This is a genomic window from Mucilaginibacter sp. BGA-UO-ETr-C110, assembly GCF_059567985.1.
On sequence record NZ_JCAQPB010000002.1, the window covers coordinates 2248020 to 2363362 of the forward strand.

Sequence of the window (115343 nt, forward strand, 5' to 3'; positions counted from 1 at the left end):
TTTCGCACCAATCTTTATGCTGATCTATCTTTAAGGCCATCGCCTTTTCCGAGAGCTGGTTATCCATTTGTATATCCAGGGCTGATTCTTTTATTACCTCCTTACCCTTATAACTCACTTCGTAATACATCTTTCGTTTGTGATCACTCAATGATTTTTGATGAAATTTCAGCGTCAGGTTTTGATCCGGTGATTGTAGATTAACAGGAGAGCCTTTTACCGTGTTTTGTCCTTTAGCGGCTAAGGCGATAAATGAAACCATAACCAATAGAAAATATCTCATTTATCGTGATTTATGATGATTATTATAATTTTTTGCATGTTGTAATTTCTGTAGCCCCAGTAAGGTTTCCGGGTGATATCTGGAAAAATCGTTTATAATTGCGTTTCGAAAGTAGAGCAAAACAAAGATCCACAAGGGGGCTTAATGGGTCAAACAAGGGGGATGGTTTAAACAAAAATGGCATGAGCTATATGCCAATACCATTTTTGTTTAATTAAATATAAGTTTTCTGTTCTTCTTTAACCAACAGGTATATCATGGTGCAATGGTCCATTGCTGATTGTTACTACTGCTGCTTGGCCAGAATTGCATAGCTGATCCGTCGGTAGTTCCACCTCCAGAATCCAGGCATTTGCCATTGGTGCGATTAACGATTTTGAAATAAGAACCTACAGGAATGATTGTCCATTGCTGATTGGTACTACTACCGCTTGCCCACTGTGCAACGGCTGAGCCATCTGCTGTATGATCATAGCTATCCAAGCACTTGCTGCCGGTTACACAAGCCAGTTTGTAGTAACCACCACTATAAGTTATTACCCACTTCTGATTATTGCTGCCGCTCGAAGCCCATTGCGCCACATTTGTCCCGTTCGTTGTTGAACCCAAATTGTCCAGGTATTTTCCACTGGCGCGATTGATTAATTTATATGTGCCATTGGTTACCGGCTGTGCCCCTATAGAATGGGTTAAGGTACCAAATCCTAACTGATCGTATCCACCACTGTTTGGGCCGTAATCGCCACCACCGCCTTCCGGTCTTACATTAGCGGCATACTGGCCGCTGTAGGTTGTTCCGGTAATGCCGTGTGACTGCTGATAATTATAGATGAGCTCCCAGCTTGGGCGGATGTCCCCTCTTCCGCCTTCTGCAATCACCGTTTGTGTTTGTGCTGCACAGTTTTGACCATTGCCCCAATTGTAAGTAGTGAAAGGCACCGCGTTTCCAAGATTATAGCTGGCTGTGTATTCGCAAACTGCCAATGCTTTATTATTTTCATAAGCAAATAGGTCCTGTCCCTGGTTATAAGCCATTTGGCAGAAAGCGCCCAGCAGGGAAATATCCAAACATTGATGTCCCTGATCCCGGCCCGATTCCTGTCCCTGGCCTAATTGACCTGAGTTGTATAAGAATGGTACTGCATGATCAATTGAACCATTGCCTGCACCGGTTTTGAAATAGGTTATCGCTTCATTAAATTTATTGGTATCATCACATAGTATACCTATCGACAGGATTGATGCCATACTGCACAGATCCCAGTTTGCCCAATAATTGGTGATACAGGCACCGTTATGATTTACCAAAAAATCATGGTTCATAGGATAAAATACATTGAGCATCATATTTTTAAAATTGGTAAAGTCTGTAGCCGACCAGCCACTGTAGTCGCGCATGATCTCGGCTGCATTGGCAAACTCGTAACCATATATACCGGCGGCAAGCCATCTGTCCGCAGAGCCGTTGATAGATTTCAGCCTGGACGACCAGGCGTTCATTATAGCAACTGCCTTATTTCCGCAGGCAACATCGCCCTTAATTTTCCAGCGCAAAGCATTTTGATAGGCGGCGGCGATATCGTTATACAGCTTTGAATAGTTCTGCGGCGAACCAGAACCTCTGTAAACGGTATCTGCAGGCCCCTGCATGGAATAGGTTGATGCTGAATGTGAGTTGGCCGTCAGTTTGTTCCATCCGGAAAGCCAGGGCTCTGCCTGTGCGTTAACCATGGTCTGCATCCTGATAAAATCTGCCTGGCTGTGCAGCATACCGGGATGGATAAATCCTGAAGTTGCATTTACCGCCAATTTGGAAGCGGATGTTAGCGAATCATTTGCTGTTACCAGTGAAGACGATTTTTTACACCCCAATATAAAGATTAGTGATAAACAACTCAAAAAAATTAGAATTTTTAGCTTCATTTCTTTAAAAATTTAGGTTAAAATATAAATTGGTTACAGCATGAAATACTTATCAAAACGCAAAACCAAATTCAATTACCTCGTAAAGGTTAATTAATAATTAAACAAAATGTAGCCAAGATAACAGAGGTGGTTTTCGTGTTGACATTCGGTAATAATTGTAAGTCAAACATATAGTAAATCATAAATAGCCGGGAGGGGCTAACAGACCATTTAAGGGGGTAATAATTAATAATATTTAATTATTTTATAAATATTATCATCAGATATGGGTTTACCAGTTTAATTTAATTAGCGATACAGCCTGCCTTGGCAATGAAATATTTATTACCAGGCTACCATTGTCACTAAATGACTTTACAGTTTTATCCAAAGTTTGTAACTGTCCGGCTTTTTCTAATTCGGCTATCTGAGTTGCGGTAGGCTGCTGCGGAGATCCCATTTTTTTCCATAGTTCATAGGAATTACTATGTTCGTTATCAATACGATAATGTGTTACAGTTACACTCTTTGCCTGAAGATGGTTAATGGATAATTTTATTAATTCCGGCGCTCCCTGTTCATCATCATCATGATAATTCCAGATCATTACAGATGCAGACCTTGAATCGCGCGAGGCCAATACCCCAATATCTGTTTTACCCCTGATACTGGAATCCAAAACAGTTTTCAGGGAGTACATCCGATCGCTTGTGGAATATATCCGCTGCCCGGTCATCTTGCCAAACATTCTAAATACATTAAGCACTGGTTTATCCACACCATTTGTAGCTAAATCACGAAACCCATAAAACCACGGCTGATTCTCAAATTCAAACGACCAGGAAACAGCACCCATTAAATTAATCCCTAAAAAATCGCTCAGCAAGTATTTACGAGCAAAGGAGGCTGCTGTATAGCTGGAGTACATAGTACCATTTCGGTACGCATTGGATGGATTGGTAGCCATACCACAAGCAGCACAGCCTTCAGGATCCGATTCGCCGATAACTATCGGTATATTTTTCGTTTTGGGGTATGACGCCACAATTTTAAATCCTTCGGCAATATCACGTAGTTGCGGAGCCATATTCATCTGCACATGTCCGTTAATTATTGTTGGCTGGCCTTTGGCATGAAATGATATCACTTCCAGCGGCGACCCAATCTTACCAGTTGCGTAATTGGTATCAGCTATACAGTGTTCAATAAATGCTTTTAAAAACCTCATTCCGCTTGGGCTGGAACCGCCGGCTATTTCCGGACCGCCGATCCTGGCAGTTGGCAACGCTCTTTTCAGACCATGGGCAGCATAGTCGTACATTTTAAAAAATTCGGACATGGTGCCTTTCCAGTAGCTTATATTGGGTTCATTCCATACTTCCCAATACCAGCTTTCAACCTCTTTTTTTCCATATCTTTCAACAGAATGTTTTACCCATTGGTATACCAATTCTTCCCATTTATTATAGTCTTTGGGCGGATAGGCCCAGCCTGTATAAATATCATTATAATTGTCGCCGGGTTTCCAATAGTGCCGGTAAGGTTGCGGATGTGTAGACAGGGCCTCGGGCATAAAACCAATTTGAGCATATGGTTTAATCCCCAGTTTAATATAAGTATCAAATATGCTGTCTACCAGGCGCCAGTTATAAACAGGGTTCCCGGTTGCATCTTCGGTATAGGCATTGGTTGATCCCCATTTCAACGCCGCACTGCCATCGCCTGTAGTAAGCAGGTTGTGTACACGCATATGAATGGGTACAGGGCTTAAAGAGGCCAGCTCGGCAAGCAGTTTCCTGCCATCCTTCATGTAAGTATAGTTGGGTTCATCATGACCAAACCAGGCCCACATTGGGTTCATCGGCGCTATCGGTTTCGACAGATCTACCGATACTTGCACCGATTTATTTGAAATATGCTGAGCAGTAGCATAATTACACAAAAACCCTGCGATAAATAAAATTTTCCAACTGTTACTGAATAACTTCCTCATATTTAATTAACTACATCGAAAACTTAGGTTAATAGCTTACTTAATAAGACACTTCATGGTCACTTCGATTTTATTCTGATTATAGTGAGTGAATATGGCTGAGCATCGTAGAGAAAAGACCGCTCTACCTCAAAACCGGATGTCTCCGGAACAACATTACCCGGATTTTCGAAAGTATCTTCTGCCCCGGGTGCACCCGTCAGAATAGTACGGCTTGCTTTAGGGTTAATCGGCCCTAAACCATTTAGATTTATCTTTGCCCGTGTAATTGCCGAACTTGCATTTACCAGTTTCAGAATAAAATCGCCTGTTTTGCTATCTTTCACGAAGGATACCGCCTGTGTTGAATCCCGACTCCCCTTTTGATCAGGAAACGAAACAATATTTGAGTAATAACGATCTCCCTGATTGGTTGAAAATAACTGCTGCACATAATAATTAACAGTTGGGGCTACAGCCGTGTTAGAAAAATAGATCAGATTAGGATTCCAGGATGTATGGTTCCGGCTTGCAATAAGCGGAGCATAGGAGGCCATTTTCACTACATCCCCATTACGCTCGAGGGCAGTCATATAAACCGCTTCGGCAAGCGCATTAAATAATTTATTACCCCAAGAGGCATACTCCCCTAAATAAATGTTTGATTTTGAACGATCATAAGTATCATAGCGAATGTTATTTTGCAGAAACCATTCGGGTTTTTCATAATAATGCTCATCAACTACGGGTATAGCCAACTGATCAGCAAATTTCCAACCTTGTTCATAATCATCGCCTGAAGGGGCGGGGCCAACGGTACCAATCAATGTTATTTTAGGATATTTGGTTCTCATGGCATCATAGATCATCTTAAACCGCTCCCTGAATTCAGGTGTGATCTTATCTTCATTTCCTACACCCAGATACTCCAGGTTAAATGGTTTTGGATGTCCAGCCTCGGCCCTTTTAGCTCCCCATGTTGAAGTAACAGGCCCATTTGCGTATTCAACCAAATCTAAAACATCCTGAATATACCCTTTCATCTCATCCATAGGCAATCCTTTTTGCCCGGTTCCGCGTGTTCTACCCGAGTTTTGGCAACTAACAGCTGCAGCTAAAACAGGTACGGGTTTAGCTCCAATATCTTCACAAAACTGGAAATATTCATAATAACCCAGGCCTACACTCTGATGGTAATTCCATATATTCCGTTGTTCAATACGTTGCTCAACAGGTCCTATAGTGCTTTTCCAGCGATATATATTTCCAAGTCCATCACCATGAACCAGGCAGCCTCCTGGAAAACGCATAAATTTTGGTTTCAAACCAGCAATGGCCTGCGCAATATCTGGCCTAAGCCCGTTAGTTCTGTTCTTGAAAGTTTTTTGAGGAAAAAGCGATACCATATCCAGAGCCAGTTTCCCTTTAGCTTTGGCAACAATCACCAGGCGAGCGCTGTCATCACTTTGATTAACGGTAATCGTCGCGGTATATTTTTTCCAATCTCTGGTCTGGGTAGCAAAGTTAGCCTCGCCATATACAAGCCCTTTTTTACCTTGAAGCTTAATCAGAACCGGGAGTGATTTGTCAGAAAGCTGTTTTAAAAACACCGAGAAATCATATTTTTCACCAGCTTTCACTACAATACCATCAAAACCAGAATTGATTAAACCTACCCCTTCTTTACCTTCTTCTTCCACATTCAACACCACATAATGCGGATTATTTACAGATATCGGAGCTGCTGTTTCTACAGAGATCGTTCCGTAGCCATAACCCTGAGTAGTATACTCCCACGCGGTAAGCGGATTCCAGTTTTTCTTATCAGCCGGACTATATTCAAACGATCGATTCTGTATTAACTCGGCATAAAGACCACCATCTGCAGCATAACTCAGATCTTCAAAAAACACCCCGAACAAGTCCTGACTAATGGCTTTACCCGCTAAAGTTTTCTTACCAGAAGATGAATCTCCCGCAAATACGAGCGTTTTTTTTTGATTGTTGCCGCTACCTGAAGTCCAGCTTAATGCCAGCGAGGCATAAAGTATTACACCAAAGGAATGAATAATTTGTTTTCTCATTTTTTAAAAGCGTTCTTTTTTAAGCGCGCTATTGTCTTATCCGGCTTAATAGTTTCGGCTCCAGCACCATCATTTATATAATCAAGTATCGTGTTAAAAGCTCCGCTATCAATAGGTCGAAGAGCATTTTTTCACTTCTGATTTGTTTTAACAACGCGCAAGCGATAATTGCATTAAGCCTATCTTGGTTTATATTATAAATGTAATAATAACAATTATATTTTACCAAAACATTAAAAAATACAACAACTTTTATGCGCAAAAAATACCATTACCTTAAAAAGGTAAAAGTTTTTAATAATTGTTAAATAAACAATTATTAAAATTAAGGTAACAAATCAACACCATAGCTTTAAGCACCTCAACTCCTTCAATTTAAAGCCGAACAATTTATTTATTCACTAAATTAATTGTACTTAATTCATCACGGTCGCAGGATATTACCCCATCATGATAATGTAACTCGGCCAACTGGATCACACTACGTTTGCTTTGGAAGGAACCTTTTACCGCAGATTTATCTATCGTCCTGCCCGGATGGGTAAAATAAAACACATAGGCCCTGTTGTTATTTACTACAACATCACAGTGACCGCCAATAGCCTGATCGTCGGTACCTTTACCTGGTTTTTCTAAGATCCGTTCATCTTGTTTAGTCCATGTCAGTAAATCATTGGAACTATATACCTGCATCCCCTTCCATACATCTACGATCATGAAATACTTATTTTGCCACCTGAAAATCTTGGGACCTTCACCATTTGCCGGTATAGCAGTGCCTTTGTCCACCCAGTTGTACAGATCAGTACTTTCCGCATATGATATCGCTTTACCTTTTTTTTCATCATTATACCACAATCTCCATAAGCCTTCGGAAACTTTAATAATGGAAGCATCAATCACATGGAGCGTACCCAATGGCAAAATGCCTTCAAATTTCCAGTTCAACAAATCGGCACTGGTGAGATGAATAATTTCCCGTGGATGCTGCCAGTCTTTAAATATTCCCGGCACATAGGTAAGATACATATGATACAAACCCTTGTCTTCGATAACATCAGGAGCCCAAAATGTGTAACCGGGATCAACCCGGTAATTAATATTGGCAGTATCCTTATATTTCCATACCCTACCATCTGTTGATTCGGCTATCCCAATTTTAGTACCATGCACCCACTGAACTCCAGTTGAATCATTTAACGTAGCCCGGCGATTGGTATAAAACATCCACCACATCTTTTGCTGTTTGTTGTAGATCACTACCGGATCAGCAGCACCGTGCTCTACAGGATCATCAAACAAGGGTTTAGTTACTGCTTTTGTTTGAGCGGACAGCTCAATGGATATGCCGACAGCTAACAGCAACAAACAAGCAACTTTATTCATAAAATTCATTTTCATATATCTATACTAAGAAGGTCCGATTACCTGTTCAACCCACCTTTTTTCACAAAAACGCTTTTGCTAGGATACTTTGAATTTGTTAAATATCAGCAATTTTGATCACAATAGCTTTGGATCAGATGCCCCTCTGCCAAAACGATAATTCAGCGATATTTCATGAGTAGCGTTATTAAATCCCCCTAAATTGGTTGATGATGTACCGAACTGGTAGCCATAGCCAACATGAAATGCATTAATGTTCAAAGTAAGTATTCCCGACATTTCTTTATTGGTGCCATAGTTTAAACCAAGCCCTAACGTTCCTTTCATATAAAATATACCAGATATATCAGCAGTAAGCGGCACCCCGTTTGCGTAGGAAACCAACGTCGCCGGTTTGAATTTTATATCTTCATTTATATTGGTTATCAATGCTCCTGCAAAATAATAATGGTTCCGGAAATTGGTATTATTTTGTACAGATGCAGTGCCCAGGCTGGTTATGGTTAACTCGGGTACTGATAGGCCAAGGTAATACCAGTCGGTATAATACATTACGCCGAACCCCATATTGGGTTTAGTTCCCCGGATATCATTCCTGAAGGTTGGGTCGGTGGCATCCAGAGAGGAGTAATTGGCTGTATAGTTTCGTAAACCGGCATTTATTGATACCGCTAAAATACTTCTTGAATCTAATTGTATCCCTTTAGCGAAATAAACATTGGCTTCGGTTTGGCGCTCTATGGCAATCTGGTCATTAAATACAATGAGCCCAACCGAACCATTAACCGATTCGATGGGCAGGTTACCGGTGATCAGATAAGTTACCGGCGCCCCGTCTACTCCTACCCATTGCCTGCGTACCAGGGTATTAATTGATCCGGCCTTATCCAACAGGGAATAGGCCGGGTTAAACGGTGTCAAGTTATCCATATACTGCGTATAACTAAAAGCTTGCTGCTGGGCTACAGCGCTTGTTCCTGTTACCAGAAGTAACAGAAACAAGCTTAATACAACCATCAGAGATTTAAATTTCTTCATCATACATCCACTTGGAGTCATATCGTTCAATTAGTATTTTAGTATGATGTAACCTGTTTTATACTTATTCCCTCCTTCTGTCTGATACTCCAGTGAATAAAAATAGGTGCCTGCTTGCTGCATGGTGCCATTGATATTGGAATGCCCGTCAAACACTTTCGAGCTGTTGTCATATCCTTTTGTTTCAAATATTTTAATGCCGTTACGGTTCATAATTGTTAGTTTATTATTGGGATATGCCGCTAATCCATCAATGATCAGGTAATCATTGATACCATCTCCATTCGGTGAAAGCCCCTGCTGCACCACTATCCCGTCATTATTTACATTCGAAGGAGTAACAGCGGCTACCGCCGACTTCTTTAATGCTGTTGTTCCTAATGAAGGTTCAGTTCCATAAACTAGTTGCCCTTTATAATAAACGGTAACATGGTTATTCTCCTTCATCATATCTTTTGGCAGATATGAATAATCATTCAATTCATTAAAGTTTGACCAATCTGATTTGGAAATACGATATTGAATATAACCCGATGTACTCAACGGGTAAAGCGTTCCTGCTGAAGCATTTATTGCTACCTCGAAGTAAGTATCGGCACCATTAAGTACAGGGCTAACTTTTACAAAGTTGCCACTTACATTGGTATTACCTTGTTTGGCAAAATCTATCCAGTAATTCAGGTTTTGTGTTCCGTCCTCAGTAAACCAATAACGCGCAGTAATGTCACCAAAAGCTACCGGTACATTCCCGGTATTATTTATAGATAGGTAGGTACTGATAGTATTACTACTGGTGTTCTGATTTTGATTCTGGTAAGAAACATTCAGGCTGGTAAGGGCTTGCGCAACCATGGGTTCAACTCCCCAAACCAGCACACCATTCCTGTAAAGCGTGATGTGGTTATTGTTGATGTAATTGCTGGTATTACTTTGATATGAATAATCATCTGCTTCGTTCAGATCTGCCCAGTCCTGATTGGCAAACCTGGTTTGTATTTGGCCGGTATTGCTGTTACCTGCCAGATTACCTACTGCAGAAAAACTGTATTCAATATAGCCCAATGCTCCATTCCGGGGCTGTACCAAGGGAACATATTTCAGGGTTACATTATTATTCCCCAATTGAGCATAATCAACCCAGGTGTTGATACCCGCATAGTTTTCGGCAGTGAGCCAGTAACGCATGGTTAATTCGCTGTAAGCCACCCCTACAGAATCGGCATTCATGATCTTTACGTACGGGCGGATGATGTTATTGGTCAATTGCCCGGCATCGCCATCCTGGTATTGTAGCTGCAGGTTCAATGGTACAACCTTCAGTGTCCGGCTTATAGGGGTTGCCGCTGTATACTGCTCGTTACCGGTTTGAGATGCTATAACCGTACTTATTCCGGCGCCTTTAATATGTATCTTACCATTAATTATCGTGGCCACTGTAGTATCCGAACTCGTGTAACTTACCGGTAAATTGGAATTTGCCATAGCATTAATGGCAAAATCCGGATCGCCTATTACTTTCTGAGTTATTGGACTAAAGGCAATCATTTGCTCACCCAAAAGGCCATCAGCAATTTCTGATGCACTGAGTGCACGACTATAGATCTTAAATTCGTCAATTGAACCTTTGAACATAGGATCAGCAGAAAATTGCGATTTGCCTAAATAATTAAGACTTGTAGCACCCAACGCCGAAGGCTTAATGGTGATACCTGTGGTAGACGCTACAGCGGTACCGTTAATATACATGGTGCAAGTGCTGCCCGATCTGGTTATTGCCAGATTAGTCCAGGTATTAAGCGGAAAAGTATAATTAAAGTTAAAATTTTGCTCAGCTGCCGACCCGTTTTTTATAGCATAACGCACAATCGATTTCCCACTTGTTACACCTGCCTGAACCGATAAGAACATATATTGCGTAGTACTTAACCCAAAATCAAATACACGCATCCAGGTAGTAATAGCATCCATTCTTACCCACGTAGAAATAGTGAAATCATTCAGCGTACTAATAATGCCCGATGGAAGCGTTGTATAAGCATTGGCTGTTCCATCCAACAGGAGCGATTGACCGTACTTGCCGGTACCGCGGCTGGCTGTAGCCGCCAGTGTAGCATGGTTTGCGCCCCAGGCGTCAATTCCCCTGATTCCGCTCTGCTCATCAAATTTATAATAGTTTTTCTGGCCAATATTAGGTTTTGCAAGTACTTCTGCGCTATTGGAGCTTTCAACAGTACCGTCAACTGAAGTAACAATATAAAAATAGGTACTTCCGTTAGTCACGTTTACATCTGTGTACTGTGTAGTACTAACATTTCCAACAGTGCTATAAGGCCCTCCGGAAGTAGTAGAACGTTTAATTTTATAGCTAAAATTTGATATCGGCCCCCACTCTATTATATTTTTAGCATCTCCCGCTGCAACCAGTAATCCGCTAACAATATTGCTTTGAACAGTTAAAACCAGGATTACCGTGCTCGTGGTACTGCCATTTGATGCAGTTAGGGTAACTGGAAAAACACCGGTTTGGGTTGGAGTACCTGTAATAACTCCCGTACCTGTATTAACATTCAACCCATCAGGAAGCCCGGTTGCCGAAAAACTATTAGGCGATTTGATTGCACCGATAGTATAGGTAAAAGGTTTTCCAACAACAACGGTATCGGCCAATGCACTAGTAATGGTGACAGGTAAAGTACGATCATCTAGCAACTGAACATCATTACCTGTTCCGCCTTTATAGGTTATACGAAAATTGTAGTCGCCCACCGTAATTAACCCCATCTCAGGCAGATCTTTAAAGATTCCGGCAATAGCAGTACTGCCTGTATTATCAATAATAGTATAAGAAGTACCAGATGGTAACGTGCCTGCAATGCCTGTTACCGATAATTTAGGATAATTAACCAGGCTTACACTGGCAACCGTTATTTTATCGCCAGTTGCACTGCCCATATCAATCTCAGCATTGTAAATAGCGTCAGATTTTAAGCTTAAAGAACCAGCTATCAAAGAGCCAATGGTCTGATTCCCTGGCTCAATAATTGCACCTGTTCCACTTCCGGTTCCAATGGTAACCGCCATTGTACCCTTACCTGTTCCGCCAAACGAACCAGCCTCTACCGTAAGAGGGCTGTTAAAAACCCCTGATGCCGGATCATTATTTAACAGAAGTTTTCCGCCTTTGATAGTTGTTGTACCGTTGTATGAGTTATTTCCAGTAAAAATAAGCACGCCGGTACCTACTTTTTCTACATTCATAGTACCTGACATGATCCCGCCGAAGGTTGTACTAAGGTTTAATGCCCCAATGCTGATTGTAGGACTGCCCCCGGCATCTGTCCGGATCGCCCCTCTCCCAGTAAGCGCACCAAAACTGATAGTGCCTGTTGAAAACAGAATGCCCTGGCAGTCATTCCCGTTGGCATCCAGGTTCCAGTAGGCCTTGGCACTACCTGATTCGGGGACTTCAAAACGCACCCGGTTGTTACCGCTACGTAATTTAGAAACGAATGTGCCGGTAAAATTGCTGTTATCACCAAAAAGGTGTAAACCCGCATAAACGTTTCCATCCTGTATAATGGTGCCGCTACCTAAAAGTTTGCCCCGCAAGTTTATTGCATTACTGGTTTGATAAAAATAGCTGGTTTTACCGGCGGCTATTTCAAAGTCATTATAAAAGGTTGCATCGCCATTTACAGAGAACAATGCCCCACCGTTCATAATGATCTTACCTGTGCCCAGCGGGCCTGACGTTGGGGCTGAAGGTGTTCCGGTACCAATGCCCGACACCTCCATGCCATATACAGGAGGCCAGCTTTGCCCATTGCCATTTAGGGTAGTTGTACCAGTATAAGTATTGTTTCCTGATATATAAAGATACCCTATACCATTTTTAAGCAAACTTCCATTTCCGCTTATGCCTCCGGTGAGGGATACCGTACCACTGGTTATCGTGTTTACGTTGAGCAAAGTATCCAACACAACAGGCATGCTCAGGGTATGTGAGGTTGTGGCATTGTTAACCAGATCATTCCTTAAATGGACGGTATCGCCGGATATGGCATAACTGTTCGTACCTGCGTTAAATTGCATCCGCGAAACCGCCAGCCCTTTAATGTCATTAGTCAAAATAGTATCGGCCGATGCATTGAACGTTATAATGGCCGGGCTAGCCGGAATAGCATTTTCCAGCCAATTGGCAGCCCATTTTAATGAATCGGTTTCCGTCGCCGTTTTCCAAGTATATGAACCAGAGCCAGGAACTCCAAATGCCTCTACTGAATTCGCACTTTCTTTGGTTTGCCCAACTGACGAAATCACGTAATAATAAGGACTTCCGTTGTTTACATTTACATCTGCGTAACTGGTACCCGACACATTAGCTACAGTTGTATAAGGGCCACCACTAACGGTGCTTCTTTTTACATTATAGGTTGCGGCCCCCGAGGCGGTGGTCCAGCTTAAATCAATTTCTTTGCTTTTATTAACAACCGAGGGCTGATTTGGCGCCGCAGGCGGAACTGATGCAAAAACCACATTTGAGTTTCCGCTTTCCAGCGTTCCTGCCAATGCAGTAACAACATAATAATTGTTAACCTCGGGTACAGGCGATGCATCAATATAAGAGGTACTGATTATACTATCTTGAACGATAGTAAAAGGACCACTTGCCGAGAGCGAACGCTTTACACTATAGCTGCTTGCATTTGCTATTGCAGGCCACGCAATGCTGATGTTTGAAACATTGGTTACCGCAGCGGTAACGCCCGCCGGTGCTGCCGGGACCGTGTTACTAGTTACATTAATAACCAGGTTAGCCGTTCCTGTACCATTAGTATTGATAGCCTGTAAACTTACTACACTTTGTCCTATAGCCGTCGGGGTGCCTGTAATGACACCCCTAAGTGTGTCAATGTTTAAACCTGCAGGTAAACCTGTAGCATTGTATTTTGTTGCATTACTGCTTGCGGTGATAGTATAATTAAATACGGTACCAACTACCCCGTTTGCTGAGGTTGCACTGGTTATAAGGGGCGAACCTGTAGGGGATGTACTGTTAACAGATACATGGGTTAGTATGGCTGTGTTTAAAGCCGAAGTATTATTGGAAATGGTATAAAAACCAATATAGGTGTTGGCCGGAAGCGCAATAACATACATTGCATGGTTTGTCCAGTTAATGCCATCTTGAGAATGGTAAGCAAATACCCTGCTACCTACACGTTCTATTTTTAGCCACCAGGGCGCTTTCGGCTGATAATGGGAATAGGACGTTTGCGCGCTGGAGCCATTTACAGTCGCCCAAACACTGCCGTTTCCGCCCAGATCTACAGCTACATAATTGGCTGTGGGTGATAGTGATGAGCGGATCATTAAACCAGTAATAGCTGTATTCATTGAATTACTTTCAACCTTCATAATCATACCAACATCGCCCTTAGCCTGTTGAAAAGTAAAATTGCACGCATTGTATTCCGATTTCCCTGCTGCCTTCACCGTCCAGGTACCATTATTATAAGCCGCGGAACCCGTTAAACCAGTACTGCCAATATCAATATTACTGAGACTACTAACCGGTTGGGCAAGATCCGCTGGATAAACAACAGGTGTTAATGGGGTGGCATGCGAGATGTCTGCCGACTTTAAATACAAAAAGGAGAAGCCATCTTCGCCTGCCAACGTCCGTATTTGTTCTGTATATGGGGTTGGGATGCCTTTACGCAGCGCATACGCTCCCTTAATAATATTGTTAAACGGATGCCTGTGTACATATCCGGGAGGGATTCCCCAATTGGTCCAATAACTGGCATAAGCCCCGTACGGTATGAAAGATAAAGTTCCCGTAGGCGATTGGCTATACTGGCTATATAATTCGCCGATTTTAAGTAAACGATTATCAAATTCTGAAAACAAGTCAACACCTTGCTTCCATGCTACTTCCGCGCTCCATCCAAGTGCTTGAATTTGTTCAAACCAATGATCATCACGTCCCGAATCGCCGACCTCGCCATTAGGTAAACTATTGCGTAATCCTCCGCCTGCATCCATACGATATACTTCAATAGCCTGCTGCCACAGTGTCTGATCGCCCAGATAAGCGGCAATACCCACTGCTATCCCCAATTGCAGGGCTCCTTTATTTGCATCCCTTAAGGGGTTAGGCACCCATGAAGTCGGGTATAAAACATTTCTGAAATAATTATTTACATGCGTATCATTAGCGGTTGTCCATCCAGAGAAGGTACTTCTCAAGACATCAGCTCCGGCAACGAAGTAAGCTACCCGGTCGCCGATATCGAGCATATTTTCACCACCACCCCAGGAAGTATTAGTAACCGCCCAAGCATCCAGCATATTAGTGGCTTTTCGGGCGTAGGTGGAGTCGCCTGTAAAAACGTACATAAACGCTAGGTTATGAATAGCGATCATATCATCCAGCCATGCAGGATTGTTTAAATTGGGGGCACGGGTCACCGTGGCAAAAGGTCCTTTCATTGCATAACCGAGTTGTGAATGCGAGTCGCTTTTCAGTGCGTTATACCCGGTAAGCCATGGTTCTTTAGTAATATTGGTCTTAAGTTGGTCCAGGTCTGACTGGGTAAACGGAACTCCGGGATGCACAAAGGTTTGGGCCAATACCCTGTACACCAGGCTCGTATTTGCAAGTAGTATAACAAGAATTGTAACAAAAAACTGGATAGATTTTTTTCTCATGTTTTTATATTAATGCTGGTTTAGGCATCGGTTATTTGCATTAGGCTGAACATATGCTCTTGGTTCTGCCCTAATAAATGTGACAGTGGTTGAGTATCAAAGTAATCAACCCCTCTTTATGGTTTCTCTCGCTTGTTCGTAAAAATTACAGTTGTTATTTATCCACTAATTCAGGTACACCGTAAGGTTTATTGGTTTTTGATTTATAGACCAAGAACCAAATATCGCCTCAAAAATGGAAACTCAAGGGGGGATCAGGGAGCAATCATAGGGGGTAAAAACAAAGATTCTGAATTTGGATTGGCTGAATTTTATTAACTTATACGGTTTGAGGCTATTTTTACCGATAAGTGCAAATCCCTAGCTCTCCGCTCAAAATAAAAGCCCTATAAATATTATTTACAGGGCTTTTATTTACCTCAACTGCAAAAAAGCACTAAAAATGCTTTTGGCATTTTTTATCTTGAAAAAAATTGCCATGAATACCCACATAACCTATTGACTATGTATTTCTGTCAAACGTTTAAGAATACAAGCCCTTATCATTGTTTTACAATAACTGACAACTTGCTACATTTTTTTCTATTAAAAATAAGCTTTTCCGATAGCTACTTCGACAATCTTAGAAAGGCGAATAAATGGTCACAAGATGATCTTGCAAATTAGGAGCATTTAAGGTGTCTATATACTATCTCTATCTGCCTGGCGAATGATTAGATACATTTATGGTAGAAAGACGATTTGGTGTGGTTTATCCTCCTTACTTGCCAAACAGTTTTAGCTTTAATCCTAATTCAAACGCACCAGCAGTATAGCTATTAAGCTGTCCATTTTCCAGGTTATATGTAAAATTAAAAGCAAATGCTTTTTGATCAAACACTAAACCAAGGCCTGTACTTTGATTGCTATGATATATGGCTTGTAACGATATAAAGTAATTGCTCATGGTGAAGTTAAAGCCAGCATCAACAATATCCTTGGCACCTTTAATTTTGCGATAAGCGGTAATTGGTTCTATCAGCAAATCGGTATAACCGCTACTTACATATATTTTGTAACTGGCGGCCGCAAAAAGCTCAACCCTGTCCACATCTATGCGTTCGATAGAGTTTCTGAAAAAAGTAGCTTTTAAGTTGGGTAGGGCTCCCTCTAAAAATAAATTATCGCTGGTATAAGCTATGCCAAAATCACCATCCACATAGGGCTTTGCCTGGTTGTACCGGGCTATCTGCTCATCCGTTTCATCCCCAACAATCTTGTCTAGATCAATACGGCCATCATTAACACCAAATGAAAGACCAAAATTCAATTTTTGGTTTCTCTCGCCAAGTGGAAGATGGTAGGCATAGGTACCCATAGCACGGGTTTGCCGAAGCAAACCCGATTGATCGTCAGTTACATTCAAACCCAAACCTACCCGGTCTGTTGCTTTGTAATCGGCTGTAAGTGTTTGCGATTTTGGAGAACCAGGAAACGTAGTCCATTGCTGACGATAGCCTAAATTAATGTTCAGCCCCTGGTCTAAGCCTGCCATAGCAGGATTGATCAGGTACCTGTTCTGAAAATACATGGATTGAAAAGGGTTTAACTGTGCTCTGCTGTACAATGAAAAGCATATAAGAAGCGCCATTAACAGCAAAGGCTTTTTAAAACTTATATTATTATGTTGTTGAAGGTTTTTCATTTTATTTATAATTTCTTTTGATCTGCGGTTTTTCCTGTTTTTCTGATTATGACTGTCTTACCTGTTGTGAACAATGGTGATAAATCCTTTGAACTGACGCTTTTGCGGCCCCAGATCAATAACATAATAGTAAGTTCCTTCGGTGAGCGGAGCACCGCCAAAGGTTCCGTTCCAATCATTAGTATAGCCATGCTTGTTGTAAACCGTGCGTCCACCCTTGTCAAAAACGGTTACCGTATTATTGGGATAGAGCTGAATATCCGCTATAACCCAGGTATCATTCTTACCATCGCCATTAGGGGTAAGTATATTGCTGGCCACAATATTCTTCTGATCCTCGCCCCTGTAAATAACCAGGGTGTAGGTATTGGTAGTAACATGATCCTGGGCGGTTATTACTATGGTAATGGTGTTGTTACCAATATCAAGCGGAATATTGAATGATTGCCTGTTATTCGGTGCCGAAGATCCATTGATACGAGCCGTAGCTGTAGGATCAAAAGTAAGTGTAAGGTGTACGCCGCTTATCTCATTATCAACCTCCGCCCGGTAACTGAAATTATCTGAATTAAATGAAGGCGTTAACGTACCGGATGTTGGTACCAGATTGATCAGTTTGGCATTGCTGAGCGCTATAACTGTTAGTTTGCCTAGTACATAATTAAACGTATAGTTGGCCGATGTTGCGCCGCTTGCCGTAATAGGATACAGGCCCGGCAGCGAACTGGAATTAGCCACGGTGACCAGTACCGGCAACTTAGTTAAAGCTGTCTGACTATCACCGTTCACAAAACCACTGTAAACCGCGGTGAGCACTGGGTTGGCCACACCATACAGGCGGCTCTTATCTTCGGCCGTAATGGTTAGCGTAGCTTTATTAACGGTTAATGTACCTGCTACGTAAACAATTTGATAATTGGCAATAGCTGCCCCGCTTGCCGTTATTGGATAAGTTCCGACTGCGGATGCCTGGGTTGCCGTTGTAACGATAACCGGCTTGGTGATTAAAGTATTGCTATTTTCGCCGTTCACAAAGCCGCTATAGGTTACACCCAGGGCCGGATTTGCCGAGCCATAAATTTTACCAGAGTTATTGGCTGTAATCGTTAATGTTCTTTGTGTGATGGTCAGTTTAGCGCCAACATAAGTTAAGGTATAGTTATTATTGAGCGCCAGGCTGCCTTGTTGAATAACATATATACCCACATTTTCGCCTGCAACGCGGGTAAGCGCCCCGATAAATTTCTCTGTACCCACCAACGCTCCGCTGGTGATCTTATAGGTCAATGCCGGATCAGCATCACCATAAGCTTTGGTTTGTGCGTCGGCTGTAACAGTGATGGCGGCTTTGCCGATGCTAAGGTTTGCACCTATGTAGGTGAGCGTATAGTTGCTGTTGAGCACCAGGCTCCCCTGCTGTATGGCATAGGTTCCTACCGTTTCGCCGGCAACACGGGTAAGCGCGCCGGTAAATTTATCCGTACCCACTAAAACCCCGCTGGTGACAACGTAGGTTAAGGCCGGATCGGCGGTACCGTAAACCTTATTTTGTGCATTAGCGGTAGCTGTAATAGCGGCTTTGCCGATGCTAAGGTTAGCACCAATATAGGTAAGTGTATAATTACTGCTGAGCGCCAGGGTACCTTGTTGGATAGGATAATCACCCACATTTTCACCGGCTGCACGGCTTAATGCACCGGTAAGTTTATCAGCACCTACTAACGCACCAGTGGTGACAACATAGGTTAAGGCCGGATCAGCAGCACCATATACTTTGTTTTGTGCATTGGCCGTAACTGTGATAGCTGCTTTGCTGATGCTAAGGTTAGCGCCAGCATAAGTAAGCGTATAATTGCCGTTGAGCGCCAGGGTACCTTGCTGGATGGCATAAGTACCCACGTTTTCGCCAGCTGCACGGGTTAGCGCGCCAGTAAATTTATCTGTGCCCACCAATGCTCCATTCGTGATCTTGTAAGTCAATACAGGATCAGCTGCACCGTAAATCTTGGTTTGGGCATCGGCAGTTACGGTAATCGCTGTTTTGCCGATGGTCAGGTTAGCGCCTACATAGGTCAGCACATAATTGCTGCTGAGCGCCAGGCCGCCCTGTTGAATAGCATAAGTACCCACGTTTTCACCTGCAACACGGGTAAGCGCACCGGTAAAGGTATCCGCAAACTTTAACGTTCCGCTGGTGATCTTGTACGTTAATGCCGGATCAGCGGTGCCGTAAGCTTTCGTTTGCGCATCAGCTGTTACCGTGATAGCCGCTTTGCCAATTGTGAGATTAGCGCCAACATAAATAAGGGTATAATTACTGCTGAGTCCCAGCGTTCCCTGTTGAATTGCGTAGGTACCCGCGTTTTCGCCGGCAGTGCGTGTCACCGCACCGGTCAGCCTATCGGCACCTACCAAAGCACCGTTTGTGATCTTGTAGGTCAGCGCCGGATCAGCGTCGCCGTAAGCTTTAGTTTGCGCATCGGCTGTTACCGTGATGGCTGTTTTACCTATTGTGAGGTTAGCATCAACATAGGTTAATGTATAATTGCTGCTGAGCGCCAGGCTGCCTTGTTGAATGGCATAGGCCCCTGCGTTTTCGCCGGCAACACGGGTAAGCGCACCGGTAAAGGTATCCGCAAATTTTAACGCCCCGCTGGTGATCTTATAGGTCAGCGCCGGATCTGCTCCGCCGTAGGCCTTGATTTGGGCATCGGCGGTTACCGTGATGGCAGCCTTACCGATAGTTAGGTTAGAACCTGCATACGTTAGTGTATAATTACTGCTGATTGCCAAAGTACCTTGTTGTATGGCATAAGTGCCTGCGTTTTCGCCCGCAACACGGGTAAGCGCACCGGTAAAGGTATCCGCAAATTTTAACGCCCCGCTGGTGATCTTATAGGTCGGTGCCGGGTCAGCTCCACCGTAGGCCTTGGTTTGTGCATCGGCAGTTACAGTGATATCAGCTTTACCAATGGTTAGGTTTGCACCAACAAAATTCAGCGTATAACTGCTGCCGAGCGTCAGGCTACCTTGCTGAATGGCATAAGTGCCCGCGTTTTCACCTGGAGCACGGGTAAGCGTGCCGGTAAATTTATCCCCGGGAGTCAATACTCCGCTGGTGATCTTATAGGTTAATACAGGATCAACATCGCCATAAGTTTTGGTTTGCACATCAGCGGTTACGGTAATAGTTGTTTTGCCAATGCTGAGGTTAGCACCCACATAAGTGAGGTTATAATTACTGCTGAGGGCCAGGGTGCCTTGCTGGATAGCATAAGTGCCTGCGTTTTCGCCCGGGGCACGGGTAAGCGCACCGGTAAATGTATCCGCAAATTTTAACGCCCCGCTGGTGATCTTAAACGTCAGCGGCGGATCAGCGTCGCCGTAGGCCTTGGTTTGCGCATTGGCAGTTACGGTGATGGCGGCTTTACCAATGGTGAGATTTGCACCAACAAAATTCAGCGTATAACCGCTGCCGAGTGTCAGGCTACCTTGCTGAATAGCATAAGTGCCCGCGTTTTCGCCGGCTACACGGGTAAGCGTGCCGGTAAATTTATCCCCGGGAGTCAATACGCCGCTGGTGATCTTATAAGTTAATACCGGATCAGCATCGCCATAAGTTTTGGTTTGCACATCAGCGGTTACGGTAATAGTCGTTTTGCCAATGCTGAGGTTAGCGCCTATATAAATGAGGTTATAATTGCTGCTGAGGGCCAGGGTGCCTTGCTGAATAGCGTAAGTACCTGTATTTTCGCCCGCAACACGGGTAAGCGCACCGGTAAAGGTATCCGCAAATTTTAAGCCCCCGCTGGTGATCTTAAACGTCAGCGGCGGATCAGCAGCACCAAAAGCTTTGCTTTTCGCATCGGCTGTTACTGTGATGTCGGCCTTATTAATGGTTAAGTTAGCACCAACATAAGTGAGGGTGTAATTACTGCTGATTGCCAGGGTGCCCCGCTGAATAGCATAGGTGCCCGCGTTTTCGCCCGGAACACGGGTCAGGTTACCGGTAAAGGTATCCGCAAATTTTAATGCTCCGTTGGTGATCTTGAAGGTTAAGGCCGGATCGACCGAGCCGTAAGGTTTGATTTGCGGATCGGCAGTTACGGTGACAGCGGCTTTATTAATGGTGAAGTTAGCGCCTGCATAAGTTAGCGTATAATTGTTATTGAGCGCCAGGGTACCCCGCAAAATAGCATAGGTTCCGGCGTTTTCGCCCGGTGCACGGGTAAGCACCCCGGTAAATGTATCCGTACCTACCAATGCCCCGGTAGTGACGGCATAGGTTAAAGCAGGATCGACGTCGCCATAAAATTTATTTTGCACATTGGCGGTTACGGTGATCGGAGCTTTACCTATGGTAATGTCGCCGGCAGCATAGCTGATATTATAATTCGTTGCGTTGAAAGTACCGCCTGTGGCAGACCCCGGCACAATGGCGCCTGTATAAGTACTTACCGGCGCCCCTGCGGCCGCACCTGTTCCGTAAGTGATGGTGACGCTGCCGATAGTTTCGGTGCCAACCAACCCGGTTGATGTAAACGCGGTAGAACCTGCGCCGCCGGTTAGGTTTTGTCCGTATACTTTATTCCGGTTGCTGGCAGTAACCGTTAACGGAGCCGGTGTTACGATTAGTGTGCCCGGCTGATAAACAATGGTATAGTTTGATGATACCGCGCCGCTCGCGTTAATAGCATAAGTACCTACCGGTGAATTTGCTGTGGCTGCAGTACTGATAGTAGGCTGTACAGTTAAACTTGATGCATCATCGCCACCGGTAAACCCGCTATAGCTTACGCTCAATGCAGGGATTGCCGCACCATAAACTTTGGTGGCATTATTAACTGTTATGGTTAAAATGGCCTGCCCAACTGTGAGTGTACCGGCGGTATAGGTAATAGCATAGTTTGATGCTTTAAATGTGCCGCCCGTAGCCGCGCTTGGCACTATCGAACCGGCGTATGTTCCCGCAACAGCATTGGCTGCCGCACCCGCGCCATAGGTAATGGTCACGCTACCTATGGTTTCGGCGTTAACCAAACCGGTAGGGGTAAAATCAACAGAACCCGGACCGCCGGTAAGGGCTGTCCCAAATGCTTTGCCTTTATTATTAGCCGCAATGGTTAACGTGGCTTTGGTTACGTTTAAAATACCAGGCTTATAAATAAAGGTATAATTTGATGATACCGCACCACTGGCCGTAATAGGATATGTACCTACCAGCGAACCATTTACAGCTGTAGTATTTATCGTAGGCGCAACGGTTAAGCTGGCTGCATTATCCGCACCCACAAAGCCGGCATAAGTTACGGCCAGGGCCGGATTTGCCGAACCATAAGTTTTTGTGGCGTCGCTGGCTGTAATAGTTAATGTTGCCGGTGTTACCGTAAGTGTTCCCGGCTTATAAATAAAGGTATAGTTTGATGATACCGCACCGCTTACGGTTATTGGATAAGTGTTCACCGGCGAATTGGTTACTGCCGGCGTTGTTAAAGTGGGCGCCGTAGTTAAACTTGATGCATTATCTGTACCCACAAAGCCGCTGTAGCTTACTCCCAATAGCGGAACATTCGCGCCGTAGATTTTGGTGGCATTATTGGCCGTAACGGTTAATGGCGCCGGTGTTACCGTTAGCGTGCCTGGCTGATAAACAATAGTATAGTTTGATGATACCGCACCGCTCACTGTTATTGGATAAGTGTTCACCGGCGCATTGGCAACCGCCGTAGTACTGATAGTGGGCTGTGTAGTTAAGCTTGATGGATCATCGGTACCGATAAAACCACTATAGCTTACCGTTAGGGTTGGCACGGGCGAACCATATGTTTTGATGGTGCTGTTGGCTGTTATCGTTAAAATAGCCTGCCCAACCGAGAGTGTACCGGCTGTATAAGTAATATTATAATTAGCCGCGTTGAATGTACCGCCTGTTGCCGCGCTCGGCACTATCGATCCGGCGTAGGATCCTGTAGGGGAACCGGCTGCAGCACCCGCACCATAAGTAATGGTTACGCTGCCTATGGTTTCGGTATTAGCCAAACCTGTAGATGTAAAATCAACAGAACCCGGACCGCCGGTCAGGGCCTGGCCAAATGCCTTGCCTTTATTATTGGCCGTAATGGTTAATGCGGCTTTGTTTACCACAATGTTACCGGCTATGTAGTTAATAGTATAATTGGCCAGGTTAAATGTGCCGCCGTTGGCGGCGCTGGCTGTTACCGTACCGGTGTAGGTATTAACCGCGGCATTGCTGGCAGCACCTGTTCCGTAAGCAAGGGTAACATTACCAACGGTTTCTGTGCCAACCAATCCGGCAGCGGTAAACTCCGTAGTTGTGGCTCCGCCGGTAAGGGCCTGGCCGTAAGTTTTGGTTATATTTTTTGCAGTGATGGTCAGGGCTTTTGGACTAACTGTACTGGCAACTGTTGGTACATTTATACCTCCTGCACCGGCACTGCTCAGCGCTACAAAGCCCGAGTAAGTGCCCGCGTTATTGCCGGCCGCCAATCTGACCTGCACCGGTGTTGAAGCAATATTACCTCCCGAGCCGATAGTAACTGTATGGGTAAATGTTACGTTATCGATACTCACCTCAAAACCAGCCGGCGCTGTAACCAATATACCGGCGGTAAGGTTCGTGCCCGATACGTTGAAGGTGCCGGAGGCCGACGCCGTGCCGTATGTGGTGTTGAGTGCTGGTAATGTGCCGCCGGCACTGATGGATGGCAGGACAATGCTTACCGTTTTAGTGACCGTTTTGCTGTTCGAATGACCATCACTTACCAAAAAGCTGATGGTTCTGTTGTTTACGGTTGGAGCTCCCTGCGCATTCCTGTAAACAATTCGGCGCAGCGCGGCCTGCCACTGTGCAACAGTAGCCGTACCACTTGGCGTTCCCAGGGCGAGAAAACCACTCCCCCCGTTATAAAAGCCGACAATATCACCCGTGGATGCATCAGGTATCAATGCCAACTGGTCCTCTGGAGAGTGAAAACCACCGCTAATGGATACTACACCAGAAGCTAAAGTGCTGCCATCATCAGTCACCGTAATTCCGGGATCAATAAAAGCATCCGCACCTGAAAATACAGTTGCGCCTGCAGATGCCGTTAATACCGGGGCGGTATTACCCGGCGCCAATACATGGAAAACCACCGTTCCCGAAGCGCATAAAGAAGGGATTCCATTATCACATACCTGGTAATTAAAAGTATCATCGCCTATAGTGCTACTTGGTGTGTAGGTAAAACTGCCATTGGGATTTAAAACCAGCGTGCCATGGGCAGGCGAAGAGTTCGCTGAGATGACCAGTTGATCTCCATCAGGATCAGTATCATTTGTTAACACGTTCCCGCTAAATGGTGTGTTTGTGGTTACTGTATAAGTATCGTTAACGGCTACCGGGGAGGAGTTGCCACGTATAAGCGTCACCGCAACCGTATTACCATCAAGATTGCCATTATTAACCTTATAGGTGAACTGGTCGTTAGTTCCACCGGTTGAAGTATAGGTAAAACTACCATCGGGATTTAAAACCAGCGTGCCGTGAGTTGGCCCGGTTACCAATACGGCGCTGAGCGGATCCGCACCGGTATTCGTATCGTTACCTAAAACTCCGGGAGCCGCAATAGTTAAAGCTGTGCCTGATTGATAGCTATAGTTATCGGCCACGGCTACCGGCAGGGCAATCTTTACCGTTTTCCTTACAGTATTGCTGTTCAAAGCACCATCATTTACAAAAAAGGTGATGGTTCTGTCATTTGTTGCTGGGGACCCTTGTCCATTCCTGTAAACTATTGCACGCAGCGCGGCCTGCCACTGTGCAACAGTGGCCACACCACTTGGCGATTGCAAGTTGAGTATACCAAACACTGTATTATAAGAGCCGGTAATGTCACCTGTATTTCCGTTGGGGATAAATTCCAACAGGTCCTCGGCAAGCTGCAGGCCCCCGCTAATGGTTACTACACCAAAATTTAAAGTTCCACTGTCATCACTCACCGTAATTCCCGGATCGATAACAGCATTCGCACCTGAAAATACAGTTGCGCCCGCAGTTCCTGTCACTACGGGGGCAGCGTTAACATGCGTGAGCGTTACCGCAACCGTGTTACCATCAATATAGCCATTGTTAACCTTGTAGGTAAACTGGTCGTTAGCTGTACCGGTTGAAGTATAGGTAAAACTACCGTTGGGATTTAAAACCAGTGTGCCGTTAGCCGGGCCACTTACCAATACGGCTGTAAGCGGACTCCCATCGGGACTCGTATCGTTAGCTAAAACTCCTGGAGCGGCAATAGTTAAAGCTGTGCCTGTTGAAAAGTTATAGTTATCGGCCACGGCAACCGGCGGGGCAATGCTTACCGCTTTAGTGATCGTATTGCTGTTCAAACTACCATCACTTACCAAAAAGCTGATGGTTCTGGTGTTTACGGTTGGAGATGGCTGCCCGTTCCTGTAAACAATTCGGCGCAGCGTGGCCTGCCATTGTGCGATAGTAGCCGTACCACTTGGCGATTGCAAGAGGAGAATACCAGTGCCACCGTCATAAAAGCCGACAATATCACCCATGGATACGTCACGCATCAATGCCAACTCGTCCTCTGGAGAGTGAAAACCACCGATAATGGATACTGTACCAGAAGCTACAATGTTGCCATCATCAGTTACCGTAATTCCGGGATCAATAAGAGCATCCGGACCTGAAAATAAAGTGGTGCCTGCAGTTCCCGTTAATACCGGGGCCTGATTAGGAGCAAGTGTAATGAAAGTTTTATCGGTACCGTAAGCCGTACCAATGGTATTGGTAGCATAAGCGCGCACGTGATAAGTGGTGCTGCCTGCCAGCCCCCCGGCATTTACCGAAATGGCTCCTGTGCCGGCACCGTTGGCTATTTTGCTATCGGCAATGGTAGGGTTGGTTGTAAGCCCATAAACTATACCTTTTTCTGTTACCGAAGCTCCCCCGTCAGATGATACATTGCCGGTTAATGTGGCCGAGTGAGCGGCAATAGCTGCTGGATTGCCGGTGGTCAATGTTGGTAAAACCGCGCCCTGGGTAATAACTATATCATCAATACCTACACCAAATGCGGCACTTTTATCAGATGTTAGCCTTACTTCATCAATATTAGCAAAGGCGCCTAATTGCGACTCCGGAATATTTACCAGCGTTATGGTACTGAGGGCTGCCGTCGACACAGATCCTAACTCATGCCCACCTTTGTAAGCATGTAGCGTGATCACCTGATCGCCTCCGGCGGCGGCACCTACCGAGGTCGGCGTAACCGATATGCTCTTCAAGGTAAATAAAGCGCCGGATGCCGTCAGGAAACGGGCAAAGCTAAATGTCGCAGCCGTGCCTACCTTTTGCATCCTTATATAGGGGTTTCCACCTATTGCCGAGGAGAGAATGCGCTGTTCGCCGGTTCCCTGGCACTGTAGTACCCAGCCATTAGCCACGCTGCAATTTGCCGTGGTCAGGTTAAGGTTCGCAATGTTGTTATTATCGGCCAGTATAGTACCCGAAGTTGGGAAACATGCCCAGTCGAAAGTTTGGGCCGAGGTCCGCAAACTGGTCATGATACTTAAAAGGGCTATACAAAAAACGAGTAGATGTTTTTTCATTTTAATAAGGTTGTTTGGTAGAGCTGGTGCCTTGTGATCACCGGCCTTAAATAATTTTATGTTAGGTTTTAGTTTGTTTCTGCTGTTATTGGGGTTAAGTGCGGCACACTGCTTACAAAGCTTTGCCCGCTTTTAAAACCATAGGCACCGGTAAATCTGGCCGGCACATAATTATTGCCCATTTTAAAAAAGTTAATATTTAACAACCGCTCACCTTTGCACACTACCGCAAACGTGTGTTCATTAATAATGATAGCACCCGGTGGATAGGAATATTGATTAACTAAGCCAACGGAGGCATCCATTATTTTCAGTTCCTGTCCGTTAATAAGGGAAATAGCGCCTATATTCCAGGGGCTGCAGGCTTTAATGGTATCCATAACCTCTGCTGCATTCATCTCTTGCCAATTGATAAAAACATCTTTTAATTCAGGCCGCGGATAATACGCCGCCAGGCTTTCATTCTGTTCGGTAAGGGGCAATTTGTTGCCGCTGTCAATTCCATTCAATATGGCCAGTACACCTTGTACCTGCAGCTGGCCAAACAGCTGGTAAATATTGTCGTAATTATAATGAGGTAGATTGGGGATATTTTGCTGCCAGATGATCGGCCCGCTGTCTAACCGGTCTGTAAGCACATGAATGGCCAACCCTATTTCAGGTCCACCCTTGCGTAATTGCCAGAAAACCGGGGATGGTCCACGAAACTGCGGCAGGGTACCAAAATGAATATTATAGACACCGTATGTTATATGTTTTAGGTATTGTATTTTGACGATATGGCTATAACCCGAAAAAAAAACGATATCGTGCTGCTGTAGCCAGTCATAAAGATCGGCTTTATCGTGCTCAAACGTAAGCCCGATACCTGTAGCATTGCAATAGTTGATCGTTTCAGGAGCACTCTCATGAGGCGCTGTTGAACTACCTACGTAAAGCATGAGCCCTGCTTTCGCCTTATAGTTAGATAAGACCGAAAGCAGGGGCATATACAGCGCTGCTGAATTGGATACAATACCTATTTTCATCAGTTATTGTGCCGTATTCTGTTAATTACGGGCCGGGAATATCCCTTCCAGCGCGATAATAAAAGTTACCGCCAGATATGGTTGCATATTATCATGCGGCTGGGTTCCACCAGCAGGGCCAATTGCGTTAGGAGCCATTGCAGTGTTTACACTTGCTCCAGATACAAAATTTAATGGGGCACCACCAACATCAGGATCTGACGAAACAGCCAGTACATTGATTGTGGGTGAGGGGTTATCTCCCGTGTTTGTACTTGCGTTAAGTGCATGGTTGTGCGTGGGCATTTGGCCAATCATCAATGTCACGTTCTCCTCCCCCGCACTTTCGCCCCAAGTTCTGTTGGTTAAGCCGGGGCCCTGACCCTGGTGTATGGGTGCACGCCCGCGCAGATCAGGTAAGGCAAAGGTTCTGACGCCGTCGCCACCATAAGCTGTGCCCAGGAGAGAGAAAAGTGCCTGATAAGTTGAAATAGCTAAAAGCTGGCCGTTACAAAGTGCCCAGCCGCGCGGTGCAAAACTGCCGGCAAATAATGAAATAGTGCCTAAAAATGGAGTTTCCATAATTTTAAAGGTGATTGGTTTGGTTATTGGATTAGGTTATATGATATAAAAAAAGACATAGCATGTCCCAGCATGCTTAACAAAGCATGAAGCAGTACATCAAAATGATTCTAAAATAGCAAGGGGGTGCTTTGAGTGATTTTCATAATTAAATAGGGTTAAGGTTATTATTGATAAGTAAATGTAATTATATTTAATATTATTATTTCCAGTTCTTTTTATTCACTTTTCCATTTTCAACCATCCCTTATTCAACGCTTAAGCAACAAAAAGCGCTTCGCTGGATCACATATCAAAGGGCGGGTCAACTGAAGATGGGTTAAACGTCAGCTACAATAAAATAAACAATCAACGATTGGATGACCTGAAAAGCCTTAAATTTTGATCAATTCATGCTTTATAGCAAAAAGAATTAACCCTGTCCTGGACTTGATGTCAAATCTTTGAATTAAGGCCTCTCTGTAATTATCAATTGTATGCGGGCTTAAATTCATTTTGTCGGCAATTTCTTTATAAGTCAGTTCCAAACAACAAAGCTCCGTATCTGCCGTTCTTTTTGGTTATTGCATAATAGCGCAGCAATAAGTACACAGTTTTTTTAACTACCAGGCGAAAAGTAAAGCGAACAAATGATTCCGGAGAATTAAAATGATATCCTTCAGGCAGGTCTTCATCCGTTTGTTGTGGATCCAATGATAAATTCCGGATATGATCCGTAACATTTTTTCCTGCTGAAAATACAATACCGGTTTGTATGGGAATTTTAATTAAAAAAGGCTGTATCATAAATCATGATCAGCCTCTTTTTCTTTGATTTATTCGGATACTTAATGTTATGTTAATCACGAATTGATGTATAGTCTTGTGTTGACTCAATTAAAGAAAAGTGGGTTTACATGGTTTACACTTTTATGGTTAACATTGGTTTAATTAATTGCGTATTTCAAAAAAATCATGTAAACCCACTTTTGTATAAATATCCTGTAAAGAACTATTTCCTGTTTAATAGTCCCTTCATAGGCGAGCTTTTTAAGCTCTGTATTGATGGTATCTTCCGTAAATGAGATAACCATATCGTACTGGTTAAAAATTAAGGTATTTTCCATTTTGATTTGTTTAGGTTGTTTCTGAATATGTATTTATAATTGATTTAGCTAAAAAATAAAGGAGAGAAGGGATATTCAGGTTACTGATCTGTCTGCCTGAAAACTCATTTGCCGATAGTCAAAGCTATATGGAAGGGCTATTTTTAAACAGGGTGATAACAGCCTTTATCCGGGGGTGCTAAAGGGGTAATAATTGGGGGAGAACCAAAAGTATATTCAAGGAATAGTTTGTTTGTGCATCAATGGCGCATATCCATGCCGCAAACTTTTAAAAACATGCTCCGAAAAGTTTCGGCAGCCAGTTATAAGCATTATGCGTTTTTCGGTTGAAGGTTAATATAAGGGCTATGGCATATTCGGCTTTAGGCGGGTGCGCAAGCGTTTTTAAAACTGTTTTATTTTTACTTGCAAAGGCGTTAAACCAGTGTAAGATTTAAACTCTTTAATAAAGTGTGCCTGATCATAATAACCGCATTCAAAAGCTACTGTAGTAAGCGGTGCGCGGGATGAGCGTAACAATTCAAGGCTCTTGTTAAACCGTTGAACAGAAAAAAACTTTTGAGGCGTTATACCAACCCAATCCATAAAAAGTTTCTGAATATAACGATCTGAAAATCCATAATGTGTTGACAAATTTTGTATACTAAATTTATCTTCGGTAGAAACGTATTTACATAAATGCTCAACTAATTTCAATTGACGATTACTCTTTTTATTCATGACCAGTCGTTGAATTAAGAATGCTTCCAAAACTTCCACCTTCTGTTCTATAGAACGTTGTTCCATTAAGCGATTATAAAAATCGTCCGACTCTCTGTTGAAAATATCACAGAGATCAATCGATTCATTGGTAAAATCGGAAACCGGGTTTGGAAAGAAAAGTGAACTGGCATGCGAATGGAATCGCGTTATCAGGCAGGTATTACCCTTCGTGAGAGCGGCCGTAGTCGGAATCGTCCAATGGCCCAACACCTCCAAACTAGGCACCTTCATGGAATTATTTCCCCGGTGCCTTACAGTATCATTAGTGGAGATATCTATACAGAGTTCTACACACCCGCTGGGATACATAACTTCCAGGACATCTGTATCATGGCGACATGTCCAGTAGTTTTTCACAAAGGGTTTTAAAATATCTGATGGAAAGAATACCCGATCTCTCATAAATAAAGATAATAATATTACGAAAAATATCATTTTCAATTCAAAGGATAATATCGTATCTGTTCGTTCTTTTACAATTTTTCTTGTAGATCTGATTTTACTTTTGTTAAAAACAAATCAAAATTTATCAAGATGAAAAATTGCAAAAAATTTTTACTGGTTCTCGCCCTGGTATTCGTGTGTTTTATAGCAAACGCCCAATCGGATAAGGGAAATGCTTTAAAGGAGGCGACAAAAGAAATTGCCGCAAGCAATGCTACTTATTTTATCGCAATTGCCAAAAATGACGGATCCATTCTTAATCATTATGCAGATGATGCTTGTTTGCTACCACCAAACTCTCCCATCCTGTGCGGCCATACCGAACTATCAAAGTTTTTTAAGGATGGATACGAAAAGTATGGCCTCAGGGGAGGTAAATTCATCACCAAAAATATTTACGGAGATGGCCGGGATTATGTTACCGAAGAGGGGCTTTGGCAGTCTTTTGATGCTCAAGGAAAAGTATTTGACGATGGTAAATTTTTAGTTCTTTGGAAGAAGACCAAAAATGGCTGGAAAATGTTCCGGGATTCATTCAGTAGTAATCGCACTCAAAAATAGAATAGAAAGCCCTTAATTTATGCAGGCATAAATTAAAAAATCCCGGCTGTATCACACAACCGGGATTGAACCAAGAAACACAACCAGACTTTGGATGAACAATCTTTAAATTAGCCTATGGCCTTTGTTAAAAAACGTAGAATATACTGGCTTGGATATTAGTGTTTTTAAAATCGTTATTGATAGTAGTACTGGTAAAATTACCCACTTTTGAAATACCGTAAACGTACCGGGCACCGATACCCAAACCAATTTTTGACTGGTATCCTATCCCACCTACAGCTGCTCCATCTATTTTTTTAGCAAAATCGGTACCGCTGTACCCTGCTACTTCTTCTTTGAGCTTTATACCCACCTGGGCGCCTCCCTCAACATAGAAACCAGAGTTGGTGCGGTATTTAAGCAAGAATGGCACGGTCATGTAAGATAGCTTAAGGTTTTGGGCGCCAAGCGCGCCGTCAGTAATTTTAGCTCCTTGCTGAGAGTATAAAAATTCTTCCTGGATCAAAAAGTTATTGGTGATCTTGAAAGCCACTGTAGCACCGGCATGAAAACCAGCCAGATAATCGGTACCAAAATTGGCCTTGTCAAAATTACTGTAATTACCACCGGCCTTAATACCGAACTCTAATTTTGAGGTTATTTTTTGGAAGAAGGTCTGACTGAAGCCTTTCGTGGACACCAGAACAAAACAAATTAACATTAAGATTAGCTTTTTCATAAATTTCATTTAAAAGTTTGAGATACTATTTGCAACACGGGGCCGCACTTATTTTTTTATTTAGGCCAAAGGTGGGTCTTTATAGGTAGGTGTAGAAGGAAAAGGTAACCGAAGCGGGCAAAGTTGACCCGGAAGAGGCGTAAAGGCATTTGAATAAAATCAACAAATAGCTATTTCGGAAGAGCCGTATCTACAAAACAGTAAAAGCCTGACATGCTACCAGTTAACACATCAGGCTTTTTATCGATGAAAGGAAAATATCGGGATAGTAGCTCAAGCTTTAGCTAACCAGTTGAGAAACTGGGACGCCTTTCCTTTGCTGACCACAACCCGTTCGCCAAAAGCTATATTAAGGTTAAGTGATAATTTCCTGGAAAAAAAACTGGACACGTCAATGATAGCTTTACGGCTAACCAAAAACTGCCGGTTTGCCCTGAAAAAATAATTCCCGCTTAATTTTTCCAATTCATCCAGGTTTTTATTGGGATAAAAGGTTTTGCCCGAAAAGGTCAATAAATTGGTCACCTCGTTCGCCAGATAAAACAGGGCTATGTCTTCCAGCTTTATTGGAATGATCTTATCCTGATGATATACTAGTACGGAAGATGACTTTTGTGTACCCCTATCGGCCAGCATTTCCAACAAGGCGTTATATTGAGGCCCCTGATCAGCCGAAAATAGTTTTTTAAGCTCCTCGTATCGTTGCAAAGCCCGCTCCAGCGTTTGTGTTGTAAAAGGCTTCAGGATGTAATCTATCCCGTTAGCCTTAAAGGCATCCAGGGCATACTCATCATAAGCAGTACAAAAAATTACCGGAGCCGAAACGGTTACCTCGATAAATATCTCAAAACTTAAACCATCTCCTAATTGAATATCGCTAAAGATGAGGTCGGGAGATGGATTACTCTTGAGGTAAACAACAGCCTCTTTGACGGAATGAAGCTGCACTATACTTACCGGGCCATTTATTAATTGGTTAATACTAAACTCAAGATCGTCGGCAACTACCCGTTCATCCTCTATGATCACTATATTCATTGGTCAATAATTTTATACTTACAGAAAATGTGCTTTTATCTTCTTTGATCAGGATCTCATCGCCCGATAATAGACTGTATCGCTCGGCAAGGTTAGCAAGACCGTGAAAGGTAGAGGAAACATTAACCGATTTTTTCTGCAGGTTATTATATACGACTATTCGCTCCTCCAGGCAAAAAATGTGCACGATCAATGGTGCCTCCTGGGTAAGATCGTTATGCTTGATCGCGTTCTCCAACAGCGGCTGCAATGAAAAAGATGGCAAATAGTGATCTTTCCGTATTTTGTCCGGTACATCAATGGTACAATCCAATGCGGTACCAAACCTGATCTTCTGCATTTCCAGGTAATCACTAAGAAGAGCCAGTTCATCGTTCAGACTGGATACCTTGGCGGCATGATTATAGACAGAGGCTCTTAAAAAATTGGCTAAATGCACTATATAAATATCACCAGCACATGGATCTTTCCGGTAGAGGGCCTTAAGAGTATTTAACGCGTTGAACAAAAAGTGGGGATGTATCTGTTGTTTTAAAAGCAGGTTGGCGGCTTCTGCATTCGCAGTTTTTAGTTTTGACAGTTCTAGCCCCGCACGTGCTTTATCATAATGCAGGATGATAAAATCATGGAAAATAACAATAACGGTATTAACAACCACGCTGGAAACAACAAATATGGAAGGAAATACAAGGAAAGGATAAGAGTCGCTTTTTTTAGAGATGTGATCGAATACTGGTGACAGCGCAATATAAATTACCGCACTGGCCGCATAAGTGTATAAAAGACGGTACGCCTTGAATCGTTTGGTTTCAGTGTTATACCTCCGCTCCAAAAAAATTAAAATACTCACATTGGCAAAGCCAACCAGGCCGATACCCACCCCCGTCATCACTGTATAAAATATCTTGTGCATAGGTATGTCTTCCAGCAAAAAAACAAAATACACCGATGAGATGGCCGTAAAAGCCGCCACCAGTAACCAATTAAGACGAACAAGGTTTTTGATTGGTAACGTTGAATCCATAGACACAAATGTAAGTAATCGTAATAATGAAGTAAGTAATTCTGTACCGAAGCGGGCAAAAACAACATCGAACATCACTTTTAGCCATTTAAAAAGTTGTGAGCGTTAAATCTTCTTCACTCCTATTCCCCCATCGGCATTCGCTACCGCGTTTCTACTCCCGGCCAGCCCTGATTTTATTAAAACCGTTTATTGAAACATTCAGTTGGCATTTTGCCCGCTTCCATGTGTTTTTAATAGAACACGATGTTTAATGCCAATACCTTCGCTTTCAAATGAATGTTAAATTTTAAAAAATCAACAAAATGAAAAAGACAACTGCATTCGGTATTACCCTGTTTATCTGTCTGCTGTTCATCCTCTTTGCTTCTTACACAAAAGCGCAGGAAACACAAATAAAAGTTACAGATATCCGGTCGGGAAAGGGAAAGATCATCCTTAACGTATTTAAAGACAATGATTCATACGACAAGAATCAGCCGTACAAAAAACTCACGTTTGACAAAAAGACTTTGGTCAACGGGACATTGAATGTGCATTTTGGTTTAGAACCCGGTGTGTATGGAATAACCCTTGTTGATGACGAAAATGAAGATGGTAAGATCAATAAGAATTTCGTGGGAATACCTAAAGAAGGGTTTGGGTTTTCAAACTTCTTTATGACTAAAATGAAAAAGCCATCATTCGACGACTTTAAAGTTGATTTAAAATCTCCCGAACACCAGATTGAGATCAAAGTAAAATACATGTAAATCGAGTATCACGGCAAAGCTGGTATAAGATTGAATACCATGTCGTGTATTCATTAATTTCTGAGTTAACACAAAATAATTAAACAAGTACTATCATGAAAAAAAATAAAATTCATTACAACATATTGATTGGAGCAGCGCTATTGGTAACCGTTATATCCTTTTCTTCCTGCAAGAAAAATGATGTTAATCCATCAGAGACCTTTGATATCAAGGTAGTCAATGCATCAGAAACTTCTGGTGCGCAGAGTTTTACCCTGGCAGATAAAGTATTGGTTAACGGGGGCCTTGATTTTACGGATGCTTCTGATTATATCAGTACAAACTCCGGTACCCGGCTGGTTGAGCAGTTCAAAAATACAGCTTCGGGTACTGTCACGGCAACAGGCGAGATCTGGACAGACAACGGCAAAAGATTTACTGTATACCTGGTTGGTGAAGGATCAAAATCCCGGGTTAAAGAGTTTGAGGATAAGCTGACGATACCGCCCAGCGGCATGGCAAGGGTAAAATTCCTGCATTTGAGTGATGGTGCACCATCTGTGATCAATATCAAAGATGCCAATGGCGACAACCTCGTGACCACCCTCGCCGAAAATACCGACAGCGGTTACTCTAACGTTGCTCCCGGTACACTTTCCATTAAAATTTATGGGGTGGCCTCCAGAAATAACATCGGTAATTTTGATGTAACCGATCTTCAGGCCGGGAAAATTTACTCCATTTATCTTACTGGTTCTACAGACGCTAATCTTAGCGTACATAAGGTATTACATAATTAAAAGCGATTAAAACCATATAGCCCCATTCCCGGATCATTGACAGATTCTGGAATGGGTGTATGAATCCGGTTACAAAAGAGTAGACAATGAGTAATTTTCCTGAAAACATAATTTCTGTTGTAGCAGGTAGCGGAACTACCTGCTACAACATTATAACAGCATTATTAAGTAACAATGCTACAGTAATTGTTCCCATTAAAAGTTATGATGAGATACAATCTCTTCAAGAAATCACTGCCAGTGTTACATTGGGCGAGTTAGTTCCTGTATTAGCAGATATTCCTGATCATCATAGAGCCAACCATTTTTTTGAAGACATTGAAGGGCGGTTTGGGCAAATAAACTTAACGATAATAGTGTTTGATAATGATTATTCCGATAGTCGGCTTACAGAAACTACCTATGAAGAATGGGAAAGAATGCAGCGAAATAGCATATCAGCCTGTTTCATAGTTGGTAAAGTTATACTTGAGTTTATGAAACGAAACGCTCAGGGTATTTATCGAAATGCACATGGTATTTACATAGCTGTTAGTCATACATCTTCACCTGATCATGTAAAAATCTCCCCACTTAATGTTATCGCGGCACATATGCAGGCAGAACTATCTAAAATATTTGCAGAAGAAATTAAGTACACCGGCATCAAATATTATCATGTTTTTGCCGATGATTTTAATACAGGGGCAGATGATTATGATATTGCCACATACATTATTGATCTGTGCGCAACATAACTGAACACTTTATAACTAATTTATAAATAGCCTCTTACGAATAATGAGATCCGGACCGTATTTATTGCTTTTGAGCTTTTTAATAATGGGTAAGGCATTTGGCCAGACCAAGGTTGATACTGCCTACATAGAAACGTATGCAGAAAAAATGTCCGTAACCGGATTTGTTTCCACAAATTCCTTAGAAATAAAACAGGATCATGCTTATTATAAACCCAATTATCCGATCAATGTTGGGTTGGATTTCGCAATAAAAAATACCGTCATTGACCTGGAATTGGCTTATGGTATTGCCCCTCTCCGGAAAAAAGAATTTGGAAAAACACGGTCGTTTGATTTTCAGCTCCATCGTTATGGGCGACATTTCGTATTAGATCTGTTTTACCAAAACTATAAAGGCTTTTACCAGGAAAATACAGAGATAAAGCTTTACCCGAATATGTTGGTGAGGCAAATTGGTGCCGAGGGTACTTATATTTTTAATGGCAACAAATTTTCGGCCAGGGCGGCTTTTGAACAAAGCGAAAAACAGTTGAAAGCCGCCGGCAGTTTTGTACTCGGTGGGGCAATTTATCTGGATAAGATAGCCTTTGAAAAAGATCTGCCGGTTACGGATCAAAACCATATCCAGAACCTTCAATTAGGAGGTAGCATGGGTTATGCTTATTCCTGGCCCATCAATGATCGTTGGCTGATGTCTGGTATAGCAACCGGGGGAATCAATGTAGGGAATGAAACAGAATTACTTCAAAAAGTAAAAATAAGAGCATATCCTACAGCCTTCGCACGTGGATCGGCCGGGTACCATAAATCCGATTGGGCTGCTGCTTTTTCCTTTTTGATCAATAGTAAATCATTGTCTGGTTTGCAAAATAACAGTCTCAACCTCACATCTATCAGTATGCAGCTTTCCTATGTAAAACATTTTAACAGTCTTTCCCGAAAAAAAAAGTTATAGGCATTCTGTAAAAGTCCACAGTAATTACTTTTTAAACAGACCTACGCCTGATGGTTTAATTTTAAGTATATCGCCCTTTTTGTCAAAGTTTAAACTATCCAAACATAATTCCCGCAGTACATATTGCTCTTTTTGCGGATGGATGTGATGGTATAAAATATAATACTGCCCTTGCTCTTTAAAAACAGTGTGATGCCCCGGACCCAGGGTTGTGCTATCGGGAGTAGTTGAAAGTATAGGATCATTAGGACCTTCTGTCCACGGGCCAAATGGTGTTTTACCTGTGGAATACCGAACCTGGTAAGTGCCGTCAATAGCTTTCCCGTACGAATACATTAAATAGTATAAACCATTACGCTTTACCATATGTGGCGCTTCAAAATAGTGCGGTGGAGTGATCTCTTGTGGAATGCCGTCAAAGGTTACCATGTCTTTTTTCAGTTTAACAGCCATGCAATGACCATTCACCCAGTTAAAGCCCGAACCCCAATATAAATAAGCGTCGCCATTGTCGTCAATAAAACAATCCGCATCAATATTATGCACTTTCGGAAAATCTGTTTTGCTTACCAGCGGCGAATTATCCGCCTTCGCGTTTTTCCAGGGGCCAAGAGGACGGTCGCTAACGCCAACCCATATTTCACTACCTACGGCCACATACATATAAAACTTATCCCTGAATTTTCGGACTGATGGCGCCCAAACCATAGCATCTCCAGAAGTTGGACTTGTACATGCTTTTTTGGTGGGCCAGTTGATATGCCTGCTTACAAATGTTTTAAAATCCTTTGTTTCTAAAACCCCCAGCTCGTTACTTCCCCAGGGATCGATGGTTGCATAAATATAGTATACACCTTTATCCTTAATCACCGTTGGGTCGGCATAATAACCTTTTATAATGGGATTTTCAATACGTTTTTCCTGCGCCAAACAGTTAAGCGCGGTAATAAACAATAGTAAAAGTAATGCAGGTGATGTTAGGGTGCAGTTCTTTGTCATGTGTAAATAAAATGTTCAATTTACAGTTTTTTAGTTCTTCGGCAATAATTCTTTAATTGATCACCTGTTCTAAAAGCGAAGCTCCACTCTACTGAAGTTTTCTTATTTTTTAAGAGATATAGCTTATTTTATTCTTGTTTATAGCTTTTTAATGTACCATCGGTATTAAACCCGATTGAGTACATACTGCGGTCGCCTGTAATATAGTTTGGGAACCAATTTATTTGATTATTTCGTATGGTAATAAAAACTAAGGATAAAGGGGCGGCCCCCTCTACTTTTAGCGCTTTTCCCTTATAGATCCGGGCAACCTTGGCCACATTGCTAAAGCTGAAAGTATTGAGCGAGATTAGCTGGGATTGTATATTATTATTTACCGATTGTGGTTCTGGCGTAGGGCCAGACCAGGTGCCAATATACCTGTAAGCATCTACATATTTAGGATTTTGCGGATTCTGGAGCTTGGCAAGGATGAGGCCATTGTCAAAAAAATGAACCGTAGCGTAAAGAAAAATTTCTTTCCCAGCATATTGAGGGAGTTTCCGTAACGCCATCTCTGCCTGTTCTAATTTTTTAGCGTCGGTTAAAAAACCTGTACTTAATAGTTGCTGATAAGTATGAAATATGGTATCTATCTGGGTAGTACTGGTAGTATTACTACTACTTGTTGTTTTAGTGATACTGGTATACTCGCCTGATGTTCCCGGTTCGTTATCCTTAGTCCGTTTGTTAATTACAGAATCATTAGGGTTAATGGTTTCTTTAACACTTTGTGATATTTGCTTACAGCTTAAAATAAAAGCAACGCAAATGATGACGAATATTGATTGCTTCATTTTCATTAGCTGATTTCATCTAAGTCGCTTGCAAAGGCAATACGAGTGGCATCCTCCCTGAGATAAAAAATATCGATAGTCTTCTGCCTGGTAATATCCAGATCCAGCAAATCAATAATCTTTTTTATGTGGGCCTTATGTATTTGTTGTTGTTCGTCAGTATATTCCAGGTTAAATTCAATCTGCGGTTGTTCATTCACATACAAACCAGTTTGGCTCGCGCCGATGAGCCTGGCGGTGGTTCTTATCCCTTTAAATTTAATGAGTGGGGCATCTTTTGAGCTTCCACCGAATTTACCCATGAGTGTTTCCAGAAAGCCATAAAACAAGATCACAGCAGGGCAAATCAGGAGCGGGTGCCAAAAGGCCATAAAACGCCAGCCTGCGCCATAGTTTTCTAAGTGATAAGAAAAGATATAATAACCCGCGATGAGCGCCAAAAGCGCTAACCAGCCTAATGTTATCAGCGCAATAATGGTTTTGTTTATGGTAACATCTGAGTTTGCAAAAATAAAATAAGGAATACGCTTCATGTCCTTATCAATAAGGATGGCTGTCTTTTTACCAACTTCAAACCGGTGCTCATGCGGTTTACCATCGTTTACGGCGGCTTTTTGTACAATCGGTGTACCTACTAAATTCTTAAATGACAAAGCGAGCTCGTAACTATCACAGTCATTATCCCGAATGGGGATTTTGACTGAAGATAAAATGTCAGCCTCTCTATGTACCCCTTCTGTTTTTAGTTGTTCTATATTTTGTTTGGCAACAAAGGGATAAACTATCCATTTACGAAAATAACGGGTCAAAAGGATGCTCCAAAGCACCATGGATACCGCCAAAAGAGCAAAGGCCAGCCAGGGATCTTTATCCTTAAGTTCCATGATATCCGACTCGCTTTTAATGTTGTAATACAAAAGCATAGGAAAAGGAACCGCAAAGAAAAATGCATAAAGCATATGGAATATAGAAAAAGCACGTCCCATTTTTTGAGTGTTAGGTATATAATATCTCTTCTATCGCACCCAGTATCTCTATCTCATAGCGCTTCTGCTCCTCTTTTCCTTTCCGGGTCTCCAGGAAAAAATCACTGATGGCATAATTTTTTCCGTACCTGTCTTTTTTGTTCGACATCACATAGTGCAATTCGCAGTTAACCGTTTCGGGCAGCAGATGCACATCTTCAAATGACATGAGTTTTCTAGAATACAGACCCGGTATTTTCAAGTATACCTCCCTGTTCAAAGGGTCAAAAACATAGGTAAGATTTACTTTAAATAAAAGATCGTACAAGGCACAAATGGTAAAAAGAATACCGAAACATTGTATAAGTCTGCGTAATTCATAATTTAACACCCACACTTCTGGTAGCGCAAAGGCTATCAGCGCCAGCAGCACACAAATAACAATTTTGTTCCGGTATCTTCGGTTAGGTTGAAAGTTCAGTGTACCATTTATATATTTCAGGTTGTACGATATCATTATTTATGCTTCAGGCGTAAGCTATTATTATCTATCCCCATAATTTGCGCAGCTTCGTCTATAACCCTCTGCAAGGGTTTGGTAAAAAACATGGTTTGATGCAGGAGTAAGTTTCGCTGCTTACCATTTTTTTCTATGATCATCGCCGCCGTTGCATTAATGGTGATCAACAGGGTTTGTTTGGTGATCAGGAAATTCTGAAAATCCTCAAAGCGAAAAACATTAGGCGATGTAAAGAAAAAGGATTGCGCTGTGATAGTACGGGCAACTACATCAAACCGGGTAACGGCACTGGCTCGTAACAAGATAATGAGCCCAAGTATGGCGAATAAAGCACACACAACCTTATTACCATTGGTTTTGTTGCCATACAGGTAAGCAATTATTGCAATTGCAAACAAAAATACGGCAACAGCATAGTACAACCCCTTTTGCGGTGTTTTGATATAAACATTCCCTTCCTGGTTAAAATATTTAAATGATTGCATAATGCAGGTTTAAAATGCCTGAATAAGGTATTAATTTCAAGTATAGATGCTTTATTAGCCTATGAATGAAAAACTTTTCTCGAATGCTTTACCAAAAACAGGTATTGGTTTTTGTGCGCTATTAGCAGCATTAATTATCCCTAGTACCCAAAATATAAAAATCACCCAGCCAACCATACCTAAGAAAGATAAAGCAGGCACCATAGACCCTATAAAACTCAAAACCACATTAAGGATAATACTCACGATGGCCAACCCTAAAGATTGTTTCAAATGATATTTAAGCAAGCTGTCTGCTTTATCTTTTCCCGAAAAATAAGCGATCAGCCATCCTATCAATGTGATGTAGGAAACGATAGATAATGTTTTGTTGTTCATGGTTTTCGTATTTGATTTTTAGCCGGCGATATTGCCACAACAAAATTGATGACTGTTGGCCGTCGATTCCAAACTTTAGCATCCTACAAAGTGTCTACCTCCATTAGAAAATCATCTACAATACGTCTACAATATTTATAACATACTCATTATAAGATAATTATAAATAGTAAAATATATAAACCAAAGGTATTTTCTGCATAATTCTTATCAATTTATAGTAATTTGGCTCGATGAAGTATCCCGTATATGGTCTGTTGGTAGGTATTTGCATGCTGATGTCGTTAAGCAGCTTTGGTCAAAATAGATTATCAGATAGTTTGCGATCGGCTATTGATAATCCTGCATTGGACGAAAAAGAAAAGCCTGCTTTACTCCTTCAACTTGCCGAAATATACCGGGGCAGTAAAAATTATGCCTTGGCAGAGACCAAAACCAGGCAGGGGGCTGCTATAGCATTAAAATATAAAAACTATACGGAGGTTACCAAAGCTTATACGTTGCTGGTAACTATTGTGAGTAGTTTGCAGCAATTAAAACATTTAAAATCACTAACAGACTCAACCCAGGTATTTGCAGCAAAAGCTAATGATCCGCTTGCAATGGCTTATGGTTATTACGCGCGGGTGCAGTTATATAAAACCCTGGGTGACCCAGAAGCTATCGTAAAGTTTTGCAATCTGGGACTGAAACAACTGACCAGTAAACCTGATCCGTACATAGCTGCTAAAATATATTATAGGCTTTACGTAGTATATTCAAACTGGAATAACGAAGCCAAAGTAAACACTTATGCACGCGAGGCCACTAAAAATGCGTTGCAAGTAAAAGATTATAACCTTTTAAGTAATTGCTATACGGCATTATCAGTGGCCCATGAGTATAACTATCATACCACTAAAAAAAAGGCGGAACTCGATAGTACCTTATTTTACCTGCATCAGTCAGAGATATTATACCGTAAATACCCGGGACAAGTGGCTGATTACACCTATGCCATCGCCTGCATTAATATTGCCGATTATTATTTTAAATATTTTCCTGAGCCTGATAAGGAAGCCAAAACTCATGCCATACGTTATGCCAATATCGCCAGGGACGTTTTGAAAAACACGAATAACAATCAGGAAGTTATAGCCAGTAGCCTGGGCATACTCAGCGAATATGCTAAGCGGGACGGTAACAGTCCTTTATCAGAAAATTACCTGCTGGAGGCCTACAATGTAATGAAAACAGAACAGCCCCCCTACTACTATACCATGATCAACGTGGTACAGGCCTTATCTAACATTTATGAACAAAAAGGCGACTATAAAAAAGCCATCGGTTTTCAAAAAGAAGTAACGCAGTATAATAACGAAAATTTCAATCAACAGCAGGCATTCAATACCCAGAAACTGGAAATACAGTATGAAACAGAAAAGAAAGACAGTGAAATGCGCATCCTGAAAGAACGGGAACAGAGTCGCAGAATGCAAAATTATCTGTATGGCTGTATCGCCATAGCCTCATTACTGGGATTGCTATTTATGTTCAGGGCTTATCATTTTAAATTACGCTATTCATTACAGCGCGAAAAACAGTTACAATTGGAAAAACAGGATTCTGAGCTCCAGGTAAAATTAGAAAAAGAAGAACAGGCCAGGCTAAAGGTCGAACAGCAATTGCTCGAAACACAGCAACAACAGTTAAAAACAGAGGTTATGGCCAATGTGCTGCAATTGGAACATAAAAATCAGATGCTGCTTAATATCCGGGATAAGTTAACTGATGGTGACCCGGTGAATATGCATAAAATATTAAGAGAAGAAATGGTACTCGACAGCGATTTTGAACAGGCAAAATTACAGATCCAACAGGTTCACCCGGATTTCTTTAACCTGATCAATGATAAAGCGCAAAAGAAACTTACCTTGCTCGACTTAAAGCTATGCGCCTACCTGTATCTTAAAATGGATACCCGGCAGATTTCCCAATTGATGCATATCGAGGCTAAAAGTGTACGCATGAGCAGGTACAGGCTTAAACAAAAGCTGGGATTGGAAAAAGAAGAAGATCTCCATATTTTTCTGCAAGGATTGACAGGTTGATCATATCCATAATGACGCTATCGTAAACAGAAGCGCTACGGTCATGATCAAAAACCCAAGTTTCAGGAAAGCCCAGGCGCTAACACTTTGTCCCTCGCGGCGCAGGGCTACCAGCCATAAGATCGTTGCGAGGGAACCCGTTATCGATAAATTAGGCCCAAGGTCAACGCCAATTAAAACGGAGCTTTTTACAATTTCTGGTACATGCCCCCCTTGCATGACATTACCCACTATCAGTCCTACGGGTAAATTGTTCATTAGGTTACAGGCAAAGGCAATGATAATACCACTTCCCCAGGCAGTCTGATTAACAGCTTCTTGTGCGCTTTGATGCAAGAGGACATTTAGCATTTGGGTTATACCTGTTTTACTGAGCGCTTCAACCAAAACAAAAAGCCCTCCTACCAATGGGAGTACACTCCAGGATACATCTTTTATAACCACCCAGGGGTTCTTCCTGGCCCGGATAATCACTATAGCCGAGGTTAGTATTCCTGTAATTGCCGTAGGAAGACCAAGCTGAATATCCAGGGCTGAAGCGACAAGTAGAATGATAGCCGTAATAGCAATTCCAAAAATCGCTGTCTTACCACCTTGTGAAAGTATAGGTACAGGTATATTGGTTTCGATCTTTTGCTTTAGTGTTTTGCGTTGTGTTAAATAAAGCATCACATATGTTATCCCTATAGCCACTACTGAAGGTATAATATACTGCGACAACCATTGTAATAATGACGGCATATGAGTACCGTAAATAACCAGATTTGCCGGATTGGATATGGGAAGTACGAAAGAAGCTGCATTGGCAATGAACGCGCAAATTAAAAGATAAGGAAGCGGCTTTTCTACCTTAGCCGCCTTTACCGCAGCAGCTACCGCAGGTGTTAGTACAACGGCTGTAGCATCGTTTGATAAAAATGTAGTAACTACAACACCAACCAGGTAAATTAAAAGAAATAGATTGGTTGATGATCCTTTGGCCATTTTGGTTGCATGAGCTGCCAGCCAATCAAAAAGTTTTTCTTCCCGTGCGGTTTCAGCCAATAACATCATACCCGTTAAAAACAGATAAACATCGGTGCCTTTGGCTATTCCAGAAAGTGCTTCCTCAGGCGATATAAGCTGCAGCACAACCAATGCAACAGCTCCGGATACCGCCCAGATGGCTTCAGGTATTTTAAATGGACGGATGATAACCCCGGCTATAGCTAAAAAAGTAATGATCCAGGTAAAATAATGAGTCATATCATGGTGCATGTTTCTTTGTCAGGCATAAACATGCCTTTTAATTTATATCTGGCAAAGCGTTCTTAAATGCACGTGAATTGAGATGATTAAAATTTAACCAGTAGCTTTTCCGAAATAAGCTTACCATCTTTATAGTATTCGTAGAACCAGCCGTTGTTCTTTTTCAGAACTATGCCGTTAGAAGCGCCGTTGCTGGCTATATAGTAATCCTGTACTGAGGTTTTAAGAAGGGTTAAAACTATTTTTGGTGTGGTATCAATTAATTGATATCCGTTGGCTATTGCCTGGGCATATAAAGTTCCAGCCGGCTGATTCGTTTCCGCCTGTACAGGTTTCGCTGGAGTAGTTGAAATTGCTGGAGTACTTACAACTGTTACCGGAGGCGTAACAGTTGGGGCCGGGGTGGTTGTATTTACAGTTGCAACCGGAGCGACAATTGCGCTTGTGGCAACCGTTGGCTTTACCGGTTGTTCATTAGTTGTTCCATTATAGGTATACGGCACCGCATCTAATGATGTAAAAGCCTCTCTCAGCGCCAGATTATAAGAAACACGGTATTCTTTCTCCCTGCTTTTACCCTCTTTGCTTTTAAAAACTATATTGCCCTGGCAATCTTTTAATAAAAGCGTAAGGGTTGTGGTAAACATGCCGCTTTTTTCTAATACATCCGCGTTCAGCGCCTGGCATTTATTGTTAGCCACCTCACTTGGCAATTCAGTATTATCAAAATAAACTGTAAAGCCTTTTTCCGCCAAAAGGGATTTAGTCAGATTGTTTAGTCCGTACTGATCATTTTGCTTCAGGAAACTGAATTTTTCGGGCACTACAACGTATTTATAGTTATTGATCGTATTTTGGGCATATACCGAAAAAGAGACAAACACCAGAAGTAATAAAACGTATCTTTTCATATAAAACAAGTATGATATAACCTAAGTTTAACCTTTGATTTAGTTTAGAAAACACCTACCCTCAGAAACTTTACAGGTTATAATGAATGGCACTAAAATTAACAATATTTTCTAATAAGTTCGGGGCATTTTATATGTTCAGATACTTTTTTAATGTACCTACTGTTATAGGTTAGCAAAATCTTCAACCGCCAATAATTTGGTTTAACATTATTTAACTAATATTTATTTGGTGTTCTGAATTTGCTTTCTTTATTTTATAACATAATGCTGGCATTCTTATACTCACTTAAAATTCGGAAGTTAACGTTTATCACCCTGTTTGTTTTTCTTGTACCTGCACCGCTCTTTGCACAAAATCTTTTTTTGGAAAAAATAGATGTGTGTAATACGGCCAGTTTTTGCCTCGACTGTGGCGACCCTAAAGCAATTTGCGATCAATTTACACTCGATTATATCAGTGACCAGATCAATCGTAAGTATATCCTGAAAGATGCTTATGGGTCTTTATCCTTCCAGGTATTGGTTGAGCCCTCGGGTTTTAGCTGTGTGCTTAGTCATACTGATGTTACTAACGGGCCTTTAACGGCAGAGCTGATCAGGTATTTGAATGGTAATATATGGAGAGCGGCCAAAGTAAATGGCAAGCCTGTTTCTGCATCTGTTAATGTGGTCTTTCGTTTTGCGAATGGAAAAATATCAGGTCAAATGCAAAGAATGGATCTAACCGAATTAAAACCACCCGGTGATCCCGCTATTTATAACAAAACAACTGCTTACACTAATCCATCTTTGAATTCTTATGAATTCACCACCTGGACTAAGTATAACTCTCCCCTTCAGGATAATATCAGTAAATCTTGCATTGTAGACAAATCTGATGTGCTATGGTATACTACCATCAAAGGATTAACGCGGTTTGATGGTCAAAACTTTAATCCAATCAACGAATTTAATTCCCCATTCACCGCCGAAACAGCTGTGATGGATATTAATGTAGATAAGGATAATAATAAATGGGTGTACGTTGATGATAAAATGTACAAGTACAGTGATGCAGGTTGGCAAATATTTGATTTTAAAAAATTTGTAGCGCCAGGGGCCATCCGGATTTTAAACAACCAGCATGGTGACCTTCTTTTTACTACTAAAGCAGGCCTGGTGGTTTTAAGAAAGGATAAAGTTGTTGTACTCAATAAAAAGACCATCCCGTTGCTGCCTTCAAACAATGTTAATTACGTTTATGAGGATAGCCGGAAGCGTTTGTGGATAGGCACATCAAAAGGTTGTATCATGATTGACCATAATGTGCCAACTACATTTAATAAATCAAATACTCCTTTGAAAGATACCTATATTTCTAATGCCACAGAAGATGAGGCAGGTAATCTGTATTTCTCCTTAACTGCTTGCAATGCAACTCCAGGTGATAATGATAAAGAAGGTTTAGCGGTATTGAAAACCAATGGAACGTGGCTGCACTATACCGATAAAAATTCGGGAATGCCATCAAACCATATTAACGACATGCTGTACGATAAATATGAGCATGTTTTGTGGATGGGTACGCAAGAGTCGGGACTGGTAAGATTTAATCTGAAAGATAGCTGGGAAAATTATCATAATAATAACGCCCCTATGCCTGGTTATACCATAAATAAGTTGGCGCAGGATTCCAAAGGCGTTATTTATGCCGCCACAACTAATGGTTTATTAAGGATCAAAAAGAGGAGATAAAAGTATGCCGGGTATTATTGAACAGGTGCTAACTTTTTTATAACTGCATCCTTTTCCATTATCGAAGAGGCGAAGTCGCCGGTTCTTGAAAACTCAAGCCCTTTTGATTGTGCCCATTCAATAAAATTTTTTATCCGGGATATAAACGGCTCTCCTGAATTTCTGGCTATATAACCTGGGAGGCCATATTTCTCTTTATCATGCAGATCGGTAAACTCCCAGGGATGGAAATAAAGGTTCAGATATCCGTCTTTGCGATGAGCAGCCAAGCTGATCCATTTAATCAGTGATAGGGATAAGTTGTGAAAACTTAACCAAAAAAGCGGGAAACGAACTAATGGTGATACCGAAGCGGGGATTTGTAAAACACCATCTTCATAAAACCAGATGCGGGGTTTATTAAAATTATTATAACGGCCCGGCAGCCAAGTTGGATTAATAGATGAATTGTAAGCATATCCGGCTTTCTTAATTTCGATCTCATCCACAGGCATCATCCTCGCCATCCGAAAACCGGTCACCTCCGTACCCGAAATATCCTCCAACACCTCTTTTGATTGCTTTAGGTGCTCTGGTTTAAAATCAGAATGATAGTAACCATGTGATGCTATTTCATGCCCCTCATTCACAATTTTGGAGATCATATCAGGTTTGTGAAGTGCATAGTTAGCTGTACAGAAAAAAGTGGCTTTTATATTTGTCGATCTCAGCAATTCCAAAATTGAATTTGTGCCATTTGTTGAGATCGACAATTGTTCATCAAAAGATATTGACCGGCCATATTCCAATGGCAAATCAAATTCCTCCACATCAAACCCCAATAAAATCATTATTAATGTTTTTTATAGTCAGAAGATTTGTGGAACGAATGATATAATTAGGACGATGTTTTGACTGCATAAATATTTTACCTACATATACGCCTATTATACCCAGTACCAACAATTGCAAACCGCCAAAAAAAGCTATTGTAGCTAATACCGAAGCCCATCCAGAAACAGCATATCCGGCAAAGTAACTAAACAATACATAAGGAATGTATAATATAGCCATCACCGAAAAAAACAAACCAATACCGGTAACTAAATATAAAGGACGGGCACTAAAAGCCATAATACTACCAACTGCAAGCTTAACCAGTTTAAAGAATGAATAACTGGCTTCGCCGGTATGTCTTTTAGATGGTGTATAAGGGATGCCTATTTGCTTATAGCCGGCCCATTTGACTATCCCTCTGAAAAATATCTCATATTCATCAATAAGCTTTAGCTGTTTTACAACTTTTTCATCCATCAACCTGAAATCGGCGGTGCCATTTTCCAGTTTAATATCTGAGAGCATATTTATGCCTTTATAAAAAAGTTTTGATGTTGCTTTCTGATAACCTTTCGCGTGTGGATTACTGTTTTGCCGATAGGTGTAAATAATGTCATACCCGTTTTCCCAATATTTCAACATTTTCAATATTAAATGCGGGGGATGCTGCATATCGGCATCCATAGTTATCACGGCATCGCCCTGGGCCATAGCAATACCTGCTTTAAGAGCATGATCTTTCCCAAAGTTTTTTGAAAGTTCTATGTAAAAAACATTGGCATGCAGTTGTGTATTAAATTTTATTTCATTTAAAGTATTGTCACTGCTGCCGTCGTCAACAAAAATCAATTCATAATCATAATTGGTATGACTCAGTGTCTCGTTGACCTGTTCGATTAAAAAACTTATATTTTTTTCTTCATTATAGGATGGTATAATTACCGATATTTTCTTTTTTATAACGAATGTCATGTTATTCCTAATAGGGGATTTAAATTGTGATAGGTAACTAAATATTATATTGGTCAGGTTTATTTTTATAACTTTTCAATCTATCCTTATGTAACAAACATGATACGAAGAATTAAACTACAACGTTACAACCTCATCGTAATAAAAATTTTTACACACTTATAAAAAGGAAATACTTCTCAGTTAATGTAACTTTAGTGTTACAAAAATAAATAATTAATGATGATTTAATTATAAAATAATTTAGAATTAGCCATAGAATTGTAAACATATTAACATTCCCGGTGTGCGGATATGTCATAACGCCAATAGCTTATATAGCTTTAAGCTGTTCTTGCTTAGAAAAATCTCGGGTTAAGGTTTCGTAGATAATCTTTAGCCAGATCAGAAAGCATGGCAGAGCTTTAAGTTTATAAGGTACAATATACTCCATCCTGATATATCGTGGAAACAGATCGGATGGGGAAAGACTGGTTATAACAAGGGCAAAAATCAATAAAAACACTTCGTACCTGGTAACTGGCCTGTTTAAATTCATATACCAGATGGCTACTCCGGTAAAAGCAATAATATAAGTTGATGATTCCGATGAACTGCTGAAAATCACGGCAAAGATCAAAGCAGAGGACAGGATAAGTAGTTGATACTGCACCGCTTTAAAGTTTTTTAACCTTAAATAAGAAAGTGCGAAGAGCACTATGGCCGGCGCTATAACATATATGTTTTTTAATCCGGGATAATTAAGTATTTTCCTGATCAAGCCCATTACACATATTTCCTGTAACAAAGAACTCTGATTACTGAGATTTTTGGCTACAAGATCATCGTACCAATCATGATAAGTTTGAATAATGAAGGCTGGTGATGAAATAAACATGGGTAGTATAAATAATATCACAGACCAGAAAAGAAGACTTCCAATAAACTTTAATTTATTTTCGGAAAAGAAAAAGAATGCAAGTCCAACTATTCCGTAAAGTTTTACAAACGTTCCGAGGGCTATCATTAAAGCAGCCCAAAAATCTTGTTTCTTTTTGATAAAACTAAAACTCAAAATAATCAATCCGGCTATCATGGGATTACTTTGAACATTGGCCGAAGCCGTCATTAACTCATGTGCACAAATCAACAAAATAACAACATACTGATTTTCTTTAATCGGTAGTAATTGTATGGCTTTAAATAGTATAAAAGCATTAAACATTACCCACATTAAAACACCAATACTATCGGGCATTAATGCAAACGGTGCAATGATTATTGAAAATACCGGGCCATAATGATTCAAATCGTTAAAATGCTCTGGCTGATAGGTGTAAAGATGATGTTGGTGGATGGTATTGATAAAATTATATTTAAAAACCAGATAGTTATTAAATATTTGATGAGTGAGGATTCCTTTAAGAACGATGAGGAAACTTAAACCAAACCATAAAGAAAATACAAGGGGCTTATTATAAATAAGCCTGGTTATTTTATACATGTAATAGGGGTATTTAAAAGCGAATATACAAAACAAGCCCTTTGGTAGTATTTTATCTTTAGGTTGGTATAGGTTAAAGGTTGATTACCAATTTGAAAATTACAAGCCCATAAAAAAAGCCACTCGTAATGAGTGGCTTTTTTTTATATTCAGTAAGTATCAGGATCCTGGAGTTCCGGAGTCAAGTTTAACTTCCAGTGCCGCCCGTACATTGGCAGGTAGGCTTGACAATAAGGTATAACCCGTTGCCAGCTCTATATCTTTCACGGTTACAATGTATTTTGTCCAATCGCTATTGGTGGTGTTAATATTAGGTGTATTTACAGCAATAACCCTTGTTGAGCTGGTTACACGGCCAAGGTCATTATCACCAACAGGTATAATAACCGCCACTTTCCATACATTACTTGGTACATTAACATGACCATTATTTACGGTAGTTGCCGATCCGTTTGAGCCTGTACCGCCTGTACCATAACTACCCATAATAATGTATACTTCGTTACCTAAAACTACCTGCTCGCGCAGATAATTTTCCAGATTGGCCCAGGTTTTCTGATTATTCTGCGGTGCCTGCGGTATCATATTGGTCATCAGGAATGTAGCAGAGTTAGCATTAGCCGAACTTGTACGATCAGCCGAAGGGCAATTATGTCCTCTGTCAAACCCACTTCCGGAATAGGCATTATCATTAACCACGTACCAGTTTGCCGGTAAACTTGCCCATGCTGCAAAATTATTTAAACGGTCTGAAGCTCCAGTGATATTAGTAGCATCCAAATGCCAGCTAACCCAATTCGGTTCACCTTTGGTAGCGTTGTATGATTCTGTGTAATATTTCTGATCGACAAGATAGTTATCCATTGAGGAGGTACTGCTTTGCGCGTTTGAAGGATTACCAAAAAGCAGATCGCTGTTGTCGCCAGTTGTTGGCGGAGCGTCTGTACCTGCCGTTACATCTCTTGGTGTAGATGCAGGTGCTGTTGGCGAACCACCACCGTCATCGCCACCATCATCGGGTGTACCTACAACAATGCCAGGATCGCCCTTTCCTTTAAAGGTAATATCGTCAATGTTAACACGGTTGGTACCTGTGCCGCTCCTTTTAATTTCAAAACGTACTTTACCTGTTACGCTTACTTTAAAAGAATCGGTAACCAGTGTAGTATTGTTCTCATTGATATCGGTGCCTACCTGGGTATAGGTTTTACCTCCATCGGTAGACATTAACAGTTGCCAGACAGAAGCCGGATCTGAACCATATTTAGCATGTTTAATATACAAGGTATTAAGACCACTGATATCAAAATTCATGGCAATATCACCCGCACGCAGGCGCACAGCCCAGAGGCCGTCTTTTACATCAGCAGCCAGGGTGCCTAAAACAGCATCGTTAAAATTCCAGCTGCCGGTAAGTAAAGTTACATCGGCCGCGGCATAGGCGGCTTTCTTTCCTTGCTCAAAAGTTTCGGTAATACTGTAAGACGGAACTACAGGAGGTGGTTTAACTACCGTTGTATCCCCCGGGTTGGTGGGCGGCGTGTCTGTTGATTTTTTTGAACAACTTGCCATGGTCAACACCAAAGCAAAACCGAGCAGTAAGTTTTGAATTTTCATCATAATTTGTTTTTTGTGATAGATAAATAGCAATGCATAGCGATGACCAACAGGCCTACGCGAGTATTCTTAAAGTGATAAAGTTTAATGAGAAAAGAATCGGGAGCCATGCCCCAGCAAGGCTCCCGATTTAACTAAAAAGATTTATTGAGTAGAGATCGAAAAGTTAGATCCATCGTATACAAAAGTTTTGGACACATTTGAAGTTTTTCCAAAGCTGTACACGGTATACGTAATATTATATTTTTGACCTGCACTAGCGGTTGCTTTAAATTTATTTACTAAAACCGCTGTCAATGCCGCATTGAGGTCACTATCGCTCCAGTAAGTGGCATCTGTTGGTGCGCTGATATTAAAATCAGGATATTGTGCAACGTTAGCTCTTGCAGCATCACTGCCCGCCTTTGTTTGCGTACCTATGTAAGTGTAATCGTCTTTTACAAGGGTGTAATTTATGTCACTATTAACAACCCATTTACCACCGGTTCTGGCAAACGATAACGATTCATTTGTGGATTTGGTAATCCAATTTGTTCCATCAAATGCAAGTGGCAAAACTCTTTGATAAGTCGACTTACTGCTGCTAACATAATAGTTAAAGCTTACATATTTAACATCTCCAACTTTAGCCACAGCCGCAACTGCAAGGTCGGCTTTCAATATCACATTGATATATGAGGTTATACTGGCATCGTCGGCCGAGGTAAACTGATTATAGCTTCCATGACCAACTGAGGCATACTGAGCGGGGGTAAACATATATATTTGTTGCCAGGCGCCATTTAAATATAAATATGAAAATGTTTGTACAGTTGTGGTACCAGCATAGTAGTTGAAGGTCAATACTGCTAATTGATTAGCCGCCGGACTTGGGTATTTGTAAGGTAGCCAGGAAAGGATCTGTGCTGCACTAAAATCGGTATATTTATTACCCGGCAACAACAAATAATCGGCATTGGTAAGTGTATATGCTACGTTTTTATAAGTACTATCAACTAACTTAATTGTAGGCGTTCCTATTGCAAAAGTCACTACTGCTTTTGATTTATCATCTACCAGCGGATATTTGGCAGCTAATATTATTGGAATATTCAATTTTGCATCAGCATCTGACAAAAAAGCGCTTGACTTATATGCATATGCGGATGTATCATTCAAGAGCTTATAATCTGCATTAGTTAAAGTAAGTGTTAGCGAAGGGGTATGTTGCAGATTGGCATTGGGTATAATGGGCTGCTTTTGACAAGCTGATAATACTACAGCAATAAAAGCAACTAAACTATATATCTTTTTCATGAAGTTTCTTTTTAAAATTTAACTTTTATACCGGTAGTAAATGTTCTGAGCAGACCGTAGTATACACTCAAATTTGCAGGCACACCTGTGGCGGCGGCATCGTACGCATCTGATATATATTTGGTATTTAACAGGTTGTTTACGTTACCATTCAATGTGGCATCTAAGCCGGCGATCTTAAATTTAAAAGAAGCGTTAAGATCCCATAAAGAATAATTTGGCAATTTGTATGGCTGTACCCCTTCTTTAGTAATATTAACAAAGTTGAAACTCGAGTAATAATTACCATAGAAGTAATAATTTGTTCCTAGTTTTAATTCAGGTAAAACTTTAATATCCAAACCAAATGCAGCTGTAGTTTGTGCCGCATCCCCTACTTTAATTCCTTTGATGAATACCTCTTTTACAGAAGGAAGAGCTACATTTTGGCTATTAAATACAGTTGCCGGACCTGCGTTTTTGGTATAATACCAATCTCCATAAGAGAACATGCCATGCAATATGATCGCTTTAATAGGCTGGTAGCTTAACTCCAGTTCGGCCCCCTGGTGCATTTCGTTTACACCAGCAACGTTCGCGGTATAAATTTGATTAGTTAGTGGATCTGGGATAGGAACACTGAATGACTCATCTTTATACAAACTGCGGTAAAGGTTAACCTTGGCCACAAAACCAGATGTTTTAAACTGATAACCTAATTCATAACTGAATAATTTTTCATCAACAGAGTTTGGGTTAATAGAGTTGGTGAATTTTTGGAATACGTTATCAAAATATGGTGGCTTAGTGATGTAACCAATATTGGCAAACACATTCATCTGATCATTCAGGTTGTAGTTTGCCCCAGCTTTGGCCTGATAACTTAAAAAGTTCACATAACGGCTTGATTGTGCCGGGTCGCTGTTCAGATAGTTGTATAAGTCAACCCTCTTATCACCGGTTCCAGAACCAGACAGGGTTACAAATGCCGAGAAATCGTTTTTAATATACTCTGCCTGGGCATACGCACCGCCAGACATTACATAATCCTTATTATAGTAAGCTATTTTATCACCAACTACCGCACGATGATTGGGGTTATTGATATCGCCCGTACTGCCACCGGGTTGGGTGCCAGCAACATAAGGGTTATACACATAATCAGCACCTAACAGATCTTTAACTTCTTCGTAGTGGGTACCTTTGTAATATCTTAAATCAAGACCAGCAGAAAGGTTTAAATATTGCCCTAATGTAGTAGTATAAGTACTTCTTAAACCATACCAGGCATGATCATTATGTGAAGCATATAAATAGGTTGCTGCGGAGCCATCTACACTGGCTGCATTTGTTTTTTGTACTGCATCCAAATCAAAGGGTGAATATAAGTTACCCACTCTTGGTGGAACAGTATTTGTCCCCCCTATTGCGCCACCACCTCCTGTACCATAAGTAGCATACAATACAGTGGACAGGCTTGATTTTTCATTGATAGACCAGTTATGGTTTAATGAAAATACAGGCTTGCTGAAAAAGTTATTATATGGATTTACTTGTTTACCATCTTTAACGCTCAGATCATAGTTCCATTTGACTCCCTGTGGCGCTTGAGTATAATTACCAAGGCTTGTGGAGTAAAGCGGACTTTCGGGTCTTTGGCCGTGGGTTTGAGTTGCACCCATTGCCGTAAACGATAAGGTTTGGCTTGGACTTAATACTTTTGATAGGTTAAAGAAATAGTTATAACCTAAAAAGTTCAATCCATCAGCATAGCCATCACCTTTAGTTCTGCTGCCCTGAAAAGTAGCAGCCCAGCCATTAGCATTTAAACCGGTTGATACCAGTACTGCTGTTTTTTCGTAATTGTTGGTACCTATAGTCTGCGAAATATATCCGCCCTTTTCGGCATCGGTTGTACGAGTGGTGATATTAATGGTACCACCAAATGACGGAACAATAATTTTTGAAGCACCTAAGCCACGCTGTACCTGTACAGAGTTAGTTACATCAGTAAGCCCCGACCAGTTTGACCAAAAGATAGAACCGTTTTCCATATCATTAACAGGGATACCATTAATGGTTAGTGCTACGTTACCTTTTTTTGAACCGCTTGAAAAACCACGTATGCTGATACGTGAGTCGCCATAACCACCGCCCTGGGCAGTAGCCATTACACCCGGCGTACTTTGCAACAGCTGTGGAATATCACGACCACCTAATTTTTCTTCAATAAACTGCTGATTGATGGTTGATACGGCTATTGGCGTTTTGCGGTCGATGGCAAGATCGCCTGTTACCACAACTTCTTTCATGGCATTGGCGCTGGATTTCAGCAAAATTACACCCAGGTCATTTTTGCCGTTAAGCTCAACTTCTTGCGTAACGTATCCAATATAGGATATCACCAATGTTTTGACATCATCATCACCTAATTTCAACTTAAAATCGCCATTAAGCCCGGTTGAGGTGGCTTTGCCTCCGCCTTTTACACCAACAGAGGCACCGATAAGTGGCTCTTTAGTATCGGCATCAACTACCTTACCGCTATACACTGATGCTAACATAGCCTGATCAGCTGCAGATACCGGTTTGCCTGAAGTTTTGGCTTTAACCACAATGGTATGACCAACGATGGCATAAGTAATAGGCTGGCCTTTAAATACCTTTTCAAGCACCTTTGCTAAAGGCTGAGCCTTCATATCTATAGACACCTTATTACTGCCGGCAAGCAGTTCAGTCTGCATAAAAATATCATAGCCGCTTTGCTGCTCTATTTTATTTAAAACGCTTTCGAGGCTTGCATTTTTCTCGGTAAGCGTAATGCTTTGACTAAAGCTTGCAGCGCTCAAATGAAGGCATACGGCAAAAAGTAAAGCTGTGATAAGTTTGATCCGCATAATAAATTTCCTTTTTGTGGCCGGATCTATCCGGGAAAAACAATTGGTAATCTTATTAATTTTATTTACCCGCGTGCCTTCACATACGGGCGCAGGAAATGTAGAAAAATCCATACTTTTGTTTGGGTTGTTTAGTAAAAATGTATTAGTCAATATGATTTTAAATTGTCAGCCCGATACCTGGCCGGAGGTGCTCGCAACACTTTCCGGCTTTTTTATGGGCCAAACCCGGTTAACCGACCTTGCCGGCTACCGTTATCAGGCTTTATGATCTTACTATAATCTTCCTCCCGTCAATTGTGAAGTTTATGCCGCTTGTTTTTAGTATCTGAAATATCTCTGAAACCGGAACGTTCCGTGAAATACGGCCCCGATAATGCTTTTGTGCCACATTACCCTGATATTCTACATCTACATCATACCACCTTGATAACTGGCGCATAATGGTATGCAGATCGGTATTGCGGAAAAGAAACTTGCCGTTTTTCCAGGCCACAGCTTCGTCTATATCTGCATTTTCTTTTACATCAATCGTGGTTATAGTGTTTACAGCCTGCTCCCCTGGTTTAAGTTTAGCGGTGGCTCCATTGGTGTTACCGGTAATCCTTACGCTGCCTTCAAGCAGTGTTGTTTTGGCAGCAATCTCATCGGCATAGCTGTTGATATTGAAATGCGTACCCAAAACCGTAACAGTTTGAGTCGCGGTTTTTACATAAAAAGGTTTGCTGGGGTCTTTGCTAACTTCAAAATAAGCTTCTCCGTTTAACTCAACCCTACGCTCATTACCAGCGAATGTTGTAGGATATTTTAAAGACGAGGCTGAGTTTAACCAAACCCGGGTACCATCGGGTAAAACAATTTGGTACTGCCCGCCACGTGGCGTGGCCAACGTGTTCATTACATTTTTTTCAACAGGCGGCAAGTCCTCAGTTTGACTAGTTTCGGCAGCCTGGTAAACCACCTCCCCACTTTGATCTTTTGTAATAACAACATTTTGCTGGCTGGCTATTTTCCCGCGTTTGGCATCATCCAGGATAACCTTTGATCCATCAGCCAGCGTCAAAATGGCTTTATTACTTCCTGGCAAGAGATCTCTCTGCGATTTAGCAGTCATCTTTTGTTCGCCGGAAGTATTACGGTACCTGGTTAACGTAACACCCAAGGCTATCAATATAACTATAGCCGCGGCATACGCAGGCCATGGTTTACTGGCAGCACTTTTACGGGTGGTGCTTTTAAACCCCGTTTTCTTTACAATATTTTTCCAGGCTTTATCTTTATTGTTGGTTTCAAAAGTCTCAAGTTCTGAATCAATTATAGTTTGATCAGTTAATTTTTTGAATAATTCCTGGTTGCGCGTATCTGCTTGAAGCCATTGCTCCAGTTGGTCTTGTTCTTGTTCGGTAAGCTCTTTTCGCAGGTATTTCGCTATCAGCTTGCCCAAATCAAAATAGGGTTGGTAATTATTCATATTTCCTTTTCGTATATAAAGACACCTTCGTTTTCAAAAAGGATAAAGGAGATATAAAAAAAATTACTTTTTTTCTTCAAGCTGTCCAATTCATCCTATCTCACTTGATATGAGGGTGTAATTCATATATTTATTAACAATTAAAATTTGAAATAATGGACGAGTTCATTTTAATTTTCAGGCATGAGGATGGTACTAAAGTAGCTTCACCTGAGCAGATCGAAGTCTGGATGAAACAAACTATGGATTGGATAGGTGGCATCGCGGCACAAAATAAATTTAGCAGCGGCACCGGTTTACCTTTTGATGACGCCAAAGTAGTTTGGCACAACAATGTAGTTACTAATGGCCCTTTTGGCGAGATCAAGGAAACCATTGGAGGATATATTATTGTAAAAGCCGATTCTGTTGAAGAAGCCGTTGGGTTTGCCAAAGGCTGCCCCGTATTAATGGGTGAGGGCAACAGTGTTGAGGTGCGCAAAATTGCCCGGCGCGACGGTGTACATTAAGTTATCCCCCTGTATTAACTACAGGGGGGATTTTTACCATGGAAAAACAGGATCTCATACCCCATCTGTTCAGAACTGAATACCGGAAAATAGTATCCGTGCTTTGTCGTCGTTTTGGATTCGACCAAATGGAAACAGCCGAAGATATTACCAGCGACACTTTTCTAGCTGCGGCACAAACCTGGAGTTTTAATGGCGTTCCGCCCAACCCTACCGCCTGGCTTTACAATGTGGCTAAAAACAAAGCCAAAAATCACCTGCAGCGGAATACCGTTTTTGAAAGCAAGGTATCGCCCGAGGTAAAAACCAGCTCTTCCGAATTTCAGGAGCTGGACATCGACCTCTCGCCCCAAAACATCAACGATAGTCAATTGCAAATGATGTTTGCTATTTGCCATCCTGCTATATCGCCAGAGGCGCAAATTGGCCTGTCACTCCGTATCCTTTGCGGTTTTGGGATTGATGAAATTGCCGAGGCTTTTTTGACTAACAAAGAAACCATTAACAAGCGCCTATTCAGGGCTAAAGAAAAGATCAGGAACGAAAAACTAAAAATTGAGCTCCCCAGTCCCGCTGAAATTGACGAGCGGCTAGAGAATGTATTAACAACCATATACCTGTTATTTAGCGAAGGTTATTATTCCGTTAGCCAGAACCAAACCTTACGTAAAGACCTGTGCTTTGAAGCGATGCGTTTATGCCATATGCTGATAGAAAACAACAGCACCAACAAACCACCGGTAAACGCCCTGCTATCACTCATGTGTTTTCATGCTTCCCGTTTTGAGGCCCGCCTGAGTAAGAATGGCGAGCATATTTTGTATGACGACCAAGACGTTAGTCTTTGGAATGCAGACCTGATCAGTAAGGGTGCCTATTTTTTAAAATGCGCTACAACCGGGAATGTTCTTTCCAAATACCACATCGAAGCTAGTATAGCTTATTGGAGCACTCAAAAGACCGATACAAAAGAAAAGTGGGAAAATGTACTGCAATTATACAATCGTTTACTACAGATAGCTTATTCACCCATTGCAGCGCTGAACCGTACATTCGCCTTGTCAAAAGCTAACGGCAAAGCCGAAGCGATTGTAGAAGCCGAAAAACTAAAGTTACCCGATAACCAATTTTATTTTACCCTACTGGGTGAACTTTATACCGGCATTGATAACGATAAGGCACAAAGTAATTTTAAAACAGCTTTGTACATAGCCCGTACACCAGCCGATAAGCAGGTAATCCAAAAGAAGCTTGATCAGCTACGGCAATAATATTTATTTCTTGAAGGTAAGCACGGCTAATGCAAACCAGGTAAATAATTCGGGCGAGAGTTTTACCCGGAGCAGTTCCAAAGCTCTTTGCTTTTGTTTTTTTACAGTATTGATAGACATATTTAGTTCATCGGCAATTTCCTGGTTCTTTTTACCATCAAAATAACCCATGATAGATATGGATCTGTAACTATCCGGCAGTGCATGAACAGCGGCATGGATCTCGGCCATCGCCTCGGCCGTGATCATGGCCTCAATTACAGGTGGTTCTTCCGGTTCGGCATTTCCATAGTATTGTATATAACCCTCTACTACTTTATGATGCCTGATGCTGTTAAGGCTTGCATTACGCACAGTACTGTATAGAAAGTTCTTGATAGCTATTCCGTCCTGCATTACCGTTTCACGGTGATTCCAATATTTTATAAAGGCATCCTGAACAAGGTCTTCAGCCTGATCTTTATCCTTAACCAACTGAAAAGAAAAATATACCAGCCTGTCGTAATGCTCTTTAAAAAGAACATCCAGGTCTATTTGTTCAATTGACCTGTCCGACTCACTTTTGTGCGTAAATATTCCTTTTACAATGCTCATCTATCCGTTTCAGAAATAAGTTTGAGCATTACACACGTCATTTCCAACGCGTCATAAATACCCGGTTCAAAGTTGAACTTTACGTGTTCAATTTAAGTTAAATCCGGGTTAATAAATAGTGTTATTACCGTAACTTTTCAGTTGCAAATCCAAGAGAAAATTTAATAATCAGAGATCCACACTCGTCATTACAATTAATAAATTCCAACGATATCTGTGTATTTCGGCGAATCCTGTTAAAATCACCCCAAATAGTCCAATAGTTCCCGACCATCATCTATTTTTTCATGCAGACTTTTGCTGTTGTTTTGCATCATTAAAACAGCAAATAAATGAAAGATCATAAAAAGCTAATAAGAGAGTTATTTCAAAACATTTTTGAAAACCCAGGCTATGATGAAGCCATCATAAAGCGTTATTTCAGTACAGATTATGTACAACAGGTAGATGGTAAAACACTGCACTTCAGCGAATTTATCAAACACATCAAAGTAGTTAAGGAAGCTATAACATCCATGTCTGTAACTTTTGATACCATAGCCCAGGATAATGATATTGTTTTCACCAATCACCGGGTGAGGGTGACTACTAAAGAAGGTAGCACGGGTGAAGTTCACGTGATAGCTGAATTTCACATTCAGAATGGGCAGATAAACTATTGTAACGAACTAACCCGTCAGATCAGCGGCGATCCCAAGGATGGCGACCTGGGCTCACGTCATTGATCATCAACGTTAAGCTATAAAATCCACCCGAAGCAATCAGGTGGATTTTTTTATGAATAACTGATCTACCTATAAAAGCTCGCAATAATACCCGTTATTATTCATCAATTTGATGACCCTAGGCACGGGGATATGCTCTCCCTCAATCCGTAAAACACAATCACAATCTTCCAGATCAAAATTTATCAAGACACCGGGAATGTGTTGACTTAGCTTACGGATAAGCTTAACTGACTGATTTGCGTTTTGAACATTTGTTTTAAAAACCTCTACCATGGTATCTGTCATCGTTGGTGCATATGTCTGTTTAACCATCATTACTTTGTTTTTAGGAGAATAAATTGTACGGTACGAAAGGATTATTTTAAAACCTGTAGTTAATCCCGGTTGAAACGGCCACGCCTGTTTTCTTTAATTCTGTTAAAGGAGCCCCCCGTTTATCCAGGTTGTTAAACGGCACCCAGTTAACTTTTTGATCTTTATCATACAGATCAAGCTTTTGGACGACATTATATCCCGCGCTTACTTCTACTGAGAAGTTCTTGGCCAGCATATAATTGTAGTATAAAGAGGCTTTAAATTGTTGCGCCTGGAAATAATCTGAGTTCATCTTTTTTGATAAACGATAAGTGCCACCACCGATGCCAAAATCGCCGCTGAAGCCAAGGTTGCTTTTTGGGGATAATTTATAATTCAATTTTTCAGAAACCGGTAGTGTTCCTGATAAGCTTAGTTTGTCGGAAATATTCCAGTCGATACCAAATACCGGGACAAGTACCGAACCAAAGAACTGTTTAGAATAGACTACGCCCAATGAATAGGTGAATTTAGCTGATGATCTGATCTTTAACATAGCCACGCCGGTATACTGCATATCATCGCCTGAGATGTCTTTGAGATCAGAAGATAATGTTGGCACAGCCGAAATGAGCAAGGCATATTTGGGCGAAAATGCTTTTTGAAAAGTAAGGGGAACTGAAAATGAGTGAAAGTTATTGGCACCAAATTGATTGCCCATACCAGACAGGAACAAACCACTGTACCCTACTCCTGCCAGGAAAAAATCAACTTTTCCGTTTTGCATTTTGCTGTATATGGGTAAGGTCAGGTTTCCGTTCACTTGCTGTATATTCATATCCTTACCGTCGATTTTAAAGGGAGAATAAGTATAATCGGCTTGAAATGAACCTAAATTCGGGACCGACTTTATTGGTGCTGCTACACCTTCTTCTACCGGTGTACTTTGCTGTGCCTGTGCTGATAGCGCGAATGAAACTGAAACTATCGCAATTAAAGACAAGATCTTTGTTTTCATGAGTTGTTGTGTGGGGTTATTTTTTTGATAATTTGATAATTTGTTTGCCAACTGGCTACCAGGTGGATCCTCCCTTGTATACAGCTTAGCATTATTGTTTTTATTAATATTTCTCTTGAAACACGCTCAGGCTCATTTACCCTTACTCGTTATGAAAATTATTCTGAGATACAGTCAGGCTAAATCTGCTTTACCCTTAGCCTGTATTTAAATTATTTTCGGCAAATGACATTTTGATGATTAAAGCAGCTATCAGAAAACCATGAAACTACATTCATAAATTTTCTGACAGTAGTTTGTTCTTTTGTATTTCATTAGATAAGCGATGAAAAAGCATAGATTTTTAATACTACTACCATTGCTGTTCGCGGCCTGTACACAGACCCCCACTGTGCCTAATCATACGGGGGAGGACAGGAATAAACAGATTATCCAGACTTATTTTAACGAGGCCTGGAATAAAGGCCATTTGGATGTACTGGACAGCATTTTAAGCGAAAATTATATCAATCACACCCCGTCGACCTCTAATCCGCCAAAAGGTCCTGCCGGGTTAAAACCTATAATTATGGCCATACGTACCGGATTTCCCGATCTGCATTATGAAATAAAGGACATCATCGTAACTCAGGACAGGGCGGTTACACGTGTAATCATGACCGGCACCCAAACAGGCACCTTGTTCGGCATAGCCCCTACCGGAAAGCATATTGAGGTTAACCAGATCAACATTGAAAAAATTGAAAATGGAAAGATCACAGAACACTGGAGAGTGACAGACGAGCTGACCATGATGAAGCAGTTGGGTGTAGTCAGATAATACAGGGCTATCATTTTAACATTTCCCCTTTCAAAAACTTTTTAAACCTTAAATTTTAACACTTTTCTGCTCAAAAACGGGGTAAAAAGGGCTTAAAATTCATTTAAAACCATCGATTTTAACACTTTTTAACAAATTTTAACACGATTTTGAGCAGTTTTGAAAGGTTTAAAAAGTATTAAATAATTGACAATCAAATATTTCAATACAAAACAATCGATTTTTGGGTTGTATTTTCCTTTAACAAAACGGCCCGGTTCTCTTTTTTATCAGAAAACCAGGCCGTTACTTATGGTAAAAATACGAAAATTCAGGGACAAAACCAAGACAGGCAGCCCCTATTTTATCTCATCTTTACTGGCCGACAGTAAGGCCAATACATCATTCTTCAAATGATCGGGTATCAAAATAATGCTTTGGGAAACCTGCCCAATATCCTTGATCCGGACCGGTGTTTCAGGTACAGGACTACGGTAGCCTTTCAGAATAAAACAACCTTTTTCGTTTTCATATTGTACGGTTATTCTTAATTCGGTAAGCAATTGGATGTCACGATATAGCGTACGGGTACTGATATGGAATTTTTCTTTCAAATAATCAACCGTTACAACCTTTTGGGTTTGTAAAACGGCCAGCACCTCCAATAGCCTGTCTGTCCTGTTCATTTCGTTTTGTGTTTCTATACAAAACTGGTACAGTGTCGTGACAGCAGTATGTCAGTAGGACTTTAGGACTTTAGGACTTTAGGACTTTAGGACTTTAGGAACAAGGATTTCTTATCACTTATGTTTTACTTTTTGTTCCTTACTTCAAAAGTCCTTGCTCTTTGCTCTCCCAGTCCTTGCTCTAAAAGTCCAACAGTCCTAAAGTCCCAAAATCCAATATTAATCTTTCCTCAGCCTGTCTCTTTCGTCACCGGTAGTCTGTTTAGCCTGGCCGCTTGCACGGGTGCTGCCGAATGATTTGGAATAGGTTAGTTTGATGATAGGGAACTTGCTTGATTCTGTGCGCACATCTACATAACTCTTAATATTAAAAGGTTCCTGCGTTAATGTGCCATAATAAACATGCACCCGTATGCTCCTTAAAATATCGGCTACAGAAAGCTGGAAACTCCCGCCATTATTATTTAACTCCTTTTTTATACCCGCGTTCAGGGAGCCCAGACCGTTTATCCTTGTTGTACCGTTGTACCATTGCGAATTGTACCAGCCCGAAAGCTCCAATGAATACTTTTTGGGTAATTTAAATGATTCATTAAAGTTGAACGTATAAATAAAATAACTTTTCTGGAACGGAAATGCCGAATAGCCGCTTCCTTTAAACCGGCTCAATCCGCCTGTAAAACTGTAGGTCATGTCCCACCAGTTACTTACCTTAAAGGGCAGGTTTGCCTGAAAAGTGAAGTTGTTTTGATAACTCAGATTTTGGGGTGATATGTAGAGCAGGTCTTTTGACGGACCTGTACTGAGCTGGTATCGTGCTATGGGGTTATCGTCGCGACTGTAGAGCAGGGAGAACGAATAATCACGGTAATTATAGCCCAGTTTAATATTATTGGTGATGGTTGGTTTTAGGAAAGGATTGCCGGTATACACCGCTGTAGGGTCGCTGTAGCCAACGTACGATGCCAGGTCGTTATAAGTAGGCCGACTGATCCGTTTGCTATAGGACAATTGCAGTTCGGCGTTCTCATTTAGTTTTTTCGAAAATAATATAGTGGGGAACAGTACGCCCAGTTTGCGGTTAACCAGGCTTTTACCCGTGTTAGGATCGGTCATATCCGTGTAGGAATACTCGTACCTTGCCCCTACGGTCAAACTCATAGAGGGCGTTATCTGTGAGTTGAACGATGCATAGGCCGCCCCGATCCCCTCTTTCATATAGATCTCATTGGCCGATTCTGTTCTTTTAACCCAGGTATTATCCAGCAGGCTTTCCAGGCCCGATGAACTGGAGCTGGTGGTATAAGTTCCCTTAATACCTGTTTCCAGTTTCAGCTTAGGATTCAGCTGCTTGGTGTAATCTACCTTGGCTACCCCTACTTTGATAGTTGTAGCAGCAAAACCTCGTTGCTGCGGTGAGTTTAAACTATCGTTAGTCCCCGCCACCTCACCATGCTTATTAACAAAGGAGGTTTGCACCTGCGATGGGTTATCATTATGATAATAAATATAATCCGCAGCAAAGCTGATCTTATCGTTGGTGTTTATTTGCCTGTCGATACTGATCGAGCTCACCAGGTTGTTCCAGCGGTTTTGCGAAGTGTTCAAGCCATCATAAGTCAGTAAAGAATCGGGCAATACATTATAGCCTGCGTGATTTGTAGTTATAAGGGCTGCACTGCTGGTATTATAGGTGAGGTTACCGCTCAGGGTGGTTTTTGTATTGAGTTTTATATCGGCCCCTATATTGGCATTATGATCGTTCTGCACACGTTTGGCGTGGCTATCAAAAATAACTGCAACGTCGCCACCCAAAAAAGGCATATTCTGACTGCTGGTGATAAACAGGTCGGTATAGGTTCTGTCGTGCGAAAAGGTGTACGCGCCGTATAAATTTACAGTTTTTGTATTGTGTGCCAGGTTCAGACTGGCCATGCCCTTTTCGCCCCAGCCATAACCGCCTGTTGCAGAAAATGAGCCATTGGTACCCTGTTTCTTATTCTTTTTGGTTACGATGTTAATGATCCCGGCGCTGCCTTCGGCATCGTAACCGGCCGGCGGGGTACTGAGCAATTCTATTTTTTCGATATTGGCAGCGCTCATTCCGCTGAGCATATTCACCACCTGATCCATCGGCATACGCACCAGTTTACCATCCATCATCACCATTACCCCGCCTTTACCATTTAAATTGATGCTGTTGTTGCGATGATCGATAACCACCCCTAGCGATCGCTCCAAAACCTGCAGGGCGCTGCTTCCTTTGGTCATTAAACTGCTTTCTACATTCACCACCATGCCATCCGGACGCTGCTGGTACAGCGGTTTACTGGCCCTTACCACTACCTCTCCTAATTGCCGGGTACTTTCCTGCATCACGGTAGTACCGAGATCTTTATTGGCAGAGCGAGAGTTGATCTCAAAAACAGGAGAATCCCAGGTTTGGTAACCAACGCTGCTGAGCCGGAGTTTATAAGTCCCTGCTGCAATATTTTCTATGCGATAAATCCCCCTGGCATTGGTCTGCGCATTTTTTACTACGGACGTACCCGCGGCTTTAAGTAGCGATACATTGGCAAACACGAGCGGCTTGCCATCGGCTGCAACAAGCTTGCCGCTTATCTGCCCAAAAGCGTTTTGCAACAGAAGAAGGGCTAATATATTTAAACAGAGGGTTTTCGTTTTCATGACCAGTTTATTTATCCGGTTCAAAGGAATGGCCGTGACAGGTAAGAGAAAAACGAGAATGACCAGCAGCCATTTATAATTGATGAACTACACAAAACCGGATAAAAGCGATAAAAATCATGATTATGGTGCCTGATTTACCGCTTATACATTATGTGACGTAGGTGGTCAATTAATTGATGGCGTTCATGTATCAAGGCTGCATATAATAATAACAATTGCGTAGCTTTAAGACATTTAGCGATTTGCCTCTCGGAAGACTTAAAAAGCAAATGTCATTTCGAACGAGGAACGAGGAGAAATCTTCTACAACTATACAAGACGAACACTGCACGCAGCAGAAGATTTCTCACTATCGTTCGAAATGACAGGGTTGAGTTTTGGTCACTAATACTTTAGATATAATCCGACAATAAGTCTATAAATGAGCACATTAACAACCAATAAATTAAGCCAGAACTGGTTGTTTAAATACAAGCTGTACCACATTCCTTTTTGGTGCGTATATAATTATTTTTGGTATACGATTGCCGTTGGCGATGCTTTGGCAGCCGCTCACTCCATGTTTTTTTCGGCTTATACCGTCAAGATCTTTTCCTATGTAATCTTTCAGGCGCTCGCAGTATATTTTAACCTGTATTTCCTGATACCCCGTTACCTGGAAAAAAATAAGCTTACCGAGTACATCATTTACCTGATTATAACGATTGCCTGTGCTTCGTCGCTGATCAATACAGGCTATTATTTAAGCGCCCTTCTGGCTCATTGTACCATACAAAAGATGTTTGGGCCCGAAGCCGGCAGCTTTTTCCATTTTTATAACACCTCGCTCCCATCTACTTTGGCCAGTATGACGCTGGCCATGAGCATCAAGCTCACCAAAAACTGGATCCAGGCCCAGCGGAAACAACAGATCATGGAAAAGGAAAAGCTGGAAACGGAGCTCAAATTTTTAAAATATCAGTTTAATCCGCACTTCCTGTTCAACAGCATCAATTCCATCTTTTTCCTCATCCACAAAAACCCGGATATGGCTTCCGATTCGCTGGCTAAATTTTCGGGCCTGCTACGGTACCAGCTTTATGAGTGTAACGATCAGCAGATCTCACTCGACAAGGAGATCACCTACCTGAAAAATTTTATCGAGCTGGAAAAACTCCGCCAGAATAACAATGTGGAGGTGATATTTGAAGTTGAACAACCCTGTACCGAATATTTGGGCATAGCGCCTTTTATACTCATGACCTTTGTGGAGAATGCTTTTAAACATGTATCCAAACATAGTGATAGCCCCAATTGGATCAGTATAAAACTGAGCACCAACGAAGGGCAACTGGACCTGCTGATCACCAACAGCACATCGCCCGACGAAGCAAACGAAGCGGTGACTTATGGCGGCATTGGTTTAAAAAATGTACAGCGCCGGCTCGACCTGGTTTACCCCGGCCAGCACGAACTGAATATACAGCATAGCAACAATTGTTTTGAGGTTAAACTACGCTTAAAACTGAGTGAACTGGGATTTGAGAACAAGGACTTTTGGAGCAAAGAACAAGGGTTATTGGAACAAAGATAGAAAGAACAAAGAGCAAGGACTTTTGGAACAAGGATAGGTAGAGCAAGGAATAAGGACTGATAGAGCAAGAATAAAAGGAACAAAGAGCAAGGACAGATAGAGGAAGGATAAGAAGAGCAAGGATTTTTGAAGCAAAGAATAAAAAGTAAAATCATGAATGACAAGTATCCTTGCTCCTTGTTCCAAAAATCCTTAATCCAAAAAATCAAAGATGATCAACTGTGTAATTATTGACGATGAACCACTGGCACGGGAAGGCCTGGCTAATTATGTAAGGGAGGTTGATTTTTTGCAGTTGACAGGAACCTGCGAAAACCCGATCGCACTGATGAAACTGCTGGATGAGTACCCGGTGGACCTGATATTCCTGGATATACAGATGCCCAAAATGAATGGCATCGATTTTTTAAAGATCGTGCAGAATCCGCCCATGGTTATCATTACCACGGCCTACCCCAGTTACGCGTTGGAAGGGTTTCAGCTTAATGTGCTTGATTATTTATTGAAACCGGTTACGTTTGATCGTTTCTTTAAATCAGCCAATAAAGCTAAGGATTATCACCGGCTGCTAGCCCAATCGGCCCAAAGTGGTATTCAAAAAGAGGAACCTGATGCCGACTATTTCTTCATCAAATGCGGTAATAAATACGAAAAGATCTATTTCGACGATATCCTGTATGTAGAGGGCATGCAAAACTACGTGAGCATTTACACGGTAAAAGGCAAATATATGACACTGCTGAACCTCAAAAACCTGGAGCAGAATCTGGATAGCCGCGCATTTATCCGCGTGCATAAATCATACATCGTGTCCATCAGTAAAATAGAGGGATTGGAAGGCAACGAGATCTTTATCCAAACCCACCGCATCCCCATCAGCCGCAATTACCGCGAGCAGGTAATAGCCCAGGTGGTGGAGTGTAAGCTGTGGGATAAAATCAAACTGTCTTGAGGATATTAAATTGGCCTGTCACCCTGAGCTTGTCGAAGAGTCGTGTGCAGAGTCCCTACCTGGACAGCGCAGTCGCTCGGCTCCAGCCGAGTGACCGTTATTACCCGGCCTCCGGCCGCTGTAAAAAGCAAGATTATATTTGTTTCGCAGGCCAGAGGCCTGTAAATAATCGTCACTCGGCTGGAGCCGAGCGACTGCATGAGGGGCTGTCACCCTGAGACCGTCGAAGGGTCGCGCGCAGAGGCCTGCCCACCATGCTTCGACGGGCTCAGCTGACACCCCTTTGTTAGCATCAACCACACCTACCCATATATCTCCTTACTCAAAAAATCATTCCTGAACTTTCCTTTCGGATCATACTCAGCAACCAGCTTTTTAAAATCGTTCAGTTTTTCATAGCGCGATTCCAGTACTTTGGGCGCCATGGTAAATATTTTGCCCCAATGCGGGCGCGCGTTAAATAGCGAAAGTTCTTTTTCAATCAGCGGCAATAGTTTTAATACGGCAGCTGTTTCCTGTTTCCAGGTAAAGTGAATGGTAACCGAGGTTTGATTATGGCATGGGCTCATCCATAATTGATCGGCGGCAATGGTACGGATCTCGGTGATGAACAAATGCGGCCCTATTTGTTTACCCAAACGCGCTATGGCGGTTATGGCTTCTACAGCGTGATGGATCGGCACAAAATACTCCGATTGCAGCTCTTTACCGCTGCTGGGTGTAAAACCCATCTTAAAGTGCGGCAGACGCTCATACCAGGGTCCGGGTACCCCCATTTGTTCGGTACAGTTTTCGGCAGAAAGCGCGATGATGGGGTGTACATTTTTTGTAGCGGCTTTAGCGCCATAAAACTCGGGGCCGTTATGATCTTTATCGGTACCGATGCGGCTTTTTATCCAGACCTCGTTGATGCTGTCATGCTGCCAGTCGGTAAATAAACTAACGCTGTAGCCGGCAGACACTATTTTTTCAAAGTTTTGCTTTACCTGTGCCATAGGCATTTGGGTAAATACCCGCTGCTGCATCATAAAGGTTGGTTCCACCTGCAAGGTTACTTTGGTAATGACGCCCAGAGCACCCAGGCCAACCACAGCCGCGTTCAGTTTTTCGGCATCCACGGCTTTGGACAGATGAACGATGCTGCCATCAGCCTTTACAATTTCCAGGGCGGTAACCGCGCTGGAAAGATTGCCATTTTTAACACCGGAGCCATGCGTGGCCGTGGTGATAGATCCCGCTACCGAAATATGTGGTAAGGAGGCCAGGTTATTGAGGGCGAAACCTTCTTTATGCAGGTATGGGGCCAGTTCGCCGTATTTGATACCGCCTTCAACCGTAACGGTATGGGCTTTTTTATCGAGACTGATAACCTTGTTCAGCTCTTTGGTGGAGAGCAGGTTGTCTTTACTATCGGCAATGGTATTAAAACAATGTCTTGTGCCCAAGACCTTAAGTTTGGTATGCGTTTTAACCAGTTGCTGAACCTCCTGAACCGATTTGGGGTAGAACACATGATCGGTGCTGAAGGTAAGGTTACCGGCCCAGTTTTTTAATCGTGGGGCCTGGGCCCAACCCTCTAACGATGACAATAACGGTGTAGCCATTAAGGTGGTGCTTAATTGAATAAATGTTTTTCTTTTCATAATGCAATAGGTTATTACAATGTAACACTAAAAATTAAGAATCAATAAAATTTCAATCCGGGGTGTTTTTTTAACCTCTTGAGAATCCATGATATTTATTCATTATTAAAAACATTTTGCAGGTATAATGCTTTAATAAATAATCAATTAAACCAAACAATTAATACCGTTATGAAACACGCATTTATTTTTGGCACCAGCATATTTTTAAGCCGCCAAAATACCCTGACTTACACAGACGGTGATAAAAACACCGAATTTTTAAAGGTACTTTCATTTTATAACCATCAACGGGGCTCGGAAGACCGTTCGCTCGTTATTGATGCCAACATTACTTCTTTATCCGGCGAGGTCATCAAAATAAGTGGTAACCGGCTGGAGAGCGGGCCTTCATCTGTTCACGTTGAAAGTGAGGTTAATCGGGTTTGGGTGTTTCAAACCGGTCATCATGAACCTGTTTTAGATGTTTACCAGCTAAATGAACACGAATTTCATGGTTTAGGCAGTCATATTGTTAACGAGATAGGCGTACAACACCCAGATGCGGTATTAACCATTAAAGGTAATTTTAAGGTTGATGGAGCCCACTTTATGATCGAGAATGAAAAGATGTTCATCAATCAAAACGGTTTTGCCAATGGCGTGGAGAATGCGCATGAAGGCATCCTGTTATCTGCCGGTGAGCCAACTCATTAAGTTATAATTAAATATTACCTATTTTTAAAAGGCCCTTGGATTGTTTTCTGAGGGCTTTTTATTTGTTTGAACATTTTTTTACGCGTTTAACCGCCAAAGCCTTAGGGTTAATTAACTTTTGAATAACTTTGACTTTATTTTACCATATTCAATTTAAACTGGACTGTGTATGTTGAATAGGCTGTTATGAAAGTATAACCAAAATGGGGCCCTATAACGATAAGCTGATTACTATAGATGATTCTGAACTTTGGGATCTGTTTAGGGATGGCGATGAAGTGGCCTATACCCAGCTTATACAAAAATACTCCAAACCACTTTTTAACTACGGCTATCGCATTTACCAGGATAAGGATTTTTTGAAAGATTGCATTCAGGATGTGTTCCTGGAGCTATGGAACAGAAGGCTGCGGATTAGTCCGACCCCGGCCGTGAAATGGTATCTGTTTAAAGCCGTGCGCCTGCGGATATTCCGCGAACAATCTAAATGGAACCGAAGTGAGGCACTTGATGATAGTTATGAGTTCCTGGTTGAATTCAATATCGAATCAAAAATGATAACCGACCTGGAAACAAAAACCTTAAGCTCCAGGATACAACAGATATTAAACACCCTGCCTACCCGTCAGCGCGAGATCATGTACCTCCGTTTTTACGAGAACCTTGATTTTGATAACATTTCGCAGATCATGGAGATCAGTAAACAATCGGTTCATAACCTGCTGCAAAAGGCTTATAAAAACTTCAGAGCGGAGTGGGTTATCCTGATGATCGCTTTTTCGAGCCTCAATTTGTAAAAATTATACAACTGTTTATCAGACGGTTATAATCAATCTACCAAAAACTTCCATTTTTTTACCCGTCAGGAGGGTAATATTCGGCGCATTCGGAATATATATGGTAATAACCAATTGAAATCAGTTCCAGGTGACCAACTATACGAATTACGAAGTCGAAGACTTTTTGCATGACGATTTTTTTATTGACTGGGTTTTAAAAAACCAGTCGGCACACCAGGTATTCTGGGAGCAATGGCTTATGGAAAACCCCGGCCGGAAAAAGATCGTTGACCAGGCGCGCGCTATCATATTATCTATCCGGGTTAACCCGCTGAAAGATGAATTGACAGATGCCGAGATAAACTCCATGATAAGCCATATCCGGCAACAAGCTCTTGAGCTGGATGAATCAGACGTAATCAGACCACGGTTTTATCAAACTGGTTGGTTCCGCGTTGCGGCTACGGTTGTATTGGTTGCCAGTGCAGGCTTCCTCTTTTTTAAGAATAATACCCGTCAGGCTCGTCCCTCCCAGTCCGATCCTTTTTTACAAGTGATTAATCATACTCCGAACTCAAAACTGGTGCAAATGAGCGATGGTAGTCTTGCGGTTTTAAAACCCGGTTCGGGACTAAGGTACTTGCGATCATTTCATGATAAAAGGGAGGTTTTCTTAGATGGTGAAGCCTTTTTTGAGGTGCATAAAAACCCTCAAATGCCTTTCCTGGTACATAGCCATGATATGGTAGTGCGGGTATTAGGCACTAGCTTTACGGTAAAAAGCATGCATAACAACCAGGATTTTAAGGTAGTGGTAAACACCGGCAGAGTATTGGTGTACAATCAAAAAGCCACAACAAAAGCAGGTAAGCATCAATATGAGGTTATCTTAACCCCTAATGAGCAAGTAACTTACGCCGAAAAACAACTAAGCTTTAAGAAAGAAACACTCACAGTGCCATTAAGCCTCTCAAAAGAGATAGCACAAAAAGAATTCACATTTGACAATGCCCCCCTATCCGCGGTTATTGACCGGATAAATAAGGATTACGATGTAAATATTGAATATGATAAGGCTAAACTGGGAAACATCAGCCTTACTGTATCTATTTCAGACAGACCACTGGACGAAAAAGTTAAACTCATATGCAAGGCTATTAATGCCAACTGCGAATTCACCGATGGCCGTATAATTATCATCGGTCAAAACCCAAACCCTATACCAACCAATTAACCTATTATTAAACCTATTTAATATGATGAGAGAAAAAAGTACTTAACTCCACCCAAAAAACAAACCGGCAATATTTGCGGTATTGCCGGTCCAAATGTTTAGCCCCACAAATGATCGAAACTCATTTACTGTAACCTTTAACAAGGTTGAGCGGGGCTTTTTTGTCAAGTTATTAACGAATCATTAACTCTAACCAAATTTATGAAATATAAACCTATACTCGTAAAAATAATGAAGATCACATTTTTACAGTTAACATTAAGTCTCTCATTATTAGGAAGCGCAATTGCAAAAGATGGTAAAGCGCAGGCTATTTTAGATACGAAGATCACTGTAAGCGAAAGTAATACCGCGCTAAAAACGGTAATAAAAAAGCTGGAGCAGAAATACCACGTTAACTTTGTGTTTAGTCCGGCCCTGATCAATGATAACCAAAAGGTTAATGCCTCATTTACAGATAAAACTTTAGGAACCGTATTGACCGAGCTGTTTACGCCGCTTAACCTGGCTTATGAAGTTTCGGGCGATGTGATCGTGATCAGGAATAACCCCTCACAGGTAATTACCAGAAGAGCCGATCTGGACATGACCCAGGCCCCTATCACAGGTACTGTTAAAGATGATAAAGGGTTGACGGTTCCTGGTGTTACGGTAACCATTAAGGGCACTAAAACCGGAACTGTTACAGATATCAATGGTAATTTTTCGCTCAATGTAAGTCCGGGTACTGTGTTAGTCTTTACTGCCATAGGCTTTGAGCCAAAGGAAGTGCTTGCCACTGCCGAGCCTCTTAAAATCACCCTGACAACATCAAACAATAATCTTGCAGAGATCGTAGTGGTAGGCACCACCTTCAAAAAAGGCGATCTTACCGGTTCTGTAAGTAACGTAGATGCCAAAACATTGGAGGAACGCCCGGTAACCAACGTTAATAATGCTTTACAAGGTCGTGTGGCAGGTGTATTTATTGGCGGTGGTTCTAAACCAAGTGATGATGCCGTTATCAAAATTCGCGGTACCAATACCATCAACTCGGGCTCAACCCCTATTTATGTAGTGGATGGTTTGATCATGGAAAACAACCTGGGCGGCTTTAATTCCATCAACATGAATGATGTGGCCTCGGTATCCATATTAAAAGATGCTTCTGCTACCGCCCTTTACGGTTCGCGTGGAGCCAATGGTGTAGTGGTTATCACTACCAAAAAAGGCAAGAAATCAGCCGGCGATGGTACCATCAGTTACGATGGATGGGCTGGTTTCTCCAACTTCGCCAAAATGCCTGAAACTATGACTGCACAGCAGCTGTTTGATTTACGGGTGGATGCTTACGCCAACGGTTACATCAAAGATAACCCTACAGCCAACAGGCAGGATTACATTAATAACACCTTGCTCAAAACCAATGTGGCTTTCTCGCAGCAAGAGTTTGATACCAATAACAGCGGTAAAAGCTATAACTGGCTTAAAGCTATTTCACAAACCGGTTATCAGCAAAACCATGCTTTAAGCTTTGCAGGTGGTACAGACAGAAGTACATTTTACCTGAGTTTGGGCTATGCCGGCACAAAAGGGCTTATCCAGACGGTAAATCAAAATAAATATACCGGCCGTTTTAATGCCGACTATTTGGTTAAAAAATGGTTAAAGGTTGGCACCAATACCGGTTATACCCGTACCGATGATGCCCTGGCCGATGACGATTCCTATAACCAGGCGCTTAATGCCAATCCGCTTTTAAATTATGACCCATACCGGGCAGCGGCTACCAGGTATACTCCTAATTACCTCACTATATATTACCGTGCGCTTGGCCAAAACAGCAACAATAATTTTAATCCGTTCAACGCGCTTGATATTACCCGCAGGCAAAATCGTAACCGCCTGTCAACATCAAATTTTATCAATGTAAACCCGATACCGGGTCTGGATATACGCTCGACTTTTTCTGTTGATTACGGCCAGCAAAGCTACTCTACTTTTACCCCTAATAACATACAGGAAGCTATCCGGAATTACAATGGCGACGCGCGCGCAAAGGCCGAACGCTGGAACGATTTGTATTGGCAATGGGATAATACTGCTACATACAGTAAAACCTTCAACTCCAAGCATCGTATCACTGCTTTATTGGGTACCAGTGCCAGCAAACGTACCTCTGATTATACTTTGGCACAGGGCGACCGCTTTGCAAGCAACGATCTTTTATATTACAACCTAGGAGGCGCAGCGGCACAGGATAAAACTACTATTAACTCCGACTTCTATGCCTATTCTATTTTTTCGGTAATCGCTCGTTTTACTTATAGTTACGATGATAAATATTTCCTGACCGCTACTGCCCGCGATGACGGCTCTTCCCGGTTTGCTCCAGGACATCAATATGGTATTTTTCCATCAGCTTCGGTAAGATGGGATATCCACAAAGAGGATTTTATGAAGCAGCAGAAGATATTTAACCAGTTAAGCCTGCGTGTAGGTTACGGCGTTGTGGGTAACCAGGATATTGCCAATTATGCTTTCCAAACGTTATATGGTTCAAAGGTATCTAACAATAATGCTTTGATAGCCAATGATGGTCGTCAGGGCAATCCTGATCTTACCTGGGAAAGACAAAAACAAGCTAATGTTGGTCTTGATATGGCATTCTTCAATTCGCGCCTTAACGTTACTGCCGACGCGTTTTATATCAAAAACGATAACCTCTTGCTTGATCGCGCGCTGCCAACTACGTCCGGATACAGCATCCAGGTTCAAAACGTTGGCCGGGTAGGTAACAAAGGTGTTGACCTTTCATTAAGCGGCCAGGTGATCAAAAGTACCGACTGGAACTGGTCAATATCGGGCAATATTTCTTTTGCCAAAAACAAGGTGGAGCAATTGTTTGGCAATAATGTCCAATACATCTATAGCACTTCAGGCGATAGTCGCGAAAACAATTTATTTATTGGTCAGCCGCTGCACGGCATCTACACCCTTCGTTCGGGCGGTATAGCACAGGAATCAAACCGTGCCGAGTGGCAGGGGCTCAATTATAACGGCAAAACAGTAGGTCTGGGTGACTTGTTCGCGCTGGATGTTTCGGGCCCTAACGGGGTTAAAGATGGTATTGTTAACCAATACGACAGACAGATTGTTGGCAATGAAGATCCGAAATACTATGGTGGCTTTTCAACAGACCTTTCCTATAAAGGGATAGTCCTGAACGCGGTGTTTGTTTACTCGCACGGCGCCAAAAAGATCAGCAGCTATTACGAAGGCTTGATTAACAGTGTTGGCTCAAGCATGGCTTCAACCGATCTGTTAAACCGTTGGACACCAACCAACACCAATACCAATATCCCCCGTGTAATTGATAATACCAGCTATAACCGGTACAACCCGTCTGATCTGGATTATGCTATTCAGGATGCCTCATATCTTCGTTTATCGGCATTGACTTTAGGATATAACCTGCCTCAAAAATTGCTGAATAGCTGGCATGCCAACCGTGTACGGATATACGCTACAGGTTCAAACCTGTTCTGTATCACCAAATACAAAGGGCTTGATCCGGAAACAGGTGATTATGGTTATCCGCCGGTAAGGACATTTGTTCTTGGGGTAAATTTTGGATTTTAAACTTCAATGCAAAAGATCATGAAAAAAACCATTATAAATATATTCATTGCCGGAACTGTAATATTTTCAGTTTCCTGCAAAAAATCCCTGGATCAGACGAGTTTAACAAAACTGGATGAAAGCCAGGTGTTTTCTGATATCAATCTGGTACAAACAAGTTTAAAAGGTATATACGCCAACTGGCTAAATTTTAGGGCAGACGAGCAGGGCACCGTTTTAATGATGGGCACCGACGAAACTCAACAGGGCGCCTACCAGATGAAAAGTGATGCCTCTAAAGGCGGACTTGACAGGTTTGATGGCAACCTTAATGCACTACAGGGTCAGGTAACCACCCAATGGAACCTTCGCTGGCCCCTGGTAAACGAAGCGGCCAAAATCATCAACGGTGTTGACAAACCTACGCTAAAGGCAGGTTCGGTAGAGGCTGGTATTGTGGGCGAAGCCTCTTTTTTAAGAGGATTTTTCGACTTTGAACTGGCCATGTACTGGGGCGAAATACCCATCAGAGATTTGAGCCGCGAATCGCAATTGGGCCTTAAACGGCAGCCGCTTAAAGATGTGTGGGCGTTTATTATCGCAGATCTGACCAAGGCAGCTGCTTTTTGCCCAGACAAGAATGATCCGGGCAGAGCCACAAGCGGCGCGGCTCTGGCCATGCTGGGTAAGGCTTATATGTCGGCCCCGGTATCAACCGGTCTGCGTGATTTTGACAAAGCCCGCGATTGTTTTGAAAAAATGATGGGTAGATATACCCTGGTACCCTATAAGGATCTTTGGGATTATAACAAACCCAACACCGCCGAAGCCATCCTGGAGTTCCAGTATAGCCCTGTTTCGCCAAATAATAATAAAGTACAGTTTCAGATAGGATCACGCGCGGTACAAAATACATTTGGCGACGGTTGTTATTTTTCTGGGTATGACAAGATCGTTCCAACGATACATGCTTATGAAACCGTAGCCAACGGTGGTATATGGGAAGATGGCGACGTTCGTCGTAACGAAAATATCCGTTATGATTTTTCTTACTATGGTGTTACACCAACGCTTGATATTATCTCCTGGGAAGGCCTGGGTGCTGACTTTGATGAGTTAAAACCCCACGTAAAAAAGTATGAGGATTTCCGTACCGATACACATAGCGGCCTTGGTTACAACAATATGTATAACTCAGGAAAAGATATGCCTGTACTGCGTTTAGGCGATATTAAACTATGTTACGCAGAGTGTTTAAATGAGTTGAACAGAACAGGCGAAGCCATAACCGCGGTTAACCAGGTAAGGGCCCGTGCATGGGGTGGTACATTACCCAATGATAAAATGTGGACCGCGATGTCACAAAGTGATTTCCGCACCAATATCATGGATGAACGCACCCGGGAGCTTTTTGCAGAGGGTTGGCGCCGTATCGATTTGATCAGGACCGGACTATTTGTTGATCGTGTTAAAAAGTATAACAAATGGACCGCCCAATCCGGAACGATCCAGGCATTTAACACGCTTTATCCAATACCAAATACCGAATTGCAACTAAATCCTGATTTGACACCACAAGATCAAAACCCGGGTTATCATTAATCCCGGATCGATAGATCAAAGCAAAAGAGGCTGTTCTCAAAAGTATGAGAACAGCCTCTTTTTTGTTATGACTGATCATCGAATCAGTTCACTATGTTATCGTGCTTAAAGCTAAAGTATTCGATAAACTTCTTAAATCTTTTTTCTGATCTGGTGAATTGCTCCAACAGCGCTAACTGGTTTTGCGCCCTCACCAGGTTTTGTAAGGGATAAGTAGTGTGGTAATAAATATCATCATTTAAAAAATCGGTTAAAAACCGGAGCACCTGCATATAGATCATGTATTTACCAGAATAAGTAAAGTATTCCTTCTCCGCTGGCGTCAGGGCTGTACCCATAGCCGAAATGTATCCTTTATAAATGGAATAAAAACACTCTTCGTTGATTTGGATCTTTGAAAAATCACGTTCCTCTTCATTTGCCGGCGAAAGATAAGTGCGCAGCATATCCCCTACATCGCTCAAAAAATAACCAGGCATCACCGTGTCCAGATCGATGACGCATAATCCATTATGATCCTGATCAAACAACACATTACTGATCTTGGTATCATGGTGTATAACGCGTAATGGCAGCTGTTGACGATCAATCAGTTGTATATAGGTAAATAGTATTCCCTGGTATTTATAAATATCATCGATAGCAGCCGCGGCTGTGGCCAGCTTATCAGCTCCGGCGGTTGAACAAGCTTCTTTAAACTGATCGAACCGCAGTTTAAGATCATGAAATTGAGGTAAAGTGTGATGTAGTTTATGCAGATCAAAACCACTCAGTAAATAAGTAAACTTTCCAAATTGCCGGGCTGCCTCAAAAGCTTCCTGCTGATTTTTAATTTCGGTAATGGTTACCGAATTATCAATAAAAGGGAAAAGCCGGTAATACTCTTTATTATTTATTTTAGCCATGTGCTCACCCAATAATGTACGTATAGGTGCCACAAAAAGATAATCGGGCGAGGTTTGCTTAAGATAGTCTGCCAGTAGCGCCATATTTTCAGCAATAGCCTCCGGGTTTTTAAAAACATAGGGATTAATACGCTGAAGAATATAGTTTTCGGGCCCGCTAACTTTCCAGGTATGATTAATCAATCCCGTACCAAAACTTTTAATAGTATAGTTATTGGTGTTAAGTCCGTACAGTTCCAGGATCTGGTCAAGCATCATTTAAGGCAAATTTTAGCCAAACGTAATTAATTACTTATGAAAAAGCACGCGCAAACGTTTGTGTATTTTTTATTACGCATAAGCTAATTATCTTACTAAAAGACAATTATAAACACCAATAATATTTATAACGTCAATATTATAAAATATTACCTGATAACACACTTCAGAAGATTTAATAAATGAAGATGGGGCCTCCATTTCATCTGATTCTTCACCATATTTAAAATCGATACAAATGGTCACGATCAAGTGTGCATATTGCAAACGTTTGCGTGATATTTTGTGTAATTATTCGGGCCGCCTTATCAATGAAAACACTAATTTCCATTATTCTATTTAAAGTATACATCACATGAAATACAATATCAGCCAAAATAATTGGGGCGAGTTTAACGGTCACCAGATCTTTCTTTACGAACTAAGCAATGACAATGGTGTAAAAGTATCTGTTACCAATTTTGGCGCTGCTATTCAATCAGTATCAGTGCCCGATCATCAGGGTAATATGACCGATGTTGTACTGGGCTACGATGATTTACAGGGCTATGTTGAAGATCAGTTTTATATTGGTACCATAGTTGGTCGATTTGCTAACCGGATAGCCGGTGGTAAGGTAATTATCAACGGCACACCACATCAGCTTACGGTTAAAGATGGTGGTTTTCATCATCATGGCGGCAAGGTTGGCTTTAATAAAAAAGTATGGCAATCAAAGTCATTCAACAATGAGCACGGAGTTGGTGTGATATTAGAGTATCTGAGCAAAGATGGTGAAGAAGGTTTCCCGGGTAACCTGACCACCACAGTTACTTACACCCTCAATAATCAGAACCAGCTAATAGTTGATTTTGATGCGGTAACAGATAAACCAACACTGATCAATTTAACGCAGCACGCTTATTTTAACCTGGCAGGACATAACGGCGGATCAATTTTAGATCATCAACTCCTGCTACCCTTGGCAGAGTATCTGCCTGTAAATGCTATGCAGGTACCTGAAGGTACCCTTACCCCGGTGAGCGGCACCCCTTTCGATTTTACAGAACCTGTAGCAATTGGCAAACGTATCAATGAGGATAATGCTCAATTGGTATTAAGCCGTGGGTATGATCATTCCTGGGTAGTGAAAAAGCAGGACTCTGAGGAGCTGAAACTGGCAGCTAAAGTTTTTGAACCGATCAGTAAAAGGGTATTAAATGTTTTTACCACCGAACCTGCCATACATATTTATACCGGTAATTTTTTAGACGAAACCTGTATCGGTAAACAAAATAGTAACTACCCTTTCAGAAGTGGATTGTGCCTGGAAACACAGCATTATCCTGACGCGCCTAATAAACCTCATTTCCCTAGTACGTTGTTAAATCCGGGCGAGCGGTTTAAGAGCCGTACTATTTTTGAATTTGGAGTAAATGACTAACGGTATCAAACGTTTGCGGCGTATTTGAGGTGGTTGATCTGTTGATTTTATAAATATGATCAATAACTTCAATCCCGAAACATAGTTGTAAACCATCAATTCAAACTAATAAATCATTATCAAACAATAACATAAATGGACAGAAGAACATTTGTAAAAAGCAGCGCCATTGCTGCTGCAGGGTTTACCATACTGCCAACAGGCAGCTTATTTGCCAAAGATACCGGCAAAGTACGGCTTGGTTATATTGGCGTAGGTGCTCGCGGCATGAGCCATATATCTGAAGGTGCCCTGCGCGACGACGTAGAGATTGTTGCTATATGCGATACCCAGGAACACTCTTTAAACATCTGCCGGGAATATTTAGCCAAAAAAGGCCGGCCAGCAGCCAAAGAGTACACTGGAGGAATTGATGCTTACAAAAAGTTACTGGAAAGAAATGATATTGACGCCGTAATTATTGCTACGCCATGGCAGTTTCACCATCAGCAATCTATTGATGCCATGAAAGCTGGTAAATATGTGGGCTGTGAGGTAATTGCAGGTCTTACCGTTGATGAGCACTGGGATATTGTTAAAACATCTGAGAAAACAGGCGTCCCTTATATGACCCTTGAAAACGTTTGTTACCGCCGTGATGTAATGGCGGCATTAAACATGGTTAGGCAAGGCTTGTTTGGTGAATTGATACACCTGGAAGGTGGTTATCAGCATAACCTTCGGGATGTGTTGTTTAATGATGGCAAAGGTAGATACGGTGGTAAAGGAGTTGAATATGGCGCAAAAGCATTGAGCGAGGCCCAGTGGCGCACTCAGTTTAACATCGACCGTGATGGCGACCTATATCCTACCCACGGCGCCGGTCCGGTGATGAATTATATTGATATTACCCGTGGTAACAGGTTTACCAGCCTGGTTTCCTTTAGTTCAAAAGCACGAGGTTTAGCTGCATATGTAGAAGAACTTTCACCGGGACATCCTAATGCCAAGCTCAATTACAAAAATGGCGATGTAACCACCACCATGATCAACTGTGCCAATGGCGAAACCGTTTTGCTATCGCATGATACCCATTTGCCACGTCCATATTCGTTGGGATTCCGGGTTCAGGGTACCAAAGGTATCTGGATGGATGTAAACCAATCCATTTATATCGATCACAAATCAAAGGAGGACGATAGCTGGGATCCGGCAAAAGAATGGTTTGCCAAATATGATCACCCGCTTTGGAAAAAACACGATGCCGAAGCCGCAGGTGCCGGGCATGGCGGAATGGACTGGTTTGTATTTAACGCGTTCGTCGAATCGGTAAAACACAAGCGCCAAACTCCTATCGATGTGTATGATTCGGTTACCATGAGCGTGATAGCGCCATTATCAACCCAATCAGTAAAAGAAGGCAAGACACTGGAATTCCCTGACTTTACAAAAGGTAAATGGAAAGAACGTAAAAACACGTTCGCGTTAGACGATAGCGGCTTTTAAGCTTGCTTTTATAAAATTTTCAGTAATTTGAGCTGTGTTTGATCAGCTAAAAAAATTATTACCACAACTTCAAGGCTCATGGGAAAAGTACGCCAGTCTTTACCATCGCCTTGAAGTTCCTGCAAAAACCATCCTTTTGCACGAGGGCGATGTATCCAAAAAAGCATATTACATTGAAAAAGGCTGCCTGCGGGTTTGGTTCAACAATAAAGGCAAGGATGTAACCTTCCAGTTCTTTTTTGAACAGGAAGCTGTATCATCCATCGAAAGTTTCCGAAAAGGTACGCCAAGCCTGGTTACGCTGGAAACCATTGAGCCCTGCGTACTCTACTGGATCCACAAAAAGGATTATACCGCAATGATGAACGAACTTAATACCATTCCAGAGGTGCGGGAACAATTGGCCGATGTTATGCTCGACAGGCAAATTAATTACATGACGCATTTTATGTCGTTCATCAAATACACACCAAAGGAACGCTACCTAACCTTGCTGAAAGAAAAACCTCACATTATTAAGCGTATACCGCAGCATTATATCGCCTCCTATCTGGGGATTACCTCGGTTTCGCTAAGCCGCATCCGTAACGCGGTCACCAAGTAATTATTGAATTAGTGATTTACTGAATAAAGAAGCGCCTTTCATTTATTAACATTTGTTATCGCAGGCCGGCTACCAACTGCCGAAATTTGTTTAACAAATAACAAATCAAATGAAAGCAGCAGTATTATATAAAGCAGGTGAAACCCCTAAATATGCAGATTTTGCAGAACCCATTCCATCTGAACAGGAACAAGTTATTGAAGTTAAAGCAGCCAGCATCAAAAACCTCGATAAGGGAAGAGCTAAGGGTACCCATTACGATAAGCATAAAAACTATCCCGCGGTTGTAGGTGTTGATGGCGTGGGCGTATTAGCCGATGGCACCCGGGTGTATGCCGGATCAGCCTCTGGAATGATGGGCCAAAAGGCCCTTATCAACAAAAACTGGTACGTACCCATACCTGATGGATTGGATGATGTCACCGCGGCAGCGTTACCCAACCCTGCTATATCGGCGTGGCTATCATTAGCATACAAAGGTAAATTAAAGAAAGGCAATACCATATTGATATTAGGAGCAACAGGTATTACCGGAAAACTGGCCGTACAGATAGCCCGCCACCTGGGTGCCGGTAAGATCGTCGCCATGGGTCGCAACCAGGAAGCCTTGAACAACCTTGGTGCTGATGTGACCATATCTTTGAACCAATCTGACGATGACATTAAACAAGCCATTAAAGCCGAAGCAGCAAAAAATCCGTTGGATGTAGTAATTGATTATTTATGGGGAAAACCCGCCGAACTGCTATTGGGTACTTTGGCCGGGCACGATCTTAATGCTACGGCTGATCATATAACCCGTTATGTACAGGTTGGCGAAATGGCCGGCTCAGCTATTAATCTGCCTGCTGCTATCCTCCGCAGTACCGCCATTGAGCTTACCGGCGCAGGCGGCGGAAGTATCTCCAAAGAAGAGACCGCTAAAATTAAAACAGAGATACTCCCCGAGGTATTTAAACTGGCAGCGGAGGGCAAGCTATCTATCGATACGCTGGCAATCCCCTTAAAAGATATAGCTGAAGCCTGGCAACAGGATGCACAAGGTAAACGGATAGTGATTACGATGTGATACTGCTTTCACATGCCTATATTATAATCGACTCGCTTTGCACACTTCAACATACAAGCGTCATTGCGAGCGCAGCGTGGCAATCCCCAATGAGCAGAGCCGCTCTGTAGAGTTAGGGATTGCCACGCTGCGCTCGCAATGACGTGATGGATAGAAAAGAGATATCTACTTGCGCTCGTTTGTAACGAGTGCTTATTGTGGAGCAGCGATTGCATCGCTCTTGCGTTTTTTAAACGCAAACCCAGGTTAAGCACTCGTTGCAAACGAGCGCAAGATGCATAGAAAAGGGATACTAATTAAGCGGCAACCCTTCCTCAAAGCCAAACTGCTCACCGCTCTTACTTTTAGTCGTATCGATATTCCAGGCCGAGGTTAGGAAATAAGGCGTTGTACCCGCTGCATCTTTATTGCTATAGGTACATTTGATTACCCTTGTTTCGCCCGGTGCCAATGAAATGTAATTGTCGCTGAATATCACCGGCAGGATATCATCACCATCCTTACCTTTTAATGCCCGCAGATGTACAAAAAAAGCTACTGATTTCCCGGTATTGGTAATGGTTACAGCATGTGTGGTGCTATCGCCCTTAGTAGCTTCCTGAACATGGCTCAGTTTAAGCGCTGTTTTGGGGATCTGCTGTAAAGCCGTATAATCAGCATAAGCCGATTCGGGTGTGGTGTACCAGTTTGACTTTTTCCAATTCAGCACTTCTGCTTTTTGCGACAACCAGTACCAGTTGATACTCTCTACCTTGCCGCGACTATCAGTCAATTGCAAACGCACAAAATAAGCCGGCGACAGTCCTGCAATGGCCGGTAATGCGAATACCACTTTGGAAGCATCCGCTTCAATGCTTACCGGGGCTGTTTTAGTGTATTTTACCGTACCATCAATATTATAAACAGTAGCCTTTACCTGCAAACCGCTAAATTTTTTAAGATAGGAGTTTATAATCCCCACCTCGTTTGATTTGTAGGAATACATCACATGCAAAGGCTCCATCGATTTTTTCATACCGAAGTAAGTTCCCGCCGGATATAGGTAATAATCATAGGTATGCCATATCAATCCGGGCCATGGGTTGGCCAGCATCCATTGTACTACTCCCGTTGCTGTATTGTATTTTTTAAAGCCGTAAGCCTCCATCATGGCACGGTGTGCCTCATAGTTTTGCGCTTGTGCCTTGGCTATATAATTTTTAATAGATGGTGATTCCCCATAACGGTTTGAAAGCGCCTTATCAAACACTTTTGTAGTCCCGAATGATCCTGTACCACAATGATACAGCCATGCCGGTGAACTGGTGGACAGGGAATCTTTGGGTATAAACTTGATCAGGCTCTCGTATGGAGGTATAGATGGGCCTGGCGATATTTCTGTAGCAAAACTCCAGGTACCACCAAATTTGTGCGTGGCATCTGTTTCCCAATATATAGGCGGCACCCATTCATAAGGGCCGGCCATTTTTACACCACTAAAGCCCGATACTTTCGACTTGGTTTCATTAGCCGTTGACAGTGTAGGATTTGGCCACTTCAGAGCTTTCTCGATCTTCAAATAATCACGCTCAACCGAAGTATCAGTTGGGGGCATATCGCTGCCATTGAGCCATACCATGAGGCTGGCTTTATTGCGCAACCAATACATCACACTACTATCAGATGCCATGGCTACTTTGCGCTCAGCAGCATCCCAGTGTTCGGGATGTTGCCATACACCGCAGCACATCCAGCCGGTCATCACCAGCATACCGTACTGATCGCACAGATCATAAAAATTATCATCCTCCATTTTACCTTCGGAGCGAATGATATTCATGTTCATATCGCGTACCAGCTTCACTTCCTGCTCCTGACGTTCGGGCGACCGACGCTGGAAAATATCCGGCGACCATGCAGCTCCGCGGATCAGGATAGGTTTACCGTTTACGATAAACTCGCGCGATTCATTGTCGATCAGCTTCGAATCCATCTGGCGGATACCAAATTTCTCCCAAAGCGTATTACTCACTTTTCCTGCTACTACCGCCGACAGCTCGACCCGGTTCAGCTCGGCCTTACCATACTGCCAAGGCCACCAGATGCGCGGATTTTTAATATTGAGCTGTTTATAAATCTCCGGACTAAAATCTACATTCTTTGATTCGTGGGGCAGCAAATGCACTTTTTGATCAAAGCTCAAATCACTATTGATCTGCCCTTTGATCACGGCATCCTGTGCGGTATTGGTATAATTGGTCACCTGCGCATCAACATATAAATGCGCTACGGCCAGTGATGGCAGATCAAAACGGGTAGTTACCAGCGGATACTGCACCCCTACTTTATCATAAGTTTTGATCTCCACATTGTTTACGATACCGCCATTGTAATCAGGCGGATAAGGTATCCAGTCGGCATAATCAATAGCCAGATCGCCTTTGGCTTTGTTGGGCGTAAAGGGTCGTGTTATTTGAAGAGCCAGCACATTGTTACCGGTATAATTGATGTGTTTGGTAACATCCAGCTGAATGATCCGGAAAGGCCCTTTGGTTTGGGTCGAATCGGCTATTTTCACGCCATTAAGCCATATGTTTGCCTTATAGTTGATGCCATGTAAACGCAGGATGACATTTTTACCATTCTCGGCCGCAGGCAGTGTAAACTCCCGCCTGAACCACCAGGGTTTATCCAGCTTAGGATCACTTAGTTTTTTTAAGTTGCGGCCCATGAAAGGGTCAAAATCATAAACCTTATTCGCCAGTAACCCGGCTATGATGGTAGTGGGTACGCTTACTTTGTACCAACTTTGTGTATTGTAATTCTCATTTGAGATTTTATCGGCCGGTGCAGCATCGGTTACTGCCGATTGCATTTTCCAGTCATCCTTCAAGATGAGCTGGAAACTTTCCTGCCTGGACTGGCTAAATGCCTGTTGCAAACACAAAGGCAAGATCAGCGTGAGTACGAGTTTTTTCATGATAAGAAGTATAGTTTATTGTTGATTATCGTAGTACAAAGCGGCAGCGCCTATGATGCCACTATTTTCCAGTTCCGACACCTCTACCCTGATCCGCTCGGCAGTTTTGGTATAGGCGAATGTTTTGATCTCCTGCCACATCGTTTGCTGAAAAAACGCATAGGCATGCCGTACAGAACCACCCAGTACGATCAGTTGCGGATCATAAGCATACATCACCTGTTTTATGGCATGGCCAATATGGGCACCCAACTCAGCGTACAGTTTTAATGCCTGCTCGTCTCCCTTTTTGGCATCTTCAAATACCTGTACACCATCTAAACCATACACGTTGCTAAAGAAAGATCCGCTGCTGTAAAACTCCAATATGTTATCCAGATATGGAAAGAAACCAAATTCACCAGCTCCGCAGTTAAAGCCAGGGTACAATCGTTTGTTGATCATGATACCGGCTCCTAAACCCGTACCCAACGTTAAACCGATCATCGAATCTACGTTGCCCCCTTTACCAAAGTAATATTCGCCCACAGCAAAGCAATTGGCATCGTTATTCACATAAACAGGTATGCCATAACGCGTTTCCATCAGCTGCTTTAAATGCACTTCTTTCCAGGAAGGAATGTATTGCACATCATATACAATACCTTCGGCAACATCAACCACACTGGGTACACCTATGCCAATGGCGGCCACCTGGTCATTTTTTAACAGGGCGTCAACTACCTGGTATATATCATTCATCACATCCTCAACAGATCCATCACTTTTTATTTTTTGCGATACGATAGCCGACAAGGAGTTATCATTTACAATTGCACCACGTATATTGGTAGCACCCAGATCTATCCCTATAACTTTGATATTATTCATGAGTAGCTTTCTTTTTAATGTCGATAGTTTTGTTGGTGATGAGTGGTTTTGCCCAGAAGCCTACACTTAATATATAACCCAGGGTGATGTACAAAAAGAACATCCCTGCACGCAAACCAAAGGCATCGCCCAGCAAACCGATGACAGGAGGTATAACGGCACCACCGATAATGGCCGTAACCAGCAGTCCGGCGAAAGAACCATGATCTTTATTGATCGAATTAAGTGCCAACGAGAAAATAATAGGATACATCACCGAAGCAAAGAAACCTACGAGCGGAAACGCGATCAAAGCCACGCTGGTTGACCCAAACAAAGCTGCTGTTAAGCAAACCAAAGCCAATACGGTAAAACTGATGAGCACTTTACGGCTATCCATAATTTTCAACAGAAACAAACCCAGGATGCCGCCAGCGGTCATCAATCCCCAGAAATAAGCTACGGTGTCCGCTCCTTTTGTTTGAGGGTCGAGACCATGATAAGTTTTCAAAAATTGAGAGATCCAGTTGGCGATACCTTGCTCGGTACCTACATAACAAAACATGGCTACCAGAAACAGGATAACAATGGGTTGTTTAAACAAAGCGAAATGGGTTTGTAAAGAGCCCACTTGTTCGTCTTCTTTCAGTTCAACCTTGGGGAATTTGGTAAATACCAGTAACAGAACCATTGCCAGGCAAATCACTGCGAAGAGCCAATACAGCGAGATCCAGGGTAAATTGGCAGGCACCAATGAATGCAATAAACCTATGATACCGCCACTATTATTCTCTTTTAAAGCTTTAACCATATAAGAGTAAACCAGCGGACTTAGGAAAGATGCCAGTCCGAATATCAATTGCGCCAATACCGAGGTAAAAGCATAATTCTCTTCGCCACCAGATGTACGTAATAGCGGATTAATGACCACCTGCAGCATAGCCATTCCACAACCTATCAGGAACAGTGAAATGATAGCGCTCAAATAATTAGGCTCCATAGCCAGCAACAACGAACCAAAAAAAGCGACAATAAACGCCGCTACCATGATCTTTTTCTCTTTAAATGTTTCCAGCATAATAGCCGATGGTACCGACATTACACCATAGGCAATAAAAAAAGCCAATGGAAGTACGCCTGCCAATGTGTAACTTAAATTGAATACTTTTATGATATCCGGTATCAGCGGACCGATCACGTTGGTTAGAAAAGAGATCACGAAAAAGATCAGCATGATCAGGGCTACAATGTAGTAGTTACGTTTCATTGGCTAGGGTTAAAGGTTTATAAGATTTAATACTGCAAACAATGTTATTGATATTCTTTTATAATAACAGTTCCGTTTTATTCGTAACGGCACATGAAGGACAATTGTAGAGGCAAATACCCTCAAAGACAGAATAAATATTTAATCAACAATCGTTAAATTGAGCATAGAACAAATTATCAATCAAATTTATCCCATACCCGAAGCCTCCGGGCAGAAGCTGCAGCAGGTAATTGAGGAGATCACTTTGCCCAAAGGACATATTTTGTTTGAGGCTGGTAAAATAGCCCGAAGCGTTTATTTTATAAAAAAAGGCATCGTAAGGGCTTATTTATACCAACATGATACCGAAGTTACCTTTTGGTTTGGCCGGGAAGGCGATACCGTTATCTCCATGAAAAACTACGTAGAGAACAAGCCCGGCTATGAGAATATTGAACTTTTAGAAGATTGCGTACTGTACCGCATTAAAAACAGCGAGCTCCAAAAACTTTTTGCCGAAGATATACATATTGCCAACTGGGGCCGCCGCTTTGCCGAAACCGAACTGATTAAGGTGGAGGAAAGATTGATCTCCTGCCAATTCAGCATGGCGGCCGACAGATATCAGGATATTTTAACCAATAGTCCCGACCTTATTCAAAGGGTGCAATTATGCCATATAGCTTCTTACCTGGGCATTACGCAGGTGAGTTTAAGCCGCATAAGATCGAAAATAAGGTAGCTGCATTATTTATCCTATGTTAATTTTTAGGCTGTTTATACTCCGGAACTTTACAGTCGAAATAATATAAGATAAAATGAATTGGATCATATTAATCATCGCAGGTCTTTGCGAAGTGGGTTTTGCCTCCTGCCTGGGCAAAGCCAAACAAACAACAGGTACCGAAATGTACCTTTGGTATACCGGATTCTTCATCACCATGACCCTGAGCATGGTACTGTTGATAAAAGCCATCCAAACCCTGCCCATAGGCACAGCATATGCCGTTTGGACAGGCATCGGCGCCGTAGGCACCGTGCTGGTAGGTATCCTGGTATTTAAAGACCCAACCAACTTTTGGCGCTTGTTTTTCATGAGCACCCTCATCATCTCGGTGATCGGGCTTAAGTTTGTTGCTGAATAAGCATAAAACAAAACCGGCGATCTGATATGGTCGCCGGTTTTGTTTATTAGGCTTTGTAAAAAGCCCTCCCTCCTGATAGCTATCGGGACGGGGAGGGTTTGGGTGGGGTTTATTGATTTATCCGGAACTGCTCTGTTGCGGTTATAGTTGTTCGGGTGCAAGTCATGGCCACAGTACCTCCTTCGCTTGAAATATAAGCGCCGTTGTTCCCTCTTAAAGAGATGGTACCATTTGAGTTGAAAACCCAGTCGAACTGCTCCCAGGGGCCAATAGCGGTGCGGTTGCAATTAATAGCCTGGGTGCCGTTTTCAGAGGATACATATTTGCTGGAATTTAACAAGGAAACCTTTCCGTTACCTGCATTAACAACGGTAAACTGCTCCCAGCCCTGTGCGGTTGCACGGTTACAGTTCATGGCTTGTGTACCGTTCTCAGAACTCACATATAGGTTATTGGAACCTTTTATGGTTACTACCTGGCCGAAGGGCACCGTGCCAGTACTGCCTCCCACTACTGGCTGTGTTGGTCTTGTAGCTGTTAATGAAATTTGTCCTTTCAACATCCTGCCGCCGTCGCCGGTTAATCTTAGGTAGTAATCTGCAGAGCATACGGTACCGTCTTCATCCAATGATAAAAAGTTGGAACCAGCCGGAACAAATGATGAATTTTCGGTCGTTTTGGCGATCTGGTTACCTTCATTATACTCATCAAACATAGATATATATATACCTTGTGCTCCGCCCCTGATCAGGTTATAAAACTGTGTCCACATCAGGTCGCCATGCGCACGTTGGTGTAATTGCAGGTCGCCAGGTAATACGCAAGGTTGGTAATCAATACCATTGGCATTACAATAGGTCTGATCGCCCGTTTGATGATCGTTATAGAAGTTATTAGCCTCAGTTACGTTACTTATTTTACCAATCATCCATGGCGATATCATATTCAGCGCAGTAGCGGTTGGTAAAAAGTTAGGCTGTATATCGGTAGCATTGGTATCGCGCCATGAGGCTGGCACCCCTCCTATAATATAAACCCCCTGGCCTTTAAACCAATTGATCACATCCAAACAAACAGCTGAAGAAAATGGGTGATTAGCATCATTAAAGCCCAATCCCCAGATACATACTACCGGTTTTCCGTTTTGTTTGGCATAAGCAGATGATGAAGTATATGCCGACATTTTATTCGTCCAGTCGGTTTTAATCTCCGATTGCATATTTGTCCACCCGGTTATATCATACATAATATAAAACTTGCGACCGGTAGCCTCTGCTGCGGTTTTTACCTTGGCGGTTATCGCATCACGCACCGGGCCTTCACCACCCGTAGGATTAAAACGTTGCAGGGCAGCACAATCAATATTATTCTGCTGCATCCACTGGAATTGTACATTTACGGTTTGATCATTAAAAGATGAGAATAATTTAGCCGGGGTACCATTATTCAAATTGGCAAAACCGGTTTGATACGAACTGGTATACTCGCGCATATCGGGCCATGATTTGATGCCGATATTATTTGTTGATGGTGCCTGGCCCGCATTTGGTGCCCAATGCCACCAGATATTAATGGGCGAACCATCGCCAATGGCGGCAAACCATCCCTGGTAACCAACGGTGATCTTCCCAACAACATCGCCAACAGGTGATGCGGATGTTTTTTTATTTTTTCCGGCCAAAGCACCAGCGGTGTTATTGTCTAAGCCCTTTTTACAGCTGCTTAAGCTTATTATGCCAAACACGGCTAATAAAAATATAGCTTTAATACTTTTTAGTTTCATAATTTATTGTTTAATAATTGGTTTGATATTAGTTAATAGTTACAATTGGGCATAGTAACCCCCTAAGGGGGCATGGAAACATGTTTTTTCATAGATATTAAGGTTTTAATAAACCGAAAACTTTAAGAAAAAGCTTACCGGCATAAATTGGTTATCGACATAAAATAAGCTGATGGATATTAAAAAAAGCTTAATAAATACTTAATTTTTAAACTATTATGAGATTATTAATTAAGCGAAAAGAATTTTATATAGCTTATTAAGAAATTCACGAACAATATATATGATCAATAAAACTTAATAAGTATCTGATAATTATCCATAAAAAAGCCTGAATGCATGCATTCAGGCTTTTTTATGCTTTATAGAAAATAGCTTAAGTCTATCGCCATCCACCGCCCAGCGCGCGGTATAAATTCACAATGGCTTGTAATTCCTGCAATTTGTCGCTTATACCGCTTAATTGGGCGGCTAATAAATTTTGTTCTGAAGTTAGTACATCGGTATAGTTTGTTGCAGAACTGTAGCGTAGCAATTCCTGCGTATAATCAACTGATTTTTGCAGGGCAATGATCTGCTTACTGCGCGAATCCTGTTTTTCAACCGCGGTTTCGTGCGCATACAAGGCATTGGAAACTTCCTGTCCGGCTACCAGTAGTGTTTTCTGAAAGCTGTTCAGGGCTTCCTGTTGCTGTGCCTGCGCGGTACGCAATCTGGCCTTATTAATACCCTGATTAAAAATGGGCTGGGTTAAACCCGCCGCAGCGTTGTAGAATATCGATTTGGTAAAAAAGTCTTTTAAAGTTAAGCTCGATAAACCTCCGGAAGCGGTTATGGTAAATGATGGGTAAAAATAAGTTCGGGCCAGGTTGGTATTCTCAAACGCTGCTCTAAACGCATATTCGCTTTGCTGCACATCCGGGCGATTGGTCAACAGCTGGGTCGGAACGCCTGTTTGCAGTTCGGTGGTCACTTTTTGATCGGCCAGTGTACTACGATTAATAGGCCCGGGTGGCCTCGAAAGCAGGATGTCTAATGCATTTTCTGTTTCCCGGATACTGCGTTTAATGTCAGGAATGGATACCTCCGCTGCATAGCGATTTGCCTCGCTTTGTACAACGGCAGCACCGTTAACCACAGCTCCTTTTTTAAGCTCCTTCATGGTCTCCACATCCTTTATCCGGTTTTGAAGCGTTTGCTGGGTAATTTCCAACTGCTTGTCCAATGCCAGCAGGCTGAAATAATTATTGGCAATATCCGCTATCAGTTGGGTTTGTACAGCTCTTTTAGCGGCATCACTTTGTAAAAAACTGGCCAGGGCAGCCCTTTTGGTGCTGCTTAGTTTACCCCAAACATCGGCCTCCCATGAGGTACTTAAACCAGCCTGGTAAGTAGTGGTAAGTGTATTGATATCGATACCTTCGGGAAAATTTAAACCTGCCTGTGACTGTTTTGATCGTGTAACGGAGGCATTACCGCTTAAACTCGGTAGAAAAGCTGCCTTGCTTTGTCTTAATGTGGCTTGTGCTTCCAGGATCTTTTGCACCGCAGTTTTCAGATCAAGGTTATTATTTAAACCCTCCTGTATCAATGATCTCAATACGGTATCTGCAAACAAGCTTTGCCAGGGCATAGAAGCGATGGTAGTAGTATCAGTCGACTGGCTACCGCGATAAAGACCCTCGGTATTTACATCGGGCTGTTTATAGCTTTTGGTTATCCGGCAGGATAACAAGACTCCCGAAAGCGAGGCGAATAGTAATATATATTTTAAACAATTTCTGTTCATGGCGATGTTTTTAATTGATGGATCAATGAGCGGGTTTGATTTCTACCGCGTCATCCTCATCGTCGTCATTATCTTCTTTCGGCGGACCGCTTACCTTTTCCTGCAAATGCTGGAAGATGATAAACAATACCGGGATCACAAATACACCGAATATGGTTCCGACAAACATACCTCCTACTGCACCCGTACCTATAGATTTGTTGCCATTGGCACCTGCTCCTGTCGAAAACATCAAGGGCATAATACCAAATATAAAAGCGAAGGAGGTCATCAGGATCGGGCGTAAACGGGCTTCGGCACCGGCAATAGCAGCGGGTATCAGTTCCATACCTGCCCGGCGTCTTTCCAAAGCAAATTCTACGATCAGGATGGCATTTTTGGCCAGCAGTCCTATCAGCATGATCAGCGAGATCTGCAGGTAAATATTACTTTCGATACCGAAGATCTTGGCAAACAGGTAAGTCCCTGATAAACCTACAGGCAGGGAGAGCAATACCGCGAAAGGCAGAATATAGCTTTCATACTGGGCGCTTAATAAAAAGTAAACAAACACCAGGCAAAGCATAAATATATAAGCCGACTGTGTTCCTGCGGTTAATTCCTCGCGTGTTAAGCCAGAAAACTCATAGCCATAACCCGCGGGCAGGCTCTCTATAGCAACTTCTTTGATGGCTTTAATGGCGTCACCTGTACTAAAACCTGGTTTCGGCTGTCCCGAAACTGATATGGCCGTAAACAAGTTGAATCGGGAAATGGACTCCGGCCCAAACACCCTCTTTAACGATATAAAGGAGGTTATTGGCGCCATAGTACCTGCGCTGTTACGTACAAATATTTTGCTTAAGCCCGTTTCCGTGGCCCGGTAATCGTAATCGGCCTGAACCATTACACGGTATTGTTTACCAAACTGATTAAAGTTGGAGGCATATAAACCGCCATAATAACCCTGCAGCGTATTCAATACCGAATTTACTGTTACACCAGCCTCTTTACATTTGGCTACATTAACATCAACCTGATACTGCGGGAAATTGGGATTGAACGAGGAATTAAGACTCTGTATTTCGCGGCGTTTGCCAAGGGCCACTATAAAGTCATTACTCACTTTAAACAGTTCATTCACGGTATGACCGCCTTTGTCCTGCAATTGAAACTCAAAACCATCGCTGTTACCAAAGCCATTTAAAGTAGGTGGTGAAAAATAAAACACATTGGCCTCCCGCATCCCACTGGTTTTGCCATAAAGCTGACCAATAATACCCTCCTGGCTATCGCTTTTTGATTTACGCTGATCCCAGGTTTTCAGTTTCAGGATCACCATAGCATAAGCGCTGCCATTACCTGCTATAAAGTTAAACCCAACCAGCTTTAAAGAACTCACTACGGCCGGAAAGGTATGCCCGATACTGTCGATCTTACTGGCAACCGCGTCTGTACGTTCCATTGACGATGCCGGGGGCAGACTAATGGCAGCAAATACAACACCCTGATCTTCATTGGGTACAAAACTGGAAGGGGTAGTTTTTACCAGATAAATAAGAACCGTAGCAAATATGGCTATAGCAGCAATTGCGATCCACTTTTTATGCGCCAGGAAACCTACCGACTTTTTATATTTACCGCTTACCGCATCAAAGGCCGTGTTGAATATCACATAAAAATGGTTGATAAAACCATGCTTTTTAGTCCCCTTTTCATGTGGTTTTAAGAACAAGGCGCACAAAGCCGGGCTAAGCGTTAACGCGTTTATGGCCGAAAGCAAGATGGCCACAGCCAGGGTAATACCAAACTGTTTATAAAACACACCCGTTGAGCCCGATATGAAAGTTACCGGTAAAAACACGGCCGACATGACCAACGTAATGGAAACTATGGCGCCTGATATTTCACTCATGGCATCAATAGATGCCTTGCGGGCCGATTTATAGCCTATATCCAGTTTGGCGTGTACCGCTTCTACCACCACAATGGCGTCATCCACCACAATACCAATGGCCAGTACCAACGCGAATAAGGTAAGCAGGTTAATGGTAAAGCCAAACAGGTTCAGGAAAAAGAATGTACCCACAATAGCCACCGGAACCGCGATGGCCGGGATCAGGGTTGACCGAAAATCTTGTAGAAACACAAACACCACGATAAACACCAGTATAAAGGCTTCTATGAGCGTGCTGATCACTTTTTCTATCGAGGCATCCAAAACTTCGTTGGCATCAACCAGGTAGGCGATCTTCATCCCTTTAGGAAAAGTTTCTGCAGCGGCATCCAGAATTTTTTTTGATTCGTTGATCACATCGCGTGCATTTGATCCTGCCGTTTGACTAATAGCCACACCTACCGAAGGCTTACCATCGGTGATAATATGGAATGAATAATCCAGCGAGCCCAACTCCACGCGGGCCACGTCATTTAAACGCAGCAGCTGCCCGTTGCCTACTGATTTAATGATCATGTTGCCAAATTCAGCAGCGGTTTGCAATCGCCCCTTATATCTGATCACATATTGAAAAGACTGATTACTGTTTTCGCCAAACTTACCCGGTGCAGCTTCAATGTTTTGTTCGTTAAGCACATCGGTAATATCATCGGGCACCAAGCCATAGCGCGACATCACATCTGGCTTAAGCCAGATACGCATGGAATAATCCCTGGAACCAAAAACCTCGGCCGTACCTACACCGGTTACCCGCTGTATTTGTGGCACCAGGTTTATCTTGGCATAATTTTGCAAAAAGGTTTCGTCGTAGGTCTTATTGTCACTGTATAAGGAAAAGATAACCAGGTTACTGCTTTGGCTTTTAGCCACAGTAACACCCGATTGTGTAACCACCAACGGCAATAGACTGGTTGCTCGCGATACCCTGTTCTGCACATTTACCGCCGCCAGATCGGGATTAGTACCTACTTTAAAATATACCGTGATTGATGCAGAACCGTCATTACTAGCGCTGGAGGTCATGTATGTCATGTTCTCCACCCCGTTGATCTGCTCCTCCATTGGGATGATCACACTTTTAAGCACCACATCGGCATTGGCGCCATTATAAAAGGCGGATACATTTACCGTTGGCGGCGCTATATCAGGGTATTGAGATATGGGTAGATTAATAAGTCCGAGTATACCCAGTATCAGCAGTAAAACTGATATAACAGTTGATAATACCGGGCGTTCTATGAATTTTTTAAGCATACAATTGCTTTAACAGGATTGATAAATTAAACTCCACTATTTAAGGTTGCCATAAACCGATGCCGCGCTAACCGGGTTGGACTTTATGGTAGTACCATCAGGTAAATTATTGGCGCTTTGCAGTACTATCTTATCGCCGGCATGTAAACCATCGGTAACCACGTAAAACTGGCCGGCGGTATTATCCATTACTTGTATAGCTACGTTTTTGATCTTGTTCTGTTTATCAACCAGATAAACAAAGCGTTTATCCTGTAATTCATAAGTAGCGCTTTGCGGCACCAATAAGCCCGATTTGATGGTGTTTGGTATTCTTACGGTTGCGCTGCTTCCGCTTCGGATCAATCCACGGGGATTAATAAATCCTGCCCTTACGTTAGCTGCGCCAGTGGCGGTGTTGATCAATCCGTTTACCGTTTCCACACGGCCGATATGTTCATAAATAGTACCATCAGGGAGTATGAGCGATACGTTAGGTAGTTTACTCAATTTTGATTTGAAAGAAGTTGTACCGGTACTATCCTTGCTAAAATCAAGCAGTTGTTTCTCGTTCAGCGCAAAGTAGGCGTAAATATTAGAGGTGTTATAAACCGTTGTTAAAGGGTCGGTTGTAGTGCCGGTTACCAGGCTGCCCAATTTATAGGGTAATGAACCAATAACACCATTTACCGGACTGGTAATAGTAGTGTAACCCAGGTTAACCTGCGCATTTACTAATGAGGCTTTTGCCTGTGCCAGAGCAGCCGCTTTTGATTGCTGTGTATACTCTGCCGATTCCAGTTCGTAATGACTGATGATATCTTTGTCAACCAGGGGTTTTACTTTATTCACCTGCATTTTGGCCAGGCTCAGGTCGGCCTCTGCTGTTTTGATACCAGCCTGGGCGGTACGTACATCCTGCTCATACTGTGGTGCATTGATCTTAAAAAGCAATTGGCCCTTTTTCACTATAGAGCCTTCATCTACATATATTTTTTCTACGTAGCCATCAACTTTAGGTCGTATCTCAATATTTTGCTGGCCCTGTATACTTGCCGGATAATCCACATTTAAAGTAGCGGGGCGAGGTTGCAAAGTAAGTACCTTATAATCCAACACCTGCTCTCCTCCTTGTCCTTCGGCTGCTTGTTTATTTTTACTGCCACAGGAACTCAATATAGCTGTTGATAAAACAATCGTAAAAAATGCAGCCCAATTTTGAGGCGAAAGTACATGGTAAGTTTTGCAGGACGATTTTAAAAGTATCATAAGGTAAAATATCGTGAAAATATAGGGCGTAGGGGTTTACGCCGCTAAATACGGCATTAATTAGGTATTTTGATTGTTAAATATAGTTAATGTTACAGCTTATTTTAAAATCGGAAGTGCTGTTAGTTAAACATCAATTAAAATAGCCTTTATTTTTTGATCAAGATCCTGCGCGTCAAAAGGCTTTGCTACAAAGTCATTCATACCATGATCCATGCATTTTTCCATTACCTCCTGGGTGGCGTGGGCTGTTATTGCGATGATCGGGATAGCATTATTAGCATTGTCCTCACTTCTGATAGCTATGGTGGCTTCGTACCCGTCTAATTCGGGCATATCCAGATCCATTAATATAATATCATAGTGATTTATTTTAAATTTCTCCAATGCCTGCTTTCCGTTATCAACCGCATCAACACAGTAACCGCGCTTTTCCAATACTTTAATGATCAGTAACTGATTCAAATGGTTATCATCAGCAACCAATACACGTGTGGCTTTTATTTCATTCTGAGGGATACAGGTATCCAATATATTTTCCATTACGGATGATTCTGCTGATACTGTGTGTTTATAAAAGGGAAGCAAAAATCTAAAATCAGAACCCTCTGGTGTGCTTGTTTTTATAAATATATCCCCGCCGTGCAGGTCAACCAGGTGTTTAGCCATACTAAGTCCCAGGCCAATTCCTCCTAATCCTTTATTTTGCCTGAACTGATCGAGGCTTTCGAATATTTTATCCTGTTTTTCTGCGGGGATACCGATACCTGTGTCCTGAACACTGAAACCAACCCAAACCACATCCTCTGTATCATCAATAACATATGCCTCCACAAAAACATGGCCTTTAGGAGTAAATTTTACCGCATTGGAAAGCAGGTTTAGTAATATGTGGCTTAAGCGCATCTCATCGCCCATAACCCATTCCTGGACATCGGCATCAACATGGTAACTTATAGTCAGCGACTTTTTACTTATTTCCGGCTTTAACATAGATACGGTATTGTGCACCACATCATGGATATTTATAGGTTGTTTTTCCAATTGTACGTTACCAGACTCTATCTTTGACAGGTCAAGGATATTGTTGAGCAAGCCTTTCAAAAACTCGCCAGATTTCATAATAGCATGGATATATTCCTTTTGCTCCCTACTCATCTCTGATTCCCCGAGCAAACCGGCAAAACCCAGAATGGCATTCATAGGTGTTAAAATCTCATGGTTCATGTTGGCGATGAACACCTGCTTAATTTTTTCAGAAGCCTCTGCCCTTTCCAATTGCCGGAGTTCTTTGACCTTAGCGTTTTTTAATTCGGATATCGTATGCTCCAGTTTATCTGTCATTTGGTTAAAGGCTGCTGCCAAAACACCGATCTCATCCCTTGAATATACCTTTACCCGGGTATCAAATGACTCTTCAGATACTTTTTTAGCCCCGGAAATAATTTCCTTTATGCCTTTTTGCATGCCCTTGCTAATTGATATGGCTATCAGGATCCCAGTTAGTTCAACGGTAAATGCTAAACCAATTAAAATTTTAAGAACAAGGCTTTCAAACCATCGCGAACCTTCGCCCAGGCTGTATGAAAAGCCATCTTCCATAGGCGTAAATTCGGCATCTATTGCAGAAATATATTTTAAGATATGCTGTGTTTCTGCTGGAGTTATAGTTCCTGACGCTACCTTATCATGCAGTTGTTTGCTGACGGGAATCAGTTTGATCAATATCTGTTCGGCTTTTTTCCAATAAAAAATGGTTTGCTTTAAATATTTTACCTGGTTAAACCGCAGCATTAGTTTGATCATGCCATCAATATCATCGGGATGGTTACGCCCCACCAGGAAGCCCAAACGGGCCGCTTCGTAATCGGGAGGTGTTTTTTCAAGGGCGGTACGGGCTGCACCATCACCCAGCGGTACCTTTAAAAATTGCTGAAATGCATGGTAATCCTGTTCATTATGTGAATAGGCGTAAACTTTTAAATGCGATAATGCATCTTTTTGTGCCTTTGACCAAAGGCCTTCGCCGCCAACATATGACCGTACGGCTGAGAGTGTTTTTATGGCAAAACTAAGTGTAAATAACTCTATTACAATCAGAAAAGCCATTATGCCAATAGTAAAATATAACTTTTTCGCAATCGGAATATCCCTAAACCATTTTACTAAAAAGAATGACTGCATGCCGTGATAAGAGTTTCGCGTTTTAACCTCTAAAAGTACTTTAAACAAAAATGTTATTTCCGTTCATTAATAACAGAGTGGTTCATTTTATTCAGAGTTTATATTTCTTTTAATTTAGTCGGGCGAATCTATGAACAATAAAACTAAAGAAGGCCACCTTTCGGCGGCCTTCTTATTAATCCAGGTTATAACTGTTTAACTATATTAATGAAACACCAGGGTAGCCGGGAAATAATAGCCTGTATAAGAAATATCTTTACTTTGAGCACCACTTGACGCATCATAAAAATACAGATCGTTTACGCTATAATTTATGCCGTATCCAGACTTTACAGTGGTAACTACCAATTGATTAAGTTTAGCATTATAACCTAATCCTGCACCATATAATTCTTTACCGGCTGGTATAGTGATAAATGGTGTTGTGAATGAAGCATTATTCGCGGCAGTATATTTATAAATTTCGGTACCACCACTATAAGGACCGTTTTTGGCGAGGAAAATCGCATTCTCGGTAGTTGAAGCAGTAATGGAGCCCGGATGCCAGGCACCCCACGAGCCATTAATAGTAAATGGTACTGTAATGTTTTGTACGGTCAGCGTAGCTGGATCGATACGCACCAGTTGTGTACCGCCGGCAGCCCATATAGCGCCATCTTTACTACGGGCAAATGCTACTTCCAACCCTGGAATAGTTTTAACAACAGCGTAAGTAGATGCATTTAACACCACTACGCCATCTGATTGCGATAACGCAAATATGTAATTACCGGCTTTGATCAGATCGCCTACCTCACCGCTTACACCACTGATTTTAGTACTAAGTGTAACAGTTTGCAAATTAAGCGGATAGATACCATCACCTGTACTAACCAAACCTGTGTTATTACCAATACCGACAAATGCCCTCCAGTCGTTACCACCAGCAGCAGCTATACGACCAGTCTCTTTAAGCGACAGATCATCAGTTACTACTAATGGACCTCCAGCTTTTGACAACAGGTAAAGTTTATGATTGTAAACCGTACCAAACTCTAATGACGAGGTAGCCGGCTCAAGGGTTTTACCTGGGTTTTCTTTAGTGAATATACTATCGGTTAAAGTACCCTTGGTGTAATCAAAAAAGCTTACTGTACCTGTACCGTGTCCAAACCAGCCTTCGTTTACTACAAAAAAGCCGTTTTCATACTTACCCGGCTCGGCTATTTTAACATCGTGATCCTTTTTACAGGATGCGATCATCATTGTCAACAATACCGGGATAAGGTATGCCGACAGCCTTAAAGTGAATTTATTTTTCATGCTTGTTATTTTTGATATCTAAAGAATTAATGAAATACGGCGATAGAAGGGAAATAATACCCGGTATAAGCAATGTCATTAATCAATGAGCCGGTTGAAGCGTTATAAAAACACAAATCATTAAAACTAAAATTGGTGGTAAAGCCAGAGTGTACTGTATTAACAATAACCTGGTTATGAGCAGGGTCATAAGCCACGCCTGCACCATACAGTTCCCTGCCTGTTGGCACTGTTATAAATGGCGTAGTAAATGAAGCACTGTTGGTGGCTGTATACTTATAGATCTGTGTTCCACCCGAAAATGTAGCGTTTTTGGCTATGAAGATGGCATTTTCTGTAGTAGAAGCCGTGATGGATCCAGGATGCCATGCCGCCCATGAACCATATATGGCAAAAGGTACAGTTATGGTTTGCACCGCCAAAGTAGACGGATCAATACGTATCAGTTGAGTACCTCCAGCGGCCCAAACAGCACCATCGGGGGTTTTAGCAAATGCGCATAACATGCCGGCAATAGTGGTAACAACCGCATTGGTAGAAGCGTTCAATACCACTACCCCACTTGATGCCGAAAGCACGAAAATATAATTACCCACTTTGATCATATCGCCGACCTGGCCGGTTACACCACTAAGTTTGGTACCCAGCGCCAGTGTTTGCAGATTGACTGGGTAAATGCCCGAACCTGTGCTTACCAGACCATTGTTAGCATCAATACCAACAAAGGCTCTAAAATCATTGGTGCTTTTTGCGGCAATACGGTTTATTTCCAGCAAGCTGTGTGAATCGGCAACTACCAGGGGGCCGCCAACTTTGCTTACCAAATATAGCCTGTCGTTAAAAATAGTACCATACTGTAAAGTACTGCTTGTCGGGTTCAGGTTTTTACCCGGGTTTTCTTTAGTAAATAAGCTATCGCTGATCAAGCCTGTGCCAAAGTTGTAAAAACTTACCGTTCCGGTGCCGTGACCATACCAGCCTTCGTTTATCAGGAAAAAGCCGTTGTCATATTTACCTGTGCCATGCACCTGGAGTTTCCCGCTTGCCTGATTGGCATTCAGCGTATTGTTGGCAGCATCTTTTTTACAGGAGCTTACCATTCCCATTAGTAATAGCGGGAAAATGTAGGGTAATAGTTTTACAAGGGTAGATTTTTTTGTGTTCATTTTTTTAGGTTTTATGGTTTCGATAAGTAGAATTATTTATTGGGTTTTAGTTTTTAAGCATGCTCAGATCGGCCGCGCCGCCAAACTCGGTTGATTGTTCGCCCAACCAGCCCATATTGTAAAGTATACCGGTTTGTACTTTGATAAAATCTATACCTTTCAGGCTTATTTTGTTTCCTTTGGCGTCAATGGCGTTATCAATGTCTACTTTGTCGCCACCGGCTGTATTATCACCATAGCCATAATCAAAAGCAGCACTGGTGATGTATGACGGATCGTCGTCATTAATATTTGATGATGGCAGCAGTGTTCCACTCAATGTATAACTATCACCTTTAAGCCCTATCGGGAAATAAGGCTGCGTATGGAATATATTGGTTTGAACAACCCCTGTTTTACCTTTATTATCTTTCCAAGGCACACTACAGGTATCGCATTTAGGCCGGGTGTAGGTCACCGAATAATTGCGGGTGTAACCATCTTTATATTGGGCGCTTCCGGTTAATTCATACCAGGTATCATCAGGTTTACCATTGTTATTGGTATCCTGCATCACCCATATTACGCCAGGTTCAGCAAAGCTGGAAAATGCGTTTCCGTAAACAATAAAATCCTCTTTATAGGGCACATTTAAAACCGTGTGGTCAAAGCCCACTACGATATAGCCACCCCAGGCACCCAAACTCACCAGGCCCTGATCGTTGTTTAAGGTGCTTTTGGCCGCTACGGTATCGCCAATTCCCGTATTGTCAAACTGACCAGGGGCCGGATTAAAATCAAATAATTGATTTACATACGCCTTGCTTTGTGCTGTTATCGGACGTATAGATGCTTCTGGCGTTGTATCGGTTGATTTATCCTTTTTACAGGACGATAATAACGCGACACCAAGCAAAAGCGCGAAGGACAGGTTTTTCATGTGGTTTAAGTTGATCTTTATCATTTTTATTGGTTCAATTTTAATATTCTGTTTAATAAGCAAATGCAAAATGCGCAGGTATATCCCCCGCTACTACCGACCATTTTTTCTTGCCTGAAGGATCAAAGCAATACAGCGTTCCTGGAGTAACGTAATCTTTGGCATCGGTAACCAATACCTCTTTGGTTATGGGATTTACCGCTATACCATAGGGAACTTTGATCTGGCTTTCGGAGCCATCTGTAATGAACTTGCTGGCCAGTACGGTTTCGTCCTTTACGTTAAGCATAGCATAGGTTGTGGTATTTTTACCCGTGATGTAGCTAAACTCATAGCTATACATATAGGCAATGTCATCATCGATCCAAAGATTGCTCACCCCAAAATCAAATTCCTTTTTCACCTGGTCGGTTTTGGTATCTATCACGAATAGTTTTGAAGGGATGTTATAGTAATCGCCCCGGGAGGTAACGTAGATATCGCCATATCTATCGGCCTTTACCCTATCCAGGTTAATGGCCACATCGATGCGTTTCAATTCGGTAAATGAAGCCAGATCGATCACCGAAACCGTGCGCTCATAATTTGGCGGACTATATCCTCCTGAATTAGCCACATACAGCTTTTCGCCCACTATGGCCATTTCTTCGGGCTGGCGACCAACGGTTACCTTACGGGTGATCTGCAGGGTAGCAGTATCAATCTCATTAACGGCGCCATTTGGTGCTTTGGGATCACCAACTTTACCCAGATAGGCACTTACATAGGCTTTACCATTATGAAAGGTTACGTAGCGACAGTTATCTATATTAATAAGTGATATCCGCTTACCGGTTTTAGCATTCAAAACCTCCACCTTGTTGGATACATTGACCACTACATATACTTTTGAGCCATAAATACCGATGTCGTTACCCACATCGCCCAGGCCCTTGGTCACATCGGGGTTGGTTTGATTATATATGTTACGGCGATATTGCCCGGTGGTATAATCCAGGTAATCAAGGGACGCCTTGTTCATATTCATATTGCCCTCGTTGAGCAAATAGAAACCCTTAACCACAGCGGTAGGATCAGGCGGCAACAGGGGTTTATCCTGCTCCGGAATAGGTTGGGCATCCTTTCTACAGGCGCTGTAGCCCAGAATGATACATCCAAGCAGCAGATATTTGAAGAGTTGTATATTTTTCATAGCAGATACTTAAAATGTTGAACTTATGGTGAAGCGATAATTGCGCCCCGGCAAAGGGAAATTGTATATCACGTCGTAATATTGATTAAGCAGGTTATTGACCTCAGCTGTAAGCCTGATCTTATGCTTGTTGAACCGGGTGGCATAGGTAAAGCCTATGTCGTGCGTATACCATGGCGGCATATAATTGGCCGCTTCATGATATTTTTGATTATACCTTTCGCCGGTATAGATATAGCTGTAGGTGAAGGCCAGTTTATGCCACTCCGCACCTATCAATACCGAACCGCTGTTTACGGGAGTATAGGGTATTTGCTGGTTATAATTAATATCGGTTTTATCGGTTACATCAACCGATTGCTGGTAGGTGTAGGATATACCGGCATTTAGTACCGCATCATGCCATAACTGCCATGTAGCCTGTGCGTTTACCTCAGCTCCTTTAATATGTACTTTACCCAAGTTAATGATCGACCAGCGACCAAGATCAGCCCCGGGTACGGCTACTATTTTATCCTTTACCTGGTTGTAATAAGCATCGGCCTGTACCGCGAAATAGATCAACGTTTGCTGATGCAGGGTTCTGTTATAGGTAAAACCTACATCATACTGCTTGTTAAATTCGGGCTTTACAGCAGCGTAACCAACAAAAGTGTAGTACAGGTCATTAAAAGTAGGCAACCGAAAAATGCTCTTATAAAAGCCTCGCAGTCTGAAATCAGGATTTTCCGTCGGCTGCCAGGATACCAGCACAGCAGGCGTATACTCGTTGCGATTATCTGCATTAGCCAGGATCGGTACTTTGTCTCGAACGAAGGTACCCAGCACATTAGCCTGCAAATTAAAGCGCGCAAAATGCAATTCGGTAGCCAGAGCTGTTAACAATTGATTACGGATCGGCGGTACAAAAGCGTATTTGGCCGAGTCGTTCTCCGTAATATGTAAAGTGCTCCACTCGTAATCGGCAGAGAGGGCTACATCCCAGAACTTACTGACTTTGTATTTATTAGCTACCGAAAAGTAAAGCTCATTTTCATAATAGCGGTCGTTCAGCAACCCTGTAGTTGTTGTGATATCTGGATTAGTATAATGACTGTAGGTATTGGCATATTTGGCGATAAGCATCAGACTGTACCGGTTGCCAAAGTTTTTGTTATAGGTAGATTGGACGAAAATATCCCTGTCCCACAGACGTTCATGCGAATCAAACTTGTTGGATACGATAGCGGCTGGTAAACCCCTTGCGGAGTTGTACAGATATCCTTTTACCGCCCATTTACTGCTATCCTGGAGTTTACCGTTTAAGCCCAGCTCCACGCGCTCCGAGGCGATATCGCTATTTTGCCGTACCGCAGTAGTATCATAAACCCCATTGGTATACCGGAATTTATAGCGCCCATTGGCATGCACAAACTCAGTACTGATGGTACTATAGGTATTGTTACTCAGCTTGTATTGCCAAAAGAACGATGGATCAACTAAACCCGACGACCCGGTTTTAAAACTCACCTTACCGGTTGAGCGGCTGCTATCCTCAAAATGTGGCTGGCGCGAAGCAAGGTAAATAGCGCTCCCCGAAGCAAAACCCTTGGCAGGCTGAAATATGGTACCTTTCTGGGCGTTGTACAGAGCTATTTCCTGAATATTGTCCAGGGAGAATTTACCCAGATCAACCTGGCCATTTTGCGAATTGCCAAACTCCACTCCATCATAAAAAACACCTACGTGGTTACTTCCCAGGCTGCGTACATTAATGGTTTTCAGACCGCCTACTCCGCCATAATCCTTGAGTTGCACGCCCGAAAAATAGCGAATGGCGTCGGCTACCGAAAAGCTATTCAGCTTTTCAAGCTCTGCTCCTTTTAGTATTTGCAGTGGTGTGGCCGAGGTATTTCGCGATGAGATCCTGCCTGCCCGAACGGAAACTTCTTTCAGATGGTGGCTTTTGACGGTATCCGCAGTCAATTTCTGGCGACTGGTATCTGCTACCTGCGCCCGGGCGTTACCACAAAATAGGCCCTGTATCGCCGTAAGGCAAATAAAAAGCGTCAGGAAGCACAAATACTTGTACAGGTGTTGCAATACGTTCTGTTCGTAAAAAAATTAAACAAACAGCAAACAGGGTACAATAAATGGAAATACACACTACGTGAGGTATCTTCATTCCAGCTTCAATCCCCGAAAGCTATGAATACATATAATGCAATGGCAGGTCTTCTGACTTACTCCCCGTCTACCCGGCCTTCCCGTCGCGATCATATCGAAACAGTGGCTAAAGAATGGATAGCGGTTAACAGAGCTTACAGCTGCGGGACAGTTCCGGAATTACACCGGATTCCCTTTTAATCCGGAAACCTTAAAGGCTTCGGGAACCAAAAGCGACGCAAATATAGAAATAAAAAATGCAAGGAATTTTATTTTAGTATCCCTCCGGGAGGTGATGGAAAAGTCGGTGATCTATTTCAGAAAAACTTTTTAAACCTTAAATTTTAACACTTTTCTGATCAAAAGCAGGGTAAAAACGCTTAAAAATTGATTCAAAAACATCGATTTTAACACTTTTTAACAAATTTTAACACGATTTTGATGAGTTTTTAAAACTTTAAAAAGTATTAATTTATTGATTATCAAATAACTAAATAAAAAACGATTGGTTTTGGTCTTGTTTTATCCTTAACCAAACAGCCCGGATGTCTGCTAAAAGACATCCGGGCTGCTGTTGATATAAATATACGAAAATTCGGGCAGATATACCTTATCATTTTTCAATTCCCTCGTAGAAACCCCTCCCGTGGGAGGGAATCGCACCAGGCCAAAGCTTTTAAATTTATAATGTCTTTTCAATACTCCACTGTCGCTGGAGCAGGGCGGATCAAAAGACGAATAATTCTTTCCATAATGTAACCTGGATCGTTTTTTAGTGGTCGTAGGTGACAAATAACTTAAAAATGCTGATCCGACTGCCACACCCGAAGTTTTTAAAAGCTCTTTTCTTATTCCTTATTGTTTGTAGCGGTGGTTTTGCTCAAAACATCACTCAGGCCCAATTCAACGCCATAGATTCCATCATGAAGTCTTATTACAGGCCGGCAGAACCTGGTGCATCCATTGTGGTGGCAAAAGATGGCAAAATTGTGTTCAGTAAGGGTTATGGCATGGCAAACATCGAACAACATACCCCTATTTCAACCGCGAGTGTTTTCAGAATGGGATCAATGACTAAACAGTTTACAGCTATCGCGATCTTAATGCTTGTACAAAAAGGGCAATTGAGTTTAGACGACCGCCTCAGTAAATTTTATCCAGAGCAGTTTAAAAACGATCACGGCATCACCATCAGGCATTTGCTTGGCCATACCTCAGGCATCAAAGATTACATCACCATTCCCGAGGTAAGAGCTTATGCCACCCGCAAAATAAAGCCGCAGGACATTATCGCCATTATAGCTCAATCTCCGCTTGATTTTGAGCCCGGAACCGATTATACCTACAGTAATTCCGGGTATTTTATATTGGGCGGGATCTTAGAACAAATAACAGGCATACCCTACCCCGAATTTATCACCAAAAACATCCTGGAGCCATTGAAAATGCAACATACTTCATACGAAGACCCTGCGCAGATCATAGCGGACAGAGCATCGGGGTATTACCGCAGAGCTGAGGGATTTATTAATGCACCCTATATAGACATGTCGGTTATCTTTTCTGCCGGTGCTTTGCTCACCAGTCCGGAGGATATGGTTAAGTGGGACGAATCGCTTTACCTCCATTCCTTGGTCAATGCTCAGTATATAAAAATGGCTCTGGAACCTCAGCAGCTCCATAACGGAGATCATACCGACTATGGCTTCGGATTCCGGATGGCCGCCGTAAACGGCATCAGCTCTATCGAACATGGCGGCGGCATCTTCGGCTTTCAATGCTATGGGATCAGGGTAGCATCTGCCCACGTTTATGTTTTGGTCATGACCAATTTTGAAGGGAAGAACAAATACGATGTGGCTTGCGCCCAGGTAGCAGCCATTGCCATTGGTAAACCCTATAGTCAGAATAAATACATCACCATGTCAAAAGCAGAGCTTGCCGAATTCACCGGGAAATTTACAGGAAAAGATAAGCTGATCAGGAGCATTTTTGTAAAGAACGACAGTCTGTTTTATCAGGATGATAAGGTAATAACCCCACTAATTCCGATAACGCGAGATACTTTTAAAATGGATGGAACCTTTGACGACCGGATCACTTTCCTCAGAGAGAACAATAAAATAACCGCTCTTTATGTGAAACCCAGAAGGCAAATGGGCATCATGATGTCTATTGTCAAAGATTGACCACGAGGTCTAAGGGTGTCATGCTGAGCACCGTCGAAGCATGGTGGGTAGGCCTCTGCGCTCGACCCTTCGACGGGGCTCAGGGTGACACCCGTGTTTTTCCGTTGCAAGAGCTTAAACGTCAGCCGTAACCGCTTTCATTTTACGCAACGCCGTTTGGGCTACCCGCAGGGCGTCCTGCGCATAATAGCTTTTGTTGAATACCTCGCAGGATATGATGAGCGGCTTTTCCGGATGTTTTACCAGTTGCAGAATCCGTTTTAGCGGCGCTACGCCATCGCCGGGATATACGCGGTCGGGTTCTGATATAACATCAGGCTTTATTCCTGATGGATAATCATTTACATGAAATATCTCCAGCGCAGGTTTACCCACCAACTGCAGACTTTCAACCGCCGATTGCCCTTTGTATATATGGAACACATCCAGCAATACCCGGGCATCGGGATGCCCGCTTTGCAGGGCCACATATAACACCTGGCTGATGTGTTTCAGGTTTACAGATCCACCCCACATTTCCAGCTGCGGGACAACGCCGATATCCTTGCCCATGGCCAGGATAGTGTTATAGCGTTCTGTAACGACATCGAGGTTGATGATATCACCTTTAGTTGCGCCAGCCGGTGGGGCGGCAATACGCTTGCAACCTAATTTGGCCAGCAAGTCCATTTCACCCTGTAGCTGGGTCAAGGCATGTTTACGGATAGCCTCATCATCCACTATCCATTGGGCAAAGCCAATGGCATTTTGAATGGTGATGCCCAGGCCATCGACAATCTTTTTGGCTTCGGTTACCGAGCCCCCGGTTTTCAAATAAGCTTGCAAAGTATCCAGCCAGATCTCCACCGAAGTAAAGCCGGCTTTGGCAGCTGTTTCCAGCTCTTTTATAAAACCCAGATTTTGCCCACGGATGGTACTCATGTTTAAAGAGTACTCAAAGCCGCGTCCGTTTTTATCAACCTTAATAGCTGCCTCCGCACTGTTCCCGACAACCGCAGCCCCTGCTGCTATACTTAAAGTTTTCAATGCGGTTCTCCTGGTTAAATATTTGAAATTCATTTACTTATTTTAATTTTTTAAACTTTTGATATAAGCTATGGTAACCGGCAATTGCTTGCTATATGACGGACTTTCATCTTCGATAAAATAATGTTTGATGCCTGCCTTTTTCGCCGCCTTCAGCACTTCGGGGATATTGATTTGCCCGGTTCCCAGGGCTACATCGTTCCGGGTATCGGTACCACCGGTGAGGTCGTTGGCCACTCCTTTGCGGATATCTTTCAGGTGCATCAGTTTCATACGCGAGGGGTATTTGTTGATGAGTTGCGCCGGATCCTGCCCGCCATGAAACGACCACAGGATATCGATCTCAAACGATACATATCGTGGGTCGGTATTTTTGGCGATATAATCAAACAGCGTCCCATCCCCGTATTTACCAAACTCATAGCCATGGTTATGGTAACAAAAGGTCAGTCCGTTATTCTTGAGGATTTTGCCTACCCGGTTAAAATCGGCAGCAGCTTTTTTGGCATCTTCCAGCGTAAACTCTTTTTTATGCGGTATCCAGGCTACCATTACATAGCTTGCACCCAGGGTTTTAGCCAGTTTAACTACAGCCAGCGGATCTTTAACAATATCGTCATAACCTGCCCCAACGGATGGGATCTTGATGCCGCGCTCGTCACAAAGCTTTTTAAATTCTTCCTTGGGCATATCTTTTGGCCCCTCACCTTCCAGCTCGGTTATACCCAGGGCTTTAATGGTGTCCAACACCGCAACGGTAGTTTTGGGCATACTGCTGCGAAAGGTATAGGCCTGCACGCCTATCGCATTGGTAAAAAGTGGCTTACCACTTTGGGCAAAAGCCGAAGATGTGAGTGCCAGGCAGGCGGTTAAAATGATGGTATATTTTTTCATAATTCTATTGCTGTTATAGTTTTCCCTATGTCATTGCGAGGAGGTACGACGAAGCAATCTCGTAGCTATTCATATTCATGAGAACGCGAGGAGATTGCCGCGCTGCGCTCGCAATGACATGTTTTTTATTTGTTATTACTCCTTAGCCCTCTCCTTTGGAGAGGGTTGGGTGAGGTTACTCAAACTGTATATCCTTAATACTCAAAATACTCTCGCTTGGTTTGGTTCGTTTAATGGCAAAAAAGTAAATATCATGTTTGCCGCTTACCGGTTTCTGTATATCGCCGGTTACGGAGGCTTGTTTCTTCCAGTCGCCGGTTTGGGTGTAGGCTGTGGAACTGATCACCGGACCGGCCTGTGAATCAATACGTACTTCTATCTCGCCTGCCGTTTCTTTGGAGGCGTACTGGTAAACGAACTTTTTAATATTCGACAGGTCGACATTCCTGAACATCACATAAGATTTATGGTTCCCGGCCGACAGATCGTTCTTAAAGCGATTAAAACCTTTCAATTCATCAGCATACACCGCCTTTACATCCGCATTGCGCAGCGTAACCACATCAGTACCGGTCAACGGGCCAACTACTTTACCTCCTTTATCGGTGTAAGACGCCAGTAGGGTGTACTGGCCACGCGGTTCGGCATCATTGAATTTCAAATTCAGGCTACCATGCAATGGCAGTGGCAAAACCTTGTTCTTTTTATCTGTGAGCGAAAAAATATAACGTACGATCTCTTTGGTATCCGGGGTTGATAATTGTGGGTGCGCGCTCATCAGATGCTCCGTTCCCCAGCTGCCCGCGCCGCCGTTGATGATCTTTTTGGCCAATTTATCAGTCGCGCCCTTTTGTGTTTTATAACGGTTGGCGATGGCTGTAAAACTTGGCCCTACGGCGGTTTTATTAACAGTATGGCACGATTTACAGTCGCTGGCGGCCATCAGTGCTTTACCAGGGTAACTGACTTCGGCAGCCGATAAGGCCGCCAGGCTTTTAACTGTTTTACCATCTGTAGATGGTTGCGGGTTATAAACGTAAAACAGCTTTACCCGTTTTGGATCGATCACTTTATCTTCCTTATCCTTCACCACTACATTGTACTTAAAGGGCATGCCCTTCCAGATGAAGGATTTGTTATCGGCACTAGCAATGCTTACCGACGGTGCAGTATTACCCACTTTCACTACTATGGTATCGCGGCCTACCGCGCCAGCCTTATCCGTTACTTTAAGTATGGCTTTATAAACACCTGGTTTGGTGTAGGTATGCGTTGCCGAAATGGTGGTAGCGCCAACTGTTTTACCATCGAAAAGCCATTGATAACTGATCTTATCGTCATCGTCCAGATCACGACTACCCTGTCCGTTAACGGTTAGGGTAAGTGGCGCTTGTCCGGCTATTTCTTTTTTAACCGGGATGGTTTTTAACTCAGCGGTGAGATATTTGGTATGCTGATACAAGTTGATCATCGCAGTATCAGTAATGCCTGCTTTGGCTATCGGCGCACGGTTACCGGTATTGTATTCAATTTTCACCAGGCGGGCATCCTCATTTTGCGCGCCATAAACCGAACCGTACTCCAGCATATAAAATACACCATCGGGCCCAAATTGCATATCAATAGGTCGCCTGAAATCACCGGTTGAGGGCATAAACGCTTCATTGCGTACATAATTTTCGTTCTGATCAAACCTCAGGTCGATAACCCAGTTGCGCATCCAGTCGGCCACAAACAAGGCACCGTCATAATACGCAGGGAATTTGCTTGGATTAGGATTATTGGCATTATACTCGTAAAAATCACCACCGATAGCACACCTGCCGCCCAAACCCAGCTCCGGAAACTCGTCCGAAGCAGCATAAGGATACCAAATCATAGCGGGCGTGGCCGGGGGCAATACCTTTAAACCTGTATTATTGGGCGAATTGTTTACCGGCGCTTTAGGATCAAATAAAGGGCCGGGCTTGCCGGTCACAAAATCCCAGTGCGAGTACGCAAAGTTATTACCCACAAAATAAGGCCAGCCAAAGTTACCCGCTTTTTTGGCCTGGTTAAACTCATCATAACCTCGTGGTCCGCGCGGTGAATCATGCCCCGCATCAGGCCCTATCTCACCCCAGTACAGTACGGAGGTTTTAGGATTAACTGCTATACGGTAAGGGTTACGGCAACCCATCACATAAATTTCGGGGCGGGTTTTGGCCGTGCCTTTCGGGAACAGGTTACCCTCGGGAATAGTATAGGTACCATCGGGCTCAGGGTGGATCCTTAGGATCTTTCCTTTCAGATCATTGGTATTGCCGGCGCTGCGCTGCGCATCCAGACTATAATGTTCCTGACCGGGGCGTTCATCCAGCGGAGCATAACCATCTGATGGAAAAGGACTGGAGCTATCGCCGACAGAAAGATATAGATTGCCGTTCTTGTCCCAGGCCAGAGAACCACCGTGATGCGCGCCGCTCACCTTTTGAACAGGAACTTTAAATAAGATCTTTTCTGATTTGAGGTCGAGCACGTTCTGCTGACTTATAGTGAACCTCGACAGCTGAAAATTCAATGGTTCTATAGTTTGCCCGGCAGGCATGTAATAGATGTAAACATAGCCGTTGCTTTCAAACTTAGGGTCGATAGTGAGGCCGATAACACCCGTGCCGCCATCATCAGTAATCGGGAATTTATGGATCACCTTATACTGCCTGGTATGGGTATTATACACCGAAAAATTCCCGTACAACTGCGTAAAAAACACCCGGCCATCCTTGGCAACAGCCAGCTCCATGGGCGAGGCGATATTGTTCACCAGTACCGTTTTTACAAATCTGCCCTGATCGGGCGCTACTTTGGAGTAGGCTTTACTATAATCCAGGGCTTTACCATTGCCCATAGCATATTTGATACCGCCTAATAACTGACCTAAGAATAAAGGATCGCTGTAGCTTTCGTCGGTATGGCCGCAGCCGGTATAAAAAGAACGGCCACCATCAAACTCATGGTACCAGGTAATGGGGTGATCGGCGCCGTTGGTACCGCCATCGTAAGTATTTTCGTCCAGGCTAGCCAATACATGAATGCCGCTGAAGATGGATTTGTAGTTATACCATTCGTCGGTACGTTCCCAGCGGGCGGGCAAATTAGCCGTGATGGGATTGGTTCTGTCGGTAACATCGATAGTAGCCTTGCGGATATTGGAGTTATTCGGGTGACTGGAAAAATATGCCCCTACCAACTTACCATACCAGGGCCAGTCGTACTCGGTGTCCGCAGCGGAATGTACACCCGCAAAACCACCACCGGCCTGTATATAACGCTCAAAAGCTGCCTGTTGCTCGGCGTTAAGCACATTACCGGTGGTACAGTTAAATATGACGGCCTGGTATTTCTTCAGGTTGCTGTCGGTAAACTCATCGGCATTGGTGGTGGTGTCCACCTCAAAACCGTTTTCCTTACCCAGCTTCTGAATAGCAGCTATACCAAAAGGGATACAGGAATGGTGCCAGCCCAATGTTTTTGAAAAAACCAGGACACGCGGTCCGGGGGCCGGCTTTTTAAACGAATACAGCAAAAAGCTAAGCCCAAGCCATAAAATGCAGATGAGTTTGAATTTCAGAGACATGATGTGAGATTTAGTTGATATTTTTTATTCCATCAACCGGCAAAATCCATCGTCATGAAGCATAATTATCTTGCACTGAGCGTACAATGATAAATTAGTACTATGTAATGATAAAATACTACCGGTTAAGTAATTGGTTATTACAATATTAACATTTATTGTGTATTTACTACACTTATATTTTATTCATTAAATATTGTAAGTAAATTGTTACCCAA

Annotated in this window: 80 protein-coding genes, 1 pseudogene and 1 riboswitch (1 of these 82 only partly in view); of the genes and pseudogenes, 25 read left to right on the forward strand and 56 right to left on the reverse strand. The window is 42.4% G+C overall.

Annotated elements, in window-relative coordinates; all coding sequences use genetic code 11:
* The 16 genes and pseudogenes from AC57BQ_RS10170 to AC57BQ_RS10245 form a co-directional block, all read right to left on the reverse strand.
* A protein-coding gene (locus tag AC57BQ_RS10170) for a glycoside hydrolase family 97 protein (RefSeq protein ID WP_496406171.1) crosses the window boundary here: on the reverse strand, nucleotides 1-283 show its start. Its footprint begins 1625 nt before the window's first position; the window shows 283 of its 1908 coding nt (coding positions 1-283); the start codon lies at nucleotides 281-283; its stop codon lies beyond the left edge, outside the window.
* Nucleotides 284-538: 255 nt separating this feature from the next.
* Nucleotides 539-2053 carry an RICIN domain-containing protein gene (locus tag AC57BQ_RS10175; RefSeq protein ID WP_496406172.1) on the reverse strand — a complete coding sequence of 505 codons (1515 nt, stop codon included), beginning with the start codon at nucleotides 2051-2053 and terminating at the stop codon, nucleotides 539-541.
* Between the two features lie 427 nt (nucleotides 2054-2480).
* Nucleotides 2481-4181, reverse strand: a complete 1701-nt coding sequence (locus tag AC57BQ_RS10180) for a GH39 family glycosyl hydrolase (RefSeq protein WP_496406173.1) — start codon at nucleotides 4179-4181, stop codon at nucleotides 2481-2483.
* Between the two features lie 59 nt (nucleotides 4182-4240).
* Nucleotides 4241-6244: an alpha-L-arabinofuranosidase family protein gene (locus AC57BQ_RS10185; RefSeq protein WP_496406174.1), complete on the reverse strand. Its 2004-nt coding sequence runs from the start codon at nucleotides 6242-6244 to the stop codon at nucleotides 4241-4243.
* 390 nt (nucleotides 6245-6634) lie between these two features.
* Nucleotides 6635-7630: a glycosyl hydrolase gene (locus tag AC57BQ_RS10190; protein ID WP_496406175.1), complete on the reverse strand. Its 996-nt coding sequence runs from the start codon at nucleotides 7628-7630 to the stop codon at nucleotides 6635-6637.
* 117 nt (nucleotides 7631-7747) lie between these two features.
* Nucleotides 7748-8647 (reverse strand): PorP/SprF family type IX secretion system membrane protein, encoded by a 900-nt coding sequence (locus AC57BQ_RS10195; protein ID WP_496406176.1) that lies wholly within the window; start codon nucleotides 8645-8647, stop codon nucleotides 7748-7750.
* 51 nt (nucleotides 8648-8698) lie between these two features.
* Complete coding sequence (locus AC57BQ_RS10200; protein WP_496406177.1) at nucleotides 8699-15382, reverse strand: cellulose binding domain-containing protein; 6684 nt, start codon at nucleotides 15380-15382, stop codon at nucleotides 8699-8701.
* A 760-nt stretch (nucleotides 15383-16142) separates the two neighbouring features.
* Entirely contained in the window at nucleotides 16143-17066 is a 924-nt protein-coding gene (locus AC57BQ_RS10205) for a PorP/SprF family type IX secretion system membrane protein (protein WP_496406178.1), read from the reverse strand.
* Between the two features lie 57 nt (nucleotides 17067-17123).
* A complete protein-coding gene (locus tag AC57BQ_RS10210; RefSeq protein ID WP_496406179.1) occupies nucleotides 17124-26693 on the reverse strand; it encodes an MBG domain-containing protein in 9570 nt (3189 codons plus the stop codon).
* 68 nt (nucleotides 26694-26761) lie between these two features.
* Nucleotides 26762-27721, reverse strand: a complete 960-nt coding sequence (locus tag AC57BQ_RS10215) for a methionyl-tRNA formyltransferase (protein ID WP_496406180.1) — start codon at nucleotides 27719-27721, stop codon at nucleotides 26762-26764.
* Nucleotides 27722-27742: 21 nt separating this feature from the next.
* Nucleotides 27743-28282 carry a phage tail protein gene (locus tag AC57BQ_RS10220; RefSeq protein ID WP_496406181.1) on the reverse strand — a complete coding sequence of 180 codons (540 nt, stop codon included), beginning with the start codon at nucleotides 28280-28282 and terminating at the stop codon, nucleotides 27743-27745.
* A 374-nt stretch (nucleotides 28283-28656) separates the two neighbouring features.
* The gene (locus AC57BQ_RS10225) at nucleotides 28657-28776 is read right to left on the reverse strand and encodes a hypothetical protein (RefSeq protein WP_496409469.1); all 120 of its coding nucleotides are present in this window, start codon (nucleotides 28774-28776) and stop codon (nucleotides 28657-28659) included.
* A 16-nt stretch (nucleotides 28777-28792) separates the two neighbouring features.
* Complete coding sequence (locus AC57BQ_RS10230; protein ID WP_496409501.1) at nucleotides 28793-29068, reverse strand: hypothetical protein; 276 nt, start codon at nucleotides 29066-29068, stop codon at nucleotides 28793-28795.
* A gap of 140 nt (nucleotides 29069-29208) precedes the next feature.
* Entirely contained in the window at nucleotides 29209-29388 is a 180-nt protein-coding gene (locus AC57BQ_RS10235; RefSeq protein ID WP_496406182.1) for a hypothetical protein, read from the reverse strand.
* A 384-nt stretch (nucleotides 29389-29772) separates the two neighbouring features.
* Nucleotides 29773-30174, reverse strand: coding sequence for a helix-turn-helix domain-containing protein (locus AC57BQ_RS10240; RefSeq protein ID WP_496409470.1), 402 nt, complete (start codon nucleotides 30172-30174; stop codon nucleotides 29773-29775).
* Between the two features lie 60 nt (nucleotides 30175-30234).
* A pseudogene (locus tag AC57BQ_RS10245) lies at nucleotides 30235-30585 on the reverse strand (DUF6597 domain-containing transcriptional factor); the annotation flags it as partial.
* A gap of 99 nt (nucleotides 30586-30684) precedes the next feature.
* On the opposite strand from AC57BQ_RS10245, the gene AC57BQ_RS10250 reads away from it, so the two are divergent.
* On the forward strand, nucleotides 30685-31155 hold the full coding sequence (locus AC57BQ_RS10250; protein WP_496406183.1) for a YybH family protein: 471 nt from the start codon (nucleotides 30685-30687) through the stop codon (nucleotides 31153-31155).
* A 127-nt stretch (nucleotides 31156-31282) separates the two neighbouring features.
* Here AC57BQ_RS10250 and AC57BQ_RS10255 read toward each other — a convergent pair whose 3' ends face one another.
* The 3 genes from AC57BQ_RS10255 to AC57BQ_RS10265 form a co-directional block, all read right to left on the reverse strand.
* On the reverse strand, nucleotides 31283-31876 hold the full coding sequence (locus AC57BQ_RS10255; RefSeq protein WP_496406184.1) for a porin family protein: 594 nt from the start codon (nucleotides 31874-31876) through the stop codon (nucleotides 31283-31285).
* A gap of 273 nt (nucleotides 31877-32149) precedes the next feature.
* On the reverse strand, nucleotides 32150-32914 hold the full coding sequence (locus tag AC57BQ_RS10260) for a LytR/AlgR family response regulator transcription factor (protein ID WP_496406185.1): 765 nt from the start codon (nucleotides 32912-32914) through the stop codon (nucleotides 32150-32152).
* Nucleotides 32889-33938: a sensor histidine kinase gene (locus AC57BQ_RS10265; protein ID WP_496406186.1), complete on the reverse strand. Its 1050-nt coding sequence runs from the start codon at nucleotides 33936-33938 to the stop codon at nucleotides 32889-32891. Before AC57BQ_RS10265 ends, AC57BQ_RS10260 begins: the two co-directional genes overlap by 26 nt.
* Before the next feature lie 305 nt (nucleotides 33939-34243).
* Between AC57BQ_RS10265 and AC57BQ_RS10270 the strand changes: the two genes are divergently transcribed.
* The 4 genes from AC57BQ_RS10270 (at nucleotide 34244) to AC57BQ_RS10285 (ending at nucleotide 37167) form a co-directional block, all read left to right on the forward strand.
* Nucleotides 34244-34690 carry a DUF2141 domain-containing protein gene (locus tag AC57BQ_RS10270; RefSeq protein WP_496406187.1) on the forward strand — a complete coding sequence of 149 codons (447 nt, stop codon included), beginning with the start codon at nucleotides 34244-34246 and terminating at the stop codon, nucleotides 34688-34690.
* Nucleotides 34691-34785: 95 nt separating this feature from the next.
* On the forward strand, nucleotides 34786-35472 hold the full coding sequence (locus tag AC57BQ_RS10275) for a DUF4397 domain-containing protein (RefSeq protein WP_496406188.1): 687 nt from the start codon (nucleotides 34786-34788) through the stop codon (nucleotides 35470-35472).
* 86 nt (nucleotides 35473-35558) lie between these two features.
* On the forward strand, nucleotides 35559-36209 hold the full coding sequence (locus AC57BQ_RS10280; protein ID WP_496406189.1) for a Rossmann-fold NAD(P)-binding domain-containing protein: 651 nt from the start codon (nucleotides 35559-35561) through the stop codon (nucleotides 36207-36209).
* Nucleotides 36210-36294: 85 nt separating this feature from the next.
* Nucleotides 36295-37167, forward strand: a complete 873-nt coding sequence (locus AC57BQ_RS10285; protein WP_496406190.1) for a DUF4421 family protein — start codon at nucleotides 36295-36297, stop codon at nucleotides 37165-37167.
* Nucleotides 37168-37191: 24 nt separating this feature from the next.
* On the opposite strand, the gene AC57BQ_RS10290 is transcribed toward AC57BQ_RS10285, so the two are convergent.
* The 6 genes from AC57BQ_RS10290 to AC57BQ_RS10315 form a co-directional block, all read right to left on the reverse strand.
* Nucleotides 37192-38166 (reverse strand): family 43 glycosylhydrolase, encoded by a 975-nt coding sequence (locus AC57BQ_RS10290; RefSeq protein WP_496406191.1) that lies wholly within the window; start codon nucleotides 38164-38166, stop codon nucleotides 37192-37194.
* Between the two features lie 128 nt (nucleotides 38167-38294).
* On the reverse strand, nucleotides 38295-39002 hold the full coding sequence (locus AC57BQ_RS10295) for a hypothetical protein (protein ID WP_496406192.1): 708 nt from the start codon (nucleotides 39000-39002) through the stop codon (nucleotides 38295-38297).
* 5 nt (nucleotides 39003-39007) lie between these two features.
* Nucleotides 39008-39886 (reverse strand): hypothetical protein, encoded by an 879-nt coding sequence (locus tag AC57BQ_RS10300; RefSeq protein WP_496406193.1) that lies wholly within the window; start codon nucleotides 39884-39886, stop codon nucleotides 39008-39010.
* Nucleotides 39887-39998: 112 nt separating this feature from the next.
* Nucleotides 39999-40484 carry a hypothetical protein gene (locus AC57BQ_RS10305; RefSeq protein WP_496406194.1) on the reverse strand — a complete coding sequence of 162 codons (486 nt, stop codon included), beginning with the start codon at nucleotides 40482-40484 and terminating at the stop codon, nucleotides 39999-40001.
* Nucleotides 40484-40972 carry a hypothetical protein gene (locus tag AC57BQ_RS10310; protein ID WP_496406195.1) on the reverse strand — a complete coding sequence of 163 codons (489 nt, stop codon included), beginning with the start codon at nucleotides 40970-40972 and terminating at the stop codon, nucleotides 40484-40486. Before AC57BQ_RS10310 ends, AC57BQ_RS10305 begins: the two co-directional genes overlap by 1 nt.
* A 54-nt stretch (nucleotides 40973-41026) precedes the next feature.
* On the reverse strand, nucleotides 41027-41350 hold the full coding sequence (locus tag AC57BQ_RS10315; RefSeq protein WP_496406196.1) for a magnetosome magnetite crystal formation protein family: 324 nt from the start codon (nucleotides 41348-41350) through the stop codon (nucleotides 41027-41029).
* A 233-nt stretch (nucleotides 41351-41583) separates the two neighbouring features.
* On the opposite strand from AC57BQ_RS10315, the gene AC57BQ_RS10320 reads away from it, so the two are divergent.
* Nucleotides 41584-43440, forward strand: a complete 1857-nt coding sequence (locus AC57BQ_RS10320) for a hypothetical protein (protein ID WP_496406197.1) — start codon at nucleotides 41584-41586, stop codon at nucleotides 43438-43440.
* Here AC57BQ_RS10320 and AC57BQ_RS10325 read toward each other — a convergent pair whose 3' ends face one another.
* Entirely contained in the window at nucleotides 43441-44685 is a 1245-nt protein-coding gene (locus AC57BQ_RS10325; RefSeq protein ID WP_496406198.1) for an arsenic transporter, read from the reverse strand. It lies immediately after the preceding gene.
* Nucleotides 44686-44774: 89 nt separating this feature from the next.
* Complete coding sequence (locus tag AC57BQ_RS10330; RefSeq protein ID WP_496406199.1) at nucleotides 44775-45599, reverse strand: hypothetical protein; 825 nt, start codon at nucleotides 45597-45599, stop codon at nucleotides 44775-44777.
* A gap of 366 nt (nucleotides 45600-45965) precedes the next feature.
* Here AC57BQ_RS10330 and AC57BQ_RS10335 point away from each other — a divergent pair, with 366 nt between their 5' ends.
* Nucleotides 45966-47336: a ligand-binding sensor domain-containing protein gene (locus AC57BQ_RS10335; RefSeq protein WP_496406200.1), complete on the forward strand. Its 1371-nt coding sequence runs from the start codon at nucleotides 45966-45968 to the stop codon at nucleotides 47334-47336.
* A gap of 14 nt (nucleotides 47337-47350) precedes the next feature.
* Here the strand turns inward: AC57BQ_RS10335 and AC57BQ_RS10340 are convergent, their stop codons facing one another.
* The 7 genes from AC57BQ_RS10340 to AC57BQ_RS10370 all read right to left on the reverse strand — a co-directional run bounded on the left by AC57BQ_RS10340 (nucleotide 47351) and on the right by AC57BQ_RS10370 (nucleotide 57867).
* Complete coding sequence (locus AC57BQ_RS10340; RefSeq protein ID WP_496406201.1) at nucleotides 47351-48166, reverse strand: polysaccharide deacetylase family protein; 816 nt, start codon at nucleotides 48164-48166, stop codon at nucleotides 47351-47353.
* On the reverse strand, nucleotides 48147-49124 hold the full coding sequence (locus tag AC57BQ_RS10345) for a glycosyltransferase family 2 protein (protein WP_496406202.1): 978 nt from the start codon (nucleotides 49122-49124) through the stop codon (nucleotides 48147-48149). The genes AC57BQ_RS10340 and AC57BQ_RS10345 overlap by 20 nt, the downstream gene beginning before the upstream one ends.
* 313 nt (nucleotides 49125-49437) lie before the next feature.
* Entirely contained in the window at nucleotides 49438-50607 is a 1170-nt protein-coding gene (locus tag AC57BQ_RS10350; protein WP_496406203.1) for a glycosyltransferase family 87 protein, read from the reverse strand.
* 159 nt (nucleotides 50608-50766) lie between these two features.
* Nucleotides 50767-52227, reverse strand: coding sequence for a DNA/RNA non-specific endonuclease (locus AC57BQ_RS10355; RefSeq protein ID WP_496406204.1), 1461 nt, complete (start codon nucleotides 52225-52227; stop codon nucleotides 50767-50769).
* 141 nt (nucleotides 52228-52368) lie between these two features.
* On the reverse strand, nucleotides 52369-53520 hold the full coding sequence (locus AC57BQ_RS10360; protein WP_496406205.1) for a hypothetical protein: 1152 nt from the start codon (nucleotides 53518-53520) through the stop codon (nucleotides 52369-52371).
* An 11-nt stretch (nucleotides 53521-53531) separates the two neighbouring features.
* Entirely contained in the window at nucleotides 53532-56396 is a 2865-nt protein-coding gene (locus AC57BQ_RS10365) for a TonB-dependent receptor domain-containing protein (RefSeq protein ID WP_496406206.1), read from the reverse strand.
* A gap of 265 nt (nucleotides 56397-56661) precedes the next feature.
* On the reverse strand, nucleotides 56662-57867 hold the full coding sequence (locus AC57BQ_RS10370; RefSeq protein ID WP_496406207.1) for a FecR family protein: 1206 nt from the start codon (nucleotides 57865-57867) through the stop codon (nucleotides 56662-56664).
* A 155-nt stretch (nucleotides 57868-58022) separates the two neighbouring features.
* Here AC57BQ_RS10370 and AC57BQ_RS10375 point away from each other — a divergent pair, with 155 nt between their 5' ends.
* Together AC57BQ_RS10375 and AC57BQ_RS10380 are read left to right on the forward strand one after the other, a co-directional pair.
* The gene (locus AC57BQ_RS10375) at nucleotides 58023-58376 is read left to right on the forward strand and encodes a YciI family protein (RefSeq protein WP_496406208.1); all 354 of its coding nucleotides are present in this window, start codon (nucleotides 58023-58025) and stop codon (nucleotides 58374-58376) included.
* A gap of 38 nt (nucleotides 58377-58414) precedes the next feature.
* Nucleotides 58415-59647: an RNA polymerase sigma factor gene (locus tag AC57BQ_RS10380; RefSeq protein WP_496406209.1), complete on the forward strand. Its 1233-nt coding sequence runs from the start codon at nucleotides 58415-58417 to the stop codon at nucleotides 59645-59647.
* A gap of 3 nt (nucleotides 59648-59650) precedes the next feature.
* Here the strand turns inward: AC57BQ_RS10380 and AC57BQ_RS10385 are convergent, their stop codons facing one another.
* Entirely contained in the window at nucleotides 59651-60241 is a 591-nt protein-coding gene (locus tag AC57BQ_RS10385) for an RNA polymerase sigma-70 factor (protein ID WP_496406210.1), read from the reverse strand.
* 332 nt (nucleotides 60242-60573) lie between these two features.
* Here AC57BQ_RS10385 and AC57BQ_RS10390 point away from each other — a divergent pair, with 332 nt between their 5' ends.
* Complete coding sequence (locus tag AC57BQ_RS10390; RefSeq protein WP_496406211.1) at nucleotides 60574-60966, forward strand: nuclear transport factor 2 family protein; 393 nt, start codon at nucleotides 60574-60576, stop codon at nucleotides 60964-60966.
* Nucleotides 60967-61330: 364 nt separating this feature from the next.
* On the opposite strand, the gene AC57BQ_RS10395 is transcribed toward AC57BQ_RS10390, so the two are convergent.
* Nucleotides 61331-62281: a DUF6268 family outer membrane beta-barrel protein gene (locus AC57BQ_RS10395; RefSeq protein ID WP_496406212.1), complete on the reverse strand. Its 951-nt coding sequence runs from the start codon at nucleotides 62279-62281 to the stop codon at nucleotides 61331-61333.
* A 325-nt stretch (nucleotides 62282-62606) separates the two neighbouring features.
* Between AC57BQ_RS10395 and AC57BQ_RS10400 the strand changes: the two genes are divergently transcribed.
* Nucleotides 62607-63101, forward strand: coding sequence for an ester cyclase (locus tag AC57BQ_RS10400; protein WP_496406213.1), 495 nt, complete (start codon nucleotides 62607-62609; stop codon nucleotides 63099-63101).
* A 338-nt stretch (nucleotides 63102-63439) separates the two neighbouring features.
* On the opposite strand, the gene AC57BQ_RS10405 is transcribed toward AC57BQ_RS10400, so the two are convergent.
* Both AC57BQ_RS10405 and AC57BQ_RS10410 read right to left on the reverse strand, forming a co-directional pair.
* Nucleotides 63440-63766, reverse strand: a complete 327-nt coding sequence (locus AC57BQ_RS10405; protein WP_496406214.1) for a helix-turn-helix transcriptional regulator — start codon at nucleotides 63764-63766, stop codon at nucleotides 63440-63442.
* A 219-nt stretch (nucleotides 63767-63985) separates the two neighbouring features.
* Complete coding sequence (locus AC57BQ_RS10410; RefSeq protein WP_496406215.1) at nucleotides 63986-66454, reverse strand: TonB-dependent receptor; 2469 nt, start codon at nucleotides 66452-66454, stop codon at nucleotides 63986-63988.
* 424 nt (nucleotides 66455-66878) lie between these two features.
* Between AC57BQ_RS10410 and AC57BQ_RS10415 the strand changes: the two genes are divergently transcribed.
* Nucleotides 66879-68030 (forward strand): sensor histidine kinase, encoded by a 1152-nt coding sequence (locus AC57BQ_RS10415; RefSeq protein WP_496406216.1) that lies wholly within the window; start codon nucleotides 66879-66881, stop codon nucleotides 68028-68030.
* A 211-nt stretch (nucleotides 68031-68241) separates the two neighbouring features.
* Entirely contained in the window at nucleotides 68242-68982 is a 741-nt protein-coding gene (locus AC57BQ_RS10420; RefSeq protein WP_496406217.1) for a LytR/AlgR family response regulator transcription factor, read from the forward strand.
* A 302-nt stretch (nucleotides 68983-69284) separates the two neighbouring features.
* Here AC57BQ_RS10420 and AC57BQ_RS10425 read toward each other — a convergent pair whose 3' ends face one another.
* A complete protein-coding gene (locus AC57BQ_RS10425; RefSeq protein ID WP_496406218.1) occupies nucleotides 69285-70625 on the reverse strand; it encodes an FAD-binding protein in 1341 nt (446 codons plus the stop codon).
* Between the two features lie 171 nt (nucleotides 70626-70796).
* Between AC57BQ_RS10425 and AC57BQ_RS10430 the strand changes: the two genes are divergently transcribed.
* From AC57BQ_RS10430 to AC57BQ_RS10450, 5 genes are all read left to right on the forward strand, one after another.
* Nucleotides 70797-71321 (forward strand): hypothetical protein, encoded by a 525-nt coding sequence (locus tag AC57BQ_RS10430; protein ID WP_496406219.1) that lies wholly within the window; start codon nucleotides 70797-70799, stop codon nucleotides 71319-71321.
* 203 nt (nucleotides 71322-71524) lie between these two features.
* Entirely contained in the window at nucleotides 71525-72118 is a 594-nt protein-coding gene (locus tag AC57BQ_RS10435; RefSeq protein ID WP_496406220.1) for an RNA polymerase sigma factor, read from the forward strand.
* 130 nt (nucleotides 72119-72248) lie between these two features.
* Nucleotides 72249-73334, forward strand: a complete 1086-nt coding sequence (locus AC57BQ_RS10440) for a FecR family protein (protein WP_496406221.1) — start codon at nucleotides 72249-72251, stop codon at nucleotides 73332-73334.
* A gap of 231 nt (nucleotides 73335-73565) precedes the next feature.
* A complete protein-coding gene (locus tag AC57BQ_RS10445; protein ID WP_496406222.1) occupies nucleotides 73566-76955 on the forward strand; it encodes a TonB-dependent receptor in 3390 nt (1129 codons plus the stop codon).
* Between the two features lie 18 nt (nucleotides 76956-76973).
* Entirely contained in the window at nucleotides 76974-78536 is a 1563-nt protein-coding gene (locus AC57BQ_RS10450; protein ID WP_496406223.1) for a RagB/SusD family nutrient uptake outer membrane protein, read from the forward strand.
* Nucleotides 78537-78619: 83 nt separating this feature from the next.
* Here AC57BQ_RS10450 and AC57BQ_RS10455 read toward each other — a convergent pair whose 3' ends face one another.
* Entirely contained in the window at nucleotides 78620-79699 is a 1080-nt protein-coding gene (locus AC57BQ_RS10455; RefSeq protein ID WP_496406224.1) for a phosphotransferase enzyme family protein, read from the reverse strand.
* A 355-nt stretch (nucleotides 79700-80054) separates the two neighbouring features.
* Between AC57BQ_RS10455 and AC57BQ_RS10460 the strand changes: the two genes are divergently transcribed.
* The 4 genes from AC57BQ_RS10460 to AC57BQ_RS10475 all read left to right on the forward strand — a co-directional run bounded on the left by AC57BQ_RS10460 (nucleotide 80055) and on the right by AC57BQ_RS10475 (nucleotide 84280).
* A complete protein-coding gene (locus AC57BQ_RS10460) occupies nucleotides 80055-81122 on the forward strand; it encodes an aldose epimerase family protein (protein WP_496406225.1) in 1068 nt (355 codons plus the stop codon).
* A gap of 135 nt (nucleotides 81123-81257) precedes the next feature.
* Entirely contained in the window at nucleotides 81258-82607 is a 1350-nt protein-coding gene (locus AC57BQ_RS10465) for a Gfo/Idh/MocA family protein (protein WP_496406226.1), read from the forward strand.
* 34 nt (nucleotides 82608-82641) lie between these two features.
* Nucleotides 82642-83211 (forward strand): Crp/Fnr family transcriptional regulator, encoded by a 570-nt coding sequence (locus AC57BQ_RS10470; protein WP_496406227.1) that lies wholly within the window; start codon nucleotides 82642-82644, stop codon nucleotides 83209-83211.
* Between the two features lie 109 nt (nucleotides 83212-83320).
* Entirely contained in the window at nucleotides 83321-84280 is a 960-nt protein-coding gene (locus AC57BQ_RS10475; RefSeq protein ID WP_496406228.1) for a quinone oxidoreductase family protein, read from the forward strand.
* Between the two features lie 292 nt (nucleotides 84281-84572).
* Here the strand turns inward: AC57BQ_RS10475 and AC57BQ_RS10480 are convergent, their stop codons facing one another.
* Genes AC57BQ_RS10480 through AC57BQ_RS10490 form a run of 3 tightly spaced genes read right to left on the reverse strand, consistent with a single transcriptional unit; the run spans nucleotide 84573 to nucleotide 89355 of the window.
* On the reverse strand, nucleotides 84573-87239 hold the full coding sequence (locus AC57BQ_RS10480; protein ID WP_496406229.1) for a glycosyl hydrolase 2 galactose-binding domain-containing protein: 2667 nt from the start codon (nucleotides 87237-87239) through the stop codon (nucleotides 84573-84575).
* A gap of 15 nt (nucleotides 87240-87254) precedes the next feature.
* Complete coding sequence (locus tag AC57BQ_RS10485; protein WP_496406230.1) at nucleotides 87255-88109, reverse strand: ROK family protein; 855 nt, start codon at nucleotides 88107-88109, stop codon at nucleotides 87255-87257.
* Nucleotides 88102-89355 (reverse strand): sugar MFS transporter, encoded by a 1254-nt coding sequence (locus AC57BQ_RS10490; protein WP_496406231.1) that lies wholly within the window; start codon nucleotides 89353-89355, stop codon nucleotides 88102-88104. The genes AC57BQ_RS10485 and AC57BQ_RS10490 overlap by 8 nt, the downstream gene beginning before the upstream one ends.
* A gap of 160 nt (nucleotides 89356-89515) precedes the next feature.
* Between AC57BQ_RS10490 and AC57BQ_RS10495 the strand changes: the two genes are divergently transcribed.
* Together AC57BQ_RS10495 and AC57BQ_RS10500 are read left to right on the forward strand one after the other, a co-directional pair.
* The gene (locus AC57BQ_RS10495) at nucleotides 89516-90079 is read left to right on the forward strand and encodes a Crp/Fnr family transcriptional regulator (protein WP_496406232.1); all 564 of its coding nucleotides are present in this window, start codon (nucleotides 89516-89518) and stop codon (nucleotides 90077-90079) included.
* Between the two features lie 76 nt (nucleotides 90080-90155).
* Nucleotides 90156-90482 carry a DMT family transporter gene (locus AC57BQ_RS10500; protein WP_496406233.1) on the forward strand — a complete coding sequence of 109 codons (327 nt, stop codon included), beginning with the start codon at nucleotides 90156-90158 and terminating at the stop codon, nucleotides 90480-90482.
* 109 nt (nucleotides 90483-90591) lie between these two features.
* Here AC57BQ_RS10500 and AC57BQ_RS10505 read toward each other — a convergent pair whose 3' ends face one another.
* The 10 genes from AC57BQ_RS10505 to AC57BQ_RS10550 form a co-directional block, all read right to left on the reverse strand.
* Complete coding sequence (locus AC57BQ_RS10505) at nucleotides 90592-92265, reverse strand: hypothetical protein (RefSeq protein WP_496406234.1); 1674 nt, start codon at nucleotides 92263-92265, stop codon at nucleotides 90592-90594.
* A 382-nt stretch (nucleotides 92266-92647) separates the two neighbouring features.
* Nucleotides 92648-94054: an efflux transporter outer membrane subunit gene (locus AC57BQ_RS10510; protein ID WP_496406235.1), complete on the reverse strand. Its 1407-nt coding sequence runs from the start codon at nucleotides 94052-94054 to the stop codon at nucleotides 92648-92650.
* 22 nt (nucleotides 94055-94076) lie between these two features.
* The gene (locus AC57BQ_RS10515) at nucleotides 94077-97244 is read right to left on the reverse strand and encodes an efflux RND transporter permease subunit (RefSeq protein ID WP_496406236.1); all 3168 of its coding nucleotides are present in this window, start codon (nucleotides 97242-97244) and stop codon (nucleotides 94077-94079) included.
* Between the two features lie 36 nt (nucleotides 97245-97280).
* Complete coding sequence (locus AC57BQ_RS10520) at nucleotides 97281-98492, reverse strand: efflux RND transporter periplasmic adaptor subunit (RefSeq protein WP_496406237.1); 1212 nt, start codon at nucleotides 98490-98492, stop codon at nucleotides 97281-97283.
* Nucleotides 98493-98618: 126 nt separating this feature from the next.
* Complete coding sequence (locus tag AC57BQ_RS10525; protein WP_496406238.1) at nucleotides 98619-100601, reverse strand: response regulator; 1983 nt, start codon at nucleotides 100599-100601, stop codon at nucleotides 98619-98621.
* Between the two features lie 279 nt (nucleotides 100602-100880).
* Complete coding sequence (locus tag AC57BQ_RS10530) at nucleotides 100881-101978, reverse strand: DUF5074 domain-containing protein (RefSeq protein WP_496406239.1); 1098 nt, start codon at nucleotides 101976-101978, stop codon at nucleotides 100881-100883.
* A gap of 26 nt (nucleotides 101979-102004) precedes the next feature.
* Nucleotides 102005-103144 carry a DUF5074 domain-containing protein gene (locus AC57BQ_RS10535; protein WP_496406240.1) on the reverse strand — a complete coding sequence of 380 codons (1140 nt, stop codon included), beginning with the start codon at nucleotides 103142-103144 and terminating at the stop codon, nucleotides 102005-102007.
* Between the two features lie 46 nt (nucleotides 103145-103190).
* Nucleotides 103191-104087, reverse strand: coding sequence for a cell surface protein (locus AC57BQ_RS10540; protein WP_496406241.1), 897 nt, complete (start codon nucleotides 104085-104087; stop codon nucleotides 103191-103193).
* A 28-nt stretch (nucleotides 104088-104115) separates the two neighbouring features.
* Entirely contained in the window at nucleotides 104116-105255 is a 1140-nt protein-coding gene (locus AC57BQ_RS10545) for a YncE family protein (protein ID WP_496406242.1), read from the reverse strand.
* Nucleotides 105256-105264: 9 nt separating this feature from the next.
* Complete coding sequence (locus AC57BQ_RS10550; RefSeq protein ID WP_496406243.1) at nucleotides 105265-107337, reverse strand: TonB-dependent receptor plug domain-containing protein; 2073 nt, start codon at nucleotides 107335-107337, stop codon at nucleotides 105265-105267.
* A gap of 108 nt (nucleotides 107338-107445) precedes the next feature.
* Nucleotides 107446-107647, reverse strand: a riboswitch (cobalamin riboswitch).
* A gap of 556 nt (nucleotides 107648-108203) precedes the next feature.
* On the opposite strand from AC57BQ_RS10550, the gene AC57BQ_RS10555 reads away from it, so the two are divergent.
* Nucleotides 108204-109589 carry a serine hydrolase domain-containing protein gene (locus tag AC57BQ_RS10555; protein ID WP_496406244.1) on the forward strand — a complete coding sequence of 462 codons (1386 nt, stop codon included), beginning with the start codon at nucleotides 108204-108206 and terminating at the stop codon, nucleotides 109587-109589.
* A gap of 114 nt (nucleotides 109590-109703) precedes the next feature.
* Here AC57BQ_RS10555 and AC57BQ_RS10560 read toward each other — a convergent pair whose 3' ends face one another.
* From AC57BQ_RS10560 to AC57BQ_RS10570, 3 genes are all read right to left on the reverse strand, one after another.
* Nucleotides 109704-110648, reverse strand: a complete 945-nt coding sequence (locus AC57BQ_RS10560; RefSeq protein WP_496406245.1) for a sugar phosphate isomerase/epimerase family protein — start codon at nucleotides 110646-110648, stop codon at nucleotides 109704-109706.
* 9 nt (nucleotides 110649-110657) lie between these two features.
* Entirely contained in the window at nucleotides 110658-111509 is an 852-nt protein-coding gene (locus tag AC57BQ_RS10565; protein ID WP_496406246.1) for a TIM barrel protein, read from the reverse strand.
* A 175-nt stretch (nucleotides 111510-111684) separates the two neighbouring features.
* On the reverse strand, nucleotides 111685-115125 hold the full coding sequence (locus AC57BQ_RS10570; protein WP_496406247.1) for a ThuA domain-containing protein: 3441 nt from the start codon (nucleotides 115123-115125) through the stop codon (nucleotides 111685-111687).
* Between the last annotated feature and the right edge of the window lie 218 nt (nucleotides 115126-115343).

What these genes read in the sequence shown, in the direction of transcription:
- AC57BQ_RS10175 (WP_496406172.1), bottom strand. Translation starts at nt 2,053, where the DNA reads ATGCTGCACAGCCAGGCAGATTTTATCAGGATGCAGACCATGGTTAAC.
- AC57BQ_RS10180 (WP_496406173.1), bottom strand. Translation starts at nt 4,181, where the DNA reads ATGAGGAAGTTATTCAGTAACAGTTGGAAAATTTTATTTATCGCAGGG.
- AC57BQ_RS10185 (WP_496406174.1), bottom strand. Translation starts at nt 6,244, where the DNA reads ATGAGAAAACAAATTATTCATTCCTTTGGTGTAATACTTTATGCCTCG.
- AC57BQ_RS10190 (WP_496406175.1), bottom strand. Translation starts at nt 7,630, where the DNA reads ATGAATAAAGTTGCTTGTTTGTTGCTGTTAGCTGTCGGCATATCCATT.
- AC57BQ_RS10195 (WP_496406176.1), bottom strand. Translation starts at nt 8,647, where the DNA reads ATGGTTGTATTAAGCTTGTTTCTGTTACTTCTGGTAACAGGAACAAGC.
- AC57BQ_RS10200 (WP_496406177.1), bottom strand. Translation starts at nt 15,382, where the DNA reads ATGAGAAAAAAATCTATCCAGTTTTTTGTTACAATTCTTGTTATACTA.
- AC57BQ_RS10205 (WP_496406178.1), bottom strand. Translation starts at nt 17,066, where the DNA reads ATGAAAAACCTTCAACAACATAATAATATAAGTTTTAAAAAGCCTTTG.
- AC57BQ_RS10210 (WP_496406179.1), bottom strand. Translation starts at nt 26,693, where the DNA reads ATGAAAAAACATCTACTCGTTTTTTGTATAGCCCTTTTAAGTATCATG.
- AC57BQ_RS10215 (WP_496406180.1), bottom strand. Translation starts at nt 27,721, where the DNA reads ATGAAAATAGGTATTGTATCCAATTCAGCAGCGCTGTATATGCCCCTG.
- AC57BQ_RS10220 (WP_496406181.1), bottom strand. Translation starts at nt 28,282, where the DNA reads ATGGAAACTCCATTTTTAGGCACTATTTCATTATTTGCCGGCAGTTTT.
- AC57BQ_RS10225 (WP_496409469.1), bottom strand. Translation starts at nt 28,776, where the DNA reads ATGAATTTAAGCCCGCATACAATTGATAATTACAGAGAGGCCTTAATT.
- AC57BQ_RS10230 (WP_496409501.1), bottom strand. Translation starts at nt 29,068, where the DNA reads ATGATACAGCCTTTTTTAATTAAAATTCCCATACAAACCGGTATTGTA.
- AC57BQ_RS10235 (WP_496406182.1), bottom strand. Translation starts at nt 29,388, where the DNA reads ATGGAAAATACCTTAATTTTTAACCAGTACGATATGGTTATCTCATTT.
- AC57BQ_RS10240 (WP_496409470.1), bottom strand. Translation starts at nt 30,174, where the DNA reads ATGGAACAACGTTCTATAGAACAGAAGGTGGAAGTTTTGGAAGCATTC.
- AC57BQ_RS10250 (WP_496406183.1), top strand. Translation starts at nt 30,685, where the DNA reads ATGAAAAATTGCAAAAAATTTTTACTGGTTCTCGCCCTGGTATTCGTG.
- AC57BQ_RS10255 (WP_496406184.1), bottom strand. Translation starts at nt 31,876, where the DNA reads ATGAAAAAGCTAATCTTAATGTTAATTTGTTTTGTTCTGGTGTCCACG.
- AC57BQ_RS10260 (WP_496406185.1), bottom strand. Translation starts at nt 32,914, where the DNA reads ATGAATATAGTGATCATAGAGGATGAACGGGTAGTTGCCGACGATCTT.
- AC57BQ_RS10265 (WP_496406186.1), bottom strand. Translation starts at nt 33,938, where the DNA reads ATGGATTCAACGTTACCAATCAAAAACCTTGTTCGTCTTAATTGGTTA.
- AC57BQ_RS10270 (WP_496406187.1), top strand. Translation starts at nt 34,244, where the DNA reads ATGAAAAAGACAACTGCATTCGGTATTACCCTGTTTATCTGTCTGCTG.
- AC57BQ_RS10275 (WP_496406188.1), top strand. Translation starts at nt 34,786, where the DNA reads ATGAAAAAAAATAAAATTCATTACAACATATTGATTGGAGCAGCGCTA.
- AC57BQ_RS10280 (WP_496406189.1), top strand. Translation starts at nt 35,559, where the DNA reads ATGAGTAATTTTCCTGAAAACATAATTTCTGTTGTAGCAGGTAGCGGA.
- AC57BQ_RS10285 (WP_496406190.1), top strand. Translation starts at nt 36,295, where the DNA reads ATGGGTAAGGCATTTGGCCAGACCAAGGTTGATACTGCCTACATAGAA.
- AC57BQ_RS10290 (WP_496406191.1), bottom strand. Translation starts at nt 38,166, where the DNA reads ATGACAAAGAACTGCACCCTAACATCACCTGCATTACTTTTACTATTG.
- AC57BQ_RS10295 (WP_496406192.1), bottom strand. Translation starts at nt 39,002, where the DNA reads ATGAAGCAATCAATATTCGTCATCATTTGCGTTGCTTTTATTTTAAGC.
- AC57BQ_RS10300 (WP_496406193.1), bottom strand. Translation starts at nt 39,886, where the DNA reads ATGGAACTTAAGGATAAAGATCCCTGGCTGGCCTTTGCTCTTTTGGCG.
- AC57BQ_RS10305 (WP_496406194.1), bottom strand. Translation starts at nt 40,484, where the DNA reads ATGATATCGTACAACCTGAAATATATAAATGGTACACTGAACTTTCAA.
- AC57BQ_RS10310 (WP_496406195.1), bottom strand. Translation starts at nt 40,972, where the DNA reads ATGCAATCATTTAAATATTTTAACCAGGAAGGGAATGTTTATATCAAA.
- AC57BQ_RS10315 (WP_496406196.1), bottom strand. Translation starts at nt 41,350, where the DNA reads ATGAACAACAAAACATTATCTATCGTTTCCTACATCACATTGATAGGA.
- AC57BQ_RS10320 (WP_496406197.1), top strand. Translation starts at nt 41,584, where the DNA reads ATGAAGTATCCCGTATATGGTCTGTTGGTAGGTATTTGCATGCTGATG.
- AC57BQ_RS10325 (WP_496406198.1), bottom strand. Translation starts at nt 44,685, where the DNA reads ATGACTCATTATTTTACCTGGATCATTACTTTTTTAGCTATAGCCGGG.
- AC57BQ_RS10330 (WP_496406199.1), bottom strand. Translation starts at nt 45,599, where the DNA reads ATGAAAAGATACGTTTTATTACTTCTGGTGTTTGTCTCTTTTTCGGTA.
- AC57BQ_RS10340 (WP_496406201.1), bottom strand. Translation starts at nt 48,166, where the DNA reads ATGATTTTATTGGGGTTTGATGTGGAGGAATTTGATTTGCCATTGGAA.
- AC57BQ_RS10345 (WP_496406202.1), bottom strand. Translation starts at nt 49,124, where the DNA reads ATGACATTCGTTATAAAAAAGAAAATATCGGTAATTATACCATCCTAT.
- AC57BQ_RS10350 (WP_496406203.1), bottom strand. Translation starts at nt 50,607, where the DNA reads ATGTATAAAATAACCAGGCTTATTTATAATAAGCCCCTTGTATTTTCT.
- AC57BQ_RS10355 (WP_496406204.1), bottom strand. Translation starts at nt 52,227, where the DNA reads ATGATGAAAATTCAAAACTTACTGCTCGGTTTTGCTTTGGTGTTGACC.
- AC57BQ_RS10360 (WP_496406205.1), bottom strand. Translation starts at nt 53,520, where the DNA reads ATGAAAAAGATATATAGTTTAGTTGCTTTTATTGCTGTAGTATTATCA.
- AC57BQ_RS10365 (WP_496406206.1), bottom strand. Translation starts at nt 56,396, where the DNA reads ATGCGGATCAAACTTATCACAGCTTTACTTTTTGCCGTATGCCTTCAT.
- AC57BQ_RS10370 (WP_496406207.1), bottom strand. Translation starts at nt 57,867, where the DNA reads ATGAATAATTACCAACCCTATTTTGATTTGGGCAAGCTGATAGCGAAA.
- AC57BQ_RS10375 (WP_496406208.1), top strand. Translation starts at nt 58,023, where the DNA reads ATGGACGAGTTCATTTTAATTTTCAGGCATGAGGATGGTACTAAAGTA.
- AC57BQ_RS10380 (WP_496406209.1), top strand. Translation starts at nt 58,415, where the DNA reads ATGGAAAAACAGGATCTCATACCCCATCTGTTCAGAACTGAATACCGG.
- AC57BQ_RS10385 (WP_496406210.1), bottom strand. Translation starts at nt 60,241, where the DNA reads ATGAGCATTGTAAAAGGAATATTTACGCACAAAAGTGAGTCGGACAGG.
- AC57BQ_RS10390 (WP_496406211.1), top strand. Translation starts at nt 60,574, where the DNA reads ATGAAAGATCATAAAAAGCTAATAAGAGAGTTATTTCAAAACATTTTT.
- AC57BQ_RS10395 (WP_496406212.1), bottom strand. Translation starts at nt 62,281, where the DNA reads ATGAAAACAAAGATCTTGTCTTTAATTGCGATAGTTTCAGTTTCATTC.
- AC57BQ_RS10400 (WP_496406213.1), top strand. Translation starts at nt 62,607, where the DNA reads ATGAAAAAGCATAGATTTTTAATACTACTACCATTGCTGTTCGCGGCC.
- AC57BQ_RS10405 (WP_496406214.1), bottom strand. Translation starts at nt 63,766, where the DNA reads ATGAACAGGACAGACAGGCTATTGGAGGTGCTGGCCGTTTTACAAACC.
- AC57BQ_RS10410 (WP_496406215.1), bottom strand. Translation starts at nt 66,454, where the DNA reads ATGAAAACGAAAACCCTCTGTTTAAATATATTAGCCCTTCTTCTGTTG.
- AC57BQ_RS10415 (WP_496406216.1), top strand. Translation starts at nt 66,879, where the DNA reads ATGAGCACATTAACAACCAATAAATTAAGCCAGAACTGGTTGTTTAAA.
- AC57BQ_RS10420 (WP_496406217.1), top strand. Translation starts at nt 68,242, where the DNA reads ATGATCAACTGTGTAATTATTGACGATGAACCACTGGCACGGGAAGGC.
- AC57BQ_RS10425 (WP_496406218.1), bottom strand. Translation starts at nt 70,625, where the DNA reads ATGAAAAGAAAAACATTTATTCAATTAAGCACCACCTTAATGGCTACA.
- AC57BQ_RS10430 (WP_496406219.1), top strand. Translation starts at nt 70,797, where the DNA reads ATGAAACACGCATTTATTTTTGGCACCAGCATATTTTTAAGCCGCCAA.
- AC57BQ_RS10435 (WP_496406220.1), top strand. Translation starts at nt 71,525, where the DNA reads ATGGGGCCCTATAACGATAAGCTGATTACTATAGATGATTCTGAACTT.
- AC57BQ_RS10445 (WP_496406222.1), top strand. Translation starts at nt 73,566, where the DNA reads ATGAAGATCACATTTTTACAGTTAACATTAAGTCTCTCATTATTAGGA.
- AC57BQ_RS10450 (WP_496406223.1), top strand. Translation starts at nt 76,974, where the DNA reads ATGAAAAAAACCATTATAAATATATTCATTGCCGGAACTGTAATATTT.
- AC57BQ_RS10455 (WP_496406224.1), bottom strand. Translation starts at nt 79,699, where the DNA reads ATGATGCTTGACCAGATCCTGGAACTGTACGGACTTAACACCAATAAC.
- AC57BQ_RS10460 (WP_496406225.1), top strand. Translation starts at nt 80,055, where the DNA reads ATGAAATACAATATCAGCCAAAATAATTGGGGCGAGTTTAACGGTCAC.
- AC57BQ_RS10465 (WP_496406226.1), top strand. Translation starts at nt 81,258, where the DNA reads ATGGACAGAAGAACATTTGTAAAAAGCAGCGCCATTGCTGCTGCAGGG.
- AC57BQ_RS10475 (WP_496406228.1), top strand. Translation starts at nt 83,321, where the DNA reads ATGAAAGCAGCAGTATTATATAAAGCAGGTGAAACCCCTAAATATGCA.
- AC57BQ_RS10480 (WP_496406229.1), bottom strand. Translation starts at nt 87,239, where the DNA reads ATGAAAAAACTCGTACTCACGCTGATCTTGCCTTTGTGTTTGCAACAG.
- AC57BQ_RS10485 (WP_496406230.1), bottom strand. Translation starts at nt 88,109, where the DNA reads ATGAATAATATCAAAGTTATAGGGATAGATCTGGGTGCTACCAATATA.
- AC57BQ_RS10490 (WP_496406231.1), bottom strand. Translation starts at nt 89,355, where the DNA reads ATGAAACGTAACTACTACATTGTAGCCCTGATCATGCTGATCTTTTTC.
- AC57BQ_RS10500 (WP_496406233.1), top strand. Translation starts at nt 90,156, where the DNA reads ATGAATTGGATCATATTAATCATCGCAGGTCTTTGCGAAGTGGGTTTT.
- AC57BQ_RS10505 (WP_496406234.1), bottom strand. Translation starts at nt 92,265, where the DNA reads ATGAAACTAAAAAGTATTAAAGCTATATTTTTATTAGCCGTGTTTGGC.
- AC57BQ_RS10510 (WP_496406235.1), bottom strand. Translation starts at nt 94,054, where the DNA reads ATGAACAGAAATTGTTTAAAATATATATTACTATTCGCCTCGCTTTCG.
- AC57BQ_RS10515 (WP_496406236.1), bottom strand. Translation starts at nt 97,244, where the DNA reads ATGCTTAAAAAATTCATAGAACGCCCGGTATTATCAACTGTTATATCA.
- AC57BQ_RS10520 (WP_496406237.1), bottom strand. Translation starts at nt 98,492, where the DNA reads ATGATACTTTTAAAATCGTCCTGCAAAACTTACCATGTACTTTCGCCT.
- AC57BQ_RS10525 (WP_496406238.1), bottom strand. Translation starts at nt 100,601, where the DNA reads ATGGCTTTTCTGATTGTAATAGAGTTATTTACACTTAGTTTTGCCATA.
- AC57BQ_RS10530 (WP_496406239.1), bottom strand. Translation starts at nt 101,978, where the DNA reads ATGAAAAATAAATTCACTTTAAGGCTGTCGGCATACCTTATCCCGGTA.
- AC57BQ_RS10535 (WP_496406240.1), bottom strand. Translation starts at nt 103,144, where the DNA reads ATGAACACAAAAAAATCTACCCTTGTAAAACTATTACCCTACATTTTC.
- AC57BQ_RS10540 (WP_496406241.1), bottom strand. Translation starts at nt 104,087, where the DNA reads ATGATAAAGATCAACTTAAACCACATGAAAAACCTGTCCTTCGCGCTT.
- AC57BQ_RS10545 (WP_496406242.1), bottom strand. Translation starts at nt 105,255, where the DNA reads ATGAAAAATATACAACTCTTCAAATATCTGCTGCTTGGATGTATCATT.
- AC57BQ_RS10555 (WP_496406244.1), top strand. Translation starts at nt 108,204, where the DNA reads ATGCTGATCCGACTGCCACACCCGAAGTTTTTAAAAGCTCTTTTCTTA.
- AC57BQ_RS10560 (WP_496406245.1), bottom strand. Translation starts at nt 110,648, where the DNA reads ATGAATTTCAAATATTTAACCAGGAGAACCGCATTGAAAACTTTAAGT.
- AC57BQ_RS10565 (WP_496406246.1), bottom strand. Translation starts at nt 111,509, where the DNA reads ATGAAAAAATATACCATCATTTTAACCGCCTGCCTGGCACTCACATCT.
- AC57BQ_RS10570 (WP_496406247.1), bottom strand. Translation starts at nt 115,125, where the DNA reads ATGTCTCTGAAATTCAAACTCATCTGCATTTTATGGCTTGGGCTTAGC.